Origin of the sequence: Pseudomonas sp. 31-12, assembly GCF_003151075.1 — a bacterium.
Lineage (GTDB): Bacteria > Pseudomonadota > Gammaproteobacteria > Pseudomonadales > Pseudomonadaceae > Aquipseudomonas.
Window position 1 is genome coordinate 3,888,543 of sequence record NZ_CP029482.1, and the last position, 114,578, is coordinate 4,003,120.

104 protein-coding genes and 7 pseudogenes (1 of these 111 only partly in view) are annotated in these 114,578 nt (G+C 60.0%); 64 read left to right on the forward strand and 47 right to left on the reverse strand.

The genetic code is table 11. From position 1 onward, the window contains the following. Positions 1-94: 94 nt before the first annotated feature. Positions 95-2,206, reverse strand: a complete 2,112-nt coding sequence (locus DJ564_RS18290) for a PAS domain-containing sensor histidine kinase (protein WP_109632129.1) — start codon at positions 2,204-2,206, stop codon at positions 95-97. A 254-nt stretch (positions 2,207-2,460) separates the two neighbouring features. On the opposite strand from DJ564_RS18290, the pseudogene DJ564_RS18295 reads away from it, so the two are divergent. Then, positions 2,461-2,671 (forward strand): annotated as a pseudogene (locus tag DJ564_RS18295) (flavin reductase family protein); the annotation flags it as partial. A 207-nt stretch (positions 2,672-2,878) separates the two neighbouring features. On the opposite strand, the gene DJ564_RS18300 reads toward DJ564_RS18295, so the two are convergent. From DJ564_RS18300 to DJ564_RS18335, 8 genes are all read right to left on the reverse strand, one after another. Then, positions 2,879-3,538, reverse strand: a complete 660-nt coding sequence (locus DJ564_RS18300; protein ID WP_109632130.1) for a DUF799 domain-containing protein — start codon at positions 3,536-3,538, stop codon at positions 2,879-2,881. Further along, complete coding sequence (locus DJ564_RS18305) at positions 3,535-3,906, reverse strand: DUF4810 domain-containing protein (protein ID WP_109632132.1); 372 nt, start codon at positions 3,904-3,906, stop codon at positions 3,535-3,537. Before DJ564_RS18305 ends, DJ564_RS18300 begins: the two co-directional genes overlap by 4 nt. A 30-nt stretch (positions 3,907-3,936) precedes the next feature. After that, positions 3,937-4,611 (reverse strand): CsgG/HfaB family protein, encoded by a 675-nt coding sequence (locus DJ564_RS18310; protein WP_162556270.1) that lies wholly within the window; start codon positions 4,609-4,611, stop codon positions 3,937-3,939. Between the two features lie 255 nt (positions 4,612-4,866). After that, positions 4,867-7,965: an error-prone DNA polymerase gene (locus DJ564_RS18315; protein WP_218277758.1), complete on the reverse strand. Its 3,099-nt coding sequence runs from the start codon at positions 7,963-7,965 to the stop codon at positions 4,867-4,869. After that, a complete protein-coding gene (locus DJ564_RS18320) occupies positions 7,941-9,356 on the reverse strand; it encodes a DNA polymerase Y family protein (protein ID WP_109632137.1) in 1,416 nt (471 codons plus the stop codon). The genes DJ564_RS18315 and DJ564_RS18320 overlap by 25 nt, the downstream gene beginning before the upstream one ends. A 7-nt stretch (positions 9,357-9,363) precedes the next feature. Further along, complete coding sequence (gene imuA, locus DJ564_RS18325) at positions 9,364-9,981, reverse strand: translesion DNA synthesis-associated protein ImuA (protein ID WP_033061610.1); 618 nt, start codon at positions 9,979-9,981, stop codon at positions 9,364-9,366. Then, entirely contained in the window at positions 9,981-10,598 is a 618-nt protein-coding gene (gene lexA / locus DJ564_RS18330; RefSeq protein WP_109632139.1) for a transcriptional repressor LexA, read from the reverse strand. Before lexA ends, imuA begins: the two co-directional genes overlap by 1 nt. 38 nt (positions 10,599-10,636) lie before the next feature. Continuing rightward, positions 10,637-11,554: a LysR family transcriptional regulator gene (locus DJ564_RS18335; RefSeq protein WP_109632140.1), complete on the reverse strand. Its 918-nt coding sequence runs from the start codon at positions 11,552-11,554 to the stop codon at positions 10,637-10,639. A gap of 103 nt (positions 11,555-11,657) precedes the next feature. On the opposite strand from DJ564_RS18335, the gene DJ564_RS18340 reads away from it, so the two are divergent. Both DJ564_RS18340 and DJ564_RS18345 read left to right on the forward strand, forming a co-directional pair. Continuing rightward, positions 11,658-13,400, forward strand: coding sequence for an amidohydrolase (locus DJ564_RS18340; RefSeq protein WP_109632142.1), 1,743 nt, complete (start codon positions 11,658-11,660; stop codon positions 13,398-13,400). Between the two features lie 108 nt (positions 13,401-13,508). Next, complete coding sequence (locus tag DJ564_RS18345) at positions 13,509-14,246, forward strand: TorF family putative porin (RefSeq protein WP_109632144.1); 738 nt, start codon at positions 13,509-13,511, stop codon at positions 14,244-14,246. Between the two features lie 72 nt (positions 14,247-14,318). On the opposite strand, the pseudogene DJ564_RS18350 reads toward DJ564_RS18345, so the two are convergent. The 4 genes and pseudogenes from DJ564_RS18350 to DJ564_RS18365 all read right to left on the reverse strand — a co-directional run. Beyond that, positions 14,319-14,564 (reverse strand): annotated as a pseudogene (locus DJ564_RS18350) (UTRA domain-containing protein); the annotation flags it as partial. A 30-nt stretch (positions 14,565-14,594) separates the two neighbouring features. After that, entirely contained in the window at positions 14,595-15,716 is a 1,122-nt protein-coding gene (locus tag DJ564_RS18355; RefSeq protein ID WP_109636088.1) for an NAD(P)/FAD-dependent oxidoreductase, read from the reverse strand. A 16-nt stretch (positions 15,717-15,732) separates the two neighbouring features. Further along, positions 15,733-17,046 (reverse strand): MFS transporter, encoded by a 1,314-nt coding sequence (locus tag DJ564_RS18360; RefSeq protein ID WP_109632145.1) that lies wholly within the window; start codon positions 17,044-17,046, stop codon positions 15,733-15,735. A 284-nt stretch (positions 17,047-17,330) separates the two neighbouring features. Then, entirely contained in the window at positions 17,331-18,119 is a 789-nt protein-coding gene (locus tag DJ564_RS18365; RefSeq protein ID WP_109632147.1) for an SDR family oxidoreductase, read from the reverse strand. Positions 18,120-18,273: 154 nt separating this feature from the next. On the opposite strand from DJ564_RS18365, the gene DJ564_RS18370 reads away from it, so the two are divergent. From DJ564_RS18370 to DJ564_RS18380, 3 genes are all read left to right on the forward strand, one after another. Further along, the gene (locus DJ564_RS18370; RefSeq protein WP_109632149.1) at positions 18,274-19,440 is read left to right on the forward strand and encodes an iron-containing alcohol dehydrogenase; all 1,167 of its coding nucleotides are present in this window, start codon (positions 18,274-18,276) and stop codon (positions 19,438-19,440) included. Between the two features lie 12 nt (positions 19,441-19,452). Further along, a complete protein-coding gene (locus DJ564_RS18375; RefSeq protein ID WP_109632151.1) occupies positions 19,453-19,767 on the forward strand; it encodes an NIPSNAP family protein in 315 nt (104 codons plus the stop codon). 171 nt (positions 19,768-19,938) lie between these two features. Beyond that, on the forward strand, positions 19,939-20,922 hold the full coding sequence (locus DJ564_RS18380; RefSeq protein WP_109632153.1) for a cyclase family protein: 984 nt from the start codon (positions 19,939-19,941) through the stop codon (positions 20,920-20,922). Here the strand turns inward: DJ564_RS18380 and DJ564_RS18385 are convergent. From DJ564_RS18385 to DJ564_RS18395, 3 genes are all read right to left on the reverse strand, one after another. After that, positions 20,915-21,844, reverse strand: a complete 930-nt coding sequence (locus DJ564_RS18385) for a LysR family transcriptional regulator (RefSeq protein WP_109632155.1) — start codon at positions 21,842-21,844, stop codon at positions 20,915-20,917. The genes DJ564_RS18380 and DJ564_RS18385 overlap by 8 nt on opposite strands. 73 nt (positions 21,845-21,917) lie before the next feature. Then, complete coding sequence (locus DJ564_RS18390) at positions 21,918-23,501, reverse strand: aldehyde dehydrogenase (NADP(+)) (RefSeq protein ID WP_109632157.1); 1,584 nt, start codon at positions 23,499-23,501, stop codon at positions 21,918-21,920. A gap of 168 nt (positions 23,502-23,669) precedes the next feature. Next, on the reverse strand, positions 23,670-24,608 hold the full coding sequence (locus DJ564_RS18395) for a cyclase family protein (protein ID WP_109632159.1): 939 nt from the start codon (positions 24,606-24,608) through the stop codon (positions 23,670-23,672). A gap of 240 nt (positions 24,609-24,848) precedes the next feature. On the opposite strand from DJ564_RS18395, the gene DJ564_RS18400 reads away from it, so the two are divergent. From DJ564_RS18400 to DJ564_RS18425, 6 genes and pseudogenes are all read left to right on the forward strand, one after another. After that, positions 24,849-25,853 (forward strand): GlxA family transcriptional regulator, encoded by a 1,005-nt coding sequence (locus tag DJ564_RS18400; RefSeq protein ID WP_109632161.1) that lies wholly within the window; start codon positions 24,849-24,851, stop codon positions 25,851-25,853. 345 nt (positions 25,854-26,198) lie between these two features. Then, the gene (locus DJ564_RS18405) at positions 26,199-26,474 is read left to right on the forward strand and encodes a hypothetical protein (protein WP_109632163.1); all 276 of its coding nucleotides are present in this window, start codon (positions 26,199-26,201) and stop codon (positions 26,472-26,474) included. 285 nt (positions 26,475-26,759) lie between these two features. Next, positions 26,760-29,480, forward strand: coding sequence for a magnesium-translocating P-type ATPase (gene mgtA / locus DJ564_RS18410; RefSeq protein WP_109632165.1), 2,721 nt, complete (start codon positions 26,760-26,762; stop codon positions 29,478-29,480). A 171-nt stretch (positions 29,481-29,651) separates the two neighbouring features. Further along, complete coding sequence (locus DJ564_RS18415; RefSeq protein ID WP_109632167.1) at positions 29,652-31,307, forward strand: Na/Pi cotransporter family protein; 1,656 nt, start codon at positions 29,652-29,654, stop codon at positions 31,305-31,307. Further along, a pseudogene (locus tag DJ564_RS18420) lies at positions 31,295-31,525 on the forward strand (DUF2493 domain-containing protein); the annotation flags it as partial. The gene DJ564_RS18415 and the pseudogene DJ564_RS18420, both read left to right, overlap by 13 nt. A gap of 12 nt (positions 31,526-31,537) precedes the next feature. Beyond that, a complete protein-coding gene (locus tag DJ564_RS18425) occupies positions 31,538-32,308 on the forward strand; it encodes a hypothetical protein (RefSeq protein ID WP_109636090.1) in 771 nt (256 codons plus the stop codon). Between the two features lie 52 nt (positions 32,309-32,360). Here the strand turns inward: DJ564_RS18425 and DJ564_RS18430 are convergent, their stop codons facing one another. The 5 genes from DJ564_RS18430 to DJ564_RS18450 form a co-directional block, all read right to left on the reverse strand. Beyond that, positions 32,361-33,008, reverse strand: a complete 648-nt coding sequence (locus DJ564_RS18430; RefSeq protein WP_109632169.1) for an amino acid ABC transporter permease — start codon at positions 33,006-33,008, stop codon at positions 32,361-32,363. 1 nt (position 33,009) lies between these two features. Further along, positions 33,010-33,690 (reverse strand): amino acid ABC transporter permease, encoded by a 681-nt coding sequence (locus DJ564_RS18435; protein WP_109632171.1) that lies wholly within the window; start codon positions 33,688-33,690, stop codon positions 33,010-33,012. Between the two features lie 3 nt (positions 33,691-33,693). Beyond that, on the reverse strand, positions 33,694-34,470 hold the full coding sequence (locus DJ564_RS18440; RefSeq protein ID WP_109632173.1) for an amino acid ABC transporter ATP-binding protein: 777 nt from the start codon (positions 34,468-34,470) through the stop codon (positions 33,694-33,696). Between the two features lie 16 nt (positions 34,471-34,486). Beyond that, a complete protein-coding gene (locus DJ564_RS18445) occupies positions 34,487-35,452 on the reverse strand; it encodes a transporter substrate-binding domain-containing protein (RefSeq protein WP_109632175.1) in 966 nt (321 codons plus the stop codon). 83 nt (positions 35,453-35,535) lie between these two features. Beyond that, entirely contained in the window at positions 35,536-36,969 is a 1,434-nt protein-coding gene (locus DJ564_RS18450; RefSeq protein ID WP_109632177.1) for an amino acid permease, read from the reverse strand. Positions 36,970-37,316: 347 nt separating this feature from the next. On the opposite strand from DJ564_RS18450, the gene DJ564_RS18455 reads away from it, so the two are divergent. The 4 genes from DJ564_RS18455 to DJ564_RS18470 all read left to right on the forward strand — a co-directional run bounded on the left by DJ564_RS18455 (position 37,317) and on the right by DJ564_RS18470 (position 40,797). After that, positions 37,317-38,735: a PLP-dependent aminotransferase family protein gene (locus tag DJ564_RS18455; protein WP_109632179.1), complete on the forward strand. Its 1,419-nt coding sequence runs from the start codon at positions 37,317-37,319 to the stop codon at positions 38,733-38,735. Between the two features lie 4 nt (positions 38,736-38,739). After that, positions 38,740-39,984 (forward strand): FAD-binding oxidoreductase, encoded by a 1,245-nt coding sequence (locus DJ564_RS18460; RefSeq protein ID WP_109632181.1) that lies wholly within the window; start codon positions 38,740-38,742, stop codon positions 39,982-39,984. A 27-nt stretch (positions 39,985-40,011) separates the two neighbouring features. Beyond that, the gene (locus DJ564_RS18465) at positions 40,012-40,362 is read left to right on the forward strand and encodes a RidA family protein (protein WP_109632184.1); all 351 of its coding nucleotides are present in this window, start codon (positions 40,012-40,014) and stop codon (positions 40,360-40,362) included. Between the two features lie 117 nt (positions 40,363-40,479). Beyond that, positions 40,480-40,797, forward strand: a complete 318-nt coding sequence (locus tag DJ564_RS18470; protein WP_109632186.1) for a DUF2388 domain-containing protein — start codon at positions 40,480-40,482, stop codon at positions 40,795-40,797. Positions 40,798-40,857: 60 nt separating this feature from the next. Here DJ564_RS18470 and DJ564_RS18475 read toward each other — a convergent pair whose 3' ends face one another. Continuing rightward, positions 40,858-41,778, reverse strand: a complete 921-nt coding sequence (locus DJ564_RS18475) for a pyridoxal-phosphate dependent enzyme (RefSeq protein ID WP_109632188.1) — start codon at positions 41,776-41,778, stop codon at positions 40,858-40,860. 104 nt (positions 41,779-41,882) lie between these two features. Beyond that, positions 41,883-42,674, reverse strand: coding sequence for an SDR family oxidoreductase (locus DJ564_RS18480; protein WP_109632190.1), 792 nt, complete (start codon positions 42,672-42,674; stop codon positions 41,883-41,885). A gap of 125 nt (positions 42,675-42,799) precedes the next feature. On the opposite strand from DJ564_RS18480, the gene DJ564_RS18485 reads away from it, so the two are divergent. Beyond that, positions 42,800-43,747 (forward strand): GlxA family transcriptional regulator, encoded by a 948-nt coding sequence (locus DJ564_RS18485; RefSeq protein WP_109632192.1) that lies wholly within the window; start codon positions 42,800-42,802, stop codon positions 43,745-43,747. Positions 43,748-43,804: 57 nt separating this feature from the next. Here the strand turns inward: DJ564_RS18485 and DJ564_RS32055 are convergent, their stop codons facing one another. After that, a complete protein-coding gene (locus tag DJ564_RS32055; RefSeq protein ID WP_162556220.1) occupies positions 43,805-43,942 on the reverse strand; it encodes a hypothetical protein in 138 nt (45 codons plus the stop codon). Positions 43,943-44,097: 155 nt separating this feature from the next. Here DJ564_RS32055 and DJ564_RS18490 point away from each other — a divergent pair, with 155 nt between their 5' ends. Further along, positions 44,098-44,757: an isoprenylcysteine carboxylmethyltransferase family protein gene (locus tag DJ564_RS18490; RefSeq protein ID WP_109636092.1), complete on the forward strand. Its 660-nt coding sequence runs from the start codon at positions 44,098-44,100 to the stop codon at positions 44,755-44,757. A gap of 105 nt (positions 44,758-44,862) precedes the next feature. Here the strand turns inward: DJ564_RS18490 and DJ564_RS18495 are convergent, their stop codons facing one another. Both DJ564_RS18495 and DJ564_RS18500 read right to left on the reverse strand, forming a co-directional pair. Next, positions 44,863-45,531 (reverse strand): HAD-IA family hydrolase, encoded by a 669-nt coding sequence (locus DJ564_RS18495; protein ID WP_109632195.1) that lies wholly within the window; start codon positions 45,529-45,531, stop codon positions 44,863-44,865. Positions 45,532-45,578: 47 nt separating this feature from the next. Beyond that, positions 45,579-45,986 (reverse strand): response regulator, encoded by a 408-nt coding sequence (locus DJ564_RS18500; RefSeq protein ID WP_109632197.1) that lies wholly within the window; start codon positions 45,984-45,986, stop codon positions 45,579-45,581. Positions 45,987-46,186: 200 nt separating this feature from the next. Here DJ564_RS18500 and DJ564_RS18505 point away from each other — a divergent pair, with 200 nt between their 5' ends. Both DJ564_RS18505 and DJ564_RS18510 read left to right on the forward strand, forming a co-directional pair. Beyond that, positions 46,187-46,627 carry a hypothetical protein gene (locus DJ564_RS18505; protein ID WP_162556221.1) on the forward strand — a complete coding sequence of 147 codons (441 nt, stop codon included), beginning with the start codon at positions 46,187-46,189 and terminating at the stop codon, positions 46,625-46,627. Positions 46,628-46,760: 133 nt separating this feature from the next. Then, positions 46,761-47,702, forward strand: a complete 942-nt coding sequence (locus tag DJ564_RS18510) for a class I SAM-dependent methyltransferase (RefSeq protein WP_109632200.1) — start codon at positions 46,761-46,763, stop codon at positions 47,700-47,702. Between the two features lie 141 nt (positions 47,703-47,843). On the opposite strand, the gene DJ564_RS18515 is transcribed toward DJ564_RS18510, so the two are convergent. After that, entirely contained in the window at positions 47,844-48,617 is a 774-nt protein-coding gene (locus DJ564_RS18515) for a helix-turn-helix transcriptional regulator (protein ID WP_109632202.1), read from the reverse strand. Positions 48,618-48,728: 111 nt separating this feature from the next. Between DJ564_RS18515 and DJ564_RS18520 the strand changes: the two genes are divergently transcribed. Further along, positions 48,729-49,832 (forward strand): extracellular solute-binding protein, encoded by a 1,104-nt coding sequence (locus DJ564_RS18520; RefSeq protein WP_109632204.1) that lies wholly within the window; start codon positions 48,729-48,731, stop codon positions 49,830-49,832. A gap of 162 nt (positions 49,833-49,994) precedes the next feature. Beyond that, positions 49,995-51,122 (forward strand): P1 family peptidase, encoded by a 1,128-nt coding sequence (locus DJ564_RS18530; RefSeq protein ID WP_109632208.1) that lies wholly within the window; start codon positions 49,995-49,997, stop codon positions 51,120-51,122. 50 nt (positions 51,123-51,172) lie between these two features. Here DJ564_RS18530 and DJ564_RS18535 read toward each other — a convergent pair whose 3' ends face one another. Together DJ564_RS18535 and DJ564_RS18540 are read right to left on the reverse strand one after the other, a co-directional pair. Further along, the gene (locus DJ564_RS18535) at positions 51,173-51,625 is read right to left on the reverse strand and encodes a cupin domain-containing protein (protein ID WP_109632210.1); all 453 of its coding nucleotides are present in this window, start codon (positions 51,623-51,625) and stop codon (positions 51,173-51,175) included. 145 nt (positions 51,626-51,770) lie between these two features. Next, complete coding sequence (locus tag DJ564_RS18540) at positions 51,771-52,220, reverse strand: helix-turn-helix domain-containing protein (protein WP_109632212.1); 450 nt, start codon at positions 52,218-52,220, stop codon at positions 51,771-51,773. Positions 52,221-52,426: 206 nt separating this feature from the next. Between DJ564_RS18540 and DJ564_RS18545 the strand changes: the two genes are divergently transcribed. From DJ564_RS18545 to msrA, 5 genes are all read left to right on the forward strand, one after another. Then, positions 52,427-53,209 carry an SDR family NAD(P)-dependent oxidoreductase gene (locus DJ564_RS18545; RefSeq protein WP_109632214.1) on the forward strand — a complete coding sequence of 261 codons (783 nt, stop codon included), beginning with the start codon at positions 52,427-52,429 and terminating at the stop codon, positions 53,207-53,209. A 171-nt stretch (positions 53,210-53,380) separates the two neighbouring features. After that, positions 53,381-53,800, forward strand: coding sequence for an organic hydroperoxide resistance protein (locus DJ564_RS18550; RefSeq protein ID WP_109632216.1), 420 nt, complete (start codon positions 53,381-53,383; stop codon positions 53,798-53,800). Between the two features lie 546 nt (positions 53,801-54,346). Next, a complete protein-coding gene (locus tag DJ564_RS18555; RefSeq protein ID WP_109632218.1) occupies positions 54,347-54,799 on the forward strand; it encodes an Ohr family peroxiredoxin in 453 nt (150 codons plus the stop codon). A 109-nt stretch (positions 54,800-54,908) separates the two neighbouring features. Further along, positions 54,909-55,361, forward strand: coding sequence for an Ohr family peroxiredoxin (locus DJ564_RS18560; protein WP_109632220.1), 453 nt, complete (start codon positions 54,909-54,911; stop codon positions 55,359-55,361). A 170-nt stretch (positions 55,362-55,531) separates the two neighbouring features. After that, complete coding sequence (msrA, locus tag DJ564_RS18565) at positions 55,532-56,038, forward strand: peptide-methionine (S)-S-oxide reductase MsrA (protein ID WP_109636093.1); 507 nt, start codon at positions 55,532-55,534, stop codon at positions 56,036-56,038. A gap of 170 nt (positions 56,039-56,208) precedes the next feature. Here the strand turns inward: msrA and DJ564_RS18570 are convergent, their stop codons facing one another. Continuing rightward, a complete protein-coding gene (locus tag DJ564_RS18570; protein ID WP_109632222.1) occupies positions 56,209-57,087 on the reverse strand; it encodes a LysR family transcriptional regulator in 879 nt (292 codons plus the stop codon). 102 nt (positions 57,088-57,189) lie between these two features. On the opposite strand from DJ564_RS18570, the gene DJ564_RS18575 reads away from it, so the two are divergent. Further along, positions 57,190-58,581 carry an aldehyde dehydrogenase family protein gene (locus tag DJ564_RS18575; RefSeq protein WP_109632224.1) on the forward strand — a complete coding sequence of 464 codons (1,392 nt, stop codon included), beginning with the start codon at positions 57,190-57,192 and terminating at the stop codon, positions 58,579-58,581. A gap of 43 nt (positions 58,582-58,624) precedes the next feature. Here DJ564_RS18575 and DJ564_RS18580 read toward each other — a convergent pair whose 3' ends face one another. From DJ564_RS18580 to DJ564_RS18590, 3 genes are all read right to left on the reverse strand, one after another. Continuing rightward, complete coding sequence (locus tag DJ564_RS18580; protein ID WP_109632226.1) at positions 58,625-58,996, reverse strand: nuclear transport factor 2 family protein; 372 nt, start codon at positions 58,994-58,996, stop codon at positions 58,625-58,627. A gap of 162 nt (positions 58,997-59,158) precedes the next feature. Further along, entirely contained in the window at positions 59,159-60,103 is a 945-nt protein-coding gene (locus DJ564_RS18585) for an aldo/keto reductase (protein ID WP_109632228.1), read from the reverse strand. Further along, positions 60,090-61,376 (reverse strand): NTP/NDP exchange transporter, encoded by a 1,287-nt coding sequence (locus DJ564_RS18590; protein WP_109632230.1) that lies wholly within the window; start codon positions 61,374-61,376, stop codon positions 60,090-60,092. Before DJ564_RS18590 ends, DJ564_RS18585 begins: the two co-directional genes overlap by 14 nt. A gap of 124 nt (positions 61,377-61,500) precedes the next feature. Here DJ564_RS18590 and DJ564_RS18595 point away from each other — a divergent pair, with 124 nt between their 5' ends. Beyond that, on the forward strand, positions 61,501-62,265 hold the full coding sequence (locus DJ564_RS18595; RefSeq protein ID WP_256597427.1) for an alpha/beta hydrolase: 765 nt from the start codon (positions 61,501-61,503) through the stop codon (positions 62,263-62,265). A gap of 181 nt (positions 62,266-62,446) precedes the next feature. Then, positions 62,447-62,587: pseudogene (locus DJ564_RS18600) on the forward strand (bestrophin); the annotation flags it as partial. 10 nt (positions 62,588-62,597) lie between these two features. On the opposite strand, the gene DJ564_RS18605 reads toward DJ564_RS18600, so the two are convergent. Beyond that, positions 62,598-63,575: an NAD-dependent epimerase gene (locus DJ564_RS18605; protein WP_109632234.1), complete on the reverse strand. Its 978-nt coding sequence runs from the start codon at positions 63,573-63,575 to the stop codon at positions 62,598-62,600. 612 nt (positions 63,576-64,187) lie between these two features. Here DJ564_RS18605 and rfaH point away from each other — a divergent pair. The 15 genes from rfaH (at position 64,188) to DJ564_RS18680 (ending at position 82,045) form a co-directional block, all read left to right on the forward strand. Then, on the forward strand, positions 64,188-64,724 hold the full coding sequence (gene rfaH / locus DJ564_RS18610; RefSeq protein ID WP_109632236.1) for a transcription/translation regulatory transformer protein RfaH: 537 nt from the start codon (positions 64,188-64,190) through the stop codon (positions 64,722-64,724). A gap of 44 nt (positions 64,725-64,768) precedes the next feature. Further along, the gene (locus tag DJ564_RS18615; RefSeq protein ID WP_109632238.1) at positions 64,769-65,929 is read left to right on the forward strand and encodes an outer membrane beta-barrel protein; all 1,161 of its coding nucleotides are present in this window, start codon (positions 64,769-64,771) and stop codon (positions 65,927-65,929) included. A 12-nt stretch (positions 65,930-65,941) separates the two neighbouring features. Beyond that, a complete protein-coding gene (locus DJ564_RS18620) occupies positions 65,942-66,475 on the forward strand; it encodes a polysaccharide biosynthesis/export family protein (protein ID WP_109632240.1) in 534 nt (177 codons plus the stop codon). 2 nt (positions 66,476-66,477) lie between these two features. Then, entirely contained in the window at positions 66,478-68,790 is a 2,313-nt protein-coding gene (locus DJ564_RS18625) for a Wzz/FepE/Etk N-terminal domain-containing protein (RefSeq protein WP_109632242.1), read from the forward strand. Positions 68,791-68,936: 146 nt separating this feature from the next. Further along, entirely contained in the window at positions 68,937-70,328 is a 1,392-nt protein-coding gene (locus DJ564_RS18630) for an undecaprenyl-phosphate glucose phosphotransferase (RefSeq protein WP_109632244.1), read from the forward strand. A gap of 46 nt (positions 70,329-70,374) precedes the next feature. Next, entirely contained in the window at positions 70,375-71,715 is a 1,341-nt protein-coding gene (locus tag DJ564_RS18635) for a UDP-glucose/GDP-mannose dehydrogenase family protein (protein ID WP_109632246.1), read from the forward strand. Positions 71,716-71,728: 13 nt separating this feature from the next. Continuing rightward, positions 71,729-72,433, forward strand: a complete 705-nt coding sequence (locus DJ564_RS18640; protein WP_109632248.1) for a WecB/TagA/CpsF family glycosyltransferase — start codon at positions 71,729-71,731, stop codon at positions 72,431-72,433. Between the two features lie 2 nt (positions 72,434-72,435). Beyond that, the gene (locus tag DJ564_RS18645; protein WP_109632250.1) at positions 72,436-73,512 is read left to right on the forward strand and encodes a glycosyltransferase; all 1,077 of its coding nucleotides are present in this window, start codon (positions 72,436-72,438) and stop codon (positions 73,510-73,512) included. Next, positions 73,509-74,621, forward strand: coding sequence for a glycosyltransferase (locus tag DJ564_RS18650; RefSeq protein ID WP_109632252.1), 1,113 nt, complete (start codon positions 73,509-73,511; stop codon positions 74,619-74,621). Before DJ564_RS18645 ends, DJ564_RS18650 begins: the two co-directional genes overlap by 4 nt. Beyond that, a complete protein-coding gene (locus tag DJ564_RS18655; protein WP_109632254.1) occupies positions 74,618-75,931 on the forward strand; it encodes an O-antigen ligase in 1,314 nt (437 codons plus the stop codon). Before DJ564_RS18650 ends, DJ564_RS18655 begins: the two co-directional genes overlap by 4 nt. A gap of 18 nt (positions 75,932-75,949) precedes the next feature. Continuing rightward, positions 75,950-76,903 (forward strand): glycosyltransferase family A protein, encoded by a 954-nt coding sequence (locus DJ564_RS18660; RefSeq protein ID WP_109632256.1) that lies wholly within the window; start codon positions 75,950-75,952, stop codon positions 76,901-76,903. Between the two features lie 13 nt (positions 76,904-76,916). Next, positions 76,917-78,335, forward strand: coding sequence for an oligosaccharide flippase family protein (locus tag DJ564_RS18665; protein WP_109632258.1), 1,419 nt, complete (start codon positions 76,917-76,919; stop codon positions 78,333-78,335). 30 nt (positions 78,336-78,365) lie between these two features. After that, the gene (galE, locus tag DJ564_RS18670) at positions 78,366-79,421 is read left to right on the forward strand and encodes a UDP-glucose 4-epimerase GalE (protein ID WP_109632260.1); all 1,056 of its coding nucleotides are present in this window, start codon (positions 78,366-78,368) and stop codon (positions 79,419-79,421) included. Beyond that, positions 79,421-80,896: a family 16 glycosylhydrolase gene (locus DJ564_RS18675; RefSeq protein WP_109632262.1), complete on the forward strand. Its 1,476-nt coding sequence runs from the start codon at positions 79,421-79,423 to the stop codon at positions 80,894-80,896. Before galE ends, DJ564_RS18675 begins: the two co-directional genes overlap by 1 nt. A 93-nt stretch (positions 80,897-80,989) precedes the next feature. Then, positions 80,990-82,045: an acyltransferase gene (locus DJ564_RS18680; RefSeq protein ID WP_109632264.1), complete on the forward strand. Its 1,056-nt coding sequence runs from the start codon at positions 80,990-80,992 to the stop codon at positions 82,043-82,045. An 832-nt stretch (positions 82,046-82,877) separates the two neighbouring features. On the opposite strand, the gene treS is transcribed toward DJ564_RS18680, so the two are convergent. Further along, positions 82,878-84,944: a maltose alpha-D-glucosyltransferase gene (treS, locus tag DJ564_RS18690; protein WP_109632268.1), complete on the reverse strand. Its 2,067-nt coding sequence runs from the start codon at positions 84,942-84,944 to the stop codon at positions 82,878-82,880. Between the two features lie 371 nt (positions 84,945-85,315). Here treS and DJ564_RS18695 point away from each other — a divergent pair, with 371 nt between their 5' ends. From DJ564_RS18695 to DJ564_RS18715, 5 genes are all read left to right on the forward strand, one after another. After that, positions 85,316-85,639 carry a hypothetical protein gene (locus tag DJ564_RS18695; RefSeq protein ID WP_109632270.1) on the forward strand — a complete coding sequence of 108 codons (324 nt, stop codon included), beginning with the start codon at positions 85,316-85,318 and terminating at the stop codon, positions 85,637-85,639. A gap of 395 nt (positions 85,640-86,034) precedes the next feature. After that, on the forward strand, positions 86,035-87,585 hold the full coding sequence (locus DJ564_RS18700; RefSeq protein ID WP_109632272.1) for a sensor histidine kinase: 1,551 nt from the start codon (positions 86,035-86,037) through the stop codon (positions 87,583-87,585). Positions 87,586-87,625: 40 nt separating this feature from the next. After that, positions 87,626-88,273, forward strand: coding sequence for a response regulator transcription factor (locus tag DJ564_RS18705; protein WP_256597428.1), 648 nt, complete (start codon positions 87,626-87,628; stop codon positions 88,271-88,273). Positions 88,274-88,378: 105 nt separating this feature from the next. After that, the gene (locus DJ564_RS18710) at positions 88,379-88,753 is read left to right on the forward strand and encodes a response regulator transcription factor (protein WP_109632274.1); all 375 of its coding nucleotides are present in this window, start codon (positions 88,379-88,381) and stop codon (positions 88,751-88,753) included. Between the two features lie 175 nt (positions 88,754-88,928). After that, entirely contained in the window at positions 88,929-89,159 is a 231-nt protein-coding gene (locus DJ564_RS18715; RefSeq protein WP_109636096.1) for a transmembrane sensor/regulator PpyR, read from the forward strand. Between the two features lie 132 nt (positions 89,160-89,291). Here the strand turns inward: DJ564_RS18715 and DJ564_RS18720 are convergent, their stop codons facing one another. Beyond that, positions 89,292-90,695, reverse strand: coding sequence for an MFS transporter (locus tag DJ564_RS18720; RefSeq protein ID WP_109636098.1), 1,404 nt, complete (start codon positions 90,693-90,695; stop codon positions 89,292-89,294). A 128-nt stretch (positions 90,696-90,823) separates the two neighbouring features. On the opposite strand from DJ564_RS18720, the gene DJ564_RS18725 reads away from it, so the two are divergent. Together DJ564_RS18725 and ilvD are read left to right on the forward strand one after the other, a co-directional pair. Beyond that, complete coding sequence (locus DJ564_RS18725) at positions 90,824-91,723, forward strand: LysR family transcriptional regulator (protein WP_109632276.1); 900 nt, start codon at positions 90,824-90,826, stop codon at positions 91,721-91,723. 208 nt (positions 91,724-91,931) lie between these two features. Beyond that, positions 91,932-93,614, forward strand: a complete 1,683-nt coding sequence (gene ilvD, locus DJ564_RS18735) for a dihydroxy-acid dehydratase (protein WP_109632278.1) — start codon at positions 91,932-91,934, stop codon at positions 93,612-93,614. Positions 93,615-93,797: 183 nt separating this feature from the next. Here ilvD and DJ564_RS32850 read toward each other — a convergent pair whose 3' ends face one another. Together DJ564_RS32850 and DJ564_RS32855 are read right to left on the reverse strand one after the other, a co-directional pair. Next, positions 93,798-94,661, reverse strand: a complete 864-nt coding sequence (locus tag DJ564_RS32850; RefSeq protein WP_371922082.1) for a methyl-accepting chemotaxis protein — start codon at positions 94,659-94,661, stop codon at positions 93,798-93,800. Further along, positions 94,656-95,657 (reverse strand): annotated as a pseudogene (locus tag DJ564_RS32855) (MCP four helix bundle domain-containing protein); the annotation flags it as partial. The pseudogene DJ564_RS32855 and the gene DJ564_RS32850, both read right to left, overlap by 6 nt. Before the next feature lie 46 nt (positions 95,658-95,703). Between DJ564_RS32855 and DJ564_RS18745 the strand changes: the two are divergent. Next, positions 95,704-95,931: pseudogene (locus tag DJ564_RS18745) on the forward strand (CAP domain-containing protein); the annotation flags it as partial. 99 nt (positions 95,932-96,030) lie between these two features. Then, positions 96,031-96,417: a GFA family protein gene (locus DJ564_RS18750; protein WP_109632283.1), complete on the forward strand. Its 387-nt coding sequence runs from the start codon at positions 96,031-96,033 to the stop codon at positions 96,415-96,417. Here the strand turns inward: DJ564_RS18750 and DJ564_RS18755 are convergent. Together DJ564_RS18755 and DJ564_RS18760 are read right to left on the reverse strand one after the other, a co-directional pair. Continuing rightward, positions 96,412-96,774: a hypothetical protein gene (locus DJ564_RS18755; RefSeq protein ID WP_109632285.1), complete on the reverse strand. Its 363-nt coding sequence runs from the start codon at positions 96,772-96,774 to the stop codon at positions 96,412-96,414. The two genes, DJ564_RS18750 and DJ564_RS18755, sit on opposite strands and share 6 nt — an antisense overlap. A 37-nt stretch (positions 96,775-96,811) precedes the next feature. After that, complete coding sequence (locus DJ564_RS18760; RefSeq protein WP_256597429.1) at positions 96,812-97,372, reverse strand: MarR family winged helix-turn-helix transcriptional regulator; 561 nt, start codon at positions 97,370-97,372, stop codon at positions 96,812-96,814. A 133-nt stretch (positions 97,373-97,505) separates the two neighbouring features. Here DJ564_RS18760 and DJ564_RS18765 point away from each other — a divergent pair, with 133 nt between their 5' ends. From DJ564_RS18765 to DJ564_RS18775, 3 genes are read left to right on the forward strand one after another with little or no spacing between them, the layout of a single operon-like run. Beyond that, positions 97,506-98,246 (forward strand): hypothetical protein, encoded by a 741-nt coding sequence (locus DJ564_RS18765; RefSeq protein WP_109632289.1) that lies wholly within the window; start codon positions 97,506-97,508, stop codon positions 98,244-98,246. After that, positions 98,246-98,506 (forward strand): DUF2024 family protein, encoded by a 261-nt coding sequence (locus DJ564_RS18770; RefSeq protein WP_109632290.1) that lies wholly within the window; start codon positions 98,246-98,248, stop codon positions 98,504-98,506. The genes DJ564_RS18765 and DJ564_RS18770 overlap by 1 nt, the downstream gene beginning before the upstream one ends. Positions 98,507-98,510: 4 nt before the next feature. Then, on the forward strand, positions 98,511-98,789 hold the full coding sequence (locus DJ564_RS18775; RefSeq protein WP_109632292.1) for a Rho-binding antiterminator: 279 nt from the start codon (positions 98,511-98,513) through the stop codon (positions 98,787-98,789). Positions 98,790-98,807: 18 nt separating this feature from the next. Here the strand turns inward: DJ564_RS18775 and DJ564_RS18780 are convergent, their stop codons facing one another. The 3 genes from DJ564_RS18780 to DJ564_RS18790 all read right to left on the reverse strand — a co-directional run bounded on the left by DJ564_RS18780 (position 98,808) and on the right by DJ564_RS18790 (position 100,126). Next, entirely contained in the window at positions 98,808-99,239 is a 432-nt protein-coding gene (locus DJ564_RS18780) for a DNA methylase (protein ID WP_109636099.1), read from the reverse strand. Positions 99,240-99,281: 42 nt separating this feature from the next. Continuing rightward, entirely contained in the window at positions 99,282-99,782 is a 501-nt protein-coding gene (locus DJ564_RS18785) for a CinA family protein (RefSeq protein WP_109636101.1), read from the reverse strand. Positions 99,783-99,853: 71 nt separating this feature from the next. Then, on the reverse strand, positions 99,854-100,126 hold the full coding sequence (locus tag DJ564_RS18790) for a hypothetical protein (protein WP_109632295.1): 273 nt from the start codon (positions 100,124-100,126) through the stop codon (positions 99,854-99,856). A gap of 94 nt (positions 100,127-100,220) precedes the next feature. On the opposite strand from DJ564_RS18790, the pseudogene DJ564_RS32860 reads away from it, so the two are divergent. The 5 genes and pseudogenes from DJ564_RS32860 to katG form a co-directional block, all read left to right on the forward strand. After that, positions 100,221-100,346: pseudogene (locus tag DJ564_RS32860) on the forward strand (helix-turn-helix domain-containing protein); the annotation flags it as partial. A 1,091-nt stretch (positions 100,347-101,437) separates the two neighbouring features. Then, entirely contained in the window at positions 101,438-102,736 is a 1,299-nt protein-coding gene (locus tag DJ564_RS18800; protein ID WP_109632297.1) for an exo-alpha-sialidase, read from the forward strand. Further along, complete coding sequence (locus DJ564_RS18805) at positions 102,733-103,347, forward strand: hypothetical protein (RefSeq protein ID WP_109632299.1); 615 nt, start codon at positions 102,733-102,735, stop codon at positions 103,345-103,347. The genes DJ564_RS18800 and DJ564_RS18805 overlap by 4 nt, the downstream gene beginning before the upstream one ends. Positions 103,348-103,378: 31 nt before the next feature. Continuing rightward, positions 103,379-105,415: an LTA synthase family protein gene (locus DJ564_RS18810; RefSeq protein WP_109632301.1), complete on the forward strand. Its 2,037-nt coding sequence runs from the start codon at positions 103,379-103,381 to the stop codon at positions 105,413-105,415. A gap of 370 nt (positions 105,416-105,785) precedes the next feature. Beyond that, positions 105,786-108,041, forward strand: coding sequence for a catalase/peroxidase HPI (gene katG / locus DJ564_RS18815; protein WP_109632303.1), 2,256 nt, complete (start codon positions 105,786-105,788; stop codon positions 108,039-108,041). A 75-nt stretch (positions 108,042-108,116) separates the two neighbouring features. Here katG and DJ564_RS18820 read toward each other — a convergent pair whose 3' ends face one another. The 4 genes from DJ564_RS18820 to DJ564_RS18835 all read right to left on the reverse strand — a co-directional run bounded on the left by DJ564_RS18820 (position 108,117) and on the right by DJ564_RS18835 (position 112,285). Beyond that, positions 108,117-108,518 carry a fe2+ zn2+ uptake regulation protein gene (locus DJ564_RS18820; protein WP_109632304.1) on the reverse strand — a complete coding sequence of 134 codons (402 nt, stop codon included), beginning with the start codon at positions 108,516-108,518 and terminating at the stop codon, positions 108,117-108,119. A gap of 87 nt (positions 108,519-108,605) precedes the next feature. Continuing rightward, positions 108,606-110,834 (reverse strand): TonB-dependent siderophore receptor, encoded by a 2,229-nt coding sequence (locus DJ564_RS18825; RefSeq protein ID WP_109632306.1) that lies wholly within the window; start codon positions 110,832-110,834, stop codon positions 108,606-108,608. A gap of 133 nt (positions 110,835-110,967) precedes the next feature. After that, positions 110,968-111,369 carry a ParB N-terminal domain-containing protein gene (locus DJ564_RS18830; RefSeq protein WP_109632308.1) on the reverse strand — a complete coding sequence of 134 codons (402 nt, stop codon included), beginning with the start codon at positions 111,367-111,369 and terminating at the stop codon, positions 110,968-110,970. Positions 111,370-111,394: 25 nt separating this feature from the next. Beyond that, positions 111,395-112,285, reverse strand: a complete 891-nt coding sequence (locus DJ564_RS18835; RefSeq protein WP_109632310.1) for a CoA ester lyase — start codon at positions 112,283-112,285, stop codon at positions 111,395-111,397. Between the two features lie 610 nt (positions 112,286-112,895). Here DJ564_RS18835 and DJ564_RS18840 point away from each other — a divergent pair. After that, the gene (locus DJ564_RS18840; RefSeq protein WP_109632312.1) at positions 112,896-114,290 is read left to right on the forward strand and encodes a Y4yA family PLP-dependent enzyme; all 1,395 of its coding nucleotides are present in this window, start codon (positions 112,896-112,898) and stop codon (positions 114,288-114,290) included. Between the two features lie 15 nt (positions 114,291-114,305). Next, positions 114,306-114,578, forward strand: partial view of a PLP-dependent cysteine synthase family protein gene (locus DJ564_RS18845; protein WP_109632314.1) — the 5' portion only. Its footprint extends 771 nt past the window's final position; only the first 273 of its 1,044 coding nucleotides appear in the window; its start codon is at positions 114,306-114,308; its stop codon lies off the right edge, out of view.

Genomic DNA, 114,578 nt, shown 5'->3' on the forward strand with positions numbered 1-114,578 from the left:
CGTTGGGTCGCGAAGCGGCCCCAAAATGGGACTGCTGCGCAGTCCAACGGGGGCAGCCCCCTCGCCACAGACCCGCTCCCACATGTGGAGGTGGTCAGCCGCTGAGGACGGTACGGATCATGTGCATCAGCGCTTCGGGCCCATAGGGTTTGCTCAGCAGATGGGTATCCGGGCTAAGTTGGTGATTGCGCGAAATGATGTCCCGGGTGTGGCCGGAGGTAAAGAGCACCGCCACAGGAGGATTTTGCACCTTGGCCCAGGCCGCCAGGTCCGAGCTTTTGATCAAGCCGGGCATGACCACGTCGGTGAAAATCAGGTTTACCGATACGCCCTCCAGCAACATCTGCATCGCCTGGTCGCCGTTGGCCGCGGTCAGGACCTGATAGCCCTCTTCGCGCAGCAGCTCCACCGCCGAGCTGCGCACCGCTTCGTTGTCCTCGACCACCAGAATGGTTTCGTGCCCGCCCCGTTGGGGTAAATATCGCAGCGTCGTTTCAGTCGGCAACGCGTGCAAGCTGCGCGGAAAGTAGAGCTGTACCCGAGTGCCCTGCCCGACCTCGCTGGAGATGTCGATATGCCCGCCGCTCTGTTTGACGAAGCCGAACACCATGCTCAATCCCAACCCCGTGCCCTGGCCGTCACCCTTGGTGGTGAAGAACGGCTCGAACGCCTGCCCGAGCACTTCGGGCGACATGCCGGCGCCGGTGTCAGCCACTGCGACGCGCACATAGTCGCCCGCCACGATGCCCTTGCCGACACAGAATTTACGGTCGAGCGCGACATTCTCGGCGCTCAACTCAATGGTCCCTTCGCCCTGCATCGCATCACGGGCATTGATCGCCAGGTTGAGAATGGCGTTTTCCAACTGGTTGCGATCGACGTTGATGTGCCAGGGCTCTTGCGGCACCTGCACATTGATCTGGATGGTTTCCCCCAGCGCCCGCTGCAACAACTCGCCCAGGCCTTCGAAGATCTGCTGTGGATCGCACACCGCCGGCGACAACGGTTGGCGCCGGGCAAACGCGAGCAGTTGCGACGACAGTTTGGCGCCGCGTTCGACGGCCGCAATCGAAGCGCTGACCCGGCGCTGCACATTGGCGTTATCCGGCTCATGCCGCGCCAGCAAGTGCAGGTTGCCGGCGATCACCTGCAGCAAATTATTGAAATCGTGGGCCACGCCGCCGGTGAGGCCGCCGATGGCTTCGAGTTTCTGTGATTGGCGCAATTGTTCTTCAGCCGCCAGCCGCGCGTCGACTTCGTCGGCCACGCGCTGTTCCAGGTTGCGGGTGAATTTGAGCAAGGATTCTTCAGCAATCTTGCGTTCGTGAATGTCGATCAACACGCCGGGGAAGCGGAACGGCTCGCCCTGCTCGTTGAACTCGCAGCAGCCGCTCGCCTGCACCCACAGATAGCTGCCGTCGGGTCGCAGAACCCGGTACTCGGCATTAAAGGGCTCGCCGGTGGCCACCGATTGATTGACTTGTTCCTGGACCCAACTGCGGTCGTCAGCGTGAATCTTGGCTTCAGCGATGTCGGTAGGAAGGTCGGCGAGGTTCTGCTCGGAGGGGTAGGAAAAAGTCCGGGCGAAGCGCTCGTCGCCGGACAGTACATTGCCCTTGATATCCCAGACGAACGAGCCGAGTAACGCCCCGGCATTGAGCGCCAGGCGCACCCGTTCGTTGTCGGCGCGATAGGCGTCTTCGGCTTCCTGGCGTCGGCGTTCGGAAATCACATGTTCAGTGGTTTCAACGACCATCGCCATGACCCCGCCCGGGCAACCTTCATCATTGGCGACCGGGCTGTAATAGAGGTCGAGCCAAACGTCTTCGGGGACCCCGTTGCGCAGCAACTCCAGCTCTTTATTGCGATAGGACAAGGTGCCACCCGCCAGACAGGTATCGACCACATGACGATTGAACTCAGCCACTTCCGGCCAGCCCAGCTCCACCGGAGCACCCAGCAGATAAGGATGGCGGCCACCGGCAAATTGCGAGTAGGCGTCGTTATAGATCATGTAACCCGCCCGCCCCCAGAGCATCACCATCGGCAGTGGCGACGCGAGCATCAGCTGCACTGTGCTGCACAGGCTGGCGGGCCAGGCGTCGATGTTTCCAAGCTCAGTCTGGCTCCAGTCGAACGCGCGGATGCGCCCGGCCATTTCACCGTTCCAGCCGGCACACCCGTGGCTATCAGATAGAAACTGCATCGACTGGCTTTATGTCCCTTTGATTGGCTGGCTTGCGGAATCGCAACGACGAGAGGACGACGCGGGCCCGTTTGTTTCGAGCACTACCGACGCCAATGGTTTCATAGAGATTAGCCGATTCAAATCGTCCGGGCTCTTGTGACGAAGAGCTTGCTCCCTCGCCACACAAGCTTCCTCGCCACAAAGGTGATGGCGAATATTAAACCTTAATCAGGTGCTTGAGTGGGTGGTAGCCGGTTTTCAGTGTGGCGGCCTTTGGGGAAGTGTTGATGGCGTCATGTGCGAGACGAATTGATCGACCCGAAAACCTTGGGCATCGATCAGTTGCGGCTGGATGCGATCGGGCGCATGGGTAGGCATGGCTATGCGCGGACGCGCGATTATTTCGATTTGCCGACGCGTTCGTTGCAGGCGTGGACGGATGCGCCCGGCGGCGGGGAGCGGTTTTGGCCTGTCACCAAGTAGACGAAATTCACCGAAAACTGTGGCGAGGGGGCTTGCCCCCGTTCGGCGGCGCAGCCGTCGTGAAACCGGTGTATGCGGTGTGTCATAAGAAATGCGTTGCCAGCTTTGGGGTCGCTTCGCAACCCAACGGGGGCAAGCCCCCTCGCCACAGAAAGCAGTTCACCACATAGGCTCCTCACCGCGGGAGCCTCTCAAAGCAGACTGGGTTCAGTCAGTACCGTATTTCGGCGAACGCGGTCCATACAGCAAGCCCGCCGGTTGCCCCGCCGACAGCAGCCGCGCACTGGTCACACCGGCAATCGGGTGGCCGGCGTCAGTGGAGCTGTTGATCACTTGCTTGACCGCGGCGGTAATCAGCATGCCAACCAGACCACCGCCACCGTTGTTGCCGCCCTCTTCGCTCGACGCCCGGGCCGAGCCGGTCCACAGGGTGGTGCCGCTCTTGAGGTCTACCAGTTTCGCAGTGGCGGTTACCACCGTTTCACTGCTGATGATCAGGTAGCGCGTGCCGTAGTCGGTCACGGTGATGTACAGCGCCGCGTCGGCACCGAAGATTTCCTGCAGCTTGTTGGCCGGTGCCTGATGAATGTCCGCCGGTGTGGTCAGGCCATTCTGGCGGAATGTCTCATCGACCAGGGTGATCGGCAGCACGTAGTAACCGGCTTCCGCCAACGGGTACGTGACCTGCGACAACATGCTGTAGGACGCCTTGACGTCCGGCGAGTTGTTCAGGGGCGGCAGTACCAGAATGGTTTTCGGACGGGCTTGCTTGTACGCCGAATAATCCACGGTCTTGGGGCTGACGCAGCCGCCGAGCACGGCCAGCGCCAGCAACCCGACCAGCAGTTTCAATGCGCGCGCGATCATTGGATGTCTCCGGTCTTGGCGTTTTTAAGCAGAAAATCCATGTACGGCGTCGACTCGGGAAACAGGGTTTTCTCGGTCCTTAACTGCTGCACCATTTGATCGTCCTTGCCCATGCTCAGGTACAACAGACCCAAATGAGCGTGGTAGCCGGGCGGCGGTGTCTTGCCGGTGGACCTGATCTTCTGCAGGTCACGTTCCAGCGCTTCGGCCTGGGCTTCCTTGGGTTCTTCACCCTTGAAGTACTCGTAGACTTGCGGCTGGTAGCTTTCCCACTGGTAAAGGGTTTTCGGGCCGGCGCAACCGGCCAACAGGCCACTGACCAGCAATGTCGACGCCATCAGCGCCCACGACACATACGTCTTGAACATGCTTTTACCGCTCCTTGTCATCAACCTTGATCAGTTACCCGGTTTCCATGCCCCGGCATTCATGCCGTCCACCAGGCGATTGATCGCCTCGCGCATGGCCAGGTCGAGCACTTTGCCGTTGAGGGTCGAATCGTAGGCAGCGGTGCCGCCGAAGCCGATGATTTCACGGTTGGACAAGGCGTACTCGCCCGCGCCCTGAGTCGAATAAACCACTTCGGAGGTGCTGATATTGACGATGTTCAGGTTGACCTTGGCATAGGCCACCTGGGTCTTGCCGCGACCGAGAATGCCGAACAGCTGGTGATCGCCGGTCTCTTTGCGGCCAAACTCGGTGACATCACCGGTGACTACAAAGTCTGCACCCTTGAGGCGCTGGGACTGCCCCTTGATCGCGGCTTCCTGCTGGATCTCGCCCATGTTGTCGCGGTCCAGCACGCTGAAGCGGTTGGTTTGCTGCAAGTGAGTGATCAGGATGGTCTTGGCCTGACCGCCGAGGCGATCCACGCCGTCGGAGAAGATGCCGCGCATGTAGCTCGAACGGTTGTCGAACTTGCCGACTGCCATCGGTACGCGAACACCGGCATAGGCCACGCTGGCGCTTTCGACTTTGGCGACCGGCAAGGCGCGCGAGCTTTCGGTGGCGCACCCGGCCATGCTGCTCAAAAGGGCAATCGCTGCCGCCGACACCAACATCCGAGAGATCATTCTCACTGTGCATTCCTTCTGAAAAAACGGTTTATCCCGGCACGGCAATAGCCAGCCGCTGCGGGGGGCAGCGGCGAAAAAAGCGAGGGGGAGTCGAATCGATAATCGACGTGCTGGACGTCGACGGCCGGCATTATGCCAAAGTGCCATCATCGTGGACAGTGTTTAATTTTTTATTGGCGCCAATGCATTGGCTGCCGTATTGATCGTTCCCACGCGAGCGTGGGAACGATCAGTGGCGATCAGTGGTTGGGATCAGTGGAAATCCCGGCTGCGTACGCTGATGCCATCCAGCAAAGGACTCAAGTCGCTCAGGCGTCCGGCAATCAGGTGTCGCACCTCGCCTTCCTTTTCCCAGCGGCCATCGACCTTGAGCAATTGCGAGCCGACGAGGACTTTTCGCTGCCGGTCGGCGAGGTCGCGCCAGACGATGACGTTGATGTTGCCGAACTCGTCTTCCAGGGTGACAAAGGTCACGCCACTGGCCGTGCCCGGCCGTTGCCGACCTGTGACCATCCCGGCGACGCTGACCGGGCGCCCGTGTTCGACTTCCATCAGCTCTTTCGAACTGCGGCAACGCCGGGCTTTCAATTCACCGCGCAGCAACGCCAGCGGATGCGGGCCGAGGGTGGTGCCGACACTGTTGTAGTCGGCCAGCAGGTCCTCGCCCACCGTGGGTTTGGGCAGATAGATCGCAGGTTCTTCCTGGCTCGGCAGGCCGGCAAACAAACCGAGCTGCTTCTGCACCCCCGCCACTTCCCAGCGCGCCCGATGACGGTCTCCCGCCAGGCCACGCAGCGCACCGGCGTCGGCCAATTGCTCCTGGGCACGGGCATCAAGCCGCGCACGCTCGCCCAGGTCAGCGATGTCGACAAATATCCCCTTCGCCCTCGCCGCTTCGATGCGCCGGGCATCGTCCTCGCGAAAGCCCTTGATCATCCGCAGCCCCATGCGAATCGCCGGTTGCGCGCCGGTAATCGGTTCGAGACTGCAATCCCAGTCACTCGCGCGCACGTCCACCGGGCGAATCTGCAAATGGTGCCGGCGCGCGTCCTGCAGAATCTGGTCCGGGCTATAGAAACCCATGGGCCAGCTATTAATCAGCGCACAGGCGAAAGCTGCCGGCTCGTGGCATTTCAACCAGCAACTGGCGTAGGTCAGCAAGGCGAAACTGGCGGCGTGGGACTCGGGAAAACCGTAGCTGCCAAAGCCCTTGATCTGTTCGAAGATCTGCGCGGCGAACTCGGCCGTGTAGCCGTTTTTCTTCATCCCGGCGGCCAGGCGATCCTTGTGCGGTTCCAGTCCGCCGTGGCGTTTCCAAGCGGCCATGGAGCGGCGCAACTGATCGGCCTCGCCGGGGCTGTAGTCGGCGGCGACAATCGCAATCTGCATCACCTGTTCCTGAAACAGCGGCACGCCCAGGGTACGCTTGAGCACGACTTCCAGTGCCGGGGACGGGTAAACCTCCGGTTCCTCCTTGTTTCGCCGGCGCAGGTACGGATGCACCATCCCGCCCTGAATCGGCCCCGGACGGACGATCGCCACCTCGATCACCAGGTCATAAAACTCGCGGGGCTTGAGCCTCGGCAGCATCGACATCTGCGCCCGGGATTCGATCTGGAACACGCCGATGGTGTCGGCACGGCCGATCATGTCGTAGGTTGGCGAGTCTTCGGCCGGGATCGTCGCCAGGCTCAAGTCCAGATGGCGATGACGGCGCAGCAAATCAAAACAGCGACGGATCGCGCTGAGCATGCCCAAGGCCAGAATATCCACCTTGAGCAGCCCCACCGCGTCGAGATCGTCCTTGTCCCATTGAATGATGGTGCGCTCGGCCATGGCGGCGTTTTCCACCGGCACCAGCGTATCCAGCGGCTGCTCGGAAATCACAAAACCACCAGGGTGCTGGGACAGATGTCGGGGGAAACCGATCAGTTGCCCGGTCAAGCTCAGCACCCGGCGCAGCACCGGGCTCTCGGGATCGAAACCGCCTTCAAGCAGGCGCTCCACGGGAGGCGTTGTATCGCTCCAGTGGCCGCAGCAATCGGCCAAAGCGTTGATCTGATCCGGCGGCAGGCCCAAGGCCTTGGCCACGTCGCGCACCGCGCCGGCCGCGTGATAGGTGCTGACCACCGCCGTGAGCGCCGCGCGGGTCCGGCCATAACGCTGGAACACGTACTGCAAGACTTCTTCGCGCCGTTCGTGTTCGAAATCGACGTCGATGTCCGGCGGTTCATTGCGCTCTTTGGAGAGAAAACGTTCGAACAACAGCGTGGTGCGATCCGGGTCGATTTCGGTGATGCCCAAGGCAAAACATACCGCCGAATTCGCGGCAGAACCCCGCCCCTGACAGAGGATTTTCTGCTCACGGGCAAACCGCACAATGTCATGCACCGTCAGGAAGTAGCTTTCATAGCCCAGTTCGGCGATCAGCTCCAGCTCCTTGTCGATCTGCACCAGCACCTTGGCTTGCGGACCGTTTGGCCAGCGCCACGCGACACCCTCTTCGGTCAGATGCCGCAACCAGGATGTGGCCGTCTGGCCTTCCGGCACCAGCTCGCGAGGATACTGGTAACGCAACTGGCCGAGGTCGAAGGTGCAGCGCCGGGCAATGGTCAGCGTTTCATCGAGCAGCGCTTGCGGGTAGATCGATTGCAGGGCATCGAGGCTGCGCACATGCCGCTCGCCGTTCGGATGCAGGCGCAACCCGGCCTCGGCCACCGGCAGGTGATGACGGATCGCGGTCATGGTGTCCTGCAAGGCGCGCCGTCCACGGCTGTGCATGTGCACATCGCCGCTGGCCACCGCTGGAATCCGCAGTTCCCGCGCCAGTGTCAGCAGTGCGTCCAGTCGTCGGGTGTCGTCCTGTCCGCGATGCAACTGCACGGCCAGCCACAGGCCATCGGTGAACGTCTGTTTCAGCCAGTGACCGCTGGCAAAATCATCGACCGCGTCCGGCACCCACAACGCCAGCAGCCCCGGCATCGGCTCGCTGAAGTCCTCACGCAGCACCTGATATTGACCTTTCTGCGTACGGCGCCGCGCCCGGGTAATCAGGCGGCACAGGGTCTGGTAACCCTCAAGGTTTTCCACCAGCAGCACCAGTTTCGGACCGTCCTCGATGCGGACTTCGCTGCCGATGATCAGCGGCAGTTCCACCGATCGGGCCGCTTGCCAGGCGCGGACGATGCCCGCCAGGGTGCATTCATCGGTGATCGCCAGCGCTTGATAGCCGTGTTTTTTCGCCCGCTGAAACAGCTCAAGGGCACTGGACGCACCGCGCTGGAAACTGAAGTTCGACAGGCAGTGCAGCTCCGCATACTCGACGCTCATGCGAACCAGCCTTGCAGCCACAGGGGACCGCCCTCACCCACTGCACGGTAGGCCCAGCCCTGCTGGCCGGAACGGGTTTCGATCAGGTAGTAATCGCGGCGCACATCATCGCCATCCCACCAGCCGGACTCAATGCGCTCCGGCCCCATGAGAATCCGTGTCGAGCCTTCGTGTACGGCCTGCGGCTCGGTCAGCAACCAGCCCGGACGCTGCACCCCCGCCAATCCCGCACACAGTTGAGTGTCGGCCCGCGCCTGCCACGCGCACTCTGGCCGGTGATCGGCCTGGAAGCGCAAGCCATGCACGGCGTCATCGCCGAGCCGTGCGCGCAAGCGTTCGCGCAGTTGCTCCCAGGGCAAGGACTGCTGCGGACGGTCGTCGAACAGTTCCTGACGCTGCGGGACGAAGCTCGGCAAGTCCTCGGCGCGCAACCGAAAACCGCGCACCGGGGCCTCGACCTGGACCTGTTCCAGCCGCCCCCGGGCCAGTTCGAAGAGCATCGCCGGATCGCGCTCGGCGCTGAGCAGGCCGACCTTGATCACCGTGTCCGGCAAGCCGGCGTGCTCCAGGTGCAGGTCGAAACGCTGCACGCCACTGTCGCGGCCGCAGAGGAAGGCCGACAGATCGCCGGTCAAGCGACGTAACGGAAACAGCAGCGCCTGATGCGATTGCACATCAAAGTTGAGCTCGATGCGCACATCAAATCGGTCCGGCGGCAGGTAGAACGCCAGCGCCAGCCGCCGCTCACCGAACAAGGCATCCAGGTGCTTGAGCACCTGCGCCTCGAACCGTCGCGCCAGGCTATTGCGCGGCAACGCCTGCACCTGATTCAAGGTGCGCAACCCCATGCGCGACAACGCCGTGGCCACCGCCGGTTCCAGGGCAACCCGGTCGACAGGCAACTGCCCCAGGTGATAGCGCAAGGCTTGATCGTCCGGCACCACCAGTCCGTCATACACGTTGGCCAACACCCGCGCGGCCACCGGGTTGGGCGCGGCGACGATGCGGTGACGGAAGCCAAGCTCGCCGAGCTCGGTACGCAACCGCGCCTCGAACTGCGGCCAGGGCCCGAACAATCCCAGGCTGGATTCAATTTCAAACACCACGGCACGCGGGTAATGCACGCTGACCTGGGAGCTGAAGCGATAGGCCCACGCCGCCAGGAACTGCTGCCAGTGTTCGATCTCGGCGACGTCGTATTCAGCCGTGACAAAACCTTTGCTCAAGGCCTGGGCGGCGGTCATCGACTGCCCCGGACGCAAGCCCAGTGCCCGCGCCGGAGCGTTGACCGCTTGCAGCACCCGGCGCTGTGCCGGGCCGGTCAGCAGCGCCAACGGTTCATCGGGATCGGGGCGCTGACGCAGTACCGCGTCCAGCGCCAATTGCGGGAAGAGAATGCAGACCCAACGCATGGCAACCTCAATGCCCCACAGGGAAGGCAATCGGTGCCGAACGGGCCAACCCGCCACGACACTTGAGCACGCGTAACTGTGCAGGCCGGGCATCGATGGCGATGCGCAGGGCCGCGGGCGAAGGGTTGATGGCTTCGTTGATCGAGCGGTAAGCAAACGCCAGGGTCGAGCCGGTTTCCGCCGCCACCTGCAAGCGCCGCAACGCCCGGTCATCGGCCTTGTGCGGCCAGCACAGCACCGCACCGCAACTGCCCGAGCGCAGGCATTGTTCCGCCGCCCACAGCGCATCGCGCTCGCTGGCCTGGATGATCGACAACTGGCGCAGATCGACCCCGGCATTCTGCCAGGCCTGGGGATACGGCACGTAAGGCGGCGCCACCAGCACAATGCGCTCGCCCGCCGCCGACAGCCGCGCCAGCGCCGGCCACACCAGCTGCAACTCGCCAACGCCCTGCCCGGCCAGGAGGATTTCCGTCAGCGCCGCTTCCGGCCAACCGCCCGTGGGCAACGCCGCGTCCAGCGCGGCATGCCCGGTGGGTTGCGGGCTGACCGCCGGTGGCGCAGGCCGGCCCTTCCAGACCTGGCCGCCATTGAACAGCGTATCCAACGCAACGACGGCGCCCATCACCCTTGCCTCACCAGACCGCAGAACACCCCTTCGATGGCCAGGTCCTGACTGGCCTCGACGATGATCGGCTGATAGGCCGGGTTGCGCGGCAGCAACCGGACAACGTCGCCGACCCGCTCGAAACGCTTGATGGTGACTTCGCCGTCAAGCCGCGCCACGACGATCTGGCCGTTGAACGCCTCGGGATTGCGGTGCACGCCCACCAGGTCGCCGTCGAGAATGCCGTCCTCGATCATCGAATCACCCTGGACCCGCAGCATGTAGTCCGGCACCCGCGAGAAGATCGACGGATCAAGCAGCAAACGGCTGTGCACCTCGGCATCGGCACCGATCGGCGCACCCGCCGCGACCCGGCCGAGCACCGGGATGTCCAGCAACTCGGGCCGCGCCGGTTGCCCGAGCAAACGGATGCCCCGGGCCTGATGCGGGTTGACCTCGATGAATCCGGCTTCGGTCAGCGCCAGCACGTGCTTGCGCGCCACGCTGCGGGAGGCAAAACCAAACGCCTCGCTGATTTCAGCGAGGCTCGGGGACTGACCGTGCTCCGCGATTCGATCGCGGATAAAGGTCAGGATGGCAGTACGGCGGGGGGTTAAAGTCGTCATGGAGTACATTTGTACTCTTTCGGCTTTTTTCTGGCAAGGACCGCCAGTCAGCTCAAGCCACGCGACGCCAGAAACCCTGCGATGTAATCGATGAACGCCAGCACTTTCGCGGTTGCCCGCCGATGACTGGGGTACACCGCCAGGATGTACGAGCCAAAACTGTCCGGATCGATGACGTAATCGGCCATCACCCGCACCAGCCGCCCGTCGGCGATGTACGGCGCAGCGCTCCACAGCGGCGTGTGCAGCAAGCCGCGCCCGGCCAGTGCGTTGGCCAGCAGCAAGTCGTAATTGTCGCTGCGCAACCGCGGTGACTGCGGTTGCGCCAGGCTCAAACGTTGCCCGTCGCGTTCGGCCCACCAGAATTCGCGGCTGAGCAACGGATGACGGTAGAGCAGCCATTCGTGGTCATCGAGGGTGTCCGGCGTGACCGGCAACCCCTTGCGCGCCAGATAATCAGGGCTGGCGCACAACGCCAGCCGATTGCTGCCGACGACGCGGGCGATCAGCCCCGGCAAATCGTCATGCCCCTCGCGCAACGCCAGGTCGTAGCCGCTTTCCAGCAGGTTGACGAACTCATCGCACAAATCCACTTGCAGGTTGATCTGCGGATATTGCTCCAGAAAACCGCCGCACACCTGATCCAGAAATGCATGCCCATACGCCAGCGGCGCGGTGATTTTCAGGTTACCGCGCAGACCATGCTGCAACTGCTCGATTTCCTCGCCGGCCTCGTCCAGCCGCTGTAAGACCTGGCGCGCGGTTTCCAGATACAGACGACCGGATTCGGTCAGCAAAATCCGCCGGGTGCTGCGCTCGAACAACCGGGCGCCGAGCTCCGCCTCCAGATGATTGACCGCTTTGGTCAGGGCCGACGGGGTCTTGCCCAGTTGCTCGGCGGCGCGGCTGAAACTGCCCAGTTGCGCGGTGACCACAAACATTTTTAATGCACCCAACTTGTCCATTCTTTTTCCATTCAGGCAAAAACGTTTTTCGTGAGCGAGGCGTTCTGCTGGCCGTGACAAGCCACTAATCTGGCCATCAGACGCAATAACAAGGAAACATTCAATGAAAAGATTCATTCCGAATCTATTGGTGGCCGCCGTCAGTTTTGCCTCGATGGAAGCCATGGCCGCCGCCGATCTGGTGCTGATCAATGGCAAGATTTTCACCGCCGACCGCGCCCAACCGAAGGTGCAGGCGTTGGCGGTACAGGACGGCAAAGTGCTGCAAGTCGGCAGCGATGCGCAGATCAAGGCCCTGATCGCGTCGGGCACCAAAGTCGTCGACCTCGGCGGAAAGGCCCTGATGCCCGGCCTGATCGACAGCCATTCCCACGCGGTCTTCGGCGGCCTGGAAATGGTCTCGGCCAACATGGCAGACGAGGTGGTCGACCTCGACGAACTGGAAAAACGCCTGAAAGCCTGGCGTGACGATGGCAAGGCCCGGCATGGCGATGTGTTGAGCGTGGCCGGCATGAGTTCGACTTATTGGGCCCAGGCCGAAGCCCTAGGCAAGAAATTCAACAGTGGCGAATGGGCCAAGGTGCCCGTGGTGTTCGCCGGCAGCGATCACCACACCGCGTGGGCCAACAACGTGATGCTCGAACGCGCCGGGATTGATGCGGCGCTGCTCAAGTCATTGCCGGACGCCGAGAAAGACACGATCGGCAAACTCGCCGATGGCAGCCCCAACGGTTTCCTGGTGGACGCCGGCTGGGATCGCGTCGCCTCGAAGATGCCGGTGCCGAGCCCCGCCGACATGCTGAAAGCCGCGCAATCCGCCGTGCGCTACAACAACAGCCTCGGTATCACCGCGTGGATGGACCCCGCCGCCAACGCCGCGCCCGGCGAACCGGTGTTCGCGCTCAAACCCACGGAGAAAACCGTTGGTGTGCTACCGGTGTACAAGGCGCTGGCCGAAAGCGGCGGCATGAGCGCCCACGTCGCCGCGCTGTTGGTGGCCAACCCGAAAAGCGTGCCGGCCGATCTCGACACCCTGGACAAGGTCCGCCAGCAATTCCAGGGCATCCCGAACCTGACCTTGCCCGGGATCAAGATCTTCGCCGACGGCGTGATCGAATACCCGGCGCAGAGCGCGGCGATGATCGATCCGTACAGCAACTCGCACAAACAGGGCGAACTGCTGATCGATCCGAAGCGCTTCGGTGAATTGGTCAGCGCCATCGATCAGCGTGGCTGGCTGGTGCACATCCACGCCATCGGCGACCGCGCGGTACGTGAATCGTTGAACGGCATCGCCCAGGCGCGCAAGGATCGCCAGAGCGGTGTGACCCACTCGATCACCCACCTGCAAATGGTCAACCCGAAAGAGTTTGCGCGGTTTAAGCCGCTCAACGTCATCGCCTCGATGCAACTGCTGTGGGCCAGCGCCGACGAATACACCCTGGACATGATCAAACCGTATGTCAGCGCGCAGGCTTTCCGTTATCAGTACCCGGCGCACTCGTTGCTTAAACAGGGTGCGACCATCGCCGGTGCGAGTGACTGGGCGGTGTCTTCTCCCAATCCATGGAACGCCATGGCCCAGGCCATCACCCGGGAAGGTCCGCTGGGCGTGTTGAATGCCGATGAGCGTATTGACCGCGAAACCATGTTCTACGCCTACACCCTCAACGCTGCCCGCACCATCGGGCTGGAGAAGCAAATCGGTTCGTTGAGCCCTGGCAAGCAAGCGGATTTCATCGTGCTGGACCGCGACGTGTTCAGCGTCGACAACAAAGCCCTGCACGACACCCAGGTGCTGCAAACCTGGTTCGCCGGTCGCGAAGTCTACGCACCGACGCTCTAAGAAAAATCAGCTTCACCCGCTGCCCTGCCCCGCGTTTGTCGCCGGGGTTCGGCGCAGCCTTGCCGCAAAAAATCTGCCCATAACAATCACAATAACGGGACGCACCCCATGAAAGCTTTCACCCTGTTCGCCCTCGGTTCCTTGAGCCTTCTTCCCTTGAGCAGCCAGGCCCTGCCCTTGAATGACGATTTCGCCCTGCTGGTCGACCTGACCCTGGCCAGCGACTACCGCACCCGTGGCATTTCGCAAACCCAGAATGACCCTGCGGTGCAGGCCGGTTTGACCCTGGCGCACAGCAGCGGCCTGTACCTCGGCGCATGGAGTTCAAACGTCGATTTCGGTGGCGGTTTGAAAGCCCGGCAGGAAGTCGATTACTACGCCGGTTGGCTCTGGCAAGCGACCGATGCGGTGAGCCTGGACCTTGGCTATCTCAAATACGCTTATCCAAAGGAAAGCCAGTTCAACCAGGGCGAGACCTACGCAATCCTCAGCGCTTATGGCGTGAAGCTGGCGGCCTATTACTCCGCGGATGCGCCGGGGATCGACAGCAAACAGAGCTCACTCTACAGCTACGTTGGTTATGAAACCGAGTTGCCTTACGACACGGGCTTGAAACTGCGATACGGAAACATGGATTTCAAGGACCCGCACCTGTACACGATGTCGGGCGATGTCGAAGACTCGTACCGCGAATGGGAAGTCAAACTGTCCCACGAACTGGCCGGTGTGATGCTGGGCTTGAGTTACATCGACACTGACCTGTCGAAAAGCCAGTGCGCCAGCAACTGGGGCTTCGACGATGTGTGCAGCGCCACGGTGGTGGCAAGCATCAGCAAATCCTTCTGACCCAAAGGGAATTCGGCCGTTCCCAGGAGTGAGGCGTGTCATGTAAGGCCACGGGTAAACCGCCACGGTGGGTCATGCCTGATTCCCTTTTTGCCGGTCGATCCGCAAGCGGTACTGGAAGGCATCGCCACGGTAGTAAAGGTGTTCGAAGTGCACGGGAAGGCCTGCGGCATCGTGGGTCAGGCGCTCGATGCGCATGATCGGCGAACCGGCCTCGACGTTCAGCGCCTGGGTCAGGTCGCTGTCGGCCAGCACCGCGTCGATGGCCAGATCCGCGTGATCAAGCGCCAGGCCGCAGTCGTTTTCGAGGATCAGGAACTGAACGCAGGCTTGCCTGCGGTTAGCCGATTACGTCGTTGATGAGAACGGGAAAAGCCGTTGCACCACCCGATCGGCCAGTGCCAGGCAACTGGTGAGCCCCGGGGATTCAATGCCGAACAGGTTCACCAGCCCCGGCACGCCATGCTCGGCCGGGCCGCTGATGATGAAGTCGGCGGCGGGTTCAGTCGGGGCGGTGATTTTCGGGCGGATGCCGCTGTAGGCCGGTTGCAGGCTGTCATCGGGCAATGAAGGCCAGTAACGGCGGATCGCCTGATAGAACCCGTCGGCCCGGCGCGGGTCGACGCGGTAATCGATATGGTCGACCCATTCCACGTCGGGCCCGAAGCGCGCCTGGCCGCCGAGATCGAGTGTCATGTGCACGCCCAGCCCGGCGCTTTCCGGTGCCGGATACACTAGGTGCCGAAACGGCGCCCGGCCGCTGAAGCTGAAATAGCTGCCCTTGCACCAGCGTGCCTCGGGAACGTGCTGCGACGGCAAGCCTTGAATCTGGCTCGCCACCTCAGGCGCGGACAACCCGGCGCAATTGATCAGCTCGCGACAAGTCAAGGTCATCGGCTGTGCGCCGCCCATGTGCAATTCGAAACCCTGTTCGATGCAACGGGCGGACACCAACGGTGTGTGGAAGGCAATTGAAGCGCCCGAGGCTTCAGCGTCTGCCTGAAGCGCCAGCATCAACGCATGGGAATCGACGATCCCGGTGGACGGCGACCAGAGCGCGGCGACGCAGGACAGCGCCGGTTCAAGCGACTGCGCCTGCCCGGCGTCCAGCCATTGCAAGTCATCGACGCCATTGCGCCGGCCCTGCTCCAACAATGTCTGCAAGGCCGCGCACTGGCTTTCATCCGTGGCCACAATCAGCTTGCCCGGGCGCTGGTAATCGACACCGCGCTCATCGCAAAAGGCGTACAGGCGCTGCTTGCCTTCCACGCACAATTGCGCTTTCAGGCTGCCGCTCGGGTAATAGATGCCGGCGTGGATCACTTCTGAATTGCGCGAACTGATGCCCACGCCAATGCCCTCGCCGGCTTCGATCAGGATCACTTCGCGCCCGCTTTGGGCCAGCGCCCTGGCCACCGCCAGGCCCACCACGCCGGCTCCGACCACCACACATTCGATATCGACGCTCACCTGCCCTCCGCTCATGTCAAGCCAGCCCCCGCTCCCGATAATCGATCAGGCTGGAGAATATCGCCAGCAGCATGGCCATGACCACGAAGAAGATCAGCACCAGGAAATACGACCCGGTGAACTGCACAATCAGCCCGATCAGGATCGGCACGATCACCCCGGCCATGTTGCCGCAGAAGTTCATGGTGCCCGCCAGCACGCCGGTTTTCGAGGTGCCGCCGAGGATCGACGGAATGCACCAGTACATGCCGCACCAACGAATGAAAAACATCGCCACGCAGAGCAGGCCGATCGCCTTGCCGGCCTCATTGGTATAGGCCACCGCCAGCATGCACAGCGCCGCAACCAGCGCTGAGCCGCTGAACATGCTGCGCATCACCAGATTGGGCGAGGCGCCGCTGGTTTTCCATTTATCGCCCAGATACCCGCCCACCAGTTCGCCGACGAAACCGCACATAAAGATGAGGAAGGTCGCGCCGCCCATGCTGGAAATGTTCAGGCCGTGGGTCTGGTGCAGGTAGCTCGGCATCCAGGTCAGCAAACCGTAGAACACGCTGAGAATGCAGCAGTAACCGGCGAACATGGCCAGCACCGAACGGTCCTTCAGCAGTTCTTTGAGAGGGATGCTGGTCACCGCACCGGGTTGGCTGACTTTGATATTGCCCTCGGTGATGTGCGCCAGTTCCGCCGCGTTGACACCAGGGTGTTCGCTGGGATGGTTGCGGATGTATTTCCAGGCCAGCACACCGGCAAGCATGGTGCCGATGCCTGCGATCACAAAGGCGATGCGCCAGGAATCGAACCAGCCGATCAGCCCGGCAATGATGATTGCGCCGAAGGCACTGCCCAACGGCGCGCCGCCATCGACCAGCACCGCGCCGCGACCGCGTTCGTTGGGGGTCAGCCAGGCGCCGTTCAGCTTGGCCCCGGCCGGCATGATTGGCGACTCGGCGATACCCAGGCCCATGCGCGTGATCATCAGCGTGATCCAGTTGTGCGCACCGGCGGCCAAGGCCTGGAAGGCGCCCCAGGCAACGGTCGCGATGACAATGACGCGGCGGGTCTGAAAGCGGTCCAGCAGCATGCCGCCGGGAATCTGCATCAACGCGTAGGACCAGAAAAATGCGCTGAGCATCAAGCCTTCCAGCGCGGGCGGGATCTGGAATTCACTGGAAATCAGCGGCAAGGCCACCGACAGCGAAGCGCGGTCGATGTAGTTGATGGCGGTCAGCAGCAACATGATGAGGAAGATCCGCCAGCGCACGCTGGTGGGACGTTCGGTGGCAGACGCGGCGGCGAGCCGCAGGGTTTCGGCACTCGGATTGTTCATGAGGGGCGCACTCTTATTGTTGTGGATACGAGCCGCCCAATGCCTGTCAGTCAATGTTCTGAATACCGCAATCCCCTGTGGGAGCCAGCCTGCTGGCGATGTCGGCAGACCATCCAACATTCATGTGACTGACCCACCGCTATCGCCAGCAGGCTGGCTCCCACAGGGGATTGCGTTTTGACTGACCGGCATGAGGCAAGCGGCCCCACTCTAATCACACCCCCGAGTACTGAATAATGATGGGATCTGATTGGGGGATCACCAAACGTCATCCCCCGAAAAGATCAGAACGTCCCCGGGAAGCTGCCGCCGTCGAGCAAGAGGTTTTGCCCGGTGAGAAAACCGGATTGGGCGCTGCAAATGAATGCGCAGTAAGCACCGAACTCATCGGGCTGCCCGAAGCGCTGGGCCGGCACGTGCTTGCGCCGCTGCTCGCTGATGCTTTCGACGCTGGTGCCATTGGCTTCGGCGGCAGCGCTCAGGGTCTTGTGCAAACGCTCGGTCTCGAACGGCCCCGGCAGCAGATTGTTGATCGTCACGTTGTGCCCGGCCAGCCGCGACTGGCGTGCAAGCCCGGCGATGAAACCGGTCAGGCCGCTGCGTGCGCCATTGGACAGGCCCAGCACATCGATCGGTGCCTTTACCGCGCCGGAGGTGATGTTGACGATGCGCCCGAAACCTCGCTCGGCCATGCCATCGACGCAGGCCTTGATCAGCTCGATGGGCGTGAGCATGTTGGCATCCAGCGCCTTCAGCCAGTCTTCGCGCTGCCAGTCGCGGAAGTCGCCCGGTGGCGGGCCGCCTGCGTTGTTGATCAGGATGTCCACCTGCGGACATGCCGCCAGAACCTGCTCACGCACCGCAGGCGTGCTGATGTCCCCGGACACCGTGCGCACTTCGATGCCCGGCGCCAGGCTGCGCAATTCTGAAGCCGCAGCTTGCAACGTTTCGTCGCCCCGGGCGTTGATCACCAGGTTGACGCCCTCCTTCGCCAAGGCCCGCGCACACGCCAGCCCCAAGCCCTTGCTGGCGGCGCAGACGATGGCCCAGCGACCTGAAATACCCAAATCCATGACGATGCTCCTGACGGTTGGAAAACCTCACGTTACCACCGCAACCCGACACGCCGGGGGATGACAAAGGGTGATCGGCGGATCAGACCTTTTCATTATCGGCCGCCTCCCACGCTTATTACTGTCTGCGGACCAATAAGAACCGGAGAAACCCATGAACCCGTTCCAGTTTTATTTCCCCACCACCTTGAAGAGCGGCAATGGCCTGGTGCGTCAGGCCGGTGCATTGCTCAAGCCCCATGTTCGGAAAAAACTGCTGGTAGTCACCGACGCAGGGCTGATGGCGTCGGGCGTGATGGAAGGTTTTTTTGCCTCGCTGGCCGAGAGCGACATCGGCTATGAAGTGTTTTCCGGCGTCGAGCCTAACCCCACCACCGATGTGCTGGAACGCGCCGTGGCCTTCCTGAAAAACCACGACTGCGACTCGGTGATCGGCGTCGGTGGCGGCAGCAGCATCGACACTGCCAAGGTTGTGGCGGCCATGGCCACCAACCCCGGCAACATCCTCGACTACGAGGGCTACGACAAATTGCTGCACCCGCCCCTGCCGATCTTCGCGATCCCGACCACCTCCGGCACCGGCAGCGAATGCACCGCCTCCACCGTGTTCACCAACACCAAGACCCTGTTCAAAACCGTGATCATCAGCCCGGCACTGTTTCCGAAACTGGCGATTCTCGACGCCGAGCTGACGCTCAAACTGCCGCCGTCGATCACCGCCGCCACGGGCATGGACGCCTTGACCCACGCCATCGAATCCTACGTCTCGAAGCAGGCCAACCCGGTCAGCCAGGCCCTGGCGCTGCAAGCGATCAAGATGATCTGCACCCACCTGCCGAAAGCCTTTTTCACGGGCTCCGATCTGCACGCCCGGGAGCAGATGCTGCTCGGCTCTTTCCTCGCTGGCGTCGCGTTCGCCCAATCGAAACTGGGCAATGTGCATGCGATCTCCCACACCTTCGGCGGCGTCTTCAACATTCCCCATGGCATCGCCAACGCCACGCTGCTGCCCTACGTCATCGAATACAACCTGGCCGCCTGCCCGGAACTGTTTCGCGAAATCGCCATTGCCATGGGCGAAGACGTCGACGGCCTGAGCCCTGCCTGCGCCGGACACAAAGTGGTGGAGCACGTGGTGGCGCTGAACAAGGCCATCGGCATTCCCGACACCATCAAGGACCTGGGCGTGGACCTGGACTACATGCCGCAAATGGTCAGCGATTCGATGCGCAGCGGTAACGTGCTGGTCAACCCACGCCTGACCACTGCCGCCGACATCGAACGAATCATCAGCAACGCCTGGCACGGCATTCATTCCTGAGAGACGACTCCCATGTTCTACGAAATGCGCACCTACACGATTCAAATCGGAAAAATGCAGACCTACCTCAAGCACTTCGAAGAGGCCGGGCTGCCGGTGATCTCCCGCTACACCACACTGGTGGGCTGGTGGTACACCGAAATCGGCGAGTTGAATCAGGTGATCCATATCTGGGCCTACGAGAGCCTCGATGACCGGATCAACAAACGCGCGGCGTTGTATCAGGATCCGGACTGGCTTGAAGGTTTTGTGCCGAAGGCGTTCCCGATGCTGGAGAAGATGGAATCGAAACTGCTGATTGCCGCTGAGTTCTCCCCGATCAAATAACCCCCTGCACGGACCCGACAGGCAACACAAAAAACCTGTGGGAGCGGGCTTGCCCGCGATAGCGGTATGTCAGACGCAACAATGTCGACTGACACTCCCTCATCGCGGGCAAGCCCGCTCCCACAGGGACTGTGTCGGCCTGCCGAATCTGCTCAAACCAAGGACAACCTCATGTGCGACCACAATCCCAATAACACCGCCGCCGAACGTTCTCCCGACATCAAAGCCTTGCTCGAAGGCTTGCCCACCAACTGGGGCAAATGGGGCCCGGACGATGAAGTCGGCGCCCTGAATTACCTGCAAAGCGCAGAAATCCTGCGCGGTATCGCCTCGGTCCGCCAAGGCAAGACCTTCACCCTGCAAGTGCAGATCGGCCATCCCAAGGGCGAGCCGTTGTGGCCCGGCCGACGCCCGTCAATGCGCGTCAATGTGCTGGACAAAGGCCACTTCCTCGCTGGCAAGACCCACTTCGACGGCCACGTGGAATACGCCGACGACGTGATCTTCATGCACCTGCAAGGCTCGACCCAATACGATGCGCTCGGCCACGTCTGGCACGACAACAAGCTGTGGAACGGCTACGACGCCATGAGCACCATCGGCAGCATGGACAAGGCCAGCATCCTGCCGATTGCCGAGCGCGGGATTGTCGGGCGGGCGGTGCTGATCGACATGGCGCGCCATCGCGGCAAGTCCGTGCTGGACAAGGGCGAGACCTTCAACCACCTCGACCTGCTGGCCGCTGCAACGGCGCAAGGCATCGAGATCCAGAAGCGCGACATCCTGATCATCCGCACCGGCTGGATCGGCTCGTTCTACGAGCGTGAGCCTGAGGAGTTCTACAAGGACTTCGCCGAGCCGGGCCTGACCTTCAGCCGTGAGTTGGTGGAGTGGTTTCACCAGATGGAAATCCCCAACCTGGTCACCGACACCATGGCCAACGAAGTGGCGGTCGACCCGACCACGGGCGTGCTGATCCCGCTGCACAACGCCTTGATGCGCAATCTGGGCGTGACTTTCACCGAAGTGGCGTTGCTCGATGAACTGGCCAGCGATTGCGCCGAAGACGGCCAGTGGCAGTTCCTCTACACCGCCGCGCCGCTGAAGATCGTGGGCGGGACTGGTGCGCCGGTGAACCCGATCGTAATCAAGTAATCAGGTCCTGCTTCAGTTCGTTGATCAGCAGGGTCGCCGCCGGAGACAAGTCGGCGCCGGCCCGGCTGATCACGCCATAAGGCTCAATCAACGCGCGCATGGACACCGGCAATTTCACCAGCAAATCGTGTTGCTCGCAGAATTGCGCGACTTCCACCGGGATCACTGCCAACAAGGTCGGATCCTGCTGCACCAGCAGAATGGTGGCGAAGGTCGATGAGGTTTCCAGCGGATAACGCGGAATCTCCAGCCCCGCCTCATTCAACTCACGCTCCAGCGCCTGGCGCATCGGCATGTCCTTGGGGTAAACCACCCAGCGGTAATCGCTCAACTGCGACAGCTGCAACGACTCGGCACGGGCCAGCGGATGGTCCTTGCTGGCGACCACCGCCAAGGGCTCTTCGCTGAGTTCGATGCAGTCGTAGGCGTCCGAACGCTGGCCGACGCTGGTGCGACAGATCGCCAGGTCCAGCCGCCCCTGGTCCAGCAACCCGAGCAACGTGGCGCTGGTGTTTTCCACCAGTTCCACGGACAACTCCGGCTGTTTGAGGCGCAACTCAGTCAGGGCCCGGGTCAGCAACGGCACCGCGCCCATGATCACGCCGACCGACAGCCGCCCGCCCTGGCCCTGCATGATGCTGAGCATTTCTTCGCGCAGGTGCTCGACATCGCTGTAGATCAACCGCGCATAACGAATCATGCAACGGCCCATTTCATTGGCGACCAGGCCTTTGGGCTGGCGTTCGAACAGCGGCATGCCGAGCAACGACTCGACCTCGTGCAACGCCTTGGTGGCGCCGGACTGGGAAATCGAGATCTGCTCGGCGGCCTTGTGCAACGAGCCTCGATCGTCCAGCGCGATCAGCAACCGCAGTTGTTTGAGTCGAAGGCGAGAAGCGATGCTGCCAAGGGAAGGAACCATGTCGGTGTGTGCTCGATTCAATGGACAAATCCGTCAGAGCCCACGCCGCCATTTGCCGGCGCGGGCCAAAAGGTCAGCTCAGGGGCGCCCTGCTCCACTGGCCGTCAACCAGTCGATTGAGGCCCAGCGGATTAGCGTTTTGCAGCGCCTGGGGCAGGTACTCATCAGGATAGTTCTGGTAGCAGACTGGCCGCAGGAAGCGATCAATGGCCAAGGTACCAACCGAAGTGCCGCGCGCATCCGAGGTGGCCGGATACGGCCCGCCGTGCACCATCGCATCGCTGACTTCGACGCCGGTCGGGTAGCCATTGAGCAGCAACCGTCCGACCTTATCTTCGAGCAATGGCAACAGCTCACTGAAGCGATCCAGGTCCGCCGGTTCGGCAATCAGCGTGGCGGTCAGTTGACCGTGCAAACTGTCGAGTACGGCGCGCAGTTGTTGCGGGTCGGCGACCTCCACCACCACCGTGGCCGGGCCGAAGATTTCTTCCTGCAACAGCGGATCGCCGTCGAGCAACAAGTGCACATCGGCCTTGAACAGTTGCGGTTGTGCCTTGGATTCGCCCTGTGGATGACCACCCAGGTGCTCGACCCGCTCGTGGGCCGCTATGTGTTGAAGGCCTGCACGATAGCTTTCCAGCGTACCGGCGTTGAGCATGGTCTGGGCCGGTTGGCTGCCCATGTTCTGCGCGAAGCCTTTCAGGAACTCGCTGAACTGCGGCGAGCGCAGCCCGATGATCAGGCCGGGGCTGGTGCAGAACTGGCCGCAGCCGAGGTTGATCGACGCGGTCAGTTCCTCGGCGATTTTAATACCACGGGTGTTCAGCGCTTCAGGCAGCAGGATCACCGGGTTGATGCTCGACATCTCGGCGAACACCGGGATCGGTTGCGGCCGTGCGGCGGCCAGATCGGACAAGGCTCGACCGCCCTTCAATGAACCGGTGAAACCGACGGCTTTGATGCCCTCGGCCTTGACCAAAGCCTGGCCGACACCCGCACCGTAAATCATGTTGAACACGCCCGAAGGCATGCCGGTACGCTGTGCTGCGCGCACGATGGCGCTGGCTACGCGGTCCGCCGTCGCCATGTGTCCGCTGTGGGCCTTGAACACCACCGGGCAACCTGCAGCCAGCGCCGAAGCGGTATCGCCACCGGCCGTGGAAAACGCCAAGGGGAAATTGCTCGCACCAAACACGGCGACCGGGCCGACGCCGATGCGGTACTGACGGATGCCCTGTCGCGGCAACGGCGTGCGTTCAGGCAATGCCTGATCGATCCGCGCGCCGAGAAAATCACCGCGCCTCAGCACTTGGGCAAACAAGCGCATCTGGCCTGTGGTGCGACTGCGCTCACCGCGAATCCGCCCCTCGGGCAAGGCGGTTTCCTGGCACACCAGCGCGATGAAATCGTCGCCCAGTGCATCGATTTCATCGGCGATAGCGGTTAGGAATTCGCCACGTCGTAGCGGCGAAAACTGGCGAAAAGGTGCGAAGGCTCGCGTGGCCGCCGCCACTGCCAGCGCGACTTCCTGTTCGTTGGCCTGATGAAAAACGTAGGGCAGCGGCTGCCCGGTGCTGGCGTCGAAACTCTGCAACGTCTCACGGCCCAGGACACTGCGCTGCCCGTCGATAAACTGCTGGCCCAAAATAGCGGACATCAAAAACTCCCTCGCCCGCATTCGGCAGGCGATCACTCGAATTGAAGGGGTACGCCTAAGGCGCACGCTTCACTTTATTGGCCGGGGTGATGGGCAACAAATGACAACAACGGGCCGGGGGATGAGTGTTTGTCATCCCCCCGGCCCGTCATGTGCGAACAATCGGTGTCAGTGAATCGCAACCGGGTTGATGTTGACCTGGGTCGAGCCCTTGTACAGGGGCTGCCCCAGCACAAACATGAACTCCCAGGCCTTGTCTTTCACCAGCGCGCGGCTGTCGATCAGTTCAAGGTTGTAGATGCCGTTCTTGGCCAGCATGAACTGGTTGACCGGGAATTCCTGGCCGTCTTTCGCCGGGTAAATTTCCGAAGCCCAGGTGTCGCCACCGAACGCGACGATCTGTTTGTCCGCCAGCCACTTGGCCGCTGCCATGCCGATGCCCGGTTCCACGGCGAGGAACTTCTCGTTGTCCTTGCCCAGCAGTTCCAGCCAACCAGTGTTGAACAGCACCACGTCGCCCTTCCGAATGCTGATGCCTTGCAGGTCCAAGGCCTTCTGAATGTCGGCAACGCTGAACTCGGTTTTCTCCGGCACGATGGCGCTGCCGTACACCGCGGTCATGTCCAGCACCACGCCGCGGGTGACGATGGGCGGGACTTTTTCGATGCCGAGTTTCTTCACGCCTTCAACGGTGACAAAGTCCGCGGCGCGGTTGCCGTTGTAATAGACGTTGTCGATGCCGATGTGGCCGATGCCGTTGAGTTGGGTGCCGACGCCGGTCCAGCCGACCACCAGTTCATCGTTGAAGGTGAATTTGTTCGGCCCCATGGTAGTGCCGCCCGCTTCGCCCGGCTGGATGTTGGTCAGGTGAAAGCTGCGGTGACGGAAGGCCGGCAGGGTTTTGTCGATGGGCACGGCCAGCGGGTAGGTTTTGCCGGTCTTGATCAGTTTCGAGGCGTTGATTACCGACTCGGCGTTCAGCAGATTCAGCGCGCCGATTTCGTCGTTGGCGCCGTATTTCGAGGGATACCATTTTTCAGCATCGGCAGCGTGGGCGGCATTGACGGTGAACAACAGGGCAAACGGCAGTACCAATCGGGTCAGCATGAGCGGGTCCTTGTGAGGTTGCAGTGGACCCAAGGTACGCAGCCCGTGGGTGGGGAAACAGACAGGGATGGGCAATACAATTGTTCTGGATTGTCACGAGTGACACTTGTAGGAGTAAGCCGGTGTGCATTTAGAGGGCTGGCAGCCATTTCGTCGTTTGAAGGTTGATCTCTGCCGGCCGCAATGACATAAACCCCGCAAATCCGGCCGTTTGAATCGGCGTCGCTGACAGCCAAGACCATGAACGAAATCACCCGGACACCGCATCCCGATCAGCCGCGTTCTATCGTGTTCGTCGCGTTCCCGCAGATGGGCCTGCTAGACCTGACCGGGGCGCAAACCGTGTTCTGGGCTGCCTCCAAAGCCTTGGCCGAGCGCAGTTTGCCGGGTTACATCCGGCACACCGCAAGCCTTGCCGGCGGGCTGATTCAGACAGCGGAAGGCCTGGTGGTAGAGACCTTGCGATTGAGCGACCTCGACGAACACTCGATCGATACCCTGATCGTCCCCGGCGCGCCGGATATTCGTCACGCGATGGACAATTCCCAGGCGTTGGTCGCCTGGCTGAAATCGGCAGCGGTCAACGTCAATCGCACCGCTTCCGTGTGCAGCGGCGCTTTCCTGCTGGCGCAAGCCGGTTTGCTCGACGGCCGCCGCGCGGCGACCCACTGGGCCATGTGCGACATGCTCATGCGGGGTTTCCCGCTGATTGAAGTCGACAGCGATGCAATTTTCATTCAGCAAGGTTCGGTGTGGACGTCGGCGGGTGTCAGCGCCGGTATCGACCTGGCGCTGGCCTTGGTGGAAGCCGACTGCGGCCGTGAGGTGGCGCTGGAGGTTGCCCGGGAACTGGTGGTGTTTCTCAAGCGCCCCGGCGGCCAGGCCCAGTACAGCCAATTGCTGCAATCGCAAACCGAGGACGGTGCTGCCTTCGACGATTTGCACCTGTGGATCGCGCAAAACCTGAGCAGCGAAAAGCTGACCGTCGAAGCGCTGGCCGACAAGATGCAAATGAGTCCGCGCAACTTTGCCCGGGTCTACAAACTCAAGACCGGCCGCACCCCGGCAAAATCGGTGGAAGTGCTGCGCCTGGAAGCCGCCCGCCGCCTGCTGGAAGAGTCCGAGCGCAACATCGATCAAATTGCTCGACAATGCGGGTTTGGCGATGAAGAACGCATGCGTTTTACCTTCCAGCGTAATCTTGGGATTTCGCCGAGGGATTATCGCAATCGTTTCTCCCGTTAATCACTGAGGCAGTAACTAACTGTCATTTAGCTGAACCAATTCAAACTTCAATATAAAGAGTCGATGTTTTTCCATTCAACTCCGCATTTAGCGGCTATTGAAGGTTGACTTCACCGACCTCCCTGAGTAAATTGCCCGGGCCTTCAACGAAGGCCTTTTTTCAACTTACAAAAGAATCCAATGGACACAGTATCTAGTCGCTGTCGGGTCACTGCGAATTTGCGGAACCTGGCACATAACCCAGTAAATGACGGGACTCGACTTTTCGGTCGGATAAGCTGCGCTAGAGCATGATGCTCCACCGTAACTTGCCTCACCGGTGTCCGTCCGGTCCAGAGGCATGTTATGAACTTCAAAACCACCATAATGCCGGGCGTACGCGCCTTCGCATCGACCATGCGGGTCAAGCTGTGCCGTGAGCGTCTGCTGACGACTCGGGTCAGCGCCCCGTTTTCCACCCTTTCTTCCCCGGCCAAGGCACACCCTCGTGCCAACTGGCGCGTCTGCCCGATGACGGGTCGGCTTCAGCAACGCTGGAGCTTCGACGACAGTCAGGAACCACCGAGTCGGCGCATCGCGCGCCTGTTCGGACTGACCCTCAGGGCTCGCACTTTCTGTTGATCTGAAGGCACTTCAAAGTCCTTCCCTCAACGTTTTCCTTAATAGGGAATTCGACAACTTCTTATTGCCTGTTAAAACATAAAATAATTGGAGTTAGTTATGGACGAAGCCAGTAGACGGTTCGCTGCGCATCAACTTTCCATTGATACGCAGCGAACGTTAAAACACAAGTACACAACACTTCCGAATCGATCGCCTGTTTGCGACTCGACATACATTCGCTCGCCTATGAATAGATGAGTGGACCGTGTGTCGTGCCGCAAGACGGCGGCAGGAGCACACACCATGACGACTGTAAAAACGCCGGATATTCGCGCCAAAGGCGCCAGCAACGACAACGCCAAACTGTCGATGCGCGCCGCCCGGGAAGCACAAAACGGCCTGGCCGTGACCCTCGCCAACCTTAACGCCACCCCTGACGGTTTGACCGAACTCGAGGCCGAAGGCCGGCTGGCCCGTGCAGGCTTCAACGAAGTCGCCCACGACAAGCCGCCACACGCCCTCGTCCAACTGCTCAAAGCCCTCAACAATCCCTTCATCTATGTCCTGCTGACCCTGGCCGGCATCAGTTTCTTCACCGATTACTGGCTGCCGATCAGCCAGGGCGAAGGCGACGAGGCGGACCTGACCAAGGTCATCATTATCATGACCATGGTCACCCTGAGCAGCCTGCTGCGGTTCTGGCAGGAATACCGCTCGGCCAAATCCGCCGAAGCGTTGAAAGCGATGGTGCGCACCACGGCGACTGTGCTGCGGCGCGGACAAAACGGCAACCGCCCGGTACTGCGCGAAGTGCCGATGCGCGAACTGGTGGCTGGCGACATCGTCCAGCTCAGTGCCGGCGACATGATCCCGGCGGACATCCGCCTGATCGAATCCCGTGACCTGTTCATCAGCCAGGCGGTGCTGACCGGCGAAGCCTTGCCCGTCGAGAAATACGACACCCTGGGCGACGTCGCGCAGAAATCGGCGAGCCGCGCCGCTGCCGATCAATCCAACCTGCTGGACCTGCCGAACATCTGCTTCATGGGCACCAACGTGGTCAGCGGCACGGCCAAAGCGGTGGTGGTCGCGACCGGGCCGCGCACCTATTTTGGCTCGCTGGCCAAAGCCATTGTCGGCTCGCGGGTGCAAACGGCCTTCGACCGTGGGGTGAACAGCGTCAGCTGGTTGTTGATCCGCTTCATGCTGGTCATGGTGCCGATCGTGTTCCTGCTCAACGGTTTCTCCAAGGGTGACTGGAGCGACGCGTTCCTGTTTGCCCTGGCGGTCGCGGTCGGCTTGACCCCGGAAATGCTGCCGATGATTGTCAGCGCCAACCTGGCCAAAGGCGCGATGGCCATGGCCAAGCGCAAAGTGGTGGTCAAGCGTCTCAACGCGATCCAGAACTTCGGCTCGATGGACGTGCTGTGCACCGACAAGACCGGCACCCTGACCCAGGACAAGATCATTCTTGAGCACCACGTCGACAGCCACGGCCGGCGCGACGACAAGATCCTCGAACTGGCGTGGCTCAACAGCCATCACCAGAGCGGTCTGAAAAACCTGATGGACCAGGCAGTGGTGCAGTTCGCCAACGAAAACCCAAAGTTTCGTATGCCGTTTGCCTACAGCAAAGTCGATGAGTTGCCGTTCGACTTCGTCCGTCGGCGCCTGTCGATCATCGTCAAGGACAGCCGCGACGATCACCTGATGGTGTGCAAAGGTGCGGTCGAAGAGATGCTGACCATCGCCAGCCACATTCATGAAAACGGCACGGTGGTGGCACTCGACGAACAGCGTCGCAAAGACCTGCTGGCCCTGACCAACGAGTACAACGAAGACGGTTTCCGGGTGCTGCTGGTCGCCACCCGCGAAATCCCGAAAGCGCAGAGCAAAAACCAGTACACCACCGCCGATGAACACGAGCTGGTGATTCGTGGCTTCCTGACTTTCCTCGATCCACCGAAGGAAACTGCGGGCCCGGCGATTGCCGCGCTGCGCGACATGGGCGTGACCGTCAAGGTGCTGACCGGCGACAACGCCGTGGTGACCTGCAAGATCTGCCGCGAAGTCGGGCTGGAGCCCGGCACGCCGCTGCTCGGGCCGGACATCGAGAACATGGACGACACCACCCTCAAGCTGCGGGTCGAGGAGCGCACGGTGTTCGCCAAGCTGACGCCGCTGCAAAAATCCCGGGTGCTCAAGGCGTTGCAGGCCAACGGTCATACCGTGGGTTTCCTCGGCGACGGCATCAACGACGCCCCTGCCCTGCGCGATGCCGATGTCGGCATTTCGGTGGACAGCGGCACCGACATCGCCAAGGAATCGGCCGACATCATCCTGTTGGAGAAGAGCCTGATGGTGCTGGAGGAAGGCGTGCTCAAGGGCCGCGAGACCTTCGGCAATATCATGAAGTACCTGAACATGACCGCCAGCTCCAACTTCGGCAACGTGTTCTCGGTGCTGGTGGCCAGTGCGTTCATTCCGTTCCTGCCGATGCTGTCGATCCACCTGCTGTTGCAAAACCTCATGTACGACATCTCTCAGCTGTCGCTGCCGTGGGACAAGATGGATAAGGAATTCCTGCGCAAACCACGCAAGTGGGACGCGAAGAACATTGGCCGTTTCATGCTGTGGATCGGGCCGACCTCGTCAGTCTTCGACATCACCACCTTCGCCCTGATGTGGTACGTGTTCGCCGCCAACAGCGTGGAAATGCAGAGCCTGTTCCAGTCCGGCTGGTTCATCGAAGGGCTGCTGTCGCAGACGCTGGTGGTGCACATGTTGCGCACGCAGAAGATTCCGTTCTTCCAGAGCACGGCAGCGTTGCCGGTGATCCTGATGACCGGGTTGGTGATGGCGCTGGGTATCTACATTCCGTTCTCGCCACTGGGCACGCTGGTCGGCCTGCAACCGTTGCCGTGGGCGTATTTCCCGTGGCTGGTGGGCACCCTGCTGAGCTACTGCGTATTCGCGCAGATCATGAAGACGATCTACATCCGCCGCTTCAAGCAGTGGTTCTGAGGGCCTGACAAACCCAAATCACCTGAACACCACAATCCCATTGTGGAAGCGAGCCTGCTCGCGATAGCTGACTGACATTCAAAAGAGATGTCGACTGATCCACCGCTATCGCGAGCAGGCTCGCTCCCACAGGGGAATGTGCTTAACCCTATCGAAAAAGGGAGACTCCTGATGTCGGGAACTACTCTACTGATCAACCTCGCAGGCGCCATTGCACTCTTGCTCTGGGGCACTCACATGATTTCTTCGGCGTTGTTGCGCGGCTTCGGCACGCCGCTGCGCCAGTGGCTGGGCCACAACCTGAACAACCGCTGGATGGCGCTGCTGTCGGGCATCGGCATCACCGGCATCTTGCAAAGCAGCACCGCCGTCAGCCTGATGGCGACGTCGTTCACGGCCGCCGGCACCCTGGGGCTGGCGCCCGCGCTGGCGGTGATGCTCGGCGCCAATATCGGCTCGACCCTGGTGGTGCAACTGCTCAGCGTCGACGTTTCAATCCTCACGCCCATCGTGTTGCTCGCGGGTTTGATGGTGTTCCGGCTGCGCGATGACTCACGCTACGAAAGCGTTGGCTGTGCGCTGATCGGTCTGGGGCTGATGTTGCTGGCCCTGCGCATGCTCGGCTCGACACTGGCGGAAGTCGAAGGCGCGCCGGTCTTCCAGCTGATCATGCAGAGCCTGGACGGCGACCTGCTGATTGCGCTGCTGGTGGCGCTGATCCTCACGTGGCTGTGTCATTCCAGCGTCGCCGTGGTGTTGCTGATCGTCTCGCTGGCCGCCACCGGCCTGTTGTCGGCCACCACCCTCATCGCGCTGGTCCTGGGCGTGAACATTGGCGGTGCGCTGCCTTCGGTGATCAATGCCGGTTCCAGCGTCGGCCGACGTTTGCCGCTGGGCAATCTGCTGGTGCGGGCGGTCGGCGCCCTGGTGGTGCTGCCATTTGCCGGACTTCTGGCCGAGCTGAAGCTGGAGCCGTCGGTGCTGGTGGTGTCACTGCACACGGGGTTCAATCTGCTGCTGGCGCTGGTGTTCATCGGCCTGACCGATGTGCTCGCCAAGTGGCTGACCCATGTGCTGCCGGCGCCGGAGCGGGATGTCGATCCGGGCATGCCGCACTACCTCGACGAAGCGGGTCTGGAAGTGGCCAACATCGGCCTGTCCAACGCGGCCCGCGAAGCCCTGCGCATGGCCGACATGCTCTCGGCGATGCTCGGCCGGTTGGTGCAGCTATTCCACACCTCGGTGCCAGCCTGTGCCGATGAAGTGCGACGCATCGATCAATCCCTGGACCTGCTGGGCGCGGCCATTCGCGCTTATCTGGCAGACATCGGCAAGGAAGGCATCAGTGACAACGATGCCGATCGCTCCCAGGAAATCCTGCTGTTCGTGATCAACCTCGAACATGCCGCGGACATTCTTTCCAGCAGCCTGACGCAGTTGGCCATGCGCCGTTTGCGCCGTGGCGAACAATTCTCGGCCTTCGAGCTGGGCAACATCGCGCCGCTGCACGACGCGCTGCTGGAAAGCCTGAGCCTGGCGATCACCGTGTTCCTGCGCGAAGACATTCCCACCGCGCACCACTTGATCCATCGCAAGGAGACCGTCAGACGGCTCGAAGCGCACGCCAGTCGCGAGCACTTTCGCAAATTGCAGGAAGACAAAAACACCTGGGCCGAGTCCGGCGACATCTTCCAGCGAGTCCTGCGTGACTACCGCCGCGTGCATCACCACATCGCCGCCTTGGGCTACCCACTGTTGGAGCGTGCCGGTGAACAACCGGTCGAGAACACCGACCTGACCAAGGAAAACCCGTCATGCGCCTCTTGATCTGCGCGGGTCGCCATTACACCGACAGCCGTCTGTGTCGGCGCGTGCTCGACGCCTTTCAGCGTATGCACCCGGTGCGCGTGCTGATCCATGGCGGCAATCAATACCTGGGCGGCGACATCGAAGAATGGGCCCGAGAACACGGCGCCGACATCGTGCGCTACCCACCCAACTGGCAGCGCCACGGCAAGTCGGCTGAACGCCCTCCAAAAAACTTCGAGGTAACACTCATGCAAAAACCCACTCGTCTATTCGCGTCCTTCGTGCGCAGTCTGCCAGCCGCTCAAGGCCGGCGCCTGCGGCGTAATCTGATGTTCGTCAGCCTCACCCTGGGCCTGATTGCGTTGCTCAGCATTATCTCCAGCGCCAACGCTGCCGGCGGTGCGTATGCAGTGGATGACGCCGGAATCAATGCGCCCGGCAAATGCAACATCGACGCCTGGTACCAGAACGGTCGGCACAGTTCATCCAGCAACAGCGTGGTGTCACAGGACTGCACGTTCAAGGGCCTGCCCAACGTGCAACTCGGCGCCGCCGTGCAGCACAGCCGCGATGACGGGGACTCGGAAACGCAGTTGAGCCCGCAATTCAAGACACAAATATTCTCTCGGGATGACCTTGGCCTAGAGCTGGCACTGGCGGGTTCAGCGCACTTTGCCTTCAATCGGGGCCATGCTTTCGATGGCGCCGACCTGAACCTGCCTTTCACCTACCAACCGCTGCAAACCCTGCGCCTGAACCTCAATGCAGGCTGGACACACGCCTATGACGAGGGCGAGCAACATCATCGCTGGACCTGGGGCACCGGCGTCGAATACGACCTGGCCCGTTCCCTGACGCTGATCGCTGAACGCTATGGCCAACAAGGCGGCGAACAGGCGTGGCAGGCCGGGCCGAGGTTGCATATCGGTAAGCGGATCGATGTCGATCTGGTGGTGGGACGCAACCTGACGGGGGAACGTGATCAGTGGCTGACAACCGGGGCAACGCTGCGGTTTTGACGGTGGTCGGTGATGACACCTGGAGCGGGTCATGCGCTCCAGGCGTAGTATTTCAGTGCCTCGTCTTGCGCTCCAGCAAACGTACGCCGAGTGACAGCGGATAACACAGCGCAAAATAAATCGCGCCGACGAGGATGTAGATCTCCAGCGGCATGAAGTACACGGAACTCAAGTCCTGCGCGCGCAGCATCAGGTCGGGTGCCGCGATCAGCGAGGCCACCGAAGTGTCTTTCAGCAGCGAGATCGCGACGTTGCCGATCGGCGCCAGCACGATACGAATGGCCTGGGGCAACACGACCCAGCGCAATACCTTGAGATGAGGCATGCCAATCGCCTTCGCCGCTTCCACCTGCCCCTTGGGCACTGCCTCCAGCCCCGAGCGGTAAATCTCCGACAGGTAGGCCGCCGCGTTCAATCCCAGTCCGATCATCGCCGCTTGAAACGAACTGAACTGAACGCCGATTTCGGTCAGGCTGAAATAGACGATGAACAGCTGCACCAACGCCGGGGTGCCGCGAAACACTTCGATGTAGATCAGCGCCGCGCGGCGCAATGGCCGGCTGCGCGACAGTCGTGCCAATGCCACTAATAAACCGACGACCAAGCCGATGACCAACGCCCCAAACGCCAACTGGAGGGTGGCCCAGGCTGCGGCCAGCAATTCGACATGGGTTGCTTCCCACAATTCGCCATAGCCCATATCAATGCTCCTTGACGACTTTGAGACGGCGTTCGGTGCGCGCCGCCCAGTGGGAAAGCATCAGGCTCAACAGCAGGTAGATGGTCGCCAGCAGGAAATAAATCAGGTTGGTCTGGTAGGTTTCGCTGACCAGCATCCGCGCCTTGAACGTCAGCTCCGGCACCGCCGCCGCCGAGGCGAGCGAGGTGTCCTTGAGTAACCCGATGGCGAAGTTGGCCATCCCCGGAATCGCCACCTTGAACGCTTGGGGCAACACGATGATGCGCATCGCCAGGGAGCGGGTCATGCCGATGGAAAATGCCGCCTCGCTTTGCCCGCGATCGATCGTGCGAATGCTCGAACGGAACACCTCCGACAGGATCGCCGCACCGTTCAGCCCGAAGCCGATAATCGCCGCGCCGATGGCCGGTAATGTAATGCCGATATAGGTCAGCCCGAAGTACAGAATGAACAGCTGGGTGAGGATCGGTACGTTGCGAAAAATCTCCAGGTACACGCTGGCAACCAGGCTCAGCACGCGACTGCGGGAAAGACGCATCAACGCCAGGCAAAACCCCAGCAACGTCGCCACCACAAACGCGGCAGCCGTGAGCCCGACAGTCGTCAATGCACCGATGCCCAGCACATTCAAAAAGTACGGGAGCATGTCGATGGCTTTGTTCAGGGCAATGGAATCGAACATCGATCAATGCTCCTGCACGGCACGGATGAAGGAGCGGGTGCGTTCGACCTGGCTCTCGCGGAAAATCTGCCGCGGTGGGCCCTGTTCGACGATGTTGCCGTCGGCCATGAAGATCACCTGGTCGGAGACGCTTTCCGCAAAGTGCATTTCGTGGGTCACGATAATCATCGTCATGCCCTCCTCTGCCAGCTTGCGCATGACGGTCAGCACTTCCCCCACCAGCTCCGGGTCCAGCGCCGAAGTGGCCTCATCGAACAACATCAGCTTGGGTTGCATCGCCAGCGCCCGGGCGATGGCGATGCGTTGCTGTTGCCCGCCCGAGAGCTGTTCCGGAAACACGTCACGTTTGGCGAACATACCGACCTTGTTCAGCAGGTCCTCGGCCAGTTCCACGGCTTCGGCGCGGCTGCGTTGTTGCACCTTGAGCGGCCCGAGGATGATGTTGTCCAGCACCGAAAGGTGCGGAAACAGGTTGAAGCGCTGGAACACCATGCCGATCTCGGTCCGCATGCGGGCCAGTTCCTTGTCGCTCATGGGCACTTTGCGGGTGCCCACCAGACGCTGGCCGATCAGTTCGTTATCGATGTAAATGTCGCCTTTGGTCGGCTCTTCCAGGTAATTGACGCAGCGCAGCAAGGTGGTCTTGCCCGACCCGCTGGGGCCGATGAGCGAGATCTTCTGACCCTGCTGCACGCTGAGGTCGATGCCTTTGAGAACGTCCAGGCTGCCGAAGGACTTATAGAGCCCTTCGATGCGCACCAGTGGGGTTGATTCAGCCATGAGCTATGTCCTCGACTCAGGCAAAGGCCTGACTGAAATCCCGCGGTTGATGCTTGAACGGCCCGATGAGATTGCCTTGCTCGTCGCGGTCGACGCCGATGCGCGGGTTCTTGGTCGGAGGCACGAGGTAATCGGGGTTCTTGATCCCGTATTTGGCGAGGACCGGTTTGATCTGATCCGTGGCTTTGAGCCAGCGCAGGCCCTGATTGATGCCGTCGAACAAGTCCTGGTGCTGCGGATGGACGCCCCAGATCGCTTCGAACTTGGCGGTCAGGCTGGGGAAATTTTCATCGTAGGACATCGGGATCTGTTTGAGCTTGAGGCTTGGGTCTTGAAGGATCATGTAGTCGATGGTCGGGGCATCCAGCACTGCGAAATCCAGGCGCCCGGCGCGCACGTCACGCAGGCAGGAGTCGGTGTTGTCGTAGAGTTTGACCTCCTTCACCCCCTCGATTTTCTTCATGTCCGGGATGGTGAAATAGCCGGTGATGGCACCGATGGTGCGGCCCTTCACGTCGTTGACGGTGATGGCGGTATCGAACGGCTCGCTGTCGCGCATGATCACGTAGGCACCGGTGTAGAACACCGGGTCGGTCAACAGCAGGATCTTGGAGCGCATCGGGTTCCAGGCGAAGTTGCCACCGAACCAGTCGGCGCGCCCGGATCTCACTGCTTCTACCACGGCCGGGAAACCCATGGTCAGCACATCGAGCTTGAGTTCGAGGCGGTCGGCAATGATCTTCAGCAGTTCCAGATCGGTGCCGACCGGAACGCCGTCGCGCAGTGCGCCCAAGGGCATGTCGCCCAGGCAGGCGGCGGTCAGGTAGCCGGGGCGTACGGTTTTGATCGGTTGCCCGGACGCGAAGGCAAAGGACATCGGGCCCATTGCGCTTGCGGCCAATGCAGCTAACGAACCGTAGCCGGTGGCTTTGAGAAGGCCGCGTCGGGAAATACCTTGGGTATCAAACTTGAAGTCGGACATAGATCACCTATGGGCAAATTGTTGTTTTGACCGGTACAAGCCTTACAACTCAATCGCCGTCCGTGGCTGGATTTCCCTGTGTTCTATGACCGCGTCGGCAACCCCGCCAGGATGTCGATGGCGTTGACGTGGGGCTTGCCGAGCTGCTGGCGACGGCGCTTGAGCACCAGATAGGCAGCGCAGACCACGCCGAGACTGACGAGGCTGGCCAGGAACTGCGTGCGCAAGGATTCTTGAAAGGCCATGGCGACCAAAACACCCGCTATCACTGCTACCACAGCATAGGACAGCCATGGGAACAGCCACATCTTGAGGGTCAGCCGGGCCGGCGCCGTGGCCTCTACCTGACGGCGAACCTTGATCTGCGCAAGCGCCACGGCCAGGTACACAAACAGCATCACCGCACCGGAGGCGTTGACCAGAAACAGGAACACTCCTTCGGGGGAAATGATCGCCGCCATGATCGCGATGTAGCCGATCACGCTGCTGAGCAGCACCGCCGCCCTTGGCACTTTGCGTCCGGTGAGGGTCGATAGTTGCGCCGGAGCATCACCGCGCTGACTGAGGCCGAACAGAATCCGCGAAGACACATACAACCCGGAGTTCAGCGCAGAAAGCACGGCCACCAGCACCACCGCTTGCATGATCATCGCGGCACCGGGAATGCGCATGACTTCAAGTGCCGCCACGAACGGTGAATGGCCGGCCACGATCTGCCCCCACGGCACCACGCAGACAATCAGGAAGATCGAGCCGACATAAAAGGTGATGACCCTGAAGATCACTGAGCGGGTCATGTTGGCCACGTTCTTCGACGGATCATCGGACTCAGCGGCGGCGATGGTCGCGATTTCCGCACCGCCCACGGCGAAGATCACTGTCGGCACACCGGCAAGAATCGCGCTCACGCCGTAAGGCATGAAGCCGCGGTCATTCACCAGATTGCCCAACAGGTCGCGGGTGCTTGGGGCAAAACCAAACAGATAGGCGCCGAGTACAAAGATGAAGACGATGATCGCGAACACCTTTAATGACGCGAACCAATATTCGAACTCGCCGTAGGACTTCACGGACAGGCAGTTGATGGCGGTCATGATCGCCAACAGGCTCAGGCCGATCATCCATGCCGGCAGCGGTATCCATTGCTGAAGGATGTTAGCCCCGACTACCGCTTCCACCGCCACCACAATCACCCAGAAGTACCAGTACAACCAGCCACTGGTGAAGCCGACCCAATTGCCCAGGCCGATGCGGGCGTACTCGGTAAAGGAACCGACACCGGGCAAGGCCACCGCCATTTCACCGAGCATGCGCATTACCAGCATCACCACGATGCCAGCAGCGAGATAACTGAGGAAAGCTGCCGGGCCAATGGCCTGGATGGTTGCACTGCTGCCGACAAACAGGCCGGCGCCGATGATTCCACCGAGGGAAATCATCGTGATATGGCGCTGACGCAGCGCCCCGCTGAGGCGTTGTTGGCCGGGTTTTGTATCGGTGGGCTGGGCGTTGTTCATTGGATGACCTCCGCTTCATGGTCTGGGGTCGATCGACCGGATAATTTCATCGAAGACTTTGCACGAGGGGGACAACACACCGGATACTCTGTGCCGCTCGCGATCGAGCCCAAGAGTCGGTGCTGCCGGGAAGCCATGGACAAGCCTGGCTGGAACGTTTCGAGAGTCATGTGCGTACCCGTTGGGCTGAGCATGGCAGCCATTTTCTTATTGTGTTGCATGACAAGCATTACAACTCACACACTAATCACGGTTTTTTAGCTTGTCAATGGGCTTTGTATCGGATAAAAAGCAATACAAATTTGCTTATTGTCTTGCTACAAGCATGACAAGCAGGGAAAAGCACCATGAGTCAATTCGAACAATTGCTGGATGAACTGAAAGCCAGCGCCGCGTTGCAACGCGACAAGGCAGAAACCCTTTACGCCCAGTTGGCCGATTCACTGGCCGAAGCGATTGCCAACGGCAAGCTCAAACCGGGCGAGCGTCTGCCGCCTCATCGCGAGTTCGCCAGTGCGCTGGGGGTGAACATCACCACGGTGACCAAAGCCATGGCGGTGTTGCAGCAAAAAGGCCTGGTGGAAAGCCGTCCGGGCCGTGGCACCCAAGTCGCGCAGCCGCGGCATCCGGCTGCGCAGTTTCAGTCGGCACCGAGCAATGACCCAGGCACCGTCGATCTGAGCGTCAACCGCCCCGCCACCGATGGTTTCAATCGGGTGCTGGCGCAGTTGCTGCCGCGTCTTTCCAGCGACCCCCGCTTTGGCGACATGAAGGACTATCACCCGTCGGAAGGTCCGCTTTGGGCTCGTGAAGCGGCGGCGCAATGGCTACGCCATACCGGCGTCGAGGCCCAGGCTTCGCAGATGCTGATCGTCGAGGGCGCGCAGCACGGTATCGCCAATACCTTGCGCAGCCTGACCAACAGCGGCGACACCGTGCTGGCCGACAGCGTGACCTATCAAGGCATCAATGCCTTGTGCCGTTCTCTGGGTCTGATCCTGGTCGGCGTCGATGCCGATGCGCGCGGGATGTCGCCCGAAGCACTACGTCAGGCCTGCGCTGAACATCAGCCACGCCTGTTGTTTCTGGTGCCCTCGATCCACAACCCGACCGCCATCACCCTCGACGCCAAACGCCGCGAAGAACTGGCCGCAGTGATCCGGCAAACCAACCTGCTGGTCATTGAGGACGATGTGTACCGGCCGCTGCTGGACCAATCGCCCCCGGGCTTCGCCGCGCTGATGCCGGAGCGCACGATTTATATTTCGGCCCTGTCCAAATGCATCGCGCCGGGGTTGCGCATGGGCTTTGTCATGGCCCCGGCGCCATTGGTGCAAGACATCGCCGCCATGCAGCGCATCGACTGCTGGAGCACATCGCCGCTGACCGCGCTGATTGCCACCCGGCTGATCGAGGACGGGCATGCCGACCAACTGGTCTCGGAACAGCGCGAAGAGTTACGTATGCGCCAAGCGCTGCTGGCCACGCATCTTGAAGGCCTGGAATTTCAGCACAGCGCTACAGGCACCCACGCCTGGTTGGTGTTGCCGGAACCCTGGACCGGTTCGCGTTTCGCTCGCCTGTGCCAGGACCGCGGCGTGGTGCTGCTCGCCGGTGGCGCCTTCACCCTGCGTCCGGAACTGTCGCCGCAAGCGGTGCGCATCAACATCTCGGCGGCCCTGTCACGGGAGCAGCTGATCAACGCCTTGAACGTCATCAGCCAATTGGCGCGCCAGGGTCATCTCTACATGCACAACCGGATCTGAGGACATGACACAGCCCGTTCATTGCGAAATTGCCGTTATCGGCGCAGGCGTTGTCGGAGTTGCCACCGCACTCTGGCTGCGTCGCCAGGGTTATCAGGTGGTGTTGCTGGAGCGCGATGCCATTGCTTCAGGGGCGTCATACGGCAATGCTGGCACCCTCGCGCCGTATGGCGTGATGCCGATTGCCCAGCCAGCGTTGCTGAAAGCGATTCCGTCGCTGCTGTTTTCGAAGGAATCGCCCTTCGTCATCAACTGGGCGCGTCTGCCCCGGCTGATGCCTTGGCTGCTGCGGTTTCTCAATGAATGCCGGACGTCGCGTTGCGAAGCGAACACCCTGGCGCTGACAAAAATCCTCCAGCACACCTACAGCGGCTATGCGCCGTTGCTCGCCGACTCCCCGCAGGCCGAGCAGCATTTGCGCCACAGCGGTTGCCTCTATGCCTACGGCACCGAGCAAGGATTTGCCGGCGCCCAGGCGGCCATCGAGTTGCGCCGCTCCCTGGGCATTGCGCAACAGGTGCTGAACGCTGCGGATGTCGAACAGCTTGAACCCGCGTTGGCTGGCAAAGCAGTGGCCGGCATTCTGTTCCCGGAGTCGTCGCACATGGACGATCCGCGGGCCTTTATCGAAGCCTTGGCCGCGCCCTTGATCGCCGAAGGCGCGCTGCAACAGGCAACGATCACCGGCGTGCAACGCCAAAGCGATGGCTTGCATCTGCTCAGCAGCGAGGGCAAGACCTGGCGCGCGGACAGGGTTGTCCTGTGCGGCGGCGCATGGTCGGCAGCGCTGGCACGCCAGGTCGGGGATCACATTCCCCTGGATACCGAACGTGGCTATCACATCGAATTCGATCTGCAAGACACGCTGCTCAACCGCCCCTGCTGCCCGGTAGAAAGCGCGTTCTATATGACGCCCATGGCCGGTCGTTTGAGGGTGGCGGGCACGGTGGAGCTCGGCTCCATCAACGACCCGGCCAATCCGCAGCGTTTCGAGTATCTGGAGCGGCATGTACGGCGTGTCATGGGCCTGACAGAACCAGTCGCCCGCAGGTGGCTCGGGTTCCGTCCTTCCCTGCCAGACTCGTTGCCAGTCATTGGTCCGTCACCCAACGAACCGCGAATGATCTACGCCTTCGGCCACCAACACCTGGGCCTGACGCTCGCCGGGGCAACCGGGCAGTTGGTCGCCGACTGCATCGCCGGCAAAGCCCCGTCCTGGCTGGACAGTTTTTCAGTGCAACGCTTCTGAGTGGCGCCCTTTACAGGAGAGCAGTTGATGCAAACCATCGAGCGTATACACACAAACCCGCGCATGAGCCAGATTGTCATCCACGGCAAGACCGTGTACCTGGCCGGGCAAGTCGGCGACCCCGATCATGACGTCGCCGATCAGGCCCGTGACGCGCTGGCGCGGATCGACGCCTTGCTCGAAGAAGCCGGGTCGTCCAGAAAACAGCTGCTGCAAACCACGATTTGGCTGGCTGACATGGCGGATTTCAAAGCGATGAACGCGGTGTGGGATGCCTGGATACCCGCAGGCCACGCACCGGCCCGCGCCTGTGGTGAGGCGAAACTGGCGGATCCGCGGTTGTTGGTGGAAATCATTGTCTGTGCGGCGAAGGGCTGAGTTTTTCAGGGGGGTGGCCGCAAACGTATAACGCACCCACAGGGAACTCCTGACGTGCGCCAAGCATCCTAAATGTGAGGTACTCCCTTTTTGCTTCACGCTTCAGAGGACATTGCTATGCGCCGTCTGATTATCATTTCTTCATTCATGTTGTGTTTGCCCTTCGGTTCGGCCTTCGCCAAAGTGGACGCAGGCGATGTCGCCACCTCTGCGGGGGTTTCCGCATCGCTGTACTCGACGTTCAAGGACCACAAACTGGCGATTCCCGCCCGCGATGACGCCTCCAGCTTCGTTGCCAGTGGCGGTACGATTCGCGGTGTGTACCTGGAGTCGGTGTTGAACCAGATTCGCCAGGAAAATCCCGGACTCAAAGCCAGCGACGAAGAACTGGCTAGAGCCATCCTGATCCGGGAAGGCGTTGCTGCCGGCCAATGAAGGTTTAAAAATTAACGGTGGGGCTCGCGACAGCCGGAGAGTGTGCAGCCCTGCCTTGCTTCACCCCGCGGGCAAACGTGCCCACCCGGCCACCAACTGCGCGCTGATGCTGACCCCGCCACACACCACAATCACCACGTCATGGGCTGCGGCGATCGCCGGATGGTCCAGGTACGCCACTGCCAATGAAACACCGCACGCCGGTTCGACCAACTGGCGCAGGTCGTTTGCGTAACGCACAACACCCATGATCGCCTCGTCATCACTAAGCACCACACATTCGTAAGGAAAATCGAGGAGGTGCTGCACCGGCCATGCCGCCACTTTTGCAGCGCCCAGCGATGTCGCGACGGTGTCGATGCGCGCCAACCTGACGGGATGTCCAGCCTCGATAGCCGCAGCGAAGGACGCCGCGCCTTGGGTTTCGCACGTAATGATCCGGCAATCCATGCGGTTGTGTCGGATCAATCCAGTCAGCAGGCCCGCCAGCAATCCTCCGCCGCCCACCGACGTCACCATCGCATCGACCTGAGGACAATCCTCAAGCACTTCATCGATCAGGGTGCTGTGCCCTTCCCACAACACGGGATGATCGAAGGCTGGCACGTATTCGGTATCCGCATCCTGTGAAAGCTCTTTGGCCCGTTGATTGGCCTCGTCCCAGACTTTGCCGTGAACGATCACCTCAGCGCCGGTTTTCCTGATCCTGGCGCGGGTGGTTTCCGGGGTGGTGTGCGGCACGACAATGCAGGCTTTGAGCCCGAGGGCAGCGGCGGCCATGGCGGTGGCAAAACCGGCGTTGCCACCGGAAGGACACACGACTTTGCGCTTGCCCTGCGCCTTTGCCTGACTGCACAGAAGGCCCATGCCACGCAATTTGAACGAGCCGCTGGGTTGCAGGTTTTCCAGCTTGAGCCAGATGCGCCGGGTCGGCGTTGACAGGCCTGGGTGCAGAATCAAGGGCGTTCTGATGTGAAGCATTGTGTGCTCCCTTGGGCAGCACCGGCTTGTCGAGGTTTTCGCCAAGCCGGTGGTGAACAGTCCTTATCCAAGCTTAGTTCACCCTGCCCCCTGGGGTTATGGACTTACCGGTAGCGCGGGGCCGCCGATGAGTGACCAAACGAACCGGACAGCACTTGGCGCTGAGCCTCGTAAGCGTCCCATTTTTCGACCTCGTGCAGCCCCGGGATGGTCACCACTTCCCCTTGCGCCAACCCGACCAGCGCGGCATCGACCATGTCCTCGGCGGACATCACGATCTCTTGCGGCAGGTTCTCCACCGGGTTGCCCGCCTCGCTCCAGAAGTCGGTGGCGGTGGCGCCGGGCAACACCGCCTGGACGCGAATGCCTTTGTCGGCCAGTTCGTGGTGCATCGATTGGCTCAGGCTCAGCACAAACGCCTTGCTCCCGCCATAAACGCCATTGAGGATTTCCGGAGCGATGGCGACGATGGAGGAAATGTTGATCACGGTGCCGGCGCCCCGTGCAACGAAGCCAGGCACCACGGCATAAGAAAGACGCATCAGCGCAGTGACGTTGAGGGTGATCATGTCCTCCATGGCGTCCACCGGGCTTCCAAGCAACGGCATCACACCGCCAACACCGGCATTGTTGACCAGCAAGGTGATGCTCGCATCGTTGCGCAGAATGCTTTCCACCCGCAGCAGGTCGGCCTTGTCTTTGAGGTCGGCGGCGACCACTTCCACGGCGCGGCCGGTTTCGTTGCTCAAGTGGTTGGCCAGGGCGTTGAGTTTGCCGTGGCTGCGGGCGACCAAAATCAGGTCGTAACCCTGCCGGGCGAGACGGTCGGCGTAGACCGCGCCAATGCCCGAAGAAGCGCCAGTGATCAGTGCGGTGCCTTTGGATGAGAGAGCCATGTTCAATTTCCTTCACAGTGAGGCGATAAGGTCGCCGGGTGTGAACCGTTATAAATTGACTCCCGCTCGTCTCAAATGACGTTTAAAATACGTTTTTCGGACACTGGCTTTTCGAGGGCTTCATCATGACTTCCGTGGCGTTTGTGGTTTTCGAGGGGTTCCAGTCCATGGCGCTGGCGGCCATGCCGGTGTTCGAGTACGCCAACTTCAGCGCCGGTGAAGCGCTTTATGAGGTCAGCGTGATCTCCGAAGATGGCCGTTCCCTGCGGGCTTCCGGCGGTTTGAGCGTCGGTACCCAGGCGTTTGATGAGCGGGCGTTCGACACCGTAATCGTGGTCGGCGGCGATTCGATTCTCGAGCAGGCGCCCGAGGGTGTGTTGGCGTACTTGCGCGACAGCGTAAAAACCGCACGGCGCACGGCGTCGATCTGTTCGGGGGCGTTCGTGCTGGCGCAGGCCGGTCTGCTAGACGGACGGCGCGCCACCACGCATTGGGCGTATGCGCGGGATCTGCAAGCACGCTTTCCATCGATCAAGGTGGAAGAGGACCGAATCTACGTGATCGACGGTTCCATCTGGACCTCCGCTGGCATGACCGCGGGCATCGACCTGGCGCTGGCGATGGTTGAAAAGGATCATGGCGCTGACCTGGCCCGTTCGGTGGCGCAGAAACTGGTGATGTACCAGCGCCGCGCGGGTGGTCAGTCGCAGCATTCGGCCTTGCTGGAACTGGAGCCCAAATCCGACCGCATTCAGACCGTCCTCGGCTACGCCCGGGAACACCTGACATCGGCGTTATCGGTGGAGCAACTGGCGGAAGTGGCACGTCTCAGCCCACGACAATTCAGCCGCACCTTCCGCGCCGAGACCGGGCAGTCCCCGGCCAAGGCCATCGAAAATCTGCGCCTGGAGGCGGCGCGGCAAATGCTCGAGCGCGGACGGCTGACCCTCGACCAGATCGCCGCCGAGGCCGGCTTCACCGACCGCCGCCGCATGCGCGAAGCCTTCCTCCGGGCGTTCGGCCAACCGCCGCAGGTCATTCGGCGTAATGCCAGGTTGCAGATGACGGCGTGAGCGTCAGCGCGGGGGAAGCGCTGCTCGCAGGTCGACCGTTTTATACAGCGGCATTAATCACAGGGCCACGCCATCGGCCTGGGCCAGCGGCATCAACCTTTGCATCGCCACCTCGAAGGGGTCCATCCACGCAGGCATCGGGGGCGACCCCTCGTCGAGCGGCTCGAAAAAATCATCCCAGTGAATCGGAATCACCAGCCCCTTCCAGGGTTTTCTCGCAGACCCGATTCAAACGGTCCATGCACCTCTGCTTTTGCCTGACCGAAACGTTTCCTGACGCCAGCCCAAACCGGCGAATCGGCATGAACATCTACACTGAAGACATCGGTGCAAAGCGGGAATGGGTGCCCATGAAAATCTCGGCCAGGCTGGCGTTTTTCGCCATCGTCTCCACCCTCGCCTACCTCGGTCTCGCGGTGTGGGGTTTGGGCGGGTTTGCGGCGTTCTTCACCCATGCGCCGCTGGTGGTCGTTGTTATCGCCACCTTGGTAATGGTCGTTGCCTCGTTGTTCACCGAGGTTAATCTGAGCCCAGGGGAACGTGAGGACCGGGCCAACCGCTGGGTGCTGCCGGCATTCGGCGTCATAGGACTGTTGAGCGGGTACCTGCCGGCCTACACCGACCGCATCGACTTCTGGACCTTCGGCGGTGAAGGCGTGCGCTGGGTGGGGGCATTACTGTTCATTCTCGGCGGCGCGCTACGGCTGTGGCCGGTGTTTGTGCTGGGTAAGCGGTTTAGCGGGTTGGTGGCGATTCAGCCGGGGCACAGTCTGGTGACCGAAGGGATTTACCGCCGCTTGCGCAACCCCAGTTACCTGGGGATGTTGGTCATCGCCGTGGGCTGGGCGCTGGCGTTTCGCTCGGGGGTCGGGCTGTTGCTTGCGGCGCTGACGGTAATTCCGCTGATTGCGCGGATTCATTCGGAAGAGGCGTTATTGAAGGCGCAGTTCGGGAATGAATATGAGGCTTATTGCGCCCGGAGTTGGCGGTTGATCCCCGGGATTTATTGACCCTGCACAGTCCCAATGTGGGAGCGAGCCTGCTCGCGATAGCGTCGGCACATCCAGCATCTGTTTGACTGAAAGACCGCTATCGCGAGCAGGCTCACTCCCACATTAGAGTGGGTGCAGGCGGATATGGTTATCGGGAGCCACTTGCGCCGCAACGGAGTCATAGCTGGCCAATGTCGCATGCACCGTCTGAATCGGATGGTCATGAGTCGAGGTGATGATCACAAGATCCGCCCCTGCCGCCTCCGCCGCAAGAATGCCCACGGCGGCATCTTCAAAGATCAGACAGTCAGTCACCTCGACTTCCAGCCGTTGAGCCGCCAGTCGGTAGCCCGCAGGATCCGGTTTTCCGGCACTGACATCTTCGGCCGTGATCATGACATCAGGCTCAGGAATCCCGGCTGCCGCCATCCGCCGCAACGCCAGCGCCTTCGGTGCAGAGGTGACGATCGCCCATTGCCTGACTGGCAAAGACCTGAGGAAGTTCGCCGCGCCGGACACCTCGACAATTCCTTCCACGTCTTCGATTTCCGCTTGGGTAATCCAGTTGGCTTCTGCCTCGGCATCCACCCCAGGCAACGCCAGACGGTTGATGGTGTCGATGGCGCGGGCGCCGTGAATGGTCGGCAGGAAGGACTCGACATCCACGCCGTGGCGCAGGGCCCAGGTGGTCCAGATCCGCTCGGCGGCGGCGATGGAGTTGAGGACAGTGCCGTCCATATCGAACAGGAACGCGCGATACGGCGTACTAAAAACGGATTCGTGTGCAGACAAGGATGAGCTTCCTTCGTGTGTCAGGCAGGTCCGTCAATGTACACGACCTACAGAAGCTTTCGCGACTTGAGGGCCCCCGTGACACAATCCAGCAGTTGCCCCAACGCCCAGGGTTTCTTGATGAACGACACCGCATGTCGCACCCCGGAGGATTCGGGGGTTTCAAAACCGGACATGATCATGATCGGCTTTTCGGGCCAGCGATCGCCGAACTGATTGGCCAAGTCCGCACCGTTGAGCTTGCCGGGCATGGTGATGTCCGTGAGCAACAGACCGACCTCGTTGGCGTGTTGTTCCAGGTATTCCGATGCGGCATCCGCGCTGACCTGTGGGTGAACGACAAAGCCTTCGTCCTGAAGAATTTCACAGAGAAATTCCAGTATCAGCGGGTCATCTTCAACCACCAGAATCAACCCGCCAGGAAGTTGCTCGCCCGCCGTCGGTATTGGACACATGACTTTGCCACTCCCTGATCGCATAAATGATTTCGCGGGCTCAAATCCGCGGCCTACAGGTATGAGCAGCGGACTCGGCAGAAATTCATTTTTGATACAGGAAGGTGACGAAATCAGGCGTCCTGCAGAATCAGGTCGGCGCCTACAAAGAATGAGCGCATGTTAGATTTGCGCCTTCTTAATTGGCAGACTCGTTGTCCATGTCCGAAAAAATCGCTTCAAACATCTGGACCTGGTACGGCCAGGATGAGTACCGATGCATCATCCTTGTCGGTGAACTTTGCTCGGCACTGGAGTTTTTAGCCCTTGAGGCGGCGGCACAGGAGCGTGAGATCAGTTGCTGTCTCGAGTGTAGTTTTGACGATGATGTCACCCAGTATATCGACGCTTTTCTTCGGGATTACGCAGGGCCGCTGACGCCCGAATTACGTCAGGGACTGGAAGCCTTGCAAGCTCGCTACTATCACTTGAGTGATGCTGCGCTGCTGTACCGCGAAGGCGAACGGTTCACCCAGGAAGAATGGCAGGCAATGCGGGTTGGCGCGCGCCATGCTCTGGACATGATTGGCTGGGATGAAGTCAAGGAACACATGGGTTCATTGACCGATGACTGTCACGCTCAGCTTAAAAAATGGGGGTGACTGAAGATGCAAAACGACGACCACTTTTGACGCGGGCACTAAAAAACCCACTGAATCGTTTGCCGCCTCGAAACCCTCCATCAGCTCAATTGTGGTTAAAATGCCGCCCCCTCAAACTGCTGGCTCCTGCCCGATGAACGCTGACGCTCTCTCCACCCTTCACGACCATTTGCTGACCGCCCTGGCCGATGCCCCCGCGGAAACCCGCCGGCTGTTCCATGGTCGGGGCCGGTGCTGGCCCGGGCTGGAGCAATTGACCGTCGACTGGCTGCAAGGGGTGGTGCTGGTGTCGCTGTTCAAGGAGCCTGAAGCGGCGCAGCTGGAAGCATTGAAGCGGTTGCTGATGACGGTCACTGAATCGGCGCAGTGGCAACAATCAGGGGCGCACACCCTGTTGCTGCAACACCGCTACCTGCTGCAAAGCACCACCGAATGGCTGCTTGGGGAAGCGATCGAGGAATTGATCATCACCGAGGGTGGCCTGCGTTATCGGGTGGACCTGGGCCGCAAGCAGAACACAGGGTTGTTCCTCGACATGCGCTACGGTCGCGACTGGGTAAAGGCCAATGCAGCAGGCAAGCGCGTGTTGAATCTGTTCGCCTACACCTGCGGCTTTTCGGTCGCCGCCATCGAGGGTGGCGCCGAGCACGTGGTCAACCTGGACATGTCCAGCCCGGCCCTGAACCGTGGTCGCGACAACCATCGGCTCAATGGCCACGACATGAGCAAGGTGAGTTTTCTCGGCCATGACTTGTTCAAGTCCTGGGGCAAGGTGATCGGCAAAGGGCCTTATGACCTGGTGATCATCGACCCGCCATCCTTTCAGAAAGGCAGTTTTCTGCTGACCAAGGATTACCAGCGGGTGTTGCGTCGGCTGCCGGAGTTGCTCAGCCCCGAGGGTACGGTGCTGGCGTGCATGAACGACCCGGCGTTCGGGGCGGACTTCCTGATCGACGGTGTGATGCGTGAAGCGCCGGGGTTGCGGTTTGAGCGGCGGCTGGAGAATCCGCCAGAGTTTGCGGATGCCGATGTTGAGTGCGGGTTGAAGGCGTTGGTGTTCAAACTCGGGAGCTAAGTGCTGTTCACTGTGGGAGCGGGCTTGCCCGCGATGAGGCCGTCAGATCCAACATTGATTTCGTCAATTACACTGCCATCGCGGGCAAGCCCGCTCCCACAGGGATCTGTAGCGGACCCAAGATCGGTGGGCGGCCTCGGATCAACGCGGCTGCAACACCAGCGCAAACAGCTCGCCGTGACCGTTCACGTTGAGCTTGTGATAGAGATTGCGCCGATGCACTTTCACCGTCTCCGGGGAGATGCCCATTTGCTGGGCGATGGCTTTGCTTGAGAAGCCCTGGAGAATCAGTCGAGCCGTTTCGACTTCGCGTACGGACAATCGCGCGTCGAAGCGATCCAGCAGGGTTGCCAGATCGCCGGCCACGGCCTCGGCAGTGGTGCCTTGCGGCGGCATCAACTGCGAATGCCGGCGCATTGCCGACAGCACCCAATCCCGCACACACAGCAAACGCCCCTGCTCTTCGAGGGTAAAACGCGTCGAGCGCCCCAGCGATAAACCGAGCACGGCGCCGTCGATGTTGACCATGAATTGCAACTCGTCTGCGCCCACCACCGAACGGAAGTAACTCAGGTAGTACTCGCTCTGTTGAAACTGGTCGGGGGCCACCGAGTCGAGGCTGTGCAAGCCATCGGCGATGCTGGCACAAGCCGCCTGGTAAAAGGGATCGAGCAGGTACATGCCAGCGCTGTAGTGCGCCAGTTCTTCGTGTTCGGTTTCACTACCTTTAGAGTCGAAATCGATCAGCAAACGCGGCACTCGTCCCGCTCGCATTACGGCCACCAACGCGTTGTCCAGCGGCACCAGCAGCCGCAGCGTGTCGACCAGCGCGCGCCAGAAACCGTCCTGGCCCAACCCGCCAAATACCCGCGCCAGCCCCTGGTGCACCGGCAACTCTTTCAACAACGCGTCCACGCACTACCCCTTTCGAGTAACCCATGATGGGAATGGGTGTGTCCCCCGCCTGCCGATACGCTGCAAGCACCTGTTCATCACCGGCCTGCAGCAGGCCAGGAGTGCCGCATCATGAGTCGTCGCCGTCAACAGATCAATCTTGGACTGAGCGCATGTTTGTGCGTTTCGCTGTCGGCGGTGGCTGCCGAGGGGCCCACGGTTCATGTCTACAACTGGTATGACTACATCGGCCCCACCACCCTGCACGACTTCAAGCGCGACACCGGTATCGAGCCGGTCTACGACACCTTCGACAGTGCCGAAGTACTGGAAGGCAAATTGCTGACCAGCCGTAGCGGATACGACGTGGTGGTGGCGAGCAACTTCAGCCTGCCGACCCTGATCAAGGCCGGCGCCCTGGCACCACTGCCCCGCGCGCAGCTTCCAGACTTCAAGAACATGGACACCGAGCTGCTGGCGAAACTGGCCAACAACGACCCGGGCAACCTGTACGCCGTGCCATACCTGTGGGGCACCAACGGCATCGGCTACAACATCGACAAGGTTCGCGCCGCGCTGGGCGACAAGGCGCCGGTGGATTCCTGGGACCTGGTGTTCAACGAAGAGAACCTGGCCAAGCTCGGCCAGTGCGGCGTGGCGATGCTCGACTCGCCCTCGGAGATGTTGCCGGTCGCCCTGCACTACCTGGGCTTGCCACCCAACAGCACCAACCCCGAAGACTACAAAAAGGCCGAAGCGCTGTTGCTCAAGCTGCGTCCGCACATCGCCTACTTCAACTCCTCGAAGTTCATCAGCGACCTGGCCAACGGCAACATCTGCGTGGCGGTGGGCTGGTCCGGCGCGATGCTCGAAGCCAAGACCAATGCCGAGCAGGCCAGGAACGGCGTGAAGATAGCCTACAGCCTGCCGAAGGAAGGTGCACCGGTCTGGTTCGATACGCTGGTGCTGCTCAAGGACGCACCGCATCCGGAGCAAGGCCTGGCCTTCATCGACTACCTGATGCGCCCCGACGTCATAGCCCCGGTCAGCGATCACCTGTCGTACCCCAACGGCAACCGCAGCGCGACACCGCTGGTGGCCGAAGCGACCCGCAACAACCCGGCGGTCTATCCGTCAGCTGAAGCGATGGCCACGTTGTTCACCTTGCAGCCGTTGCCGCCGGCCACCGAGCGAGTGCGCACGCGGATCTGGAGCAAGGTGAAGAACGGGCAGTAATGCGCCCCCCTGTGGGAGCGGGCTTGCTCGCGAAGGCGGAGTATCAGGCCAAGAAGATGTCGACTGACACTCAGTTTTCGCGAGCAAGCCCGCTCCCACAGGTTTCGTACCTGCCGGATAGTCCCCCCATTTTTCTGCCACGAATTGAAGATGAGAGAAACGATGAAACCACGTGCCCGCGATTTGAATATCCAGTTCGGCCAACTGCAACCCGGCCCCCTCAACGCCATCACCGATGTTCCCGGCGTGCGCGTCGGCCACAGTGATGTGCGTGGACGGACCGCCAATGGGCGCGACATCTACACCGGCGTGACCCTGATCGAACCGCGTGCCGGATCGACCAACCAGCAACCGTGTTTTGCCGGCGTCCATGTGCTCAACGGCAACGGCGACGCCACGGGGCTTGAGTGGATTCGTGAAGCCGGATTGCTGACCAGCCCGATCGCCTTCACCAACACCCACAGCCTGGGCGTGGTGCGGGATGCGCTGATTGCTTTGGATCGCGAGGCTCAGCCCGATGACGGACGACTTTACTGGAACATGCCGGTGGTGCTGGAGACCTTCGACGGCCTGCTCAGCGACATCAACGGTTTTCATGTGAAGCCCGAGCATGTGGCCGAGGCCCAGCGCAATGCCATCGGCGGACCGGTGACGGAAGGCGCAGTGGGTGGTGGCAGCGGGATGATCTGTCACGAATTCAAGGGGGGCATCGGTACGTCTTCGCGGCAATTGAGCAGGGCGCAGGGAGGCTGGACCGTCGGTGCGATCGTCCAGGCCAACCATGGCATTCGCAATGAGCTGCGCGTCGATGGTTATCCGGTCGGGCGTTATATGGAACAGGCAGACTCACCGTTCCTCAGGGCATCGCTGCCCTATCCGGGCATGGGCTCGATCGTCGTGTGCCTGGCCACCGATGCACCGCTGCTGCCGCATCAATGCACGCGCCTCGCACAACGCGCCAGCCTCGGGCTCGCCCGTACCGGCGGCGGCAACGAAGACCACAGCGGCGACATTTTCATCGCATTCGCCACCGGCAACCAACACGTGCCACCCGCCGCTTACGAAGGGAAAGGTGCGCCCACCTGCGACAACCTGCGCATGGTCAACAACGACCACATCAGCGAGTTGTTTTTGGCCGCGACTGAGGCGGTGGAGGAAGCGATCATCAACGCCGTGCTGGCCGCTGAAACAACTGAAGGTAACGGCCACACTGTGCCGGGTCTGGACGCAAAAACACTGCTCAAGGCATTGCGTCAGGCCGGTTGGCCAGGGGAAACAGGCGGGATCTGAAGACTCGATTTAACGAGGCCGCCCGATGCAGTGCATCGGGCGGCTATCGATTAGTCTTTAAGGATCAGCAGCGGTGTGTCTTTTTTCACGAGGTAGGTCGCCAGCTCCGAGGCTTTGCCGTCACCGACGTTCTTCGCAACATGCACGGTGCCTGCGGGGATGTACAAGGAGTCGCCGGCTTTGAGCGTCACTGGCGCCCGTCCTTCTAGTTGATACTCAAACGTGCCCGAGATCACGTAGGCGACTTCGACGCCAGGGTGCGAATGCTTGGGGGATACGACGCCCGGATCGAAATCGACACGAACCTGAATGACCTCACCCTTGGAAATGTCGAGGTCCTGGCGCACCAGGTCCGTGCGATGAAGGCCGGTCTGCCAGCTTTTTGCCGGAGTGGCTTGCGCGGGCGCTTTTGCTTCTTCAGCCGCGAAGGCGTTGAGTGATACAGCGGCAGCCAGGGCGATGCCGAGCAGGCCTGCGGTGTGACGGGATGTGATACGGGACATCGCAATTCTCCAATGAATGCCGCGGTTGCGGTGGCTTCATTACGAGGTCGCGGTGTATCGCGCAAGTGTCGAGAACAGCATGGTTTTGTATGCCCAGGTAACGACTGGCGCCGGGGATACGTTCGGATACAACCGCGGACGCACGTCAGTGCGGTACGCCGAACTTGGTCACGATGTCTTCTGGCTTGAGTGCTCGTCCGTCCGTTGAAACCAGCTGCAGTTTCTGGATCGGCTGACGATCCTTTGCGTCGACCATGACGGATCCCGCTTCGCCGGGCTCGTACAAAAACTCGTTACCCCATTGGGACAGGGCAATCAGGACAGTCTGCAAGGCCCTGCCCTTTTCGGTCAGCACATACTCCTTGTAAATGCTCCCGTCAGCCGCCGGTTCCATGCGCATTACACCCTCTGCCACCAGGCCTTTGAGGCGGGCACTCAGAATGTTCTTCGCGACATTCAGGCTTTTCTGAAAATCACTGAAACGCCTGGTGCCAGACAGCGCATCACGAATGATCAGCAAGGACCACCAGTCGCCAATCAGATCCAGGGACCGAGCGACCGGACAGGGACTGCCCTGCAAGCTTTTGCGCTTCACGTAAACGAACCTCCGGCAAAAAGGTGCCAACGCTGACGCAAATCAGTCAGATGGCAGGTGGTTGCATAATACAACCAACGCTGGTAAAAATCACTCCCATCGGTTTCATTATGAAACCGACAACCCGATTTCGAGCGATACCCTGTGCCAGACGCACAGTGATTTCGCCTTCAATGGTTGCATGATAAAACCGTAGGAGATTCCCAATGAAACTGGCTGGAAAAACTGCATTCATCACCGGCGGCAACAGTGGCCTCGGCCTGGCCACCGCCAAACTGTTCATCGCTGAAGGCGCAAAAGTGGCGATCACCGGTCGCAGTCAAAAAACCCTGGATGAAGCCCGGGAAGCGCTGGGTCCAAACCTGTTGGCGATCAAGGCGGACCTGACCGATGTTAAAGAGATCGAGCGCGCCGTAGCAGAAGCCGTCGCGGTATTTGGCAAGCTCGACATTGTGTTCGCCAACGCTGGCATTGCCGGGCAGACCCCGGTTGGCGGCACCACATTTGAAACGTTCCAGAACATCATCCAGACCAATCTCACCGGCACGTTTTTTACCGTGCAGGCAGCCGAACCGCATCTCAACCCAGGGGCCTCGATTATTTTGAACGGCTCGGTTCACGCCGTCATGGGGTGGCCTGGTTACAGCGCGTACGCAGCAAGCAAGGGCGCCGTTCGTTCCATGACCCGCGTGATGGCTGCTGAATTTGCCCCGCGTGGCATTCGCGTCAACCAGATTACCCCCGGGGCCGCGCGCACACCGGTATGGAACCCGCACACGGTGAAAGTGGGAATGGATGCGCTGGAGGAAAAACTGAACACTACGATCCCGCTCGGTCGCATAGGCGAAGCTGACGAAGTGGCCACCGTCGCCTTATTCCTTGCCTCCAGCGACTCTTCGAATGTCGTAGGCGCCGAGATTGTTGTCGATGGCGGTGCAACCAGTTCGCCTCTGGGCGCACCGGCTCACCGAAAAAACTGGCAGGCGTAACGGGTTTGTATCGGTGTGTATTTTCGCTGGCGATCTTACACAGCGATACACAACCACCTGATCAGGACATATAGGCACTACATAAAAGTGAAAAAGTGGGGACCTCACCCGTTCGCCCCTTAAACCGGCGACATACCGGGTGATGCCCCCAACACTTAGCAGGAACCCGTCATGATCAATGAAATCGACACCGTTCTGTATACCGGCAAGACCCACACCACCGGCGGCCGCGACGGCGAATCGAAGAGTTCGGATGGACGTCTGGACGTCAAGCTTTCCCCACCCGGCTCTTCCGGAGCTGGCACCAACCCCGAGCAACTGCTGGGTGCGGGCTGGTCGGCCTGCTTCATCGGCGCGATCGGTAAAGCGGCTGCCGCGCTGAAAGTGACCTTGCCGAGCGGCGTCGCGGTTGATGCTGAAGTGGATCTGGGCAAGACCGAAAATGCCTTCTTCCTGCAGGCGCGCCTCAATGTCAGCCTTCCGGGCCTCGACCCGGTTGTCGCACGGGCGCTAGTGGATGCCGCGCATCAGACCTGCCCGTACTCCAAAGCGACCCGTGGCAACATCGACGTCGAGATCAATCTGGTCTAAACCGGGCACCGCGTTCGGCCTGTCTTCCCCGGCAGGCTGTACCGGCTTGTTCCCTATAGCATTTATCCATCCTGCCGCCCTTGCCCAAGGACGAAATCGGTCTAAAAAGTCCGGTTTGCGTTTCGCAGGCTTTGCTATTCTGAATTCTGTAGGTGAAGACGCAGACTGATGCGCAAGAGGATAGCGAGGAAGCGTAGGGCGCGCTCCTAAGGGTACACGGTTAGAAAGACGCTCCAAGGTGAGGTCCAGCCCTTATGCCGTGTGAAGCAGGACAGCACAAAACTGTTCTGTCAGAAGCCTGATAAACCTTGTAAGCCAGAGACCAGCGCTGGCCACCTACTCGATTCCGAAGCCCGCCCTGTGCGGGCTTTTTCATTGTGCGCAGGAACCGGGAGCCAATCCCACCTCCCAAAACCCGCCCATTCGTCGCCAAGCACGCGTCTACCCTATTGACTTCGATTGGCGACTGCGCGAGTATTATTTCCATCGCATACGATACAAACGTATACGTCATACACACCCACTATACCTTTGAGGATTCACCCCATGAGCAAGATCGAAAAAGTCCTGGCCTCCGGCAAAACCCACACCACCATGAGCAGCACCGGCACCACTTCGCGTGGCCATAACGGCACCCTCGACATCGTGCTGACGTCGCCTGGCAGCGACAAACCCGTTCATGAATTCAAAGGCACCCAACCGCACCCGAAAGCCGAGCAATTGTTCGCCGGTGCCTGGTCGGCCTGCTACATCGCCGCCGTCGGTCTTGCCGCCAAGCAGCGCAACGTTGAGCTTCCATCCGATTTGTCCGTCGATATCGAAGTCGACCTCGGCCAGACAGGCGACGCTTACTTCCTTCAAGCACGCCTGACACTGCGCGCTCCAGGTCTGGATCAAGCTGTGGCGACTGAAATCGCCCACGCCGCCGACCAGATCTGCCCGTACTCCAAGGCAACCCGGGGCAACATCGACGTGGCCCTGAACGTTCTCACGGCTTGAAACACCGCGAAGTTTTGACATCAACCGGCATTCTAGAAATATTACACATATCGCATGCGATGTAAGCGCATACGAATAACAAACTTATTAAACATTCAGGTAATCACCCATGAGCAAGATCGAAAAAGTACTGGCCACCGGCAAAACCCACACCACCGCCAGCAGCACCGGCAACACCTCGCGCGGCCATAACGGCAGCCTCGACATCGCCATCTCGTCGCCCGGCAGCGCCCAACCCGCGCATGTGTTCGCCGCCACCCAGCCGCACCCCGCCGCCGAGCAATTGTTCGCCGGTGCATGGTCGGCCTGCTACACCGCCGCTGTCGGCCTGGTGGCCAATGACCTGAATGTGGTGCTGCCGGCGGACATGTCCGTCGACATCGAAGTCGATGTCGGTCAGACCGGTGCCGAGTACTTCCTTCAAGCTCGCTTGACCCTGCGCGTGCCCGGCCTGCCGGATGATGTTGCAAAAACCCTGGCGCACACCGCTGACCAGATCTGCCCATACTCGAAGGCGACCCGTGGCAACATCGACGTAGACTTGAACGTCCTCACGGCGTGACGCACCGCGCGGCGGGTTCGACGTTGCCCTGCTCGTCGGCCCGTCGGAAGGCAGAAACGAGGTTCTCGGGCGCGACCGGTCTGATGCAGAATGAGTTCACGTCACTGCAGACGTCGATCAAGACCCTGTGCAACAACCTGATCAAATCAATCAACACTGAGGAGCAAGCGATGACCACGCACACTGAAACCGCAATCCTGGCCGGTGGCTGCTTCTGGGGCATGCAGGATCTGATAAGGAAACAAAAAGGCGTGTTGTCGACTCGCGTCGGTTACTCCGGCGGCGACGTACCGAATGCGACTTACCGCAACCATGGCACCCACGCTGAAGCGATCGAGATCGTGTTTGATCCGTCCATCATCAGCTACCGGGAGATCCTTGAGTTTTTCTTCCAGATTCATGACCCATCGACCGCCAATCGTCAGGGTAACGACATCGGCCTCAGCTATCGCTCGGCGATTTTTTATCTGAACGAAGAGCAGCAAGCGGTGGCCGAAGACACGGCGGCCGATGTCGATGCCTCCAAACTCTGGCCCGGTCGGGTCGTGACTGAAATCGTTCCCGCGGGGCCGTTCTGGGAGGCAGAGCCGGAGCATCAGGACTACCTCGAACGACTGCCGACCGGTTACACCTGCCACTTCATTCGGCCGAACTGGAAATTGCCAAAACGAGCGTGACGCGGCGGGGCCTGGGTTCGCGCAACGCAACCCAGGTTTTGCGTCGGGTTTGGGTACCCGGGTGGCATTCGCCCTGATGAAAAACCAGAGCGAATGCCAGCCGAATTCAAGGCTGCCGGGGTCCTGTGCAACATAGAATCTCCCACAGATTTTTCGCGTCTATCCAGAATTCAGGTTTCTGGCTGCACCACGCCCCGCTCCTCCAGCAAGCGCACAAACATGGTCAAACTCTGCGATACCGTGCCTCTGCGCCACACCAGCCAGGTGCGCAAATACCGGAAGGATGGCGACAACGGCCAGACGCTCACCGTGGTGCAGCCCGGCATGCTTTCGAGCATGCTGCGCGGCATCAGCGCCAGGCCGGCACCGGCGCTGACGCAGGCCAGCATGCCGTGATAGGACTCCATTTCGAAGATTTTGCCGGGCACCGCCGCGTCCTTGCTGAACCAGCTTTCGAAGTGGTGTCGATAGGAGCAATTGGAGCGGAAGGCATAGATGTTTTCGCCGTTGACCTCCCGCGCGCGGTGGATCGGGGCATGGTTGAGCGGCGCGATCAGCACCATTTCTTCCTCGAACGCCGGCACGCCTTCGAGTGCCGGGTGCAGCACCGGGCCATCGACAAACGCCGCGGCCAGTCGGCCTGACAGCACGCCGTCGATCATGGTCCCGGACGGTCCGGTGGACAGGTCCAGCTCGACCTTGGCGTGCTTCTGGTTATAGGCGGCCAGCAGCTCGGGAATGCGCACCGCCGCCGTGCTTTCCAGCGACCCCAGCGCGAAAGTGCCCTGGGGTTCTTCACCGGCCACCGTCGCCCGGGCTTCCTGCACCAGGTCGAGAATTCGCCGGGCGTAATCGAGAAAACTCCAGCCGGCAGGCGACAGGCGCAGGCGGCTTTTCTCGCGGATAAACAGGTCCACGCCCAGGTCCTGCTCCAGCTGCTTGATCCGTGTCGTCAGGTTCGACGGCGCGCGATGGATGTGCTGGGCGGCCACGCTGATGCTGCCGTGCTCGGCCACTGCCTTGAAAATTTCCAGCTGAACCAGATCCACAGTCATTCTCCAAACGTGAACGATATGCTCAGCATTATTCAGTTTCCAGAAAACAAACGCCACTTTAACCTGAACGCATTCCCACCCTAGCAGGACGGTGCCATGACCAACGTATCCAGCCTCACCCACGCCATTTCGATCAACCCCGCCACGGGCGAGCAGATCGGCCACTACCCTTTTGAATCCGATTCGGCGCTGCAGGCTGCGCTGTCCCGTGCCGCTGCCGGGTTCCGCGTCTGGCGCAGCACAGCAGTTGCGCAACGCTCGCAACGGTTGATCACCCTGGCCGGGGTTTTGCGCGACAACGCGGCAGCGATGGCGAACATGATCACCCTGGAGATGGGCAAGCCAATCACCCAGGCGCGCGGTGAAATTGAAAAATGTGCGCAGCTCTGCGAGTGGTACGCCGAACACGGCCCGGCCATGCTCAGCGCCGAACCGACGCTGGTTGAAGGTGGCAAAGCGCGCATCGAGTATCGCCCGCTCGGCCCGATTCTCGCGGTGATGCCGTGGAATTTCCCGATCTGGCAGGTCCTGCGTGGCGCCGTTCCCGCGCTGATTGCCGGCAACACCTACGTGCTCAAACATGCGCCGAACGTGATGGGCAGCGCTTACCTGCTGCTGGAAGCCTTCAAGCAAGCCGAGTTCCCTGAAGGCGTGTTCGAGGTCATCAACGTCACGCCGGAGGGCGTTTCCACAGCCATCGCTGATCCACGCATCGCCGCAGTGACCCTCACCGGCAGCGTCCGCGCCGGCATGGCCATCGGCGCGCAGGCCGGTGCAGCGTTGAAGAAATGCGTACTGGAATTGGGCGGTTCGGATCCGTTCATCGTGCTCAACGATGCCGACTTGGACGAAGCAGTCAAAGCCGCCGTGATTGGCCGTTATCAAAACACCGGGCAAGTCTGTGCAGCCGCGAAACGCTTGATTGTCGAGCAAGGCATCGTCGAAGCATTCACGCGCAAGTTCGTCGAAGCCACACGCAAACTGGTGGTCGGCGATCCACTGGCCGCTGACACTTACGTTGGCCCGATGGCTCGCTTTGATCTACGAGATGAACTGGATCAACAGGTGCGCGACACCTTGGAAGAAGGTGCGACCTTACTGCTGGGCGGCAAGAAGGCTGAAGGCCCGGGCAACTTCTACGAGCTGACCGTGTTCGGGGATGTCACCGACCAGATGACCTCGTTCAAGCAGGAACTGTTTGGCCCGGTGGCCTCGATCATCACCGCTCGCGATGCTGCTCATGCGCTGGAATTGGCCAATGACAGCGAATTCGGCCTCGCCGCGACGATCTACACCGGTAACGTCGAACGTGCCCAGCAGATGGCCGGCGAGCTGGAAACCGGTGGAGTGTTCATCAACGGCTACTGCGCCAGCGACCCGCGCGTCACCTTTGGCGGCGTGAAGAAAAGCGGTTTTGGCCGCGAGCTGTCGCACTTCGGCGTACGTGAGTTCTGCAACGCACAGACGGTGTGGCTGGATCGCCGCTGATAGCCTCCAATAGCCCGGGAGTCTTTAACTCCCGGGCCAAGTTCTATTCGTTCAAAAAATACACCTTGTTCACAATCATCCAGCGTTCATTGATTTTCAGTAACGACAGATAATCCGTGAACCGCATGCCAACGTAGTCATCAATGACTTTCACGGCGGCGGCATCACCCGTTATGTCGACGCTAACGGTTTGCCAGAACGGTTCGACCTCTTTCGCTGCCGGGCCTTCAGCCTTGATCGCGCTGATAAAGTCCTCCAGCGATAACCATTCCAGCGTTTGTTGAAAGTGACCGATGATGCGACAAGCGGGATGAAAAGCCTGCCGCAGCAACGCTTCGTCCGCGAAAACCATGCCCTCCACGTAATTGCGCACCACAACGCTGATGTGCTCCTTGTCCATCGATTGAGCCGTCATGTCATACCTCCAACTGACTCATCCCACCTGAAAAGTCTAGCACTGCACCCCGGACATTCTTGGGCGGCGGCTATGCTGATGAGGGCAAATTTTCAGGAGGAGCTCAAAGATGTCGCTGACGTTTTACTTCCCTCCGCTTGCCTTGTATTGCCACAAACACGCTCAGCCGACGATATCGATCAACTGCTCACGCTGCGCACCGGTCAACATCGGCCCGAAACCGGCGCCGGCGTTGTCCGCCATGTAGCGCGGATTGCCGGTGCCAGGGATCACGCAGGTCACTGCGGAATGCGACAGCAAGAACTTCAGCGCCATCTGCGCCCAACTGTTGACCCTCACGTCCGCCGCCCAGCGCGGCAAGGGTTTGTCCTTCAATCGAGCGAGCAAGTCACCGCCGCCGAACGGTCGATTGCAGATCACCGCCACGCCGCGTTCGCGACACAGCGGCAGGATGCGTTTCTCGACGCCACGGTCATCCAGCGCATAGTTGATCTGCAAGAAATCCAGCGGCTCGGCCTTGAGCACTGCTTCCACCTCGTCATACGCCGAGGCCGTGTAATGGGTGATACCGATGTAGCGGATTCGTCCTTCTTCTTTCCATTTGCGCAAGGTCGGCAGATGGGTTTGCCAGTCCAGCAGGTTGTGGATCTGCATCAGATCGATGCGATCGGTTTGCAGCAGCTTGAAGGACTGCTCCATCTGCGCGATGCCTTCTTCGCGGCCCCGGGTCCAGACCTTGGTGGCGAGGAAGGCCGGCGAGCGCGGCTCGTGAATCGACAGCAATTCACCGGTCGTTTCTTCCGCCCGGCCGTACATCGGCGAGCTGTCGATCACCGTCCCGCCCTTCTCGAACAATGCACGCAGCACGGCGGGCAGCTGCTTATAGGCGGGGCTCGACGGCGCGACATCAAAACCGCGATAAGTGCCCAACCCGACGATGGGCAAAGGCTCGGAGCTGGAAGGAATGGCGCGGGTCAGCATGTTCTTGCCTCCTGTTTCCTTCGACGGCGTGGTTTCTGCAAAGGCCGGACCGAAGGTAAAAACCGCCGAAGCCCCGGCAGCCAGCGTGAGTATTTGGCGACGCGTGTATCCATCAGTGTGGCTCATGGAATGGCCCTTCCACCTTTTTGCTGTCAGCCCGTTGTTCCTGGTGCCTGGCCAGCCACAGGCTTAACCAGCCCCACAGCCCGGCAAACGGCACGATCACCAACGCTATCAGACCAAAACCGGCGCCCAGTGCCGTCAAACCCACCGACAACCAGCCACTGGCGGCATCTCCACCGCGATACACCAGGGTTTCGATCACATTCTTGGCCTTGTACTTTTCCTCGCGGCTCACCACGGTCCACAACACCTCGCGCGCCGGACGCACGATGGCGAACTCGACGGCGCGGCGCAGCCCCTGCGCCAGGGCGACGGTGGCGGGCACGGGCGCCAGGGCCATGGCGGTAAACGCCACGATGGTCGCCAACGGCAACGCCACCAGCGCCCCGCCGACACCGACCAGACGAATCAACGGCGCCGTCAGCAGCAGTTGAAAGATCAAGGTCAACGCCGACACGATCAAATCGACCACGGCGAAGAATTGCGTGCGGCTGGCCACATCAGCATAGCTACCCGCCACAATCCGTCCCTGTTCGAAATACAACAAGGTCGCGGCGCTGGTGTGAAGCAGCATGAACAACACCAGCCCCAGCAGATAGGGCGAGCGCACAATCAGGGTGATCCCGGCCAGTATGCTGCCGCCCATGCGCCGATCATCCCGCAAGCGGCTGCCGGACTGCGATCGGGTCCGGGACAGCAGCGCCCGATAGCAGCGAACCGCGATTTCCAGCAACACCGCCGCCGCGACGGTCAACGCCACCGGGCCCAGGCGCGTGGCCATGGTCGCGGCCAGCAACGGCCCGATGAACGTGCCCAGGGTCCCACCCGCCGCGATGAACCCAAACAGCCGTCGTCCTTGTTCACTGGAAAAGCGGTCGACCAGCACGCTCCAGAAAATGCTGACGATGAACAGGTTGTAGATGCTGATCCAGACGAAAAACACCCGCCCGACGGCCACCGGCGCGACGTGATTGGCGATCAACACACCAAACACCAGCATCGACACGGCAATCACGCGATAGATCAACGGCACGAAACGCGTGGCAGGCAGCCGCGAGGCCAGCGCACCAAACACCGGCACCATCAACAGCATCACCACGAAGGTCGCCGAGAACAGCCACTGCAATTTGTCGGCACCGCCCTCAAGCCCCAACGCATCGCGCAGCGGTCGCACCAGGTAATAACTGGCCAGCACGCAGAAATGGAACGCGAACCCCAGCATCAGGGCGGTTCTTTCGCCGGGTTGCACGTTGAGCCACTGTGCAGCGATGGGCATGGGCGCCCTCCTCTGTAGCCGGGCTCGGAGTGCCCCGCTACCGATGAACTAAACTCTGGCTCCAATCCCGTGGATTGGGTTCCTCAGCCCAGAGCCGTCAATGTCGCCCACTAAAGTTAGTCGAATGCCACGAACCCTGGTGTTAATCGTCGTCATCCTCGCCGCGTTGTACCTGGCGCTCTGTGCGGCGCTGTTCGTGTTTCAGCGTGCGCTGATCTACTTCCCACAGCCCAGCGCCATCGAAACGCCCGAAACGCTACTCAAGCTGACCGTAGAGGATGCCGAGGTGAGGGTGTCGGTCAGGCCCCACGATGGGCCAAAGGCGTTGATCTATTTCGGCGGTAATGCCGAGGACGTCTCTCGCAACCTGCCCGGGTTCGCCCAGGCGTTTCCGGAGCATGCGATCTATTTGCTGCACTATCGAGGTTTCGGCGGGAGCTCCGGTTCGCCCTCCGAGGAAGCCATCCAGCGCGATGCCATGACCTTGTTCGACAAAGTCTACGACAGCCATCCGCACATCGCCGTGGTCGGACGCAGTCTCGGTTCAGGCGTCGCCGTGCGCCTCGCCAGCCAGCGCCCGGCCTCGAGCCTGATCCTGATCACGCCCTACAACAGCCTGGAAGACCTCGCCGTGCGCCAGTTCCCGTGGTTTCCGGTGAAGTGGCTGCTGCAGGAGCGCTTTGAATCATGGAAGTACGCGGCGCACATCACGATGCCGACGCTGCTGATCGCGGCGGAGCACGATGAAGTCATACCGCGCTCCAGCACCGAGCAGCTCTTCACGCATTTCGCCAAAGGTGTGGCCACGCTGCGGGTCATACCGGGCGTGGGCCACAATTCCATTTCCGAGAGCCCTGAATACCTCAAGCTGATGGGCGCAGCCCTGTGAACAAAATAGCTCAGCCACCTGTAGCAACTACCTTGTGGCGAGGGGATTTATCCCCGTTGGACTGCGCAGCAGTCCCAAACCAGGCACCGAGTTTTATCTGGAAAATCGCGTGAGGCTGGACTGCGACTGCTTCGCAGCCGAACGGGGATAAATCCCCTCGCCACAAAGCCGCAGCTACACCCTGGAGGATCCATTTGGTCGCGACGAAAACGACCTGCCGATCGATGCCATCGTGCGCACGATCGAGCGGGAGATTCTTGCAGCGCTGGGGGAAACACAGCTGCCTCCGGCACTCGAGCCGGTGGATTTCGTGCTGGGCTGAAACGCAGGACTCATCGCTGATAAAAGTCGCGATACCACGTCACAAATTGCTTCACACCTGCTTCTATTTCTATGTGGGGCGAGAAGCCGACCCAGTCTGCCAGCGCCGACACATCGGCCCATGTCTTGATGACATCGCCCTTTTGCATCGGCAAATAGTTGCGCTGGGCTTTTATGCCCAGCGCCGTTTCCAGGCATTCGACAAACTCCAGCAACGCGACCGGTTTCCCACGGCCGATGTTGAAAATCCGGTTGACGCCATCAGCCTCCTTGTCCGGTACCGGCGGCTTTGAACGCAAGCGGGCGATGCTTTCGACAATGTCGTCGACATAAGTGAAGTCGCGCGCCATCTGGCCATGGTTGTAAATATCGATCGGCCTGCCATCGAGCATCGCTGCGGTAAAGGTGAACAGCGCCATGTCAGGACGTCCCCACGGCCCGTAAACGGTAAAAAAACGCAAGCCGCTGGCGCGTAGACCGTAGAGATGGCAGTAGCTGTGGGCAAGCAATTCATTGGCTCGCTTGCTGGCGGCGTACAGCGAAACCGGTTGATCGACCGGGTCATCGACGCTGAACGGGAGCTTGTTGTTGGCGCCGTACACCGAACTGCTCGACGCATAGATCAGATGCGCAGGCCGATAGTGGCGGCAGGCTTCCAGCACGTTCAGAAAGCCCACCAGATTCGATTGCGCATACACATCCGGGTTATCCAGCGAATAACGAACCCCCGCTTGCGCCGCCAGATGCACGACCTCGGTGAACCCACTGTCTTTGAATAACGCCATTAGCGCCGGCTTATCGACAATGTCCATCGTCTGAAAACGGAAGCCGTGCAACTCGCTCAATTGTTTGAGCCGAGCGTGTTTCAATTCCACGCTGTAATAATCGTTAAGGTTGTCGATACCGACAACTTCCTGCCCCTCCAGGCACAATCGTTTGACGGTGTGATACCCGATGAAACCCGCCGCACCTGTTACAAGAATGGTCATGATGGTTATCCCGCTTGTCCAACTCCAAGCAATTAGTTATAGCGTTGCAATAGCCTTGGATCCAAATTCTATTACAAGACCCAATAACGGTAATCAGCCTCCAGACCCTCTTCGCAGCGCACGACTATAAATATCATAAAAAGTTTAAACCGTTCGACGGAAAACAAATCAGCTTAATAAACAAATACTTGACTACAACCGAATGCAATATTGGACAAAAGGCATGTTTTTTGACAAGGAACGTTTGACAGATTATCGAGACTGGTCAATAACTACCCGTGGTCTGGTGGAACAGAATACGAGTGCAGTTTTTTTGTTTGCGCTGGTTCGCCAGATAACTTCTGAGATCCTCGTTTTTGATGGCCCCCTGACAGGGACCCTGCGGTAGCTTTGCCTACGGTAAAATGCTCAAGCTTTATAACCAATGCACCGTCAGATATAGCGCACTTGCATCACCCACACTGTTTCAATAATGAGACATGTCATGACTCATTATTGATACACAATAACGCATCTAATAAGAATAACCTCTCTGTTTGGCTTAAATACTCTTTGGGCCTTAATAGAGCCTCCTGCCTGCCTAAACTTTCGATATTCACGAGGTTTACCAGCATGTCAGCCATCAGCTCCGAGCGTTCCAACTGGTATTTGTTGCAATGCAAGCCTCACCAGGATGAACGCGCCCACATCAACCTCCTTCAACAAAACTATGTCGTGTTCCACCCTCAACTGTTGAGTGAACGCATCCTTCGCGGCAAACGACACCGCGTACGCGAGTCGCTCTTCCCCGGGTATCTGTTTATCCATCTTGGCGGTAACGATAACTGGGCCCCCATACGTTCCACGCGCGGCGTCAGTCGTATTGTCGAATTCAATCACGGTCCTGCGACGGTGACCGAGCACGTCATCGAGCATCTGCGTGCGCGCTGTAGCGAATCCGCAGAATTCCCCAATGACCCACCCCTGACGCCCGGCGAACCCCTGCAAATCATCCGCGGTCCGCTGTCGACGCTTGAAGGTGTTTTCATCGCTCCCCATGGCTCTGAGCGCGTCATGATCCTGATGCAGTTTCTTAATCGGGAACAGATTATTTGCTTGCCATTAGGTGACCTTGAACGTCAGCACGCCTCGTTCCACACCACTCTCTAACTCTCTAACTCTCTGACTTCAATGTTTTTTCCAGGAGCCATGACATGGCCTTGAATTCACGTTGCCCTTTTGCACTGATCATGGCCTCTCTCTACCCTGGAATGGCCTGGAGTATTGATCCGGCGCCTATTGATGTTTACGGGTTCGATTTCACCCCCACCTTTCTGTTTTCAGAAAGCCATGACGATAACTTCCGGGAGGTGGAGAACAACAAACAATCCTCCATGATCACCAAGCTGGTGCCCAACTTCGAACTCAAGGCGGAAGATCGCAACAGCGCCACCCGACTGATCTGGCAGCCTGCCCGCTACATTTACCATGATGAGTCGGACGCCTCGTACACCGCACAACGGGTGCGGGCGGATAGCGTCATGGAGTTCACCGACCGACACCGTCTGAAACTCGAAGCCGAGTATCGAAAATACGAGCGTACCGAATCGACGGCGGTTGAGGGCGTCAATGACAAACTCAATAACAAACGGGTGAATGGCCTCTACACCTACGGCGCCAAGAGCGCGGACAATCAGATCGATTTCGGCGCCAGCTACGCAGAACTCCGCTACGACAATGCCGACGGCATCAATGACGACAAAGAGCGTAATACCGCCGGCCTGACCACCACCTGGTATCACCGCATCGGCAGCAATACCCGTGGCCTGCTCGAATACGACCACACCCAGTTTGATTACCAGCAGCCTGACAGCCCGCGCAGCAGCAAATCCAATGCCGTGCTCGCCGGTGCCGTATGGGACATCACCGCAAAGACCACCGGTAAAGTCCGTGTCGGCTATGAGAAAAAGGACTTCGACAGCAGCGAATCCAAAGACCTCGACAACCCCACCTGGCAAGTGGACTTGCAATGGAAACCACGCACTTATTCAACGTTCACCTTCGTGGCCCGTCAGGCCCTCGCCGAGGGCGACGATGGCGCCGATGCCGTCAAGTCGACCTTCACTCAGGTGGGTTGGCGCCATGGCTGGACCGAACGGATCACCACCGTGGCACAAGCCGGGTTCGGTCGTTATGTCTATGAGGGCCAAAGCCGCACGGACGACCTGCAGGACTACAACCTGGCCGTGATCTATGCGATGCGCCGGTGGCTGGATATCGAACTCGGCTATCGGTTCCGCGATAACGACTCCGATGCCGACAACGAAAGTTTTACCCGCAACGTGGTTCAGATCAGCTTCAACGTAAGCCTCTAAGAGGGTTTCGCCATGAACTCACACACGCTTGGTTTGTTGTTCGCACTGGCGGTTCTGCCCAATACGTATGCAGCAGACCCCGGCACCCAGTACAAACTGGCCGCTGGCGATGTCTTGCGCATCATCGTGTTTGGCGAACCGGAGTTGAGCCTGAAGAAGATCCGCCTTAGCGATGCCGGCACCTTTTCCTACCCCTTTCTGGGTGAGATTTCCGCGAAGGGACTGACTCCCGGCCAAGTCGAAAAAATCATCGTCGACGGACTCAAACAAGGGTATCTGATCGACCCGAAAGTCAGTTTGAGCCAGATCGAATACCGTCCCTTCTACATCAACGGCGAAGTGAAAAAACCCGGCAACTATCCCTTCATCCCTGGGCTGACCCTGGAGAAAGCCATTGCTCTGGGCGGTGGCTTGACCGAACGGGCGTCGATCAAACGCGTGACCATCGTGCGCGGTGATGGCGGCACCACACTCACCGACGAAGTCACCCGAAGTACAACGATTGCCCCCGGCGACACCATTTCCATTGCACAAGGGTTTTTCTGACCATGGACAACAGCCCTAGCCCCTACGTCGAACGTCCTCTTCAAACGCATGTGCATCAGCCGTACAGCGAGCATCAGGACACCATTGACCTGCTCAACATCTGGAGGGTGATCTGGCGTGCCAAATGGACCATCGGATGGCTGGTGCTGTTCTGCTGTGCACTGGCGGCGATTGCGGTGTCGTCTATTACCCCGCAATACATCGGCAGCACTACCTTGCTGTTCAACGATAAAACACCGCCGCTGATGTCCTTCCAGCAGGTCAAGGATTCAGGCAGCAATGCCACCGAATACTTGCAGACACAACAAGCGCTCCTGCAATCGCGAGACCTTGCCGAACGCGCGGTGAAAAAACTCGGCCTGACGACCCACCCGGTCACCGACCCGCGCCAGCAACCGAAACCGTGGTTCACGCCGCGCAAATGGCTGGCGGACCTCGAACTTGACCAATGGCTGCCAGGATTGGGCACGTTGATGCCGGTGAAAGACGTGCCCAGCGAGGAAGATGTCTTCAATCAGGTCACGCAGAACCTCATGCTGCACACCAGCGTCAAGTTCGTCGGCAAGAGCCAACTGCTGGAAATCGAGGTCGAATTGCCGGACCCGGTCCTGGCGGCGGCGGTGGCCAACGCGCTGGCCCAGGGCTTTACCGACAGCCAACTGGACACCAGCGAGAAGTCCTCGCAGACCACCACGGCGTGGATGAACACACGACTGGTCAAGCTGCGTGACAACTTGCGCGCCGCCGAGAAAAAGCTTCAGGGATACCGCGAAGAACAAGGCCTGGTCGACGTTGGCGGGGTCGCAACCATCAGCGCCAACGAACTGGAAATGACCGGCAATCGCATGGTCGACGCCCGCCGCAACCGCGCAGAAGCCGAGAGCGAATACCGCCAGGCGAAGGCCCTGAGCAGCGGCGACTTGAGCCGGCTCTCCAGTGTGCCGGCGGTCTTGAGCAACCCGTTGGTCCAGCAATTCCAGGCGGACCGAGCCAAGGCGCAAGCCAAGGTCGATGAGCTCGCGGGGCGCTACGGGTCGAAACACCCTAGCCTGATTTCCGCGCAATCGGAATTGCGCGCCGCGACCACCAGCCTGCAGTTACAGGTTCAGCAAGTGGTCGCCGGGATCGAACGCCAATTCCAGCTGGCCTCGGCCAGTGAAGCCTCGCTCCGCCAATCCTTCAACAGTAACAAGGCGCAAATCCAGGACATTGCCCGCAAGGAATTCCAGCTGCGCGAGTTCCAGCGTGAAGTCGACAGCACGCGCGCCCTGTATGAAACCTTCGTCACCCGCTTGAAGGAAACCGCCGCCACCGCCGACATGGACTCCACCAAAGTGCGCATCGTCGATCCGGCCATTGTGCCTGTCGAAGCGAGCAAGCCCCGTAAAACATTGATTGTGGGGATCGTCGGGTTAATCGCGACGGTAATCGGCATGGCGCTGGCGTTGCTCATGGACAAACTGAGCAACACCTTCAAGACCGATGAGTCGATTGAAAGCACGCTGAACATTCCGCTGCTCAGCGTCGTTCCGCTGGTCATGAAGAAAAGCCGTCGGCAACTGGCGCGGTTGTTCGAAGACAATGAAAATCCGCGCTTCTCCGAGACCATTCGCAACCTGCGCACCTGGCTGATGTTGCAAAGCAGTGACATGCCATCGCAGGTGGTGCTGGTCACCTCGACCGTCGCCGGTGAAGGCAAAAGCACGATTGCCAACAACCTGGCCAGCTCACTCACACCCCTGGAGCGTGTGCTGCTGATCGATGCCGACATGCGTCAGCCAACCCTGTCGCTGAACTTCGACTTTCCGCCTGACAGCCCGGGACTGGCGAATGTGATCGCGGGCACTGCCCGGCTCGAAGACTGCATCGTTTCGGTGGGCAATCTGGACATGCTGCCAGCCGGGAGGATGGCGCCTGTATCGCAGGATCTGTTCACCGCACCGCGCCTGCCGTCTCCTGCGGACCCACTCAGTTCGGCACGCCAGCCGCCGCCACAGGACCTGCTCAGCTCACCGCGCATGGCGCGCATGCTGGAGGTGCTCAAGACGCGTTACCGCCACATCATCATCGACTCCCCCCCTGCAGAGATGATCAGCGACGCGCTGTTGCTGGCCAGGCATTCGGATGCCGTGATCTATGTAGTCAAGGCCGACAGCACACCGATCAATCAGGTGCAGCGAGGCATTTCGATGTTGCAACAAAGCCACGTGCCGGTGTTTGGCGCAGTGCTCAATCAAGTCGATCTGCGCAAGGCGCGCAAGTACGGCTACAACCATTCCCGAACGTTCTACAACTACGACTTCGCGCCCCGGTAACTACCCCGCGCGGCAGCCTGCCGTTACACCGCTTCTGCCATCACGACACCTTGCTTCACCTCTGCCGACTCCTCAAAAGCCTGCGGGAGCCACGCCTGCCTGCTCCATCAGCGCCGACGAATCCATTCTGCCTCGAGGTCAAGCCCATGACTCCGCAGTACACCGCTCATATTGCACATCGCCGAGGCCTGACGTTCTGGGGCCAGTGGTTGTGCGCGATGACACTCGCCATCTCGCTGCTGACGCTCCTGGTGTATTGGCGTGTCGGCAGTCTGACCAGCGAATACCGCATCCTGATGATTCTGACCGTGCTCGGTTCGGTGCCCATCTACAGCATGATGCAGGTCTACCACAAGCGACATGGCCTGGTGGTCGGGCTCGGCCGGTTACTGGCCGGCTGGTTGATCCTGCTGGCGGTGCTGGCGGCCATCGCGTTCATCACCCAGACCAGTGCGATTTACTCGCGCCAGGTCATCATGGTCTGGGCCGTGCTGGGCTTTTTTGTTCAGGCGGCGAGTTTCCTGCCCTTGCATTACTTCGCCCGGCTGCATTCGCGAATGATCTTCAAGGAACGTCGCTCGGTGATCATCGGCACCTGCCCGACCGCCCATGAACTCGCGAAAAAGCTCTCCCGGCCGAACCGTGCGCAGGTATTGGGGTTCATCGCCGCCGCCGATAACAGCGGCCCGGCACCGAGCATTCTGCCGTTGCTGGGTCACGTCGACGGGATCCGCGAGATCATCACCCGCCTCGACGTACGCCGCGTCTACATCGTCCTGACGATGGCGCATGCCGCCACCATCGAAGCGCTCTACATCGACCTGCTGGACATGAACGTCGACGTGGTGTGGATCCCGGATTTCGGCAGCATGGTGCTGCTCAATCACTCGATCTCTGAAATCGAGCGAATGCCGGCGATCTACCTCAACGAGAGCCTGATCAGCTCGCACCCCGCCAGCCTGTTTTGCAAGGACCTGTTCGAACGCAGCCTGGCCGCCGTGGCCATTGTTGTCCTCAGTCCATTGCTCTTGATGGTGGCGATTGCCGTTAAGCTGACCTCCGCCGGTCCCGTGCTGTTCAAGCAAAATCGCCACGGCTGCAATGGCGAAGTGATCAAGGTCTGGAAATTTCGTTCGATGCGCCTCCACGACGATCGCGAAGTGCACCAGGCCACCCGTGACGATGAGCGCGTCACGCCGCTCGGACGCTTTCTGCGCCGCAGTTCCATCGACGAGTTACCGCAGCTGTTCAACGTGTTGTTCGGCCAAATGGCCCTGGTCGGCCCCCGTCCGCATGCCGTCACACACAACATTTACTACACCGGCAAAGTCCGCGCCTACATGGCCCGTCACCGCCTCAAACCGGGGATTACCGGGTTGGCCCAGATCACCGGGCATCGAGGCGAAACCGAAACGGTGGAAAAGATGCAGCTGCGCGTCGCCCAGGACCTCAACTACATCAACCAATGGTCGCTGTGGCTGGACATCAAGATCCTCATCAAGACGCCCTTCACCTTGTTCTCGAAAAACATCTATTGACCCCTGCCCATCGTTGATCGCTGTCACGACGACCCGAGGTTTGATCATGAATGTGAGCGTATTCGGTATTGGTTACGTGGGACTTGTCCAAGGCGCCGCGCTGGCGGAAGTGGGCCACAACGTCCTCTGCGTGGATGTCGACGCCGACAAGGTGCAGGCACTGAAGGACGGCACGCTGCCGCTCTATGAGCCGGGGCTGAAAAGCCTGGTCCATAACAATTACCACAGTGGACGACTGCAGTTCGGCACCGACCTTGCCAGCGCTGTCCACCATGGCGATGTGCTGTTGATTGCGGTGGGCACACCGCCAGACGAAGACGGCTCGGCAGACCTCAAACATGTACTGAGCGTTGCGCAAACCATCGCGCTGAACATGGACCGGCATCACATCATCGTCGATAAATCCACCGTCCCCGTCGGGACCGGCGACCAGGTGCGGGCGCACATCGAGCAGGTGCTGGCCGACAACGGTCGCGGCGACCTGACCTTCGACGTGGTCTCCAACCCCGAATTTCTCAAGGAAGGTTGCGCGGTCGAAGACTGCATGCGCCCGGACCGGATCATCATCGGCACCGACAGCCCGCATGCCGAAGAGGTCATGCGGGAACTGTACGAACCGTTCAATCGCAACCGCGAAAAGATCATCGTCATGGACCTGCGCAGCGCCGAGCTGACCAAGTACGCCGCCAACAGCATGTTGGCAACCAAGATCAGCTTCATGAACGAAATGGCCAGCCTCGCCGAAAAACTGGGTGCCGATATCGAAATGGTCAGGCATGGCATCGGCTCCGATCCGCGCATCGGTTACCAATTCATCTATCCGGGTGTGGGCTACGGCGGTTCTTGTTTCCCCAAGGACGTCAAGGCGCTGATACACGCCGCCGCCAGCGTCGACATCGACGCTCGGTTACTCAAGGCCGTCGAGTCGCGCAACGACGAACAGAAAGCCAGCCTGTACACGAAGATTTTCAATCACTTCGACGGCGCACTCCGCGGCAAGACCTTTGCCCTGTGGGGCTTGAGCTTCAAACCCAACACCGACGACATGCGTGAAGCCCCCAGCCGGGTGTTGATGGAAGCCTTGTGGCGCGTCGGCGCCAGCGTCCAGGCGTTCGACCCCAAAGCCATGGAAGAGGCCCAGCGCATATATGGCTCGCGCGATGACTTGACGCTGGCGGGCACCAAGGAAGCGGCGCTGAAAAATGCCGACGCCTTGATCATCGTCACCGAGTGGCAATCGTTTCGCGCGCCTGACTTCGACCTGCTCGGCCGGCAGCTCAAGCAACCGCTGATTTTTGACGGACGCAACTTGTTCGATCCGCAGCGGTTGAGCAAACGCGGCTTTACCTACGTCTCCGTGGGTCGCCAGACCTGCCCGGTCATCTGAAAGGAGTCGCGCCATGATCAGGTTGCAGATAGTCAGGCATTACTCACCGAAGTTACTCGACGCCAATCAGGCTTATTCCTTCATCAACTTTGCGTCTATCGGCTGCCTTTTCGAACAGGCCCCAGGCACCGTCGCCTACTTTTGCGACGGCATGCTGATGTCGACGTTCATGTCGCGCGTGACCGGACGTACGATCGGCCGGGTCAGCTTTGATTTCACGTCGATTGCCGACGCTGTGCTCAGCAGCGCCGAGCAACAGGGCAAGCGCGTGTATTTCGTCGGCGCCCGCCAGGCTGAACTGGATCTGTTTGTCGGCAAGATCAAGAGACTCTACCCCCGGCTGGCCATTGCCGGTTATCACAATGGCTACTTTGATGCGCCCCAGGCCCGGTGCATTCAGGCCGACATCTGCCGCAGCGAAGCCGACATCCTGATCGTCGGCCTGGGTGCCGGGCTGCAGGAGCAGTTCGAACAGGATGCGCTGCGCGCAGGTTTTCGCGGTGTTGCCTTCACCTGTGGCGGGTTCATACGCCAGGAAGCCATGGCCACGCGGCCTTACTACCCGGCGGTGATCAATCACCTGCATATGCGCGCGTTTTATCGGATGTATCGCGAGCCCCATACGATCAAACGCTACCTCATCGACTACCCCAGCAACTTTTTGCACCTGTTGACGATGATCGTTCAGCGCAAAGTCGCCATCAGCGTTGGGGAATGACCATGCACATCCTGTTCATTCTCAAGGACTTCAAAACGGGCGGCGGCATCGAGCGCGTCCAGCAGCGGTTGTCCGAGCAGTTTCTCAAGGACGGCCAGCGTGTGAGTTTTTTCATCATGAACGGTGACACGCCGGACACTGTAGGTGCGCTAACGCTGGGTAGCGGCAGCGGCCTCTTCGGCCTGCTCAAGTCCGTTGTGCTGTTGCGCCGGCTCATTCGCCGCGAGGGCGTTACCCACCTGATTTCCGCCAAGGAGCAGGCCAATCTCTGCACCTGGTTCGCCACCCTGGGCCGTCCTTGCAAAGTCATCTATAGCCGTCACGCGGCACTGGATTGCACGGAACAGAAAACCGGCCGTTCAAGCCTGCGCCTGCTCTATTCGTTGTACCTCTGCGGCAGCGGCAAAGTGGTCACGGTCTCCACAGCCTTGCGCCAGTCCCTCATCGACTGGATGCCCTGGGGTCGGCAACGGATCCGCTATTGCCCCAACGCCGTCGTCACCGAACAACTGCTTCACGCCGCACAAGCGCCGCTGCCCGCCGATTTGCCCCGCGACTATTGGTTGAGCCTGGGCCGACTGGTGGAACCTAAAGGGTTTCATCTGTTGCTGGAGGCCTATGCCCTGGCGTTGCGCAGCGAAGCACTGCCGGATCTGGTGATCGTCGGTGACGGTCCCTTGCTCGACGCACTGACCACTCAGGCCAACCGACTGGGCATCACGCACCGGGTGCATTTCACCGGTTTCCTGAGCAATCCCTATCCGCTGCTGAGGCACGCACGGCTGTTCATTCTGAGCTCGGTGCAGGAAGGCATGCCGACCGTCCTGATCGAGGCGCTCGCGCTGGGCACACCCGTGCTGGCATGCGACTGCGAGACCGGGCCCAGGGAACTGCTGGACAACGGTCGACTGGGTCAACTGGTTGCCGTGAACGATGCACCGGCGTTAGCGCGGGGAATGCTGCAAAGCCTGGCGGCACAGAACGGCGTTGCACCCAGCGCAAAAATGCTCAGTGACGCCATCCATCCGTACACCAGCCAGTACGCCGCACAAGCGTATTACCAGGTATGGAACCAATGAAAAAGTTGCTGATTATCTTGCATGACCTCAGCGCAGGCGGGGCTGAAAAAATGATGGCTCGCCTTGCCGGTGCCCTGGTGGACGCAGGCAATGACGTGACATTGCTGATGCTAACCGGCGGCGGTTTCCATGCGGTGAACCTCGACCCGCGTGTCAAGAAAGTCGAATTGCAAAGCCAGCGCACCGCCCGTGCGGTGCCGGCCCTCGCGCGATTTCTGCGTGCCAATCGCTTCGACGCACAACTGGCGGCCCTCACTCACGTCAACGTGGTGGCCATCATCGCCGCCTCACTGTCAGGGACACTGGCACGGCTACACGTCAGCGAACGCAACACGTTTTCCCATGACAAGCACGTCAACCCCGGCTTCATGGTGCGCCTGGCGTACCGGGTGGCACCGCTGTTGTACCGCCTCATCCCCAACCCTGTCATCTGCGTCTCGCGAGGCGTCGCCCAGGACCTGGTCGACACCACCCTTGCACGTCTCAAGGACGTGACCATTGCCGACAATCCAGTCCTCGATGACGACTTTCGCGACAGGCAACCGGGGCCGCCTAGCCACCGTTGGCTGCTGCAAAAGCCCAGCCCGGTGATTGTCGCCGTGGGGCGCCTCGTCCCGCAAAAAGGCTTTGATACCTTGATCGACGCCTTCGCGAGGTTGCCCGACGCCACCGTTCGCCTGATCATTTTTGGCGAAGGCGCGCTCCGGGCGCCGTTGCTTGAGCAGGCACGCACGCTGGGCGTGGCCGATCGATTCGACTTGCCAGGCTACACCCGCGATCCCCTGGCAGAAGTGGCCGCGGCCGACTGCTTTGTCCTGTCGTCACGTTTCGAGGGCAGTCCCAACGCGCTGGTCGAAGCCTTGTCCACTGGCACCCCGGTGGTGTCGACACGCTGCCCCCATGGCCCGCAAGACATTCTCATGGGTGGCCTCGTCGCGCCGCTGGTGGCCGTCGACGACCCAAGCGCGTTGGCGCAGGCGATCGCCCTGCAACTCTCGACACCGCCAGACCTGCAACGCCAGTCCCGCATCGAGGCCGCCGCGCGTTTCATGAATGCCAGCGCGGTAGAAACCTACCTCGCCGCGTTGCTCCGCAGGCCATCGCCATGAGCACACTGGAAATCAGATATTCCACGCTACGCGACGCGTTCACGTTGTTCGGCGTGCTGTTCTACATCCAGGTGATTACGTTTGTCCTCAGCCTGGGTGGCGCCTCCAGCTTCGGCGACATCGATAAAGACCTCGAAGGCAACGTCGCCAACCAGATCTGCGGTCTCATCACCCTGCTGGTGCCCTTGTTCTTCTTCATCCGCAACAAGGTGTTCCTCAGCAAAACCTTTTACCGCAGCAACTTCTTTCTGCTGCTGTTCATGTTCTGTGTGATCGCTTCAATCGGCTGGTCCCACGACCCGATGCTGAGTTTCAAGCGGTTTATCGCGATGCTCAGCGTGGTGTTTTTTGCCGGTTTCATTGCCTACAACTACCCCCTTGAAAAAATCACCTTCATGCTCGGCTGTGCCATCGGCGTGGCGGCGTTGATCGGATTGATGCTCGCCGTCGTCATGCCGGACGTCGCGTTCTTGTCCGGTGGGATTCGCGACGGCGCCTTCAAGGGGATTTTCGCCGAAAAGAACGCCGGGGCACGGCTCAACGCAATCGCCATCCTGCTGTTGCTGCCGATGATCCGCCAACGTAACCGCTGGGCCCTCTTCTGCTCGTTTTTTTCACTGATCGCCATCCTGCTCGCCCAGTCGGCGACCGGCGTGGCATTGATCATTTCCGGCACGCTGAGCTACTGGTATTTCCTCACCCTGATCCGCTTGCGCATGCACCGCTCGCAGTGGCTGTTCTTCGGTTGCACGCTGGTGTTCCTGCTGGTTTGCCTGTTGCTGTACAGCCACGTTGCGTGGCTGCTGGAGATCGCCGGTCGCGATCCGTCGCTCACTGACCGCACGTTGATCTGGGAGCTGCTCGCGCCGTTTGTCGACCAACAATGGTTCAAGGGTTACGGCTTCGGTGCCTTCTGGGCCAGCCCCGATGCCAGTGTCTTCATCAATCGCTGGGGCTACATCGGCAACGCCCACAGCGGCTACATGGAGACCCTGCTCAACGGCGGCGTTATCCAGTTGACGGCGCTGGCGTTGCTGCTGGGCGAAGCGCTGTTCAAACAATACCGCGCCGTAACGGCGAACCAGGCGGCCCGGTTCCGTGCCAGCGCCCTGGTCATCATCGGTTTGTTCGTCGTCACCAATTATGTGGCGTACGTGATTCCCAACTATCGCTCCGCCGAGTTCCTGGTGTTCTGCACATTGGCCCTGTCATTTCGGCATCACCACGCGACATTCCCCGAGTTATCACCGACACCCCTGCGTCAGCGTCCGTCTGGCAGGGATTTAGCGCGCGATTCAGCCCAGGCGTGACAAAAAGGAGAAACACCCGTGCCCAACCAAGCCTCCCATTTACCTCATTCAGTGTGCGTCGTGATCCCGATGTACAACGGCGCCGACAGCATCGAGCAAACGCTGGCGTCCCTGGTCGAGCAGACCCGGCTGCCCGATCACGTCATCGTCGTCGACGATGGTTCCACCGATGACGGGCCACAACGGGTCAGGGACTTCGTGGCGCCGTACCGCCTGACGCTGTTGCAGCAGGCCAACGAAGGCCAGGCCAGTGCCCGCAACCACGGAATGCGACACAGTGAAGAAACGTTTGTGGCGCTGCTCGATGCCGATGATCAATTTCGTCCGCAAAAGCTCGAGCTGCAATTGGCGCTGTACGACGAACTCACTCGTCAGGGACGGCCGGTGGGGCTGATCGACTGCTACACCCAGGTCAATTACAGCGACGGCCGGCGGCAACTGGACAACCGGCGCAAGAGTGGTCGGCATTTCTACGATTTCATCCACGCCAACGTCCTCAATGGCGTATCCACCGCGCTGGTCAAGCGCGAGGTGATCATGCAGTACGGCGGCTTCGATGCCAGCCTGCGTTACTCCGAAGACCGCTTCATGTGGACCCGGATCGCCGAACACTGGGAGGTCCACACGGTGCCGCAGGTGCTGCTGGAGCGCACGGTCAACGGCGGCAACATGACCGCGCAACCGAAAAAATACTATGGGAACAAACTCAGGTTCATCGACGTGTACCTCGCCCGCTATGGCGAGCAGCTCAGCAAGCAGCAACGGATCGATTTCGTGCTGGGCAACCACACCGATTTTCTCAATGCCTTTTCCCGACGTGGCGAGCATGCCGAAGTGATCGGCGTGTACCGGCGAATGCTGGAGTATTCCTGGCAAACGCTGATCTTCGCCAACGGCAAACCGACCTTGCGCTACCTCTATGCCTGCGCTCGAACCCTGCGCAAGGCAAGGGCCTCAACCACCGCCCATTGAACCGGTATTCGCCATGGCCAATCACCGTCTGGTGACATTGATCTGGATCTTCACCGAGAAATTCGGCCTGATCTTCCTGTCGATGATTACCTTTGTCGCGTATGCCAGGCTGCTGTCGCCGGCAGAGTTGGGTGTGGGCACCGTCATCATTGCCATCGTCGAGTTGATCGGCCTGGTGTATTCATCGGTTCTGGAAGACCCGCTGGTACGGCTCGAACGGCTGGAGGACAAACACATCGCCACGGCGTTCTGGGCGGCGGTACTCGTCAGCCTGGTGTCCATCGTCGTCATCTCGGGCGCAGCGATGCTGTACACGCCCGATCCGGTGTTGCAATGGATGACGGCGGCGGCCTCGGTGAAAATCCTGTTCACCATGATGGCGCGGGTCTATGTGGCGCAAATGCGCCGCAGCGGTAACTTCAAGATGCTGGCGTCACGCACCTTGCTGGGCAAGGTGTGTGGAGGTGTCGGCGGCATCGCTGTCGCGCTTTGGGGGTTCGGGGCCTGGGCGGTCGTTGCCCAGGCACTGATCATGGAGTTCGTCTCCATCATCGTATTGATGCGCGCGGATCCGCGACGCATTGCCTTTCATATTGACGGCCCGTTTTTGCGCGAACTGTTGAAGGCCGGCACACCGGTGGCCGTCAACGCGCTGAGTTCGCAAGCGCTGCAACGCGGGGTCAACGTGGTTTTGGGCATGACGGCCGGCACCAACGCGGTGGGCATGTTCAACATGGCGATGCGCATCATCGATCTGCCGCGCACGGCGATCTACCACGGTCTGATCAGTTATGCGCTGCCGGTGTTTGCCCGGCGTAGCGCCGATCCATCACGGTTGCGCGCGATCATCAGCGATTCGACCGCCGTCAGCGGCTTCCTGCTGACGCCCCTGTTCATCGGCATCGCACTCACCGCGCACGACGTGATCCTGTTGATCTTCGGTGCCAAATGGACCGAGGCCATTCCCCTGCTGCAAGTGCTGGCGTGCACTGCTGCCATCGGCAATACCGCCATGTACGCCACGACCGCACTGGTCGCCGTCAATCGCAGCCACCTGACCATCAAGGCCGAAGTGGCAACCACGGTACTGGCTCTGGCGCTGGTTTACAGCTTCGGCAGTCTGTATGGCGGCATGGCGGCCGCCCTCGCTCTGCTGGCGAGGATGCTGATCATCACGCCGCTGCAAATCCGCGGACTCAACACGGCCATCGGTTATGGCTGGCACCGATTCTTCGACGCCAATTACCGCAGCATGATCGCCTCGCTCGTCATGGCCGCAACCGTCCTGATGGTGGCTCCCCGAATGGGCTTTGAAGGCTATCTGAACCTGATTTGCACCATCGGTATTGGCGCCCTGAGCTATGCCGTGGCGTACAGCGTATTGCACCCACGCTGGCCGCAAGAATTCAAAACGGTATTCACCGCCCGCTGAATTCCCCCCCTGAGACAGGAACACCTCACCATGTCTAAAACCACGCTTATTACTGGCGGGGCCGGCTACATTGGCTCCCATACTGCATTGGCGCTTATTAATGCCGGGCACTCTGTGCTGGTGCTCGACAACCTGTGCAACAGCTGTCGAGAGTGCATCGCGCGCCTTGAGCTGCTGACCCACACCCGGGTCGATTTCATCAATGGCGACATTGGCGACTCGGTCTTGCTCGACCAGATTTTCAGCCGTTACGACGTCGATGCCGTGGTGCATTTTGCGAGCCTCAAATCCGTCGAAGAAAGCCTTCGCAAGCCTTTGGACTATTACGCCAACAATGTCGCCGGGACACTCAATCTGTGCCGGGCGATGGTGCGTCATGAAGTCTTCAATCTGGTGTTCAGCTCCTCGGCGACGGTGTACGGCGACCCTGCGCAAACCCCGATCCTGGAAGACATCGGCACCGGCAAACCGGTCAATCCCTATGGCCGCACCAAACTCATGATCGAGGAGTTGCTCACCGACCTGTGCCACGCGGACCCACGCTGGAGCATTGCCTTGTTGCGCTACTTCAACCCGATCGGTGCCCACGAAAGCGGGATAATCGGCGAAGACCCTCGCGGGCGCCCCGCCAATTTGCTGCCGTGCCTGACCCAGGTGGCGATCGGACGGATTCCCGAACTCACGGTGTACGGCTGCGACTATCCCACCGTGGACGGAACCTGCGTGCGCGATTACATCCATGTGGTCGACCTTGCCATCGGCCACCTCAAGGCGCTGGAGGTGTTGCAAGGCAAAGGCGGCATCAACGCCTGGAACCTGGGCACCGGCATCGGCTACAGCGTGTTGCAGATCATCCAGAGTTTCGAGGACATTACCGGTATCACCATTCCCTACCGCTTCGCCCCGCGACGTGCCGGTGACATTGCCAAATGCTGGGCGGACCCGAGCAAGGCTGGACGTGAGCTGGGCTGGAGCGCGCAACGCGACCTGGAACAGATGATCGTCGATACCTGGCGGTGGCAGTCGCGCAATCCGCAGGGGTATCAGTCGGCCCTCGACATACCGGCCCTGGTGACGGCGAAGTAATGCAGATGCTCAGCCACTATCTGCTGGTCCTGCTGTGGTCGGTTTCACTGGCTGGCACGGCGGCGCAAGCGGCCTCCCGTCCGCCGGCCAGCGGCCTGGTGCTGTGGCTCGACGCGGCCGACGCATCAACCTTGACGGTCGATGCGCAGGACCGTGTGCAGTCCTGGCGCGACAAATCCGGCCATTCCAACGACGCCACGGCAGACGATGCCGCCTTGGCACCGAAGCAGGTGGCGAACGCCCTGAACGGTCAATCGGTGCTGCGTTTCAGTGGCGTTTCGGGGTTTCTGGGCAAAAACATCCGCAACGCAAAAGGCCCGGTCACGGTATTGCTCGTCTCCCTTCGGCCAGAAGAAGCCAATGTTGACCCCTGGCAGCGACTGTTCAGTTCGCGACCGCAAATCGCCAACAACGATAACGTGCTGCCGAATTTCGCCATCAGCCTGCGCGAGACCTCCGCGTATGCGCCGACCATTTCCGTGCTGGAGCTGTTCGATGTGCCGATCGGTCCGTATGCCGTCGGGCGCAACGTGGGTGGCAAGGACGAAAACTTCCGCGGCGACATCGCCGAAGTGCTGGTCTACGACCGCCCGTTTGCCTCCCTCGCCGAGCGGCAACAAGCGTTTGAGTACCTGGCGGACAAATGGTCCATGGTCGTTCCCAGACTGGCCGACACCTGGACCCGTGTCGGACCGCTAGGCACGTTGCCGGTCCATACCAACCCCGACCTGCCGCTGTCTGATCAGGCCAATGCCGGCCAGTGGGCACTCGACACCAACCTGTCCGACGACTTCAACGGCCCCACCCTCGATCTTGCACGTTGGCACGTCAACAATGCCCAAGGGAACGAATCGCTCGGACGCAAACCGGCGCTGTTCAAGCCGGACAATGCAAGGGTCCACGATGGCCACCTGAACATCGTCTTCCGCAAGGAAACCTTGCCGCAGAAGTACGTCAAGCTCGGCTTCAAGGACTACTCCTCGGCGATGGTTCGCACCCTTTCGCGTGGGCTCTTCGGGTATTACGAAGCGCGCGCCAAACCCATGAATTCGGCAGGCTCCAGCGCCTTCTGGCTGGCCTGGACGGGCATGGCCGACAACGCCACCGAAATCGACATCTTCGAAATCGGCGGCAAGACCAAAGGCGCGGCGCTCGACCGTTCGTACAACATGAATGCCCACCTGTGGGCCACGCCACAAAGCACCGAACATATTGCCGATGGCAGCACCTGGATCAGTCCATGGCGCCTGGCGGATACCTTCCATATCTACGGCTTCGACTGGCAGCCCGACACCCTGCGCTGGTATGTCGATGGCGTGCTGGTCCGGGAATCGAAGAACCACCATTTCTTCTTCCCGATGCAGATTGTCTTTGACAGTGAGGCGATGTGGCAGTGGTTCGGCGTGGTTGACGATGCTGACCTGCCCTCTACCTTCAGCGTCGATTACGTCAAGGTGTGGCAACGCAGTCGATAGCCGCCACACCAGATCGACAACCGCCCGGGTCAAATCTCTATCGGCAGATGGTCAGTTTTTCAGTTAGCGCTAACACGTCTGGAGCGCATTAAAATGATCAAACGCCGGCTGAATGAACTGGATTTGCTGCGCTTCCTGGCGGCTATCGCAGTCGTGTTTTTTCACTATGCCTTTCGCGGGTATGCAAAGGGCGACATGTCGACTATGCCCTACCCGCTATTGGCTGAACCTGCCAAGTACGGTTACCTGGGTGTCGAACTGTTTTTCATGATCAGCGGATTCGTCATCCTGATGACCGCTTCGAGCAATAATCTCAAAGTGTTTTTCATCTCCCGCGTCGTTCGTATCTGTCCGGCTTTCTGGGTGTGCTGCACCCTCACTTTCGTAATCACACTTGCCATCGGACAACCCCGGTATACCGCTGATCTTTATCAATACATTGCGAACATGACTTTTCTGAGCGACTTGATGGGTATCGCGCCGATCGACGGCGTTTACTGGTCTCTGTTTGCAGAAATCAAATTTTATCTAATGATCTCCATTGTGCTGGGCTTCAAGAAAATAGAAAAAATAGAGACCTACCTCGTGCTTTGGCTGCTGGTCTCTGCCATCGCTGAAGTATTCACGTTAGAAAAGATGCGTTCGGTACTGGTGACCGATTACGCGGCCTATTTCATAGCGGGGGCAACGTTCTACCTGATATGGGCCAAGGGCATCACAACATCACGGGTTCTGTTGTTGGCAGGTGCATTGGCGTTGGCCAACTTCACCGCCATTGTGTGGGCCCAATTGCTCGAAACAAAATATTCGACTGAATACAATCCTTTGATCGTCTGCAGCATCATCATCCTGTTCTTCATGACGTTTTTCCTGGTCGCCACGAACAGGACGGGAGTCATAGGGACATTGAACTGGACTGCATTGGGAGCGCTGACCTACCCGCTTTATCTCTTACATCAAATGATCGGCTTCATGATCTTTAACATCGCTTATCCGGCGGTGAATCCGCACCTACTGCTTTGGGGCACTATCGCCTTGATGATCGGTGCGTCTCATATCATCCACAAACAAATAGAAACCCCGATGGCCAGGTCAATGAAAAAATTCCTTTCATTATCCTTCAAGCGTGTCGAGGTTAATAAGCCGTAACCGAGCGTACAAAGTCGCTGAGCGCTCATGCCGATCAACGGATAGTCGCGAAGGCCTTACGTTGGGGTTGGGGTACATATCCGTTTCTGCGGTAACGGCGGGTATTGGTTCCGCCCTTACGGCGGGTCACTTTGGAAAAGCCCCAAAGTAACCAAAGGGCTCTTGCCCCTGACGTTCGGTACCTCGCCAAGGCTCGGCATGCCCTCGCTCCGGTCCTGCTCCGTGGGCCCGCCGCCATCGGCCATCCATGCCGGGGGCGGCTAACCCGGCATCCATGCCGGGTTGCCCACTGCGCAGAACCTCCACTCGGCCTCTCGAGGGGGCGACTACCGCCACAGCACCGCGAGGCGGCCCTCGGGCCGGCCTGGCTCTTCGTGTGAATGCATTTCCCCTGTGGGAGCTAGCCTGCTAGCGATGGACGTTAACGATTACGCGTTCGGTCTGAATGAACGCGGTGTCTGGACGTCCATCGCTAGCAGGCTAGCTCCCACAGGTTTTTTTGGCGGACATGACATGGTGTTCACTACCGATGACCTTGACGCACATCAGGTCGGCTATCAGTCCGCCTCGTTTTGGTTTTTGATCTGCCCCGTCGGAAGGCCGAGCGCAGGTTCTGCGCAGTGGGCACCGCGGCCGGGATGCCGCGGTAGCCGCCCCCGGCCATGGATGGCCGATGGCGGCGGGCCCACGGAGCAGGACCGGAGCGAGGCACCGTACGTCAGGGGCGAAAGCGTTTGGTTACTTTGCGCTTTTCAAAGTCACCCGCCGTAAGGGCGGAACCAATAGCAGCCGTTACCGCAGAAACGGATATGCCCCCCGACACCAGCCACCTTCAAATCATCGGCGAAGCACTCACCACCCGCAGCGCCAACCCTTCATAGGCATCCAGCGTAATAGTGAAATCCCCCTCCTGCGTCAAATCCCCTTCAACCCGCTCGTTGATGATGTCGACCACCGGCCCCGGCGCAATATTGGGCAGGTGCAAGGTTTCGGTGATCGGCGTCGATCCGAAATTCAGCGCGGTGATTTGCGTCCCCTTACCGGCCGGCAATTCGTGAACCATGACCAGCAGCCCGGGATGCTGCACATCCGGAATCAGGATCTGACGACTCGCGGCAATGTCGTAGGCGCGACGCGCGGCGAGGATTCTTTTGAGTTGCGAGACGAACGAATCCGGGTCCTTCAATTGACTGGGCAAGCTGCCATACAAGGTCTTCGGACGCGGCATTTCACCCGCGGACAGTGGCGCATCCGGATTGAGGTCCACCAGATCGTAGGCACCGCGGTGAATCCAACGCGTGTCACCATCGCCCATCAAATCCTCGACCTGCTCCGCCGGCAACGGTAGCGCGCCGACAAGGTCCCAGCCGGACAGCGCGAACACACCCGGCTGCATGGCGTTGTACATCACCAACAGCAAATGCACTTGGCGAATCTGCTGGATATCCGCCGCTGTGATCGAGTCGAGATCACGAATGCCCAGCGCCGCCGTGATGATGCTGGCGGTGGTGCACGACACGCCGTTGGTCACGAATTTCAGGTTGTAAGGCGCGTGCTCGCCCGCCAGACGTTCGTACATCTGCTCACGAATGTGTTCACGCAAGATGCTGCCCGGGAAGGTCTGCCCCTGATAGAGATAGGTGTCATGGGCGTGCAGCGTCCAGAAATGCACCAGTTCCAGGGTCAGTTCGTCGTGGTTCTGCAGGGCATGGATCAGCGAACCGGGGTCGATGCCGAGGGTGTGCATCTGCCGCAGCATCAAGCGCAGGAATTCGGTGTCGCCCATCAGCAACGCGTGCTGGTAGGCCGGTCGGGTGATGAAGTCGTAGGAGAGATCGGCGCCGCCGTGGGACATGCTGGCGATGTCGTCGACGGTCAGGTTCAGCTCCTGGAAACTGAAACCGCCGGCCTTGCGGATCGCCCCGGCGAGCAACTGGTTACCGGTGATCGATAACGGGTGGCTTTCAGACCAGGCGGTGCCGTCGAGCTTGCGCTCCACGCCGAGGAATCCGTTGGCGTCCAGACGCAGGATTTTCGCGCCCATGACGTCAATGGCGTGCAGGGCATCGCCGATGATCATCTGTTGTGCGGCGAAGGTCGGGTCCAGCCAGTTCAGCGACGGCTGCCCTTCCTTGAAGTAATGCAGATAAACCCAGCGCCGTGGTTTGCCATCGACGCCGATCACGATCGGAGTCGCGCTCCAGTCGGTTTCCTTGACCCCCGGCTCGAAGAAGATCACGCGCTGCAACTGGCCGACGATGTAGTGCTTGTCCCGGAGCACGTCGACCTGCATAGGGCTGAGATTTTGCGCATCACGACCGTCGGCGATGTCCGGCAGCAACGGCCAGTCCTCCTCGCGGATTTCGACCATGTGGTAGAGACCCGGGTAGTCTTCGTAGGCCATCTCGGCCAGGCGGAAATCCGCGCCTTTGCCGGTGTGCGAAGGGATCACGTCATCGATGATCACCGCGTTGTGCGCGGCGGCCATGCGCACCAGCGCCTGGAGCTGCGCCTCGGTGCCCAGCTGCGGGTCGATCTCGAAACTGATGCGGTCGAAATTGCCGTCAATGGTCGGTGTGCGTTGGGTGCCAGTCAGGCCGCCAGACATTTTCAGCGGACCGTTATGAATGCCCTGGATGCCGATTCTCGACAGCGCATGCCATAAGGTTTCATCGCCCAGGGCTTCCAGCACGGTGCCGTCTTCGCGAGTGACGATGGACGCCGGGTAGGCAGTGAACCACACCGACGCCAGGGCCGAGGCATCGCGGGGCCGGGTATGGGCATAGGGCTGTTGCCACAGCCGACCTTGCCCCGAATAGAGCTTGGCCCGCTGCCGGGCGGCATGAAGCATCGATTGTTCAACCAGCCAGGTCACATGATTTTTGTCAGCCGCGGTCATAAAAACTGTTACCTGTTGTCGGGGTAAATTTGCGCTTGGCCATCCCATGCGTACCTGCACCGGCGGACCCGTCCTTTTCATATGAGGCCCTGAGGCGGCATTCGTTGCATCGACGCTGGACGAATCAGAGCCCGCCTGCTGTTTCAAGTCATACCTGGGAATGAGTTGTTAACACCTACATATCCCCGCAGACAACCTAGGCATAAGTGACGCACCTGCGCGTCTCTTTAAGATACAGCCATCAAATACCCACGCTTGATCAGACAAAAAACGTTCCTGGGTCGCGTCACTACGACGGTCTCTCGCGGACCGTTGCACGCATGCAAAACCCTTGTTGCTTGAACATCCCTTGATCAAATAAGGAGAACAGGATGAAAACTCCAAACGTCGTATTGGGCATCGCCCTGCTTGCTACCACTGGCTTGATAACGGCAACGATTCACGCCGCCGAACCTCGCGACGCAGCTGCCAGCGGCAGCCGAACAGGCGGAGATCGGGATGCTGTTGCACCGTTGGTCCAACACGCTTCCGACAAACCCACCCACCCGCACGTTGCCGAAGGCGGTGCCGATCGCTTGAAAGAACGGCAATTGGCGTCGGACGGCTCTGATCGCCTCAAGCAGAACCGTGTCGCCGATGGTGGCTACGACTCCGGTTCAGACATGAACGCCGACTTCTGCTTCGCCTGCCGCTGATCGAGCATTGATTCAGGGCTCGGCTGACGGGCTCGATAAACAGAAAGCCCCTCCATGAGGGTAATGCGGTTCACTTAAGCGCGGTACTTCAGACACAGCTACTTTTGTGGCGAGGGAGCTTGCTCCCGCTGGGCTGCGTAGCGGCCCCAAAAATCCGACAACACCGTCGATTTTTGTGAGTGCTCCGCACTCAAGCGGGAGCAAGCTGCCTCGCCACAGGTTCTCTGTGACTGAAGAGGTTTAAGTGAACAGCATCACCTCCACGAGGGGCTTTTTTCATCCGCCAATATTCAGGACGATTTTTGGCCGAAATTCAGGGGTTTATGTCCTATTGAAGGGCAAACATTTGCTTCTAGCATAGGCACCCGACTCCGCCCCCTCGATACCAGGAGTGCATGACCGAGATGAACAACAACAGGTCTTTCAATGCGCGCAAAGCCTTTCCATTTTTCAACAGTGCCAACGGCAAAGGGCAACGCATACCCTGCGAGACGAGCATTGGTGCAGCGATCGGCATCAGTTCCAACCCGCTGATCAACGCCCTGGGATGGCTGATCGGGCTGGTGGTGGCGTGCGGCATCGTGATCATCAATTCCGAGACACACACTGACCTGGCCCCGACGATTCTTTACATCACGTTGCTGTTGATGGCGGCGAACCTGTTTTCAATCAACGCCGTTATTTCAATCGCGCTGATGTGCATGCTGCTGCTGACGGCGACCTTTTTTTATAACGGCGGCTATCAACGCTGGGACTCGACAACGGGGTTCTTCCGCTGCCTGACCGCGCTGTCGGCGATCACCTTCCTGGCGCTGCGCAGCAAATATGCTGCCGACCGGCTGCGTCATAACGAGGTGTACCTGATCGGCGCCCAACGCCTGAGCCAGACCGGCAGCGTCGGCTTTCGCGCCGGCGCCGAAGCGATCTCTTGGTCGGATGAATCGGCGAGGATTTTTGAGTACCCGCTGACCGAAGCCCCGACCTTCTCCAAGGTCCTGGCACGCACTCATCCCGACGACCTTGCGCTGGTGCACGAGATCTTTGCCAAGGCGACGCGTCATGAAGCGCTGATTGAGGTCAAGCACCGCTTGTTGATGCCGGATGGACGCATCAAACATGTGCACATGATCGCCAGTCCGCTGTTTACCCAGCATGAGCGCTCCAAATACGTCGGCGCACTGATGGACATCACCGCCAGCAAGCAAGCCGAGGAGGCCCTCTTCTGCGCCCAGGCGCAACTGGCCCACGTCACCCGCGTCACCTCGCTGGGCGAGCTGGCCGCGTCGATTGCCCATGAGGTGAACCAACCGCTGACGGCCATCACCAGCAGTAGCGAAGCCTGTCGTCGCTGGCTCGACCGTCCCGTCCCGGATCTGAACGAAGCGATCGCTTCCCTGGACCGCATCATCGCCAGCTCGTGCCGCGCCAGCGATGTCATCAGTCGCATCAGGACGCTGTCACGCAAGTGTGGGCCGCTGCGCCAGAGTGAGTCGCTGAACGACATCGTCAACGAGACGCTGAGCCTGGTTCAACAAGAGTTGGCACACCACAAAATCAGTCCGAAGGTCGATTTGGCCGCGTGCGCGGGTCGTGTCCATGCGGATCGGGTACAGCTGCAGCAAGTGATCATCAATCTGATCATCAACGCATGCCAGGCCTTGGCGGAGGTCGAAGTCTGCGAACGAATTCTGCACGTACGCACGTGGGTCAAGGACAACGAGGCGGTGGTGGAAGTGGCTGACCTGGGACCGGGCATCGCAGCCCATGTCCTGCCGTCCTTGTTCACCCCCTTTTTTACGACCAAGGACAACGGCATGGGCATGGGCCTCTCCATCTGCCGCTCGATCATTGATTTTCATGGCGGCAGGATCTGGGCCACCAGCGCCATCGGTCACGGCGCCTCGTTCAAGGTCGCCTTGCCGCTGCTCGTCACCGTCGCCCACTAAACGGCTTGAACACCAGGACAACTGCTCCCAGGGAAGCTCCATGAACAAATACCACCCCATGAACAAAGTCAGCAACACCGAGCCTTTGGTCTTCATCGTCGATGATGATGCGCCGCTGCGTGAAGCACTCGGCAGCCTGCTGCGTTCCATCGGCCTGCAGGTCGAGCTGTTCGGTTCTGCTGCCGACTTCATGAAGTACAACCGTCCGGACATCCCCAGCTGCCTGGTGCTGGATGTGCGATTGCAAGGCTCCAGCGGGCTGGATTTCCAGCAGGAGCTGGTGGCCGCCAACATCAACCTGCCGATCGTTTTCATGACCGGGCACGGCGACATTGCCATGACAGTCCGGGCGATGAAGGCCGGCGCGGTGGATTTCCTCGAGAAACCCTTTCGCGAACAGGACTTGATTGATGCGGTATCCGCTGCCCACGCACGGGACAAGGTGCGGCGCGAGTCGGAGCGCGAAAACGATGAGTTGCGCAGCCGCTTTGCCACGCTGACCCCCAGAGAGCAGACGGTCATGGCATTGGCCGTGTCAGGCCTGATGAACAAGCAGATCGCCGGGGAAATCGGCTTGAGCCAGATCACCGTCAAGATCCACCGCGGCCAGGCCATGCGCAAGATGTTCGCCCGCTCGTTTGCCGACCTTGTCCGAATGGCGCAAGCGCTGGGAATCAACCGCCCTTAGGGACGGGTCTATACGCAGGTATACTGTGTCGCGCTGGGGGATTGGGTATCTTGCAGTGATGGCGGGCACTCTTTATGGGCTACCCGATATCACCCAGGTACTTAAATGTCCTACCCCTTTATCATTTCCGTGGTCGACGATGACGAGTCGGTTCGCATTGCACTGGACAGTTTATTGCGCTCCAACGGCTACACCGTCCGGGTATTCGCCACGGCCGAAGAGTTCCTCTCGACTAACGGTCCGCTGATCACCTCCTGCCTGATCTCCGATGTTCAAATGCCCGGCCTGTCGGGCATTCAGATGTATGAAGAACTCTCAGCCCGAGGCATTCACCTGCCGGTCATCTTCATCAGCGGATACCTGGATTCCCTGCCCCAGGTCAGCGCTACAGCCGTCAAACCCGTCGCATTTTTTCCCAAGCCATTCCCCTGTGGCGAATTGATTGCCTGTATCGAAGACATCCTCAATCGCTCCGCTTGAGCCCGCTCATCTGCGGTCAAATCACTCGGTCTGTGCGTTTTCATTTTGCCCGCTTAATACACGGGTATGCCTTGCTCATACTCATGCGTGTTTGCACTGACCCCAGGTAGAAGTGTCCCGCCCTCTCCCCGTCGATAACATCTCCCTTGTCTTCAGGTGTAGGGCGGTGACTGGCGTGTATGGCTTTTTTGAAAATCCGTATCGGGTGTTGAAGTTGTCTCATGTGCTGCTGATCGGCGGGCTGATCATGCTGGTGGTCGGGATCATCCTGGCCTACGGCTGTGATGCCTACCTGACGCTGCCTGCCCTGGTGGGCGCGCATGCCATGACGATTCTGGGCCCGACGGCGATCAAGCTTGGTTATGTCATGCGGCTGCTGGCCTATAACCGCCTGCGCTCAATCTGAAAGCGCAACTGCACGGCACCGCTGCCTGAACCACCTTTTATTAACGACCCGGCCAGCTCCCTCCTTGCTGAACCGGCGATTCCCAAGCGCCCGCCAACCCGTTTTTTTGGTGGGCTTTTTTTTGCTTCGAATTTACGCCGCCGCGCGTTCATTGTTCAGGGCTGGCAACGCAATGGCGAGCGCAAGGCCGATCAGTCCCGCAGCGACCACAAAGGTGATTGCCATGCCATGGGCGACCGCTTCCGGGGCTGCGCTGGTGATGTCGGTTGTCGATGACGCCAGCGCAAACACCGCCCCCATGACCGAGGCGCCGGTGATGAGTCCGAGATTGCGCGACAGGCTGAGCAGGCCGGCAATGACGCCGCGCTGATCCTGGCTTACGCCGTTCATGATCAACGTGTTGTTGGCCGCCTGAAACAGCGCATAGCTGGCGGTGATGACGGCGATGGGCGCGAGGTAACCGAAGACGCCGAAACGCGTCGGCATCATCGACAGCACGCCAGCACCGAGCGCCATCGCGACGAGCCCGAAAGCGGTCATGCGCTGAGCGCCAAAACGGTCTGCCAGGCGTCCGGCAGGTACGCCAGCCAACGCGGCCACCAGCGGGCCGACTGACAACGTGAGCCCGACCAGCGCTGCATTCAACCCGAGTGCGCCTGAGAGATAGAACGGCCCGACCACCAGCGTCGACATCATCACCGTCGAGACCAACATGCTCATGGCCAGGCTTGCGCTCAACCCCCGGTCACGCAACAGCGTCAGTTTGATCAGCGGCGATGCAACCGTCGCCTCGATGAACAGGAAGACTCCGCTGCCAGCAGCGGCGATCAGCAATAACGCGAGGTTGAGCGAACTCCAAACCCCTTCCCCCAACGTTATTGCCAGTGCATACGCGCCGAGTGTCAGCGCCAGCACCAGCGTGCCTGCAACGTCAAAAGCACCGCGTTGAACCTTCGGCATTTGGCGATCAGCAGGCAAGTAGATATACGCGAGCACCCCGTTCAAAATGCCCAGCGGCAAGTTGATCAGAAAAATCGCCTGCCAGCCGAAACCGGAGATCAGCACGCCGCCCAGCGCCGGACCCAGCGTGGTGCCGATCGCCGACATCGTGCCGAGCAATCCCATGGCGCCGCCGGTCTGCGCCTTGGGGACCGTCTCGCCGACAAACGCCACGGTGAGCGCCAGCATGATCGCCGCGCCGAGGCCTTGCACCGCTCGCGCGGCGACCAGCCACCACAGCGACGGCGCCAGACCACAGGCCAGTGACGCGAGCGAGAAGATGCCGATGCCGGCCAGCAACAACCGGCGACGACCGACTATGTCGCCCAAGCGTCCGGCGCTGACGATCAGCGTCGTGATCGCGAGCAGATACGCGAGGACGATCCACTGCACTTGCTGGAATGAGGCGTCGAGTGCCTGGGACAAAGTCGGCAAGCCTGCATTGGCGATGCTGGTGTCGAGCGAAGGCATCAACATCGACAACGAAAGGCTGGCGAGCGCCCAGCGGACCGAGCGGGATTGCGTGATGGTTTTCATGGTTGGGCCATTGATGAAGTGTTGACCTTCAGCGTATGCCCGCGCCTGATAGGGCGGAAGACGCACCACTTGCACTTGATACCTGCACGCAACGCCATGTCACCGCCCAGCCGTGCTAACGTTGAAGCATGACAACTCCTGACCTGAACCTGCTGATTACCCTCGATGCGCTGCTCGCCGAAGGCAGTGTGGCGCGTGCCGCCCAACGACTGCGACTGAGCCCGTCGGCGATGAGCCGGGCGTTGGCGCGCCTGCGTGAAACCACCGGCGACCCACTGCTGGTCCGCGCCGGACGCGGGCTGGTACCGACACCCCGAGCGCTGGAACTGCGTGAGCAGGTCAGCCAACTGGTGCAGCACGCCGAAGCGGTGCTGCGCCCCGCCGTGCAGCTCGACCTCAAGCAGCTAGTGCGCACCTTCACCCTGCGTACCAGCGACGGCTTTGTGGAGAATTTCGGGCCGGCGCTGATTGCTCGCCTCAGCGAAGAGGCACCCGGCGTACGGCTGCACTTTTTACAGAAACTGAACCAGGACAGCGCGCTGCTGCGAGACGGCACGGTCGATCTGGAGACCGGCGTTGTCGCGGACACCACCAGCCCGGAAGTGCGCACCCGCGCGTTGTACCAGGACCGTTTTATCGGCGTGGTACGCCCGGGTCATGCACTGAGCAAGGGCAAGATCACCCCCACCCGGTATGCGTCCGGCCGGCATGTCCTGGTCTCGCGACGCGGGCGGGACAAAGGGCCGATGGATGACGCCTTGAAACCGCTTGGACTGGCGCGGGAGATCGTGACCATCGTCGGCGGCTTCTGCGCAGCGCTGGCGCTGGCTCGGGCGTCGGACCTGATCGCTACGGTGCCCGAACGCCACACCCACAATCTGCGTGCCGGCCTGCACAGTTTTGCCCTTCCGGTTTCAACGCCGGTGATCACCATTTCAATGCTCTGGCACCCGCGAATGGACGCCGACGCCGCGCACCAGTGGTTGCGCGGATGTATTCGCGAGGTGTGTGCGGGGTCGCTGGATTAGCGCTTATTGAATGCTTTCGCACCCTGTGGGAGCGGGCTTGCTCGCGAAAGCGGTGTGTCAGTCAATGTATGTATTGCAGGCAAGGCCGCCTTCGCGAGCAAGCCCGCTCCCACAGGTTCGGCGGCCAAGTCGGCGAACCGGGTCTAGACTCAATGCGTTGCTTCGGGCCACACCGGTCAGGCCAGCGATCTGGATATGAGGGAACGTCATGAGCGACAAAGTTGATTTACGCAAGTACTCCTCGCAAGTGGTCGACGGCGTGGAGCGCGCGCCGGGCCGTTCCATGCTGCGTGCCGTGGGCTTCACGGATGAGGACTTCAAAAAGCCGCAGATTGGCATCGCCTCGACGTGGGCGATGGTCACGCCGTGCAACATGCACATCGACAAGCTCGCCGTTGAAGCGGAAAAAGGCGCAAATGCTGCCGGCGCCAAGGGCGTCATTTTCAACACCATCACCATTTCCGATGGCATCGCCAACGGCACCGAAGGCATGAAGTATTCGCTGGTGTCGCGGGAAGTGATCGCCGATTCCATCGAGGTGGTGGCCGGTTGCGAAGGCTTTGACGGCCTGGTGACCGTGGGCGGTTGCGACAAGAACATGCCGGGGTGCCTGATCGGCATGGCGCGGCTGAACCGCCCGTCGATCTTCGTCTATGGCGGCACCATCCGCCCGGGCGCCGGCCACACCGACATTATTTCCGTGTTCGAGGCCGTGGGCCAAAATGCACGCGGCGATATCAACGAGATTCAGGTCAAGCAGATTGAGGAAGTGGCGATCCCCGGTCCCGGTTCCTGCGGCGGCATGTACACGGCCAACACCATGGCTTCTGCCATCGAGGCATTGGGCATGAGCCTGCCGGGTTCCAGCTCCCAGGACGCCGTCGGCAGCGATAAGGCGTCCGACAGTTTCCGCGCCGGTCAGCAGGTCATGGAGCTGTTGAAGCTGGACCTCAAGCCACGCGACATCATGACTCGCAAAGCGTTCGAGAACGCCATCCGCGTGGTGATCGCCCTCGCCGGCTCGACCAACGCCGTGCTGCATCTGCTGGCCATGGCACATGCAGTGGATGTCGAACTGACGCTGGATGATTTCGTCGAGTTGGGCAAGGTGTCCCCGGTGGTGGCCGACCTGCGCCCCAGCGGCCAATACATGATGAGCGAGTTGGTGGCCATCGGCGGCATCCAGCCGCTGATGAAACGCATGCTCGCGGCCGGCATGTTGCACGGCGATGTGATGACAGTGACCGGCAAGACCCTGGCAGAAAACCTGGAAAACGTGCCCGATTATCCCGAGGGCCAGGACGTGATCCTGCCGTTCGACCAGCCGGTCAAAAAGGACTCTCATCTGGTGGTGCTGCGCGGCAACCTTTCACCCACTGGCGCCGTAGCCAAGATCACTGGCAAGGAAGGTTTGCGCTTTGAAGGCACGGCGCGCGTTTATCACGGTGAAGAAGGTGCGTTGGCCGGGATTCTCAATGGCGAAGTCAAAGCCGGCGACGTCATCGTCATTCGCTACGAAGGGCCCAAAGGTGGGCCGGGCATGCGCGAAATGCTCTCGCCGACGTCAGCGGTCATGGGCAAAGGGCTGGGCAAGGAAGTCGCGTTGATTACCGACGGCCGCTTTTCCGGTGGCTCCCATGGTTTTGTCGTGGGGCATATCACGCCGGAAGCCTTTGAGGGCGGGCCGATTGCGCTGATTGAAGATGGCGACACGATCACCATCGATGCAGAAACCCGGCAGATTACGGTGGATGTATCCGACGCTGAATTGGCTGAGCGCAAGACCCGTTGGGTGCGCCCGGAATCCAAATACAAGCGCGGGGTGTTGGCCAAGTATGCGAAGACTGTGTCCAGTGCTTCGGAGGGGGCGGTTACGGATAAATATCTTTAGGGATGGGCGCCAGACCTGTGGTTTTGCGTTGCCTGATCTGCCGCCTTCGCGAGCAAGCCCGCTCCCACACTTGATCCGCGTCAAACACAAAACCTGTGTTCAATGAAGATCCAATGTGAGAGCGGGCTTGCTCGCGAAGAGGCCTTCACAATCACTGCAAATCAATGGATCGGCACACGAACCTCAAAGCCGAAACCGATCCACCGACTGCGACAGCTTGCCCGCCAAGGTCGACAACTCATCGGTCGTCGAAGCCGTCTGGCCAATCACCTTGCTGTTGCCTTCCGACATGCCCGCAATCATGTCCACCTGATGGGCGATTTCGTTACTGGCCAGGCTCTGCTCACCGATGGTGCGGGTGATGTCGTTCACCAGCTCGGTGGTGTTGAGCGTGGCCTGGAGGATTTCGCGGATGGCGCGTTCGACGTCGGCGGTCACGGCCATGCCTTTGTCGACCTGTGCAACGCCCGCCTCCATGCTGGTCACCGCCTCGCGGGTGCTTTGCTGGATGCGCGAGACCATGCTGGCAATTTCCTGCGTAGAGGCGCTGGTGCGTCCCGCGAGGCTGCGAACTTCGTCGGCCACCACGGCAAAACCACGGCCCTGCTCACCGGCACGGGCAGCTTCGATCGCGGCGTTGAGGGCCAGCAAATTGGTTTGATCGGCGATACCCTTGATCACCTGAATGATGCTGAAAATCCCCTCGGACTCCTTGTCCAGCGTGCGGATCACTTGGGCTGACTGCTGCGCCGAACGGGCTATGCCATCCATGTCGTTGACCACTTGATGAATCACGCGACCGCCATCCTTGGCCAGTGCCTCGGCCTGGTTAGCCATGTTCAGTGCGCGTTCGGCGTGACGGGTGATTTCCTCGATGCTCGCGGTCATTTCACTGGCGGCAGCGGCCATGGTGCTGGCGGCGACGCTCTGCTGCTGGCTGCTGTCGGCGACCTGGTGGCAGCCACTGCTTAACTGCACGCTCATGCCACTCACGCCGTGAGCGTTGCTGCGAACCACCTCGATCATGCCGCGCAAGTCGCGCTGCATGGTGGCCAGACTGCGGATCAAGGCACTGGCTTCGTCGTTGTGGGTCGGTTCGACGATCGGCTCGCTCAGGTTGCCGTGGGCGATGCTTTTGGCAATGCGGCTTGCGGTCTGCAACGGCCCCATGATGCTCAGAATCACCCAGCGGCCCTGGATAAGCAGTAACAGAAGGCTGGCGATCAGGACGATACCCAGCGTGAAGTTGGCGCTGCTGATGGCCTGCTCAGTGCTTTTGCTGGTCTGTTGGGTGTTGGTTTCGATCACCTCGCTGAGGGCCGCCATCTGGTCTTCCAGCTGGCTGAACGCGGTATTGAAGGTGCCCAGTTCATTTTGCGCGGAATCCGGATTTTCCAGCGCCAGACCGACAATGCGCTCGGCCGCACCGATGTAGGTATCGAGGCTCGGCTTGACCTTGTTCAGGCCGGTCTTGATGGTGTCATTGACCGGCAGCTTGAGGTTTTCACCCAGTACTTCACGAAAATGCGCCGCATGTTCCTCGATGGAACTGCGCACCTCGGCTTTGCTGCTGGTGCTTTTGCCCAGACCGACCACCATCGCAGACAGCACATCGGCGCGCAGTGCGTCGTGCATCATGTCGGCTTCAAGGTGATTGCGCAGCGCGGTCATGCTGACCTCGTTGTCCTTCACCGCCTCGGCCATCCGGGTGTTTCCCACGTAACTGACCAGGCTCACGATCAACGCGGTGAGCAAGCTCGTACCAATCAGCAGCAACAAGCGTAATTTTATAGACATGGGGTAACCCTCTCGGTACGTCGCATTTATGAACACGTTATCGGCTGCGCCGGCAAGTCTTTGAAGCCTGACGCCGGACTTTCGGTGTTTTGCGACATGCGGTAGTGACAGCCGGTTTTTCCAGCGCAAATTTCCCCTCTTCACGCCTGAACCTAGTGCCTGAACCCAAGTCTTAGCCGAGCCGTGAATTCCCATTGCCGCTGTCATCTCATCAGAGCTGCCCGTCACATGCGCCAACCTCGCCATGCCTTTCGTCTTGTTTCGCTCTGTTTCATACCTTTGCTTCCTCTGTTTGCCGGCGGATCGAGCAAGAGCCGCCGGTTACCGAAGCCGGCAGATCGGCGAAAACATCGCCGCCGGGCAGAGCTCACCGGGCAAGGCAATGGCAGGCTGGCTGGCCAGCCCCGGGCATTGCGCCAATTTGATGAACCCTATGTTTACCCAGGTGGGCGCGGCGTATGCGGCGGACGCGCGCAGTGATGAAGGGGTTTACTGGACGATGGTGTTTGGTTCGCCGTGATCCTGATTCTGCGCTGTCGCTTTCTGAGCGGTGAAGTCATGGCCAAACCTTGCGCCGGGCCGCTAAAGTGGCGCGACGAAAATCAGGGAACCGATGAACATGGATGAGCTTCACCAAGGCAGTTGCCTATGCGGCGCCGTTGAATATCACGTATCCACTGAACTGAAAGCCGTCACCCACTGCCATTGCAAAATATGCCAAAAGAGCCATGGAGCGGCATTCGCGACGTATGCGAGCGTTCCCAGGTCGGCGATTTCAGTAATTGCGGATGCAACGGCGCTCAAGGGCTACGAATCGTCCAAAGGCGTCACACGCCAGTTCTGCTCCCACTGCGGGTCTTCGCTGTTCTGGTCAGATTCGAAGGGGGCGTTTTCGGACTGGGTTTCGATAGCGATCGGTACGCTGGATACGCCTTTCCTGACCTTAAAGCAGAAACACACCTGTATTGAGTCCAAAGCGTGCTGGTACGAAGCCGATTCGCTATAGGCGCTTGCGCGCCAGCCGCTGCTTCCAATTGCCACCATTGGCGCGCTGACATTGCTCTTCAGAATCAAACTGCACATGGGCCGCGACCGATCTGACGTGTACATCCGCTTCGCTTAATGCTGTCGCCGTCAGTTCGACCATGCGCTCGCCCTGCCCGCTCGCCAGCGCCTGATCCTTGTTGGCCTGGGTGTCGAAAACCCAGATGACTCTGAGGCTGGAAGGAAATTCGTGGTAATCGACTTCGTGGGTCAGCCATTCAAATCCGACGATTTGCGCTTTGGCCGTTTCGCATGCCTCAGTCAGGGTGGCAATCAATCGACGCTCGATGTGTGCCTGATCGCGTTTGCTTAAACCCATGGGGGAATCCTTTGATGGTCGAAAGGTTAAACCGCTCTCAATCGTTCACTTCGTCAGGCACTCGATGTTCCCGGCAAATCAAGTTGATTTCGCCGGACTCAAGGGGTTCTTGAGTCAGTTCACAGAAGGCCGCGCCTGCCACTGTCCGATGAAAGCGGCAGCTTCGGCAAAGACCGAAACTCGGCACATTTTCGCCTTGCTGGATATTCCTCAACAGCTCCAGCAACAACCCTTCCAGATCCTGTGATCGAGCGCCCATGCGCTTGGCGGCTGCGACCAGAAAATCCGGTGGCATCACTTCGTTCAACAAGGCTCTGGCCGGCGCGGTCAGTTCCAGGTGCACGCTGCGCTTGTCCTTGGCGTCCGGGGTCTTGATCAGCAGCCCATGGCTTTCCAACGCCTTGAGCGATTGCGACACCGTGCCCTTGGTCAGCCCCAGATACTCAGTCACCGCCAACGGTGTGTTGGAGTAACGATTGCAGCGCCCCAGATACAGCAGCGCGCTCAGTTGAATCGGCTGCAGATCCGTCAGTTTCGGGTGCTCGCGAAACCAGACGCGCGTCAGGCTCGACAGTCTTTCCAGCAGATCGAACAACACGTGGCAATTCCAGATCAATAGTGTTGATAAATAGTATCGGATAAAAACCATATTGACAAAAATCAGTCTTGCCTTAGGCTAGTCGGTATCGATTCGAAACTATAAATCACAAACAACCGAGCTGGAGGTAATCATGAACTCTGCACTGGCACTGGCCATCAGCACCCTGCTGGTAGCACCGGCATGGGCCCACGATTCGTCAGGTATCAGCAGTGAGAAGAGCAAGACTGACGCGGCGTTCGATCTCGTTCATACCCGTGTCTTCAAGGAAGGCAACAACCTGGTGTTCGAACAATTGGTCGACGGCAAGGCCGGTAGTCGGGTGCCGTCGGCGAACGGCGCTTTCGCGGGTGCAGACGTTTATAGCTATGTCTGGCCTACCAGCCTGGACAGCGAAGCCGTGGGGTTCGAAGCGAAGTCGGGCACTCTCGCCCTGGCACTGACCTCGCACCCGGACTTCGACGACACCCCGCAACTGGACGAAAACAAGGATGGCAAGAAGGATAACGATGGCGGTTTGTGGCATTCCCACTGGGTGGTGCTGACCAAAGATGAAAGCTGCGGCCCCGGAGGCTTGAAGGTTCGCGACATCCCCAAAGATGCCAAGCCCAAGCTACCGGCGACCTGGCCTGGCGCGCCGATCTACATCGACTCCCCCGGCTACGACCTGAGCGTCGAGAAAAACGCCGCGAAAATTCGCGTGCCGCTGGCAGCCGTGGGCTTCCCTGAAAGCTTCAACTATGACGGCGTGACTGCGGCACTGAAGGTCAATGCCGACCTGCATAACCCACTGCTTTGCGTAAGCAGCGTCTATGACATTGCCTCGGGAGACCTGTCCCTGCCCGGCACCTGGAAACTGAAGGAGAGCAAATGATGAGCGTAAAAGTATTCGATACCCACGTGCGCACCAAAGATGGCCGCTACCTGCATTTCGATGTGTTGATCGACAGCAATGACCCTGAACTGGCGAAGTCCTACGCCCGCCGCTTCCTTGATGAACAGGGCGTTCAGGACGAAGATATTTCCCAGAATGAATGCCGGTTCTGCCACGTCGAACCGAGCAATCCGGTCGTCGCCGAGGCGATCAGCAAGCAAGGTCATTTCATCATCAAACTGCAAGGTTGCCAGGAGTAACGAGATGAACGCGTATCAGCCTTTGAACTGCGATCTGCACGACTATCTGGAGATCGCCTGTCTGCGCGGTTATCAACTGGATATCGAGCTGAACGATGGCGCACGCCTGCTCGCCAAAGCGCTGACGACGCGAACCTCCAGCGACAAGGAAGAGTTCCTCTGCCTTGAAACGGCTGACGGCCCGCAGGAAATCCGTCTGGATCAACTGCTGGCTGTCACGCCGCTGGACGCCCATGCGCAGTTCGGGCGGGTGGTGTTTCAGGGAGACGTTTGCAGTTTTTGAGCGTCCATCACTGGTGTTTCAATACAACACGGCCCCGGCATCACGCATGAAATTTTCAATGGTCTTGGGCCCTACCCCTTCGAATGCCGCCAAGCGTTTTTCGGACGCCTGGCGGCTTTCACTGGCGCGCTGAATGTTGCCGATCTTCCCGGCGCACTCTTCTTGCAGTCTGGCGCTCAACTTTAGCAATCGCCGGGCCGTGGTTTCGTCATAACGCACGTAGTGAGCTTCGCCCAACATGCCGACCAGTTGCCGGTGTGTGCAATGCCCAAGTTTGAGTGCGGTATCTCGCGCATGTTTTTCGACGATGACGCGATACGCTTGCGCGGCAATTTCCGCCTGAATCCGCTTGCCCATCAGAAAGCTGGCGATGAACCATTTGAACAAGCCACTTTTGCCCTCGTGCTTCAGATCGATGCCCAGATCGGTGGCGCTGATGGTTTTGTTCATGCTGTTGAACCCCGGTTCACGCAAACGAGATCACCGAATTCTCTAGCCCCGCTCGCCGTTGAGCATGGCCTGATGAAACGTCGGCAGTTCTTTCAAGGCATACAACGACGCCTGCCGCAGCACGGTATCCCGACTGCCGGAGAATCGCTGCTTGCGGCTGAACACCGCCATTTGCTGCCCCGCCATGAAGGCCCAGGCGAAGCAAACCGTGCCTGCCGGAATGCCGTCGACATCCTCCGGCCCCAACAGCCCCGTCGTGGACACCGCGACGCTCGCCGGGCTGTCGCGCAGCGCGCCGATGGCCATTTCCCGGGCCACTTGGCAGCTGGTGAGATTAAAGGTCTCGATGGTGATCGCACTGACCCCAAGCAACCGCTGCTTGGCCTCGGGTGAGTAAACCACGTAGCCGCTTTCAATCAGCTCACCGCTGCCGGGCACCTGTGCCAGCAGCGTAATAATGTTGCCCGCCGTGCAGGATTCGGCGGTGGTCAGCCGCAAGTCGTGCTGACGCAGATAATCGACGACTGTTTCAACGATCGACATTGCAGTTAACCCGTTTTGCGCGTTTGAACCCCTATCGAACTTCAGCCTCAGCTGTGCACCAGCGAAGTTCATCAACCGCTCCCCTTCCTGACTGCTCGGTGATAATCCTCACCCGCGATGGCGAGCAGATACGCTTGATCCGCCTCAACCCTGAGGTCGCGCCACTCCTGCCAGCTCACGATGCCCAGGCGATCCATCTCGTCAGACTGACGAATCAGTTCTTCGTGATAGGCGTCGGGACACTCCATGCGCAGCCTCAAATCCTCAAGGGCAAGATGCCAGGCGTTGAGCGCTCGCAGCTTTAGCTCTTGAGCCGGTGTCAGCAGATTGGCAAACGAGTGCATGGCAGCGCCCCCCGAGAGTTCTTTCAGAATGGATCAATCCATCGTGAACACGGTTCAGGCATGCCGACCAAAGGCAGGTTTTTCAAGGCTGCGCCCCAATGGCTACGTGACGACCTGGCGGATGAAGGTGGCGCAGGACCTGCTGTGCGACGGAGTTCAGATCAAGGTGATCGCTGCGTCAGCCGGGTACAGCTCGCAAGCTTCTTTCTCCCGCATTTTTGCGTCTTCCAACGCTTTAAGTTTTATACTTCTGTCCCCGCGGCCAATACACCGGGGTGCGTTATCGCCACCCCCCATGGAAGACGTCCGCGCACGACACATCAATCGAATGGAATCCATCACAATGAGTTTCACTGCTATACAAAAAGTATCCACTAAAGCCTGGTTCGCGATTGTGGCCCTGGTGACAGTTCTAAGCGGCATTGCAACGATTTACGCCACGTTTCACGAAGCCAACCCCAACAATCCCCGCTTCATCGGTCGCTGGACGACCGATTACACCTACCCGTTCACCAACGGCACGTTCGAATTCAAGGGCATGACCGAGTATTTCCGCACAGGCCGGTACAACGTCAATGGCATTGTCATTCTTGACGGAACCGCTGAATCCAAACCCTACCATCTTGAGTACAGCGTAAACGGTGCCGGCAGTTGGACCGCCGATTCCAGCCTGCTTTCGTTCACGTTGGCTGACATGAAGTCGATGCCCAAGTCATACGTGATCAACGGCACGGCCGTTCCCCCCTCGCTGGTTGCCAGGTTGGCTGGGCCCTCCATGCCTACCTTTAGCGACGGTTTAGCGTCCGGCGCTTCCGACGAATTCAAAATCCTGACGATCAAGGACGATGAAATAACGCTTGAGGGTAAAGACCCGGCGGGGAATGCCTTCACCCTACAGACATACAGACAGCACTAGGTTTGTGCGGGGCTGATCTGAAAACTTCAGTGGCTATGCTGCCGTCTTCGCGGGCAAGCCACGCTCCCACAGGATTTGCGTCGTTGACATGAGGAGTGATCGACAAAAATCCCCTGTGGGTGCGTGGCTTTGCCCGCGAAGAGGCCCATAAACTACCCAAATCCTGATGACTCGACTGTCACTGCCACGGCCTTTGCGACTAACGGTGATATCACCTTACAGCCCGCCTCAATCCCTCTAATTCGGCGGTCTCAGACACCCAATCAAACTTCGCACATCGACGCGGCAGCTTGTTACAAATACCCGCTTACAATTTAGCCAATCATAAAACCCGATCGTGTACTACCGAGTGTTACGTTGAGCGCCTAATCGGGCCATGAGATGCCAACGTAGTCATGCGCATCAAACTTCCCAGTGTTCCTGCCTTATGTGCCTACATCACTCTGTCCTGCCTTTTTGCAGCCGCGTGGGTGATCAATCCTGCCAATACGCATTCTTCCTTTGCCCTGATCAGTCCAGTGATGGCAGTGGCCGGAAAAGTGGCCGAGCCCATTTATACCAGCCGGTTCGCCTCCTCCGGGCTCGTCGATTTCGTGCACTCCTCAGCGGTCACCGCCTTGCCCGACGGCAGCCTGATGACGGTCTGGTTCGCCGGCTCGCGCGAAGGCGCCGCCGATGTGCAGGTGCGCTCCGCCCGGTTCGATTCGAAAACCGGCGAATGGGGGGCGGAGCAGGTCCTGGCGACTCGGGACTCGACCCAACAGGGCACTCGGAAATACATCCGCAAACTGGGCAACCCGGTGGTAGCCCTCGCGCCGGATAACCGCGTGTGGTTGTTCTACGTGTCGGTGTCCATGGGTGGCTGGGCCGGTAGCGCGGTCAATGTGATGGTTTCCGACGACTTCGGTGAACACTGGTCCGCTCCGCGACAGCTGATCACGTCGCCCTTTCTGAACATCAGCACCCTGGTCCGCTCGGCACCGGTGTTTCATGCTGACGGGTCCATCGGACTGCCGGTCTACCACGAGTTTCTGGGCAAGTTTGCCGAGTACCTCTACCTGAGCGCCAATGGCGATGTGATCGATAAATTCCGCATCAGCCACGGCATGAATTCCTTGCAGCCCACGGTGGTTCCGCTCGACGGCCAGCGCGGCATTGCCTTGCTGCGTTATGCCGGCAACACCCACCACCGTGTTCTGGCGGCCCGCACCGAAGATGCCGGGCAAACCTGGAGCGAGCCCTATCCGCTCGATCCCTCGAACCCGAACTCCTCGCTGGCAGCCGTCGCGACACCCGAACACGGCTTGCTGGTCGCACTCAACGACCTGCAGGAGGGACGCTTCAAGCTGAGCCTGTACGGGACCGATGCCAAAATGGACGATTGGCGCTCATTGCGCGACCTGGATAAATCACCTGATCCACAGGGCGCTCCGTTTTCTCCTGAAGCCTACAAGGAGATCATCGGCAGAGAGTTCCGTGGGTCCAGCGGTGCGCGCCGCCAACCGCTGGAAGCGGAGTTCCTGGATAACCTCGACAACCGTGTCTGTAAAAACCAGGAGTGTGAATTCGAATACGAATACCCGTATTTCATCCGCAGTCCTGACGGCATGTATCACTTGGTTTATTCCTGGAACAACACCTTCATCAAGCACGTTACCTTTAACGATGCATGGCTTAACGAGCGTCTCAAATGATCAGCCTGTGGCAAGCCCATGTCAGCTTCGCAATGATCATCTTCCTGGTGCTGCCTTCGTTCGGCTTGCCCAGAATCTCGCGGATCGTACTGCTGGCCGCATTGCTGGCCGTCAGCTTCATCTCGCCGGACGGTTTGTCGTTTGCCGCGTATTTGCGCAGCTACATTGATGACCTGGCGATCACCACCCTGGTGTTCATGGCGTGGGGCTGCTTGCGCCGGCTGGACATGTTGCCACCGGCACGGGGCAAAACCGGCGTATTGATCCTCTTCGCCGCGATGGCCGTGGTGCTGTACCCGGCCACCCTGGGCATGAGTGATCTGGACCCCTATCGCTTCGGGTACAGCCCGCGGCCCATGTTGATTCTCTTCGCCGCGCTCACACTGGGCCTGTTTTACCTGCGCAATGGCCTGGCCGTCTTGATGCTGGCCAGCGCAACCCTGGCCTTCATCGCCGGGATCAAGCCTTCGCAAAACTATTGGGATTACCTGGTCGATCCGCTGCTGGGTCTGTATTGCTGCGGCGCCCTGCTGATGCTTGCCGTACGCTGGATGTATCGCCGCTCAAACAAACGCCGTACTGCGATGAGCGACCAGATTAAATCCGCTTGAGATTTAACGACTTTTTAACAGGGGAACAGGGATGGGTTGGCTGCACTCGAGACGTTTACATTACTGGCTAGGCGCTACAGCGATTGCGTTCGTGCTGTTTGCACTGCTGAGGGTGGTGTTCTTCTTCGGCTTTTCCGGGTTCGAACCCAAAGCCCTGAGCGACACACAAGGCGTCTGGGAAACCCTGAGCATCGGTTTTCGTTTCGATCTGCGCCTGGCCATCCTGATGATGTTGCCGCTGGCGTTGCTGGCCTGGATTCCGCGCTGGAACCTGCTCCGCAGCCGTCTGCTAAGGCGCATCGCACGCGTCTACCTGGTCGCAGTCCTGAGCGTACTACTGCTGATCTACATCATCGATTTTGGCCATTTCGCCTACCTGGGCGTGCGAATCAACGCCACTGTCCTGCGCTTCATCGAGGATGCGCAAATCTCCCGCGACATGGTCTGGCAGACTTACCCGGTGATCTGGATTTCGCTGGGTTGGCTGGCCACGGTCGCGTTTGTGACCCTGGCGCTGGTGCGTCTGGAAAGCGTCACGCTGGATCGCCCTCGCAAAATCATTCACCCGCTCTCCGCAACATGGGGCGGCGCGGTCATGGTCGTGCTGGTGCTGCTGGGCATTCTGGGTCGTGTGGAAAACATGAACCTTGAAAACCCGGTGCCGTTGCGCTGGAGCGATGCGTTCTTCTCGGGCAATAACCAGATGGCCGCGCTGGGCCTGAACCCGGTGTTGTTCCTCTACGACACGGTCAAGGTCGGCCAGTCGCGTTACGACGAAGCGCAGGTGCGCGAACATTACCCGGTCATGGCCAACTACCTGGGGGTCGAAAAACCCGATCCGCAGACCCTGAATTTCGTCCGGCACCAGGCACCACAACCGTACAAAATCCCGGGCTCACGTGCGCCGAACGTCATGTTCATCATGCTTGAATCGCTGGGCACCAGTGCCGTCGGCGCCTATGGCAATCCGATCAATCCGACGCCCAATCTCGATCGCCTGGCCACCCAGAGCTGGTTCTTCGAGCACTTCTACGTGCCAGTGACAGGGACCGCGAAAACCGTCTGGGCCAGCATCAGCGGGGTGCCTGATGTCACGCGCCAGGAAACCGCGACGCGTAATCCGCTGATCACCCAGCAAAACACGCTGATCAATGCGTTCACCGGTTACGAGAAGATCTACACCATCGGCGGCAACTCCGGCTGGGCCAACATGAATGCCCTGATCCGGCAGAGCATCGACGGCGTGCGCTTGTTCGAAGAGCGCGACTGGAAATCGCCGGTGGTGGACGTCTGGGGCATTTCCGATCTGGACCTGTTCAAGGAAACCGATCAGATCCTGCAAGCACTGCCCAAGGACAAACCGTTCTTCGCGTATGTGCAGACGGCCGGCAATCACCGTCCGTTCACGATTCCCAAGAGCAATGACGGCTTCGAGGTCAAGCACCCTACCCTGGCCGAAGTACAGGCCGCAGGATCGCGCAGTGTCGAGCAGTACAACGCCGTGCGTTTGCTGGACTTCAATCTCGGACGCTTGATGGAAATCGCCAAGGCCGGCGGCTGGTATGAGAACACCATTTTCGTGATGTTCGGCGACCACAACACCCGCATCGCACAGATCCCGTTCCTGGCACCGGCCTACGAGCAACTGGGCCTGGAAAGCAACGCGGTGCCAATGATCATCCACGCACCGGGCTTGATCGGAACGCGCAAGGTCAAGGAAGCGGTTGGCCTGGTGGACTTGCTGCCCACCGTGGCAGGCATGGCCGGTCTTGAGTTCCGTAACAGCGGCATGGGCCGTGATATCCAGCAGCCCGCGCCAGAAGGCGAACGTGTGGTGCCGCTGGTATTGCGTGAAGGCACGTTCCCGTTGATCGCCGGCGTCACGCAACACTACATGGTGCAGATGGAGCACGACGGCAGCTCGCCAACCCTTCACGACCTCGCCTCGATGACGCCACGGGACAACGTTGCCGAGAAAAACCCTGAAGAGTTCAAACGCCTGTCGGCGCTGACCCGCGCCCTGCATGAAACCTCACGGTTGATGCTGTACCAGAACGTTCGAAAGTAACCGTTCAGGCCTGAAAATCCGCGTCTATGCTTCGGATAGACGCGGGTCCTCCCCGCAACATCCGTAAAAGACTCTGCCTATTACCTCCTAATACTCCACCTATTAGCTGACTCCCCAAGTGGGGTCTAACCTGTATCCAGCGCTGGCGGAACAAGCCGGCCGGTTTAGTGCTGATAAGGAGACAGGAATGAGTCCGAAGCTTGACTAGGCCACCCGTGGGCCACCGCCGCTGTCCAATTCCCGTGTGGTCCAGACGATCAGTTGATCCAACTGTTGGTCCTGCAGCCTATGTCATTGCATTCGCTCGTTGCTATCTAACGCCCACCCCGGGCCGATAGCCGGATGAAACACGACCAAAGGTAGCTCACACATGGCAAATGAATCGAAATGCCCGTTCAATCACGCCGCTGGCGGTGGCACGACGAACCGCGATTGGTGGCCGAACCAACTGAATCTGAAGATCCTGCACCAGCACTCGTCCCTGTCCGACCCCATGGACGAGGGCTTCAACTACGCCGAAGAATTCAAGACCCTGGACTTTGAGGCGGTCAAGCGTGACCTCACGGCGCTGATGACCGACTCGCAAGACTGGTGGCCAGCGGACTTCGGCCACTATGGGCCGCTGTTCATTCGCATGGCCTGGCACGCCGCAGGCACGTACCGCACGGGCGATGGCCGTGGCGGTGCCGGCTCCGGTCAGCAGCGCTTTGCACCGCTCAACAGCTGGCCGGATAACGTCAGCCTCGACAAGGCGCGCCGGCTGCTCTGGCCGATCAAGCAAAAGTACGGCCGTAAAATCTCCTGGGCGGACCTGATCGTCCTCACCGGCAACGTTGCACTGGAGTCCATGGGCTTCAAGACCTTTGGTTTTTCCGGTGGCCGTGCGGACGTTTGGGAACCGGATGAAGACGTCTACTGGGGTTCGGAAAACAAATGGCTGGGCGGTGACACCCGCTACGGCAAAGACAGCGCTCCCGTGGAAGCTCCCGGTGACGGTCCACTTGTCGCCGAACCCGGTAAAAACGAGGAGAGCCGTACCGAACACGGCCGCAATCTCGAAAACCCGCTGGCCGCTGTGCAAATGGGCCTGATCTACGTCAACCCCGAGGGCCCGGAAGGCGAGCCAGACCCGGTCAGATCTGCCATAGACATCCGCGAGACGTTCGGGCGCATGGCGATGAACGACGAAGAAACCGTGGCGCTGATCGCTGGCGGTCACGCCTTCGGCAAAACCCACGGCGCAGGGCCTGCTGACAACGTCGGTGCCGAGCCCGAAGCAGCAGGCCTCGAAGCCCAGGGCTTTGGCTGGAAGAACAACTTTGGCACCGGCAAAGGCCCGGACACCATCACCAGCGGCCTGGAAGTGACCTGGACCACCACGCCCACAAAGTGGAGCAACAATTACCTGGAAAACCTGTTCGGCTTCGAGTGGGAACTGAGCAAAAGCCCGGCCGGTGCACACCAGTGGGTTGCGAAAAACGGCGCGGGCGCCGGCACCATCCCGGATGCTTTCGACCCGTCCAAACGGCGTAATCCGACGATGCTGACGTCGGACCTGGCCTTGCGCTTCGACCCGATCTACGAACCGATTTCTCGGCGTTTCCTGGAAAATCCGGATCAACTGGCCGATGCGTTCGCCCGCGCCTGGTTCAAGCTGATCCACCGTGACATGGGCCCTCTCTCCCGCTACCTCGGCCCGGAAATGCCCAGCGAAGAATTGCTGTGGCAAGACCCGATCCCGGAGGTCAACCATGCCTTGGTCAACGACAGTGACGTCGCCGCGCTCAAGAGCAAAGTGCTTGCTTCGGGCCTGAGCGTCTCGCAGCTGGTATCGACGGCGTGGGCAGCAGCTTCCACCTTCCGTGGCTCCGACAAACGTGGCGGCGCCAATGGGGGGCGTCTGCGTCTGGCGCCGCAGAAATCCTGGCAAGCCAACCAACCTGATCAACTGGCGAATGTGCTGGCGAAACTCGAAAGCATCCAGAGCGAGTTCAACAACAGCGGCAAGAAAGTCTCGCTGGCTGACCTGATCGTGCTGGCGGGTAACGCGGGCGTCGAACAGGCGGCGAAAAATGCCGGTCACAGCGTCACGGTGCCGTTCACCCCAGGGCGCATGGACGCTTCGCAAGAGCAGACGGATGTCGAATCCTTCGGCTTCCTCGAACCCATCGCCGATGGCTTCCGTAACTACCTCAAGTCCCGCTACAGCGTGTCGGCCGAGCATCTGCTGATCGACAAAGCGCAACAACTGACGCTCACCGCGCCAGAAATGACCGCGCTCGTGGGTGGCCTGCGCGTGTTGAACACCAATGTCGGGCAAACCAGACACGGCGTGTTCACCCAGCAGCCAGAAGCGTTGACCAATGACTTCTTCAAGAACCTGCTGGACATGGGCGTGGAATGGAAACCGACCTCAGAATCCAATGAAGAGTTTGAAGCACGCGATCGTAAAACCGGCGAAGTGAGGTGGACCGGAACCCGTGTTGACCTGGTCTTTGGCTCTCATGCGCAGTTGAGGGCGCTGGCTGAGGTTTACGCGAGCAGTGACACGAAGGAGAAGTTTGTGAAGGACTTCGTGGCGGCGTGGACCAAGGTGATGAACCTGGATCGCTTCGATGTGAAGTGATGCACTCGTTGAATCGGTAAGGCTTGAAAGGACCACCCCGACCCGGTGATACGGGTCGGGGGAATCCCTCTGAACTCACCTGACTATATAAGCTGCTGGGTCTTCGCGATCCGAGCGTGTTTCCAGCATCTCGATGGCCAGCGCAGTAAAGCAGTAACTCTTGTCTGCCCCAAAAACGATGACACCCTCGTCACAGAGGCGCCTGAGCACTTCCCGCACGCTGATAAACGCTAAATCGGTTGAGAAGGATTGCAGATAGGAATGCACTCCGCGCACACCGATGGGCGTTCCGTCTCTCGCGGCGACCAGCAAGGCATCGATCACTTTCAAGCGAATAAGGCTGGTGCGCAATCCGTAATAGCGAAGCAACGCCCGGATGTGCTCGTTGGAACTGCGCTCGAAATCGAATGCCCGGTGAGCAGACGTCGATTGGAATTTCAGAGTTGCGAGGGTCGCCGATGCTGAGGTGTTTAACATTCGAATACTCCTTTTCAAATACTTTCATGCATCAAGAAATGCACACGTGGTTATTCACCAAACGTTACCGCCGACGACCCGCCGCCATTAGAAATCGACCGTAGCCGACAGCTGCAGCGTCCGCGGATAACCCGCAGAGAACGCACCATACGAGGCGACGCCAGACCAGTACTCTCGATCGAAGACGTTCTGCACCGTGGCGCGGAACGTCGTAGGTCGACCTTCGATTTTGGTGGTGTAGCGAGCGCCCGTGTCGAAGCGCGTCCAGGCATCCAGTTCCTGGGTATTGGCCTGATTCACATATTGGCTGCCGGTATAGATCGCGCCGCCAGTGAGCGTGAAGCCCTCCAGCCACGGGGTGTCCCATTCGGCCCAGAGGTTGGCTTGTACGTCGGGCACGCCCACCGGTTCGTTGCCTCGGTTAGCGGCTGTGGCGGAATCCGTCAGTTCGCCATCGAGGAAGGTCACGCCGCCCATCAAGCGAGTACCCGGCGCAACTTCGCCGAACATGCTCAGCTCAACGCCGCGGTTGCGTTGTTCGGCCTGCACCGAGAACACGTTGCCTGCGCCGATTTCTCCGCTGGGCTTTTCAATCTGGAACAACGCCAGGGTAGTCATGAACGTGCCATGTTCATATTTGACGCCGATTTCGTGTTGCTTCGACTCATAAGGCGCAAAGGTTTCACCGGAGTTGGCGGCGGTGCCTGGTGCTATATCACCTTTACTCAAACCCTCGACATAGTTGTAGTAAAGCGACACGTCTTCCCAGGGTTTGACCACCACGCCGACCAGCGGCGTCGTGGCGCTGTCGTCATATTTAGAGCTGACCGAACCTGTCGCGGTGTAGTTACGCGACTCGATGTCCTGTTTACGCACACCCAAGGTCAGCTGGATGCGGTCGTCCAGCACGGACAAGGTGTCGGTCAGCGCCACACCGGACAACTCCGACTCGGAAATGCGCAGCACCTTTGGCGCGTGGAGGAATTGTTCGGGCACCTCCACCGGGTGGTAGATGTTCGAACGGATTTCGGTTCCGTTGGTGATGCCCCGGGACAATTCATCCTGATACCGGGTCGCCATCAGCGTGGTCGTGTGGGTGACCGGCCCGGTGGCGAACACGCCACGGATACCCACGTCGGCCGTCGAGCGATCGACGTTGAATTTGTAGTAGCCGGGAATGTTGCTGGTATCGCCGGCGTTGTTGAGGATTCTCGGCACCTGGTCGGACTTGCGCTTGACGTCTGCCTTGCCGCCACCGGCATGGGCGAATACGGTGACCGCGTCAGTCAGATCATATTCGCCGCCCAGCAACGCCGACTGCTCCCTGGTGTCGGACCATCCCCAATCCTGCGTCAAGTTAGTACGACCATTGGGCGCAGAGGGAATATCGACACCCGGCGCCACCGTAAAGGGCCGCGAGGGAGCCTCGAAGCTTTCTTTCTGGCTGATGAAGTCAAGGTTCAAGCGCAGTCGCTCCCCTTGATAATCGAGCGCAATGGCCCCGATATCGACCGATCGTTCCTGGTCGTCAACGGCGGTATCGCCCCCCTGGAGGCTGCCGTTGAAGCGCACGCCGAACTGGTTCTCGTCGCCAAAACGACGGCTGATATCCAGATGACCGCCTGCTTGCGAGTCCGACGCGTAACTCGCGGTAAAGCGCGTCAGGTCTTCGGCCAGTGGCCGCTTGGGCACGATATTGATCACGCCGCCGACACCGCTGTTCGGCGAGATCCCGTACATCAAGGCCCCCGGCCCCTTGAGCACTTCGACGCGTTCGGCGTAGTCGGTGAACACCCGATAGTTGGGCGCCACGCCATACACGCCGTCGAAGGCCAGCTCGCCCAGGTTGCCTTCGCCCACCGCGAAACCGCGAATGAAAAAGGAATCGACGATGCCGCCGGTTTGACCGGTGGAGCGCACTGATGGATCTCGTTCCAGGGCATCGGCAACGGTCATCGTTTGCAGGTCGGCCAATGTCTTGGCGGTGTAGCTGGTTACACTGAACGGCGTATCCATCACATCTTTGTTGCCCATCATCCCCAGGCGCGCACCGCGAGCAACCTGCCCACCGGCAATGACTCCCGGCAGCACGGTCGGGCTGGTGTAATCGGCAGTGATGTTGGTAGAGCCGAGTGTCAGGCCATCGGCATTCGGGTTTGCCGAAGCGTCAGGTGTCTTGGCGACGTCAGCATCCTGTTGCTGTTGGGCGGCAGCCCAGGTGTTGGCGCTTCCTGCGACCAGGGCAAAACTCAGCATGGCGGTACGAATGGCCTGCGTTAACGCGCGCTCACCGCATGGTCGACTGGCAACGGACATGACGTAAGGATCCTTTTGGGCAAGAGAAAATGGTAATCACTCCTATTGCCAGTCGACCCGCGAAAAAGTATCACCCTCTCTTCGAAAATTTTTGGGCTCCTCGGCCGTAAAGCCGAGGAGCCTGCCCGGTCAATCACACGTACAGGCAGTCGAGCGGTATCGCGATCACCGGCAAGGCCGGGTCGAACGCATGCCGCGTGGTCTTGTACGGAAACAGCTCGCCACGGGCAATCGTGGTGAAAATCCGTGCCACCTCGAACGTTTGCCCGGTCTGCCAATGCCACACACAAACGCGCGGGTCGGCGTAATCGAGCTGGATGCACGGGACCCTTTTCAACCCCAGTTGCAGCGCCGCGTTGAACCGGTGATTGCCGTCCATCACGATGCCTTTCGAGCGCTCGACGATGATCGGTTCCAGCCAATGCCCGGCCCGGATGATGGCCTCGCGCAGCAACGCCACATTGGCTGGATCGACCTGTTCCGACTGCAACACATCGCACATTGGCCGCAGCGCAATCTGATAACCGTGCCCCATGATTCATCTCCTGTTCGACGGTGGCTCAGCAGGCATCGGCCTTGGCAACCAGCGCGTATCGACTGGCCACGTCCAGCAGACGCTGCGCCTGTTCGATGAGGGGCAGATCGACCATCTCACCGTCCACTTGCACCGCATGACTGCCTCCGGCCACGGCGCTCAAGACTCGATCCGCCCAGGCCAGCTGGCGCGCATCAGGCAGGAAGGCCCGCTGGACAGTGCCCAACTGTGCGGGATGGATGCAGAGCTTGGCGCCAAACCCCAGGGAGCGGGCGTAACGCGACTCCTGCGCAACCACCGTCATGTCACTGATCGCCGGTGTCACGCCATCGATCGGTGCCGGCAAATCGGCGGTACGCGAGGCCAGCACAATCCGGTTTCGAGCGAACAGAAAGGCCTCGGGGATCTGGCTGCAATTGATATCCAGGGAAAAATCCAGCGAGCCAAATGCCAGGCGTGCCAACCCCGGAATTTCGGCAATCGCCTCGACCTGTTGCAAGCCTTTGGCGGTCTCGATGATGGCGACGATCTTGAGTTCGGGATTCCATGCCAGCAGGTCTTCGACGACCCGGAACAAGTCCTCGGGGCGTTCCGCCTTGGGCAGGAAAATACCCGCGCAGCGCTCGGGATAACGCATGTCCCTGAGCCAGGTCAGGTCTTGGCGAAAGAGCGCACTGCTGACGCTGTTCAGACGGATGTAACGCTGGCAGCGCACCGTCGGCGTGCTCTCCTGCCAAGCCCAGATTGCGGCTCGCGCGGCGGCTTTGCTTCCCGGATGAACGGCATCCTCGAGGTCAAGAATGATTGCATCCGGAGCCGCATCGACCGCTTTGGAAAAACGTTCGGGACGATTGCCTGGAACGAACAGGTAGCTGATGGGAAGCGTGGCTTGGGTGCTGAGACGATCAGTTGTCATGAATCTCTCCTTGGCATGCATCAGTCGTGGGTTTCAAAAAAAATTCGGGTATCTGCGGCGTTGAATTTCCGAGCCTGGAAACGGCGTGTTGCATCAACCTTCAACGCCTTGTTCATCAAGGTTTTAAGGTGTTTTTTCAGGCAGGAACGCATGCTTGCAAGAGCGTGCAAATAATCGCTTTTGCACTCTTGCTCAACGGGTGGACATCCAAAATATTTGAAAACCTTACTTGATAATCGTTCGCGTTAGCAATATTGTTCTCGCCGCCAAGAGAAACAATTCTCGAATCAAAGCAAGCGTTCATGTTTACGGGAAGTACAGAGCAGTGATGTCATTTGAATGTCAGCTGCTGGCACTTTACAAGAGGTTAGGCCATCAACTAATGGCCGAACAATCTGTCCCTATAAACCTTATGGAATGGGGTTCTCATGCAATTGTTTTGTATAGCATTTATGACGACTATTACCCCTGACACATTCTCGGGTTTTATCTGGCATCCGCCTCCTGAATCATTAAGCGCTCGTGCCTGACGAGCGCAAAGATCACACCTATCGATAACGTTTAGTTGTCGAAATATGAATGGCGAGATTTTCGATGCCAAGGGTTAACTATGCCTATTACAATTGCGTCGTCATTAGATGAACGGATTGAAGTTCATCAGCCAGAACTGCTTAAACCGCTGCTCGACCCTGTTGTGGCACAACTGATTCATCACTATCCGCAAACACTTCTGGAACTGGTGTCTCAATACGGATCTCCCTTGAATCTGGTGTGGCCACATGCTTTTGAACTCAACACCCGCGCCCTCTTGGCGGTGTTGAAACAGCACGATGTGCAGCACGCTATTTTCTATGGCGCCAAAGCCAATAAATCCCAATGCCTGCTTGGCGCGGCATCAGACTCTGGCATCGGCATCGACGTTTCAAGCCTTCACGAAATGGACGCAGCGCTGCGATCCGGCCTACCGGCGCAACGTTTGTGCGCCACGGGACCGGCCAAAACCACGGTGTTTCATCGGGCATTGGTGCAGGCCGGCTCACTCATTTGCGTGGACTCCCTGGAAGAGTACGGTCACCTCACTGCGCTGATCGAATCCATGCCGGAACCCGTGAAAGCCAGGGTTTTACTGCGTTACAGGCCACAGAGCTGCCCGAGCAGCCGTTTCGGAATGGGTGCGAGTGAGGTGCTTCAATGCCTGCAACACCTGACTGAACACCGCGAAACTTTCCACTTCGAAGGTTTCCATTTTCACCTCGGCGGCTATGGATTCGAAACCCGGGTACAAGCCTTTCGTGAGGTCAGCGGTTTCGTCGAAGCGGCGCGGGAGATGGGGTTAAACCCAACCATGATCGACATCGGCGGAGGCTTGCCGATGCGTTATGTCGAGCCTCAGGCCTATAGCAGTTTTTTACAAAACGATAATGAGCCGAGCAACTACGAAAACCAGAAAGTTCCAGCCTCTTTTTACCCATACGGCAGTAGCCTGACTGCCTGCCAGTGGCTGGCCTTATTTCTCGAAGCTGATTATTCAGCAGGACAGTCCATTGCGAGCTATTTGAAAGCCCAGCCTTTAACGCTGGCACTGGAGCCCGGCAGAAGCCTGGTGGATCAGGCGGCCATTTCCGTGTTTCGCATTACACGCACCAAACAGCTGACAAACAACAGAACCGTCATCTTTGTTGAGGGCAGTAGTTTCAGCGCTTGCGAGACGTGGTTCTCATCCGAATATCTCGTGGACCCGATACTCATCAGCTCCGGCCAACTACCGCACTCCCCGATACAAGCTTACATCGCCGGCCACAGTTGTCTGGATGACGATGTCATCACCCATCGCTTGATCAATTTCAGTACTTCACCGCAGGCGGGTGACTTATTGATTTACGTTAATACCGCCGGTTATCAGATGGACTTGCTGGAGAACGAGTTTCATCGCCATCCCCTGCCCCGGCGATTGATGGCGACCTGTTGTACGGAAGGTAACTACGCGTTTTCACCGGACTACTAAAAGGGAATATTTCAAATGATACTGAATAAAGTCTCGGACCTTATTGGCAATACGCCAATGTTGGGTATTGATGTTCCTGATACGAACGCCAGGTTGTTGCTCAAGATTGAAAAGAACAATCCCGGCGGCAGCATAAAAGACCGCATGGCACGCAACATGGTGCTCGCGGCGCTCAAGTCAGGAAGGCTGAAACCAGGTGGCGTGGTCGTCGAATCGTCTTCCGGCAACACCGGCATCGGCCTGGCCATGGCGGCCGTCGAGTTCGGCCTGCATTTCATCGCTGTGGTC

Bases quoted from the DNA above. Each gene is read 5' to 3' on its own strand.
- DJ564_RS18290 (WP_109632129.1), bottom strand. From the start codon at position 2,206: ATGCAGTTTCTATCTGATAGCCACGGGTGTGCCGGCTGGAACGGTGAA.
- DJ564_RS18300 (WP_109632130.1), bottom strand. From the start codon at position 3,538: ATGATCGCGCGCGCATTGAAACTGCTGGTCGGGTTGCTGGCGCTGGCC.
- DJ564_RS18305 (WP_109632132.1), bottom strand. From the start codon at position 3,906: ATGTTCAAGACGTATGTGTCGTGGGCGCTGATGGCGTCGACATTGCTG.
- DJ564_RS18310 (WP_162556270.1), bottom strand. From the start codon at position 4,611: ATGATCTCTCGGATGTTGGTGTCGGCGGCAGCGATTGCCCTTTTGAGC.
- DJ564_RS18320 (WP_109632137.1), bottom strand. From the start codon at position 9,356: ATGCGTTGGGTCTGCATTCTCTTCCCGCAATTGGCGCTGGACGCGGTA.
- imuA (WP_033061610.1), bottom strand. From the start codon at position 9,981: ATGGGCGCCGTCGTTGCGTTGGATACGCTGTTCAATGGCGGCCAGGTC.
- lexA (WP_109632139.1), bottom strand. From the start codon at position 10,598: ATGTACTCCATGACGACTTTAACCCCCCGCCGTACTGCCATCCTGACC.
- DJ564_RS18335 (WP_109632140.1), bottom strand. From the start codon at position 11,554: ATGGACAAGTTGGGTGCATTAAAAATGTTTGTGGTCACCGCGCAACTG.
- DJ564_RS18340 (WP_109632142.1), top strand. From the start codon at position 11,658: ATGAAAAGATTCATTCCGAATCTATTGGTGGCCGCCGTCAGTTTTGCC.
- DJ564_RS18345 (WP_109632144.1), top strand. From the start codon at position 13,509: ATGAAAGCTTTCACCCTGTTCGCCCTCGGTTCCTTGAGCCTTCTTCCC.
- DJ564_RS18360 (WP_109632145.1), bottom strand. From the start codon at position 17,046: ATGAACAATCCGAGTGCCGAAACCCTGCGGCTCGCCGCCGCGTCTGCC.
- DJ564_RS18365 (WP_109632147.1), bottom strand. From the start codon at position 18,119: ATGGATTTGGGTATTTCAGGTCGCTGGGCCATCGTCTGCGCCGCCAGC.
- DJ564_RS18370 (WP_109632149.1), top strand. From the start codon at position 18,274: ATGAACCCGTTCCAGTTTTATTTCCCCACCACCTTGAAGAGCGGCAAT.
- DJ564_RS18375 (WP_109632151.1), top strand. From the start codon at position 19,453: ATGTTCTACGAAATGCGCACCTACACGATTCAAATCGGAAAAATGCAG.
- DJ564_RS18380 (WP_109632153.1), top strand. From the start codon at position 19,939: ATGTGCGACCACAATCCCAATAACACCGCCGCCGAACGTTCTCCCGAC.
- DJ564_RS18385 (WP_109632155.1), bottom strand. From the start codon at position 21,844: ATGGTTCCTTCCCTTGGCAGCATCGCTTCTCGCCTTCGACTCAAACAA.
- DJ564_RS18390 (WP_109632157.1), bottom strand. From the start codon at position 23,501: ATGTCCGCTATTTTGGGCCAGCAGTTTATCGACGGGCAGCGCAGTGTC.
- DJ564_RS18395 (WP_109632159.1), bottom strand. From the start codon at position 24,608: ATGCTGACCCGATTGGTACTGCCGTTTGCCCTGTTGTTCACCGTCAAT.
- DJ564_RS18400 (WP_109632161.1), top strand. From the start codon at position 24,849: ATGAACGAAATCACCCGGACACCGCATCCCGATCAGCCGCGTTCTATC.
- DJ564_RS18405 (WP_109632163.1), top strand. From the start codon at position 26,199: ATGAACTTCAAAACCACCATAATGCCGGGCGTACGCGCCTTCGCATCG.
- mgtA (WP_109632165.1), top strand. From the start codon at position 26,760: ATGACGACTGTAAAAACGCCGGATATTCGCGCCAAAGGCGCCAGCAAC.
- DJ564_RS18415 (WP_109632167.1), top strand. From the start codon at position 29,652: ATGTCGGGAACTACTCTACTGATCAACCTCGCAGGCGCCATTGCACTC.
- DJ564_RS18425 (WP_109636090.1), top strand. From the start codon at position 31,538: ATGCAAAAACCCACTCGTCTATTCGCGTCCTTCGTGCGCAGTCTGCCA.
- DJ564_RS18430 (WP_109632169.1), bottom strand. From the start codon at position 33,008: ATGGGCTATGGCGAATTGTGGGAAGCAACCCATGTCGAATTGCTGGCC.
- DJ564_RS18435 (WP_109632171.1), bottom strand. From the start codon at position 33,690: ATGTTCGATTCCATTGCCCTGAACAAAGCCATCGACATGCTCCCGTAC.
- DJ564_RS18440 (WP_109632173.1), bottom strand. From the start codon at position 34,470: ATGGCTGAATCAACCCCACTGGTGCGCATCGAAGGGCTCTATAAGTCC.
- DJ564_RS18445 (WP_109632175.1), bottom strand. From the start codon at position 35,452: ATGTCCGACTTCAAGTTTGATACCCAAGGTATTTCCCGACGCGGCCTT.
- DJ564_RS18450 (WP_109632177.1), bottom strand. From the start codon at position 36,969: ATGAACAACGCCCAGCCCACCGATACAAAACCCGGCCAACAACGCCTC.
- DJ564_RS18455 (WP_109632179.1), top strand. From the start codon at position 37,317: ATGAGTCAATTCGAACAATTGCTGGATGAACTGAAAGCCAGCGCCGCG.
- DJ564_RS18460 (WP_109632181.1), top strand. From the start codon at position 38,740: ATGACACAGCCCGTTCATTGCGAAATTGCCGTTATCGGCGCAGGCGTT.
- DJ564_RS18465 (WP_109632184.1), top strand. From the start codon at position 40,012: ATGCAAACCATCGAGCGTATACACACAAACCCGCGCATGAGCCAGATT.
- DJ564_RS18470 (WP_109632186.1), top strand. From the start codon at position 40,480: ATGCGCCGTCTGATTATCATTTCTTCATTCATGTTGTGTTTGCCCTTC.
- DJ564_RS18475 (WP_109632188.1), bottom strand. From the start codon at position 41,778: ATGCTTCACATCAGAACGCCCTTGATTCTGCACCCAGGCCTGTCAACG.
- DJ564_RS18480 (WP_109632190.1), bottom strand. From the start codon at position 42,674: ATGGCTCTCTCATCCAAAGGCACCGCACTGATCACTGGCGCTTCTTCG.
- DJ564_RS18485 (WP_109632192.1), top strand. From the start codon at position 42,800: ATGACTTCCGTGGCGTTTGTGGTTTTCGAGGGGTTCCAGTCCATGGCG.
- DJ564_RS18490 (WP_109636092.1), top strand. From the start codon at position 44,098: ATGAAAATCTCGGCCAGGCTGGCGTTTTTCGCCATCGTCTCCACCCTC.
- DJ564_RS18500 (WP_109632197.1), bottom strand. From the start codon at position 45,986: ATGTGTCCAATACCGACGGCGGGCGAGCAACTTCCTGGCGGGTTGATT.
- DJ564_RS18505 (WP_162556221.1), top strand. From the start codon at position 46,187: ATGTCCGAAAAAATCGCTTCAAACATCTGGACCTGGTACGGCCAGGAT.
- DJ564_RS18510 (WP_109632200.1), top strand. From the start codon at position 46,761: ATGAACGCTGACGCTCTCTCCACCCTTCACGACCATTTGCTGACCGCC.
- DJ564_RS18520 (WP_109632204.1), top strand. From the start codon at position 48,729: ATGAGTCGTCGCCGTCAACAGATCAATCTTGGACTGAGCGCATGTTTG.
- DJ564_RS18530 (WP_109632208.1), top strand. From the start codon at position 49,995: ATGAAACCACGTGCCCGCGATTTGAATATCCAGTTCGGCCAACTGCAA.
- DJ564_RS18535 (WP_109632210.1), bottom strand. From the start codon at position 51,625: ATGTCCCGTATCACATCCCGTCACACCGCAGGCCTGCTCGGCATCGCC.
- DJ564_RS18545 (WP_109632214.1), top strand. From the start codon at position 52,427: ATGAAACTGGCTGGAAAAACTGCATTCATCACCGGCGGCAACAGTGGC.
- DJ564_RS18550 (WP_109632216.1), top strand. From the start codon at position 53,381: ATGATCAATGAAATCGACACCGTTCTGTATACCGGCAAGACCCACACC.
- DJ564_RS18555 (WP_109632218.1), top strand. From the start codon at position 54,347: ATGAGCAAGATCGAAAAAGTCCTGGCCTCCGGCAAAACCCACACCACC.
- DJ564_RS18560 (WP_109632220.1), top strand. From the start codon at position 54,909: ATGAGCAAGATCGAAAAAGTACTGGCCACCGGCAAAACCCACACCACC.
- msrA (WP_109636093.1), top strand. From the start codon at position 55,532: ATGACCACGCACACTGAAACCGCAATCCTGGCCGGTGGCTGCTTCTGG.
- DJ564_RS18575 (WP_109632224.1), top strand. From the start codon at position 57,190: ATGACCAACGTATCCAGCCTCACCCACGCCATTTCGATCAACCCCGCC.
- DJ564_RS18580 (WP_109632226.1), bottom strand. From the start codon at position 58,996: ATGACGGCTCAATCGATGGACAAGGAGCACATCAGCGTTGTGGTGCGC.
- DJ564_RS18585 (WP_109632228.1), bottom strand. From the start codon at position 60,103: ATGAGCCACACTGATGGATACACGCGTCGCCAAATACTCACGCTGGCT.
- DJ564_RS18590 (WP_109632230.1), bottom strand. From the start codon at position 61,376: ATGCCCATCGCTGCACAGTGGCTCAACGTGCAACCCGGCGAAAGAACC.
- DJ564_RS18595 (WP_256597427.1), top strand. From the start codon at position 61,501: ATGCCACGAACCCTGGTGTTAATCGTCGTCATCCTCGCCGCGTTGTAC.
- DJ564_RS18605 (WP_109632234.1), bottom strand. From the start codon at position 63,575: ATGACCATTCTTGTAACAGGTGCGGCGGGTTTCATCGGGTATCACACC.
- rfaH (WP_109632236.1), top strand. From the start codon at position 64,188: ATGTCAGCCATCAGCTCCGAGCGTTCCAACTGGTATTTGTTGCAATGC.
- DJ564_RS18615 (WP_109632238.1), top strand. From the start codon at position 64,769: ATGGCCTTGAATTCACGTTGCCCTTTTGCACTGATCATGGCCTCTCTC.
- DJ564_RS18620 (WP_109632240.1), top strand. From the start codon at position 65,942: ATGAACTCACACACGCTTGGTTTGTTGTTCGCACTGGCGGTTCTGCCC.
- DJ564_RS18625 (WP_109632242.1), top strand. From the start codon at position 66,478: ATGGACAACAGCCCTAGCCCCTACGTCGAACGTCCTCTTCAAACGCAT.
- DJ564_RS18630 (WP_109632244.1), top strand. From the start codon at position 68,937: ATGACTCCGCAGTACACCGCTCATATTGCACATCGCCGAGGCCTGACG.
- DJ564_RS18635 (WP_109632246.1), top strand. From the start codon at position 70,375: ATGAATGTGAGCGTATTCGGTATTGGTTACGTGGGACTTGTCCAAGGC.
- DJ564_RS18640 (WP_109632248.1), top strand. From the start codon at position 71,729: ATGATCAGGTTGCAGATAGTCAGGCATTACTCACCGAAGTTACTCGAC.
- DJ564_RS18645 (WP_109632250.1), top strand. From the start codon at position 72,436: ATGCACATCCTGTTCATTCTCAAGGACTTCAAAACGGGCGGCGGCATC.
- DJ564_RS18650 (WP_109632252.1), top strand. From the start codon at position 73,509: ATGAAAAAGTTGCTGATTATCTTGCATGACCTCAGCGCAGGCGGGGCT.
- DJ564_RS18655 (WP_109632254.1), top strand. From the start codon at position 74,618: ATGAGCACACTGGAAATCAGATATTCCACGCTACGCGACGCGTTCACG.
- DJ564_RS18665 (WP_109632258.1), top strand. From the start codon at position 76,917: ATGGCCAATCACCGTCTGGTGACATTGATCTGGATCTTCACCGAGAAA.
- galE (WP_109632260.1), top strand. From the start codon at position 78,366: ATGTCTAAAACCACGCTTATTACTGGCGGGGCCGGCTACATTGGCTCC.
- DJ564_RS18675 (WP_109632262.1), top strand. From the start codon at position 79,421: ATGCAGATGCTCAGCCACTATCTGCTGGTCCTGCTGTGGTCGGTTTCA.
- DJ564_RS18680 (WP_109632264.1), top strand. From the start codon at position 80,990: ATGATCAAACGCCGGCTGAATGAACTGGATTTGCTGCGCTTCCTGGCG.
- treS (WP_109632268.1), bottom strand. From the start codon at position 84,944: ATGACCGCGGCTGACAAAAATCATGTGACCTGGCTGGTTGAACAATCG.
- DJ564_RS18695 (WP_109632270.1), top strand. From the start codon at position 85,316: ATGAAAACTCCAAACGTCGTATTGGGCATCGCCCTGCTTGCTACCACT.
- DJ564_RS18700 (WP_109632272.1), top strand. From the start codon at position 86,035: ATGACCGAGATGAACAACAACAGGTCTTTCAATGCGCGCAAAGCCTTT.
- DJ564_RS18705 (WP_256597428.1), top strand. From the start codon at position 87,626: ATGAACAAATACCACCCCATGAACAAAGTCAGCAACACCGAGCCTTTG.
- DJ564_RS18710 (WP_109632274.1), top strand. From the start codon at position 88,379: ATGTCCTACCCCTTTATCATTTCCGTGGTCGACGATGACGAGTCGGTT.
- DJ564_RS18720 (WP_109636098.1), bottom strand. From the start codon at position 90,695: ATGAAAACCATCACGCAATCCCGCTCGGTCCGCTGGGCGCTCGCCAGC.
- DJ564_RS18725 (WP_109632276.1), top strand. From the start codon at position 90,824: ATGACAACTCCTGACCTGAACCTGCTGATTACCCTCGATGCGCTGCTC.
- ilvD (WP_109632278.1), top strand. From the start codon at position 91,932: ATGAGCGACAAAGTTGATTTACGCAAGTACTCCTCGCAAGTGGTCGAC.
- DJ564_RS32850 (WP_371922082.1), bottom strand. From the start codon at position 94,661: ATGCAGCGCGACTTGCGCGGCATGATCGAGGTGGTTCGCAGCAACGCT.
- DJ564_RS18750 (WP_109632283.1), top strand. From the start codon at position 96,031: ATGGATGAGCTTCACCAAGGCAGTTGCCTATGCGGCGCCGTTGAATAT.
- DJ564_RS18755 (WP_109632285.1), bottom strand. From the start codon at position 96,774: ATGGGTTTAAGCAAACGCGATCAGGCACACATCGAGCGTCGATTGATT.
- DJ564_RS18765 (WP_109632289.1), top strand. From the start codon at position 97,506: ATGAACTCTGCACTGGCACTGGCCATCAGCACCCTGCTGGTAGCACCG.
- DJ564_RS18770 (WP_109632290.1), top strand. From the start codon at position 98,246: ATGAGCGTAAAAGTATTCGATACCCACGTGCGCACCAAAGATGGCCGC.
- DJ564_RS18775 (WP_109632292.1), top strand. From the start codon at position 98,511: ATGAACGCGTATCAGCCTTTGAACTGCGATCTGCACGACTATCTGGAG.
- DJ564_RS18780 (WP_109636099.1), bottom strand. From the start codon at position 99,239: ATGAACAAAACCATCAGCGCCACCGATCTGGGCATCGATCTGAAGCAC.
- DJ564_RS18785 (WP_109636101.1), bottom strand. From the start codon at position 99,782: ATGTCGATCGTTGAAACAGTCGTCGATTATCTGCGTCAGCACGACTTG.
- DJ564_RS18790 (WP_109632295.1), bottom strand. From the start codon at position 100,126: ATGCACTCGTTTGCCAATCTGCTGACACCGGCTCAAGAGCTAAAGCTG.
- DJ564_RS18800 (WP_109632297.1), top strand. From the start codon at position 101,438: ATGCGCATCAAACTTCCCAGTGTTCCTGCCTTATGTGCCTACATCACT.
- DJ564_RS18805 (WP_109632299.1), top strand. From the start codon at position 102,733: ATGATCAGCCTGTGGCAAGCCCATGTCAGCTTCGCAATGATCATCTTC.
- DJ564_RS18810 (WP_109632301.1), top strand. From the start codon at position 103,379: ATGGGTTGGCTGCACTCGAGACGTTTACATTACTGGCTAGGCGCTACA.
- katG (WP_109632303.1), top strand. From the start codon at position 105,786: ATGGCAAATGAATCGAAATGCCCGTTCAATCACGCCGCTGGCGGTGGC.
- DJ564_RS18820 (WP_109632304.1), bottom strand. From the start codon at position 108,518: ATGTTAAACACCTCAGCATCGGCGACCCTCGCAACTCTGAAATTCCAA.
- DJ564_RS18825 (WP_109632306.1), bottom strand. From the start codon at position 110,834: ATGTCCGTTGCCAGTCGACCATGCGGTGAGCGCGCGTTAACGCAGGCC.
- DJ564_RS18830 (WP_109632308.1), bottom strand. From the start codon at position 111,369: ATGGGGCACGGTTATCAGATTGCGCTGCGGCCAATGTGCGATGTGTTG.
- DJ564_RS18835 (WP_109632310.1), bottom strand. From the start codon at position 112,285: ATGACAACTGATCGTCTCAGCACCCAAGCCACGCTTCCCATCAGCTAC.
- DJ564_RS18840 (WP_109632312.1), top strand. From the start codon at position 112,896: ATGCCTATTACAATTGCGTCGTCATTAGATGAACGGATTGAAGTTCAT.